Raw genomic sequence first — 115,343 nt, forward strand, 5'->3', positions numbered from 1 at the left:
TGCTATTTTCGGGCATGCAAACGCAGCCGGTTTCCCCCTATGAAGACATCCTGTTGGCACTCCGTAAGGAGAATGAGAAACTGGCTCAGATCAACACTAAACAAGAGCACAAAATCACCTATCTGGAACATGAATTAGCCCAGCTAAAACGCATGATCTTCGGATCAAAGAGAGCGCGTTTTGTGCCTTCGGATAGTGGGCAATTGGCCTTAGGGCTGGAAGGGCCGGCCACTGCGGAAGCCAGCCCTGAAAAGGAGCAGATCAGCTATACACGGAGAAAAAAGAAAGGTAAGGCCGTTCGCCTGGAATTGCCCGCTCATTTACCCCGGCAAATCCAGATCATAGAACCCGAAAATCTTGCCAGCGGGGCCAAAAGGATTGGGGAGGCCATTACCGAAATACTTGAATACAACCCGGGCAGACTGTATGTGAAAAAATACGTACGCCCCAAGTTTGTACAGCCTGGTAGTGAGGGAGAGGAAAAAATAGTCATTGGAGAGCTACCAACACTTCCCATTCCGCAGGGCAATGCAGGGCCTGGATTGCTGGCCCACTTGCTGATCAGTAAGTTCACAGACCACCTTCCTTTTTACCGCCAGGTACAACAATTTAAAAGGGAAGGGGTGAAAATAGCAGAGTCCACCGTCACAGGATGGTTTAATGCTTCGTGCAGGCTGCTTGAACCGCTGTATGAAGCATTACGCAGGAAAGTGCAGCAGGCTACTTACCTGAACGGGGACGAAACCCCGATTGCTGTGCAAAGCTCCCAGAAGAAAGGAGCCACTCATACCGGATATCACTGGGTGTACCGGGCACCATTGGAAAAACTGGTCTGTTTTGACTATCAGAAAGGCTGTGGCCGGGAAGGGCCGGAAATATTTTTGAAGAATTTTAAAGGCGCATTGCAGACAGACGGCTACACGGCATACGAAATATTTGACAGTTACCCGGACATCAGGCTGTTGGCCTGTATGGCGCATGCCAGAAGATATGCAAAGTTGAATAATATGCAAAGTAAAGCTGCCTAAACTGGCTATTCACTGGTATTTGCGAATTATGCACTTTACATAATAATCTGGGCTTTTAGTTTTGACCTGGGTAATATTGCCCAGGTTATTAAAAAGTTCAGTAATGTTAGAAACTATTTTAAAAATCCGTCCGCTAATTGCCGCTGCGCGCAGACACCTGCGTGAACAATCATTTTCATCAAGCACGATTGAAAAGTACAACCGGTTATGGGGCAGGCTCGTCGATTACATGACCCAATCGGGAATCGATATTTACAACCGGAAAGTGGGCCAGGATTTTCTGGAACATCTTTATGGTCAGTTTTCTTATTCACGGCTTGGCACCTATGAAAAAACGGTTGTCAGAAAGGTCTATTACCTTACTGAATTCCAGGAGAATGGTGCTGTTCCAGTAAAGCGACGAGGCCCGCAACCCCGTTTCATTGGTAGAATTGGCAGTCTGATGGAAAACTTCATCTCCGGGAGACGGGAGTCCGGCTGTTCAGCCAGCACCCTATCATCAAATAAAAGCTACCTCCATGTTTTCCTGTTATGCATGGACGCACAAGGAGTTGACTGCCCACATGCTATTAAACCGTCCCATATTATAGCCTTCATTGAATCACAGAAAAACAAAAGCCTGGCCACCAAATACGGGATGTTCGCGGTGATAAGAAACTTCCTGAAGCATCTGCATGCCGTTTATCCGGATAGCCAGGACTTATCGGCCATTATCCCGAAGGTCAATTATATCAGGCAGGCGAAATTGCCTTCTGTTTATTCCAGGGAGGAAATATCGTCCTTGCTGGCGGTGATTGATCGTGGGAATCCCAAAGGGAAAAGAGATTATGCCCTTATGCTGATCGGTGCCCGGCTTGGTGGGGCTTAAGTTTACCCATATTCGTTGGGATGAGTGCCAAATCGTACTGGATCAGAAAAAGACAGCCAGGAAGCTGGAATTGCCCCTCACTGCTGAGATTGGCGAGGCAATCATCGATTACCTGAAACATGGAAGGTCGGTATCCGACCAACCCTATATATTCTTAAGCTTGACACCGCCATACGGCAAAATAACTAATATTGCTGCAAGTACCATGACCAGTAACTACCTGACCCTTGCAGGAATAGATACATCCACCAGGAAACATGGAACGCATATACTTCGCCACAGCCTGGTTGCCGAACTTCTGGATAAAAAGACTCCGATCCACGTGATCTCCGGAACATTGGGACATACTTCCACAGATTCCACACGACACTACCTGCGCATTGACACCCCGGTAATGAAACCCTGTGTATTGCAGGTACCATCTTTGGACTCCATATTCTATGATAAGGTAACTGATTTCTTTTTTTCTGACAAGAACCGGGAGGAAAAGCGATGAGGAACTATGAAAGCATCTTCGCTCCATTTATGCAGCGGCTTATTACTATAAAAAGAGGGCTTGGATTCAAATGCATAGATATGGAATACGCTTACCTCATGTTTGACCGCTTCATACTCAGCGAAAGCGTGTCTTCGGTTGGTATAACGCGGGAACTGGCAGAAAAATGGTCCGCACCACGTGCCAATGAATCTCAACGTACGAGATATGTCCGGATTGCCCATGTTGCGCAACTCTGTCATTTTCTATGCACGCTGGGATATAAATCCCACATCCCCAGACTGCCCAGGATACAACGCAGCCATGTGCCTTATATATTTTCCAGGGAGCAAGTAGCGGCCTTTTTTGCCGCATCCGACAGGATAATGATAAAATGCAGCCGCCATGAAACTTCTATCAGTGCGGTCCCTGCGCTTTTCAGGATGCTTTACAGTACTGGTATGAGGCTGGAGGAAGCTTTGGCGCTCAGGGATGTAGATGTAGCTACATCCGGCCCTTGGCGGAGCTGCTGGCAGCTCCGGTGGCCCGATCCTGGGCCGGGGACCTGCCGACCAGGTCGCACCGATAGCCGTGAACTCCCGGATCGATCACCCACCAAGCTCGGCGAGGATTTCCTTCGAGTTAGGGTTTATGAGCGTTTTGTGGGATGGGGTATCTTTTCTTTGCAACAATTTAACTAATATAATTCAGATACTAAAAATGTTATATTCGTTTTAGGCAAATAAAACAAAGTAGGAAGTGCTAGTGCGCTTCCTACTTATCAATTTAAAAAAAGTGAACTTTTCTGTTTAACTATTCTTTTTTGATTCTTAGAAAGGATTCATTCTTTCCATCGAAGAATTTGATAATGTAAAGGCCATTTGGCAACAAACTAAGATTCAACTTAGTTTTATTTTTTCCATGTTTTACCCTCCATTGTTGTCGATAAAAGTCTCTACCTGTTGTTTCACTATTAACCAGAACGAGGATACTTCCATCTTGCGAACTATCATAGCTTAGATGTACAAGTCCATTGGAGGGATTAGGAAACGCGATAATTTTAGCAAGCGGACCGATATTAGTGCTATCAGCCCATAATGCTTCGTTTTTAATAATCTTTTCATCAAACTTGAAGTTTGGAGTCAAAATAGAGCTTTCAGCAGCTAATAATGTGGAATCAGACAAATTGTATTCATATTTATACTCTTTGTTTTCAACCATGGTGCTTGGTTGAAGGAAAAGACTTACCGCAGGTGATGCAGGTACTGACGATTTTGCATCATAAATGGTTCCTCCAATGCTGTACATACTGATATCCGCAAGAAGAGGTTGAGCAGGGTTGCATGAGGATGTATACACTGTTTGGCCATTCAAACGGTATAAAATTTGAGAGCCTTGTCGCTCTATTCGCACCACGTCACCTGATTGATAACTGCCAAACGTTCCTTTAGATGTGCCACTTTCATAAATATTCAATGTACCACCAGAATATAGATAGAAACAATACTCTATTGTGTTCCATGAGTAGCTAGGATTTGAACTTGATAAGCCAAACATACGAAAAGTATTTGTCTCTTGAACCGTTGTCTCAAACCAACCATCCTGATTGCCGGGAATGGTATTCACTGAAGCTGCACCTCCATTCCACCAGGTATTTGAACCGGACGTTTTCGTTAAGTCGTTTCCATTTGCTGTTGTGTTAACTAAATCAGTCCAGGTCACGTCATGAACAGGAGGTGTAACTTCTGCTACAAACGAAGCTTTGGCATTGGAGATCGTACTGCCTGGCGTATACATACTCACATCAGCAACCAGTGTCTCTGCCGGATTACACGATGATGTGTATAACACATTACCATTAAGTTTGTATTTAATCTGTGAACCTTCACGTTCCACTCTAACTATATCTCCTGATTGATAGCTGCCGAACGAACCTTCATAGTCGCCGCTTTGATAGATTTTAATTGATCCCCCAGGCTGCAGATAGAAGTTGTAATCTATGGAATTCCAGGTAGAGCCCTGATCCACATCAGACAAACCAAACATACGGTGAGTATTGGTTTCCTGAACGGTCATTTCAACCCATCCATCATGATTAGCAGGCAATTCGTTGACTGATGAGGCACCGGCATTCCACCAAGCAGAAACCGAGGAAGATTTAGTTAAGGTGTTTCCATTGACTATGACATCATCCAAATTAGTCCATACAATGTCGTATGATAAAATTGGGTCGCCGATGATCAAGTCATTGGCGTATTGACTTTCGCCTTCCGAGTTTATCCCTGTTGCGGAGAAGTAGTAGGTATTATTTGCAAAATCCAATCCACTTAATGTATAGGTGGTAGAAGTTCCAATATTTATAGGTGAATTTCCCTGGTTTGCTCCTGTACCATTGTAAGGTGGTCCAGGACTGGTGCTATAGTAAATTTTGTAATTGGTCGCTCCTGTGCCTAATAGTGAAAATGTAATAGAAGAGTTTGTTACAGTATGGTTATAGATAATGGGCTTGTTAGGCACATACTTGATGCCTATATTCATGTCATCTCTATGTGACACCCCATCATTGTCCACTGCTGTCACAATAACTTTGCCTTTAATATTTCCACTCTCATCACGAGCCCAGCTCTTGTCAAGAAGGTCGGAAGAATTAACGGTCACGAGCCAGCTTGACTCAGAACCTTGACCCGTGGAACCTGTGCCGGCTATATAAGTTCCGCCAGAGTGGTAGAGTTCCAATTTCCAATCATAGGAGATGGCGTAATCTCCTTTGGGAGCTTCATCAATAAATACAGCACAGTAGTTATAGCTAATTCCGGGTTCAATCGTTGCCTGATTGGCGCTTGACCCGCAATAATAGGTGTTGAATTTCACACGATCCTCTATTCCGACTACAAGGGCGCTTGCGGTTAAGGTAGCATCGGCATTGATAACTTTTCCGTCAATTAGATTACTTTTAAGCAGGTTCAAAATCTCTACATAACTTGTGGTCTTGTTTAAATCAACTAGTCTTTGTTCAAGTAATAGCGCTACTAAACCTGTTACATGGGGAGTAGCCATACTTGTACCGGATAAATGCACATATTCTGGATTACTGGCGAGCTGAGCTGAAGGATAAGGAACCTCTTTTGAACCAGAAGCAGCCGAAGCGATAAGTGCCCCAGGGGCAAATACGTCCGGTTTGTCAATTCCCGATCTTGAGGGACCAGGACTTGATGAATAAGTTGGAACTAAAGTACTAATCGGATGATTAGGAACAGTGCTTGTTCCTCCAGTCGAATTTGTCCATGAGTTCTTTGAATTCATAGATCCAACGGTAATGACATTGGCTGCATTGCCAGGTTCAGAAATTAATCTCCTATTGCTATAAGAACCATCATGAAAGTAAAAAGAGGTATGAGCATTATTGTCTGATTTAACGTATGCGTCCCATTCCCCCGAACTACCAATCATTTCCAATTTCCATGTAGTTCCATTACTTGAAGGTAATTGAGTCCCATTACCCTCATTATCAAAAATGGTTATAGTAATTATATTATCTTCCGGTTTGTAGCGAATATCGTTTTCACCTTCCAAATTGCTAATTGTAATAAATCCGTCATTTCCTGAATCGAAAACAGCGAGTGGATCACCTTTCGCAATTGGTCCATACACACTTCCATCTGGTGCTGTCAATTTTACAGAGTAGTTGTCAGTAGGTTCATAGTATATTTCAATGAATCCACCATTTCCTGCAATTTCGTTTTTTATATCAATAAAAAACTCTTTCATTCCAGCTCCGTTATGATCGGCATGTATTTTTTTATAGGCCTCGCTTATAGGACTTGTTCCAATAATGTAACCACTATTTCCTGCTGATTTTACTATGATTCTTCCTTTTCCATATATGCTGTTGGACGTCAGTTCCGATATGGCTTTTTCGAACCTACTAGTACCATCTCTTGGTCCACCATCAAGTCCAAAACTCAAATTTGCTACCCAGGGCTTATTAAGGGTTTTTGCCTTATCGGCAATATATTTAATCCCTTCTAACACATTGACAGTAGTTGAATAGATTTGATTCAAATATGAAGTTCCGGGTGATCTCCTAGAGACCATTATTATATCTGCTTCAGGCGCTACACCTACGTAAGGAGTGGAAGTTGCACCTTCTTTCCCATCGCCTGCTGCTATTCCAGCAACGTGAGTGCCATGCCCATCCTTATCTAAATGAGTACAACTTCCACTATTGATTTGTGCTGTATTCCATTCGGTTCCGCCCAAGTCATTTCCAATCGGACCTGGCCCTGTGTCATCATTTTGATCCCATATATATAAAATTCGGGTATTACCTGTTTCATCTTGGAAAGTCGGATGATAAATATCTATACCTGTATCTACAATCCCTATTATCACGTCTTTGCCTCGATACGTGAAATTAGCAAATGCTTCATCTAATTTTATCATTTTTCTACTTTCATCAAGCTCTTTGACCATTGGTCTATCTATCTCGATAGCAATTAAACCATCTACATTCTTAATTTCGCTTAATTTCTGAATTGGAAACTCGACAGTATAATAAATTCCCAATTCTAGTTCGAATTTTAACCCTATGACGCTCAAGATCTATATCTGTTCCGTTAAACTCAATAATTGCTCGAATAATAGGGTTTTCTTTATTAGAGTCTATTCCAAATCGTTTAAGTTGATTCTTTTGTTGGGAAATACTCCTATTTAAAGTAATTGATGAGCTATTTTTCATATAGCTTTTTTCAGCCATTCGAAGCCAATGATCAATTCTTGGTTGTTTTTTGTTTTGCGCATTGACACCACTTGCAAACACGAATGCAAGCAATAGTGAAATAATAAATCGTTTCATGTAGTTAAATTGGTTTGTGATTAAAAAATTGTTTTGTAAAAAATTGTATTGAAAAATAGGTTGTTATTCGGGTTAAGGAGGCGTTGTAGGGAATAACTTTTAAAATCAATGAAGTAGTATTCAATTATTTTTGGGTGTCCATAAAATCTGTTTCGGAATAGGAATGTCCGTTGTTATCTTCACCAAATCGGTATCAAATAAATCTAAATTTACTTGTGCTACCGAATCTGGAATGCAAAGCACATTCATAACCTTGTAAGACAAGAATCTGCAAGCTATTCGGTCTGTTTTCTTGGAACTCCTAATTAGTGAATCCATCTTTTTACTATAAACCAGGGCTCTCACATCGTACACTCCAGGCAATACATCAATTTTAAATTGACCCAATGAACTTGCTTGCACTCTTATTTTTTCTTTGTTTTTCCTGGTTCCTTGCTCAAGGTGGTATGGATTTAAGATAATGTCAACATTAAGGCTGTCGGCCACACCAGTATAATACTTGGAAGGGGGATACTTTTTCCTCAAGGTTTCCAGATCTACTAAGCCTTCGATCTTACTGTTAACCTTCCATTTTTCAATGAGATATAACTTAGGTTCCCAAGTAATTTGTACCGGATTATCCTCAGAACGATGATCAGAAAAAATAATTGGAACTATTGACACTTGGTGGTCTTTCACACAAATGTTAAATACTTCTATTGTTTTATACGTATAATCCTTAGAAGGTACCCTAACAAACCGGGCAGTTCGACTATCTTGATAGTAATAGCGAATTGTATCAATAACCTCAAGGTTGTAATTTCCTGCAGGTACATTCCTGAAAAAAAATGATTGATTTGTGGATTCCAATTTGAAAGTATGTTTTTTACTTTTAAGAAAGTATGTCAATGGTGCATTATCATACTTCTCAACTTCACTAAGCACAAAAGCCCCATAAACTTCTCCGAATTCTTTGCTTTTCACCTTCTCACTTTTGATCCCATGACAAGAATATGCTATCAGAACCATTAAAAAAAGCAATAGGAGAGAAATGGAAATTTTATCCATGATAATTGTTTTTTGTTATTAGAGATGACATTTTTTATGCATAATGAAGTATTTGTTATATATCACATATATTGTTTTAAATTTTAGAAATTAATCTAAAGTTTAACAACACAAATAGTTGTACAACTTTTGGGTTATAGGAAAAAATGGTAGACGTTATGATTCTAACACCTGTTTCATAAATTTCCTTGTTTTGAATTCAAGGATTTTTGTCTTCCACATAGTTAGGTGTCTAAATTTAGTTTGGGTACCATAGCATTTGTTTTAGTAGATTATAATTGATAGTAAAAAAATAATGATTACACTGTCTCCATTCTGTAAACCCCATCTAGCATAAAAGCGTATCTGATGCCAAATTTATTTTAAAAAAAATGAAAAGAAACTGAACGCCCGCAATCATTTATCCGCTATTAAATAAAATTGAAAAAATGAGTCAAAGCCGGCCAGTGTCATATAAAAAGGGACATCTTTTCACTTCGACAATTCAACAATTGTAAGTCAGATTCCAAAATTATCACTATCTTTTAATTTTCTGTAGATCTCGTTATAACTTTTTCTAAGCGATTTGTTGATCGAAAGTGACTCATATAATTGCCCCGCAGTATGGGCCATTTATTTCTTTTCTTTTTCATAATTTTTCTCACTGATTTTATATGGTTTAAATATTCAAAGAAAGGATATTAAACTATTTGTCAGTAAGAAGGAAAGAATTATTGCGATTGTACTAATAATGGTTAATTGAGGGTTTTATGATACTTTTAATGCCCCGAAAAGGACTGTTTTCGGCACAAAGCTGTCATTCAGATAGTTACTCCGATGAACTTTTGTGTGGCTTTTAATTGTTCATTTCTTTTTCTTATTGATTTAACTTAATTGTAATCTCTAATGAACCCAGTATCATAGTGATTATCTTTCGACTGTAACCTCCGGAGGCACTGAATGAATAAGCCTTAATGGCAAAAGAACGGGATCATGCTTTGAGATTTGATCAATCAAAGGGTACATTGATAGGGGCCCGTCCGTGGCATCCGGCATGCGTTCACATAAAGTATTTGGAGATCCTCGATTAAATGACCCATATAACTCAAATGCTGGGAAAGCATCAAAATCGTATCCCAACAATACCTCCCTGGTAATACGATTAATCCATATTCTAAACGAAAATGTGGTGCCCGGGACAAATATTGATTCTACCAAAGGATCAGTGCAAGAGCCTTCTAAAGTAACTTTTATCCATTGAGAATTAACATTCTCCACGGAACACGTCATGCATTCTGGATCCTCTTGTGCGGTTCTAAGAATCATCGGCACCCGATAGTCATTAAATCGTGGAGTAGAGAAACATTCTATTTCTTTGGAGATGCCAGTTCGCTTATGGCTATTATAGATATTAAAGATTAGCGAGGTCAAAGTCCACGCCTACTTCGGCTCTCGATGTTCCGCGAATTGGATCAAAGTATCGATTATCTCCGAGGAAACAGCTTATTGGTCCTTCGGGAGCAATGACAACAGTCCCTATGGCTATTATCAGCGAAGTATCTGAGTCTATATTGGGCTCTATCAAGGTACGAGCGGGACTCTCGACTTGGTAACTTGGAATAAAAACTCTTAACCAAAACTGTGCGTTTATGTTTTCGCCCTCAATATTCAAGAAGGTTGGGCCTTCTCGGAAAGGATCGTTTGATAGAAATTCGATAATTGAATTGTAATCACCAGAGCCCAACGGAGCAAATTCAACTTTTATTTCCTTTCTTTGATTCTTCTTAATACAAAATTACCTTCTCCTTCAATAATTGAAATCCTGCCATTCGCTGGATGCAGTTCGATAGTCCTACGCAGTTCGGAGCCCACATCTCCATCATTTTCAATAAAAACCGATTTTACTGATTTATCTCCTGCTCCTACAAGCCCAAAATCTAAAGGATTTGATGGAGATAAAACATTCAGTTTAGGTGATGGTATTACATTAAATCTAATTTCGACAGATACTCATGATTTCTTCCGTTATGACTTATTATTAACATTAAAGGGGAATGCATGTTTGCAAGAAGATCATGGGGAGTAACTGTTATTTCTACTTCCATATTAGAACGAGGTCGTGAATAGGCCATACTTACGGAATTTACTCTATTGTTTCCTTGACTTGTTGTTATTTCATTCTCATTATATATCCCGATTGAGTTTTTAATTTGAAAGTCAACATTTAGTAACGCATCCTCATTGAACATGTAATGAAATACAAGATCAAGATTTTGAATTCCATCCTCAGACCTTAATGTTAAGAGCGTTTTTGAACTTGTTCTATTTGGTATATCTCCTAAATCGACAATTTTAGATTCTGTATCTCCACCTACATTTAGGATGCTTTTGTGGCCAACTAATATTTGGTTTTCTATGGTTGTTCTTAGTTCACCCGATATTATTAGTGGCTTGAGCATATATTCTCGTACTTCCATAATTATCACCAGGTTCATTTATTCTTAACATAAAATCCACTACTGTCTCCCCATTTCCAATACTTACTGTGTTTGATGAAATAATTGAAAGGTATTCTGGAACTATTAGGCGCACCTGGGCTCCCAGTGCTGACTCGCCGACTGTCCACCGGGTTGATACTGTGAACGGCCCATCCTCAATATAATATCTTCTTCCATCAACAACATTTTGCCATTCACTTCGAGGTGCTCTGGTCGGGGGATCTGGATCATTATTCTCCTCAGGAGCGATTACTTCCACAGTATGAGTGCTGCCTGTATTACCGGTCACGGTAGCGAGCCCTTCGCCGACTGCATCGTATGTTAAGTACCATCCATAAATCCCGAAATAAGACGTGACAAATCTGGGAGAAACTCTCAAAATGTTTTCATCAGACACCGTATATGAAAAAGTACAAGCACTTAGGGGACAATTTAGGCACCACAAATGATCAGTAGTCGATCCCAATATCAGTTCATCAACACCAGAGTGTATTACCGCGTCGTTTGGGACAGTTTCGTAAAACCCTCTACATAATGAATGGGCATCTCCTGAGAGAAAATATGGGCCAATATACTGATCCGATAATGAAGCGAGGATTTTTTCCCTACTAATTAAAATACTGTCAATTTGTGCATAGCCATATTCATGGGTGATCTCTATTTTTCCATTATGAATTTTTAAGGGAGCTACAACAAAAATAGAATCACCTATCATTCTGTCTACCACTACCCGTTGATTATCAATTTCAATACGTAAATTTTCCGATTTAAAACCGCTAATACCTTCAGCAATTATGAGTAGTTCTTTACCAGGTTCAATGAATTTTGGTCGAAGGATGTTTACCTTAAAACTATCCTTGCTTAAGTTCGTCACGAAAATTGAGGCTGACGCTGGCATGCTACTTCGTCCTTTATTATCGATTAACTAAATAATGTATTCATATTTACCAAGTTGACTTTTATTATCAAATAGGTCGTAATAATTAAAACTACCAGTATTTTGTGAAGAATCGTTCAATCCGTTACCATCTAAAAGGACTTTTTGTACTTCACTAGAAGGTGATTTCTTTATAAGATTAATGTATGAAATTATATCACCTTTTTTTTATAGTGAAATTGGATTTTGACGTGAGAATGATTTTTAGGTTTTTGAAGCTTATTTGGTTCAATTGAAATCCTGTCTATATATAGATCTGATAAATCCTGAGACAAAAGAAAAAATCGGGGAAACAACATACATGCGAATAGAATAAGAAGAATCCTCATCCATGCGGAATTACTTAAATTGTCGAGATAATAAGATACTTTGTTCTTCTGTTTCTCGTTTGGTCCCATGTTGCCTAGTTTTAATGTGCAACATATATGTAAAATGCACTTATGCACCATACCGCCAATTATAACATTATAAAAATAATCAATTAACTATATCTAACTGTATCCGTCCGGTAGACTACACTACAGCGATTATTTTTGGAGCGCTATATTGCATGGCAACAAATCACTGATTTTATTAATGGGGTAATCAGGTAGTTTGTTGAGGACAGCATACAAATACTGAAAAGGGTCAATATTGTTTCGTTGACAACTACAGATCAGTGAATAAATGATAGCTGCGTTTTTGGCCCCTTGATGGGAACCGGCAAACAAATAGTTTTTCCTTCCCAGGTTATGTAAAGCTTTACATAATTTGGGACGGCGTAACTATTTGTTTGCCGGATCGCATCAAGCCGCCTGCAATGCGGCTATGCTGTATTCCTTCCTGAGCACCTGCAAGATCAATGAGGTGGAACCTTTTCAATGGCTAAAAGAAACCCTGACAAAAATCCCGGACTGCATGGTCAATGATTTAGAAAATTTGTTGCCCCTCAGGCAGGTCTAATCCATCATCAGCAAAAATATTTGTGAAAGCTAACAAAATCAACAGGTAGCGCACCGAAGGGATACGTTTATCATTGATTTCAAATATTTTTTATAAATTCTTATCCGATGAATATCGTTTTTAGTCCATTTATAAATTGTAAAGAACCTGGGTATTCCCAAATAAAATAAAACTTTACAAGAGAATACCAAGGATCAATACAGGGGTGAATAACTGATTACCCGGATATATAAATTCCAAAACAGGCACTAAAACTCAACCGCCAACGAGAATATCGCTGTTGTAGGCGCACCAAAGGTGAATAAGCCGAATGCAAGACCTTCCAAAAATTCATTATTGGTAACATTGCGTACGTTCAACCTTGCGGTCATATTGGTGTTTCCCCAATTAAAGCCATACCTGGCACCCAAATCCAAGCGGGTATAGCGCGTTACTTCAAACGTATTCTCATTGTCCGCAAACCGGTCCCCGGTATGGAAGATACCTGCATTTACATCCAACCCCTTGATTGGGAGTTTATATTCTGCAAAAGCATTCAATTGAAATTCAGGAACACTTTGTGGTCTGTTGCCATTGATGCCTGGTTCCGTGGGATTATCAATTTCAGCATCCATGAATAAGCCTCCGATGATAACCCGTGCCTCTTCATTGATCTGTCCTGCCAAGGTAAGTTCGAAGCCGCGATTTCGTTGACTTCCGCCATACCTGAAAATATTGTTGTCGTCAATAAAGGCCAGCGGTTGGTCAATGTCAAAATAAGCGGCGGTCAACAGTCCGTTTTTGAACACCTCGGCCTTCAGGCCGGTTTCAAATTGTTCTGTTTCCACGGGATCGAGAAAACCTTCATCGAAATTATCCGCGTCACCTGGTATTTGAAACCCGTTAGTAATTCCAAGGGAATAACTGCCATAAAGATTCAGTTTTTCGACGGGTGTGTAGATAATGCCGAAATTGGGAACAATAATATGATCCTTATAGGAGGTCTGTAAGGTACCGTTCGTATTGAACACATCTTCGTTTTTCTGTTCCGTCCAACGTAGTGCGGCAAGGACCTCCAATGATTTTGAGACTTTGATAAGGTCCGTGACATAAAATGCCTGTTGAGTAAATACCATCCCGTCTCTGGTTAATCCTGCTTCCGGGCTGAGAACATCACCCGTTCCGGGAAAACCATATATAACGGGGGCAAAGATGTTTGATGGGCCAAGGATGGGCAAACTATTGGGCCCCCCGTTAAAACTCAAAGGATTTTTGCTATAGGCGCCCCCCACGGACAACTGGTGTTGCAGCCCAAACGTACTGAATTTTCCGTTGACAAAAGCCTCCATGGAAAAGGGGTTCCTTACCTGAGCAGGATCAAAATAGACCTGTACCTGGAAGTCACCGTTGGCCTGAAGTGAGCCCGGTGTTATCCGGCCGTCCTTTTGATCCCGTATAAGGTTCATCTGTTGCACCTTTAACTGGACCGACCAATTATCCGATATTTCGTAGACAACACCCAGTGAGCCGATAAAGTTTCGTGTGGGATAGGTGCCCCATTCCTGTCCTAAAAAGGTAGTTCGGTCAAAATCTTCAATCAGTTGACGTCTTTCTTCCAATGTCACAGATGCATCAAACGAATTGGTCCGGATGGTGGCCTGTGACTCCAACTCCCTATACTGGTATTCGGCTTCAAGATCGATGCGCAGTTTTTCCAAGGGCTGCCACTCGAAAAATGTACTGAACATCTGTCTTGGGCCAGCTTGGTTATCTACAAAAGTTGCTTCTCTTGCTACGACCGCATTGATTCGATAGCCAAATTTTTCATGGAGTTTACCACCAAAATCCCCATGGATTCCGACGGAACCGTTGGTGTCTCCAAAAGTCTGGATCCAACTGTACGGTCGGTCAGTCGGCCGTTTAAGTACATAGTTTACGACTCCCCCTGGCGGGGTGAAGCCATATCGAATAGCGGACGGCCCCTTAATGATCTCCACCGCTGCCTTGTTTTCAAAAGGGCTCTGGGCCTGGTTCTGAAAGATGAGGTTTTCGCGTCTGTAACTGGATGAATTGTCCAGGTCGTAACCCCGAATGTTCAGGACTTCGTTTAAACCAAGTGAATTTGTAACCAAAACAGAGGGGTCGTTCCGTACCAAATCACCCAATTGACGCACCTGTTGGTCAATCAAAACCTCTTGGGTGATGACAGAAACGGACTGTGGTATGTCCACCAAATCCTGGCTGCCAAAGGTGGCGCCGGATTGTTCAATGGCTACATAGCCGATTTCGCGTTCACCTACCAAGACCACTTCATCCAGATTTTCTGAAGATGGGTTGAGTGTAAAATTAATTTCTACGGTTTCACCTTCGATGATTGTTATGTTTTTTTCAATCGCTCCAAACCCTACTGAGGAAGCCACGATGATATAATCGCTTTCCGGTGCATAAAAGCTAAAGTTTCCATTTTCATCAGAAGATGCTCCATATTGTGTGCCTTTCAGGATTACGGAGACAAAGGGTAGCGGTTTGCCGTTTTGGTCATTGGTCTTGCCCCTGACCTGTCCGTTTTTAGCATCGGTTTGGATTAGGATGGTGTTGCCCCGGGTCCGGTAGTACATTTGGTATGCTACCAAAAGCTCATTGAGAATTTCCCTTAAGGGGACATCGGTGTAGCGATTGGATATGTCCCTGCTCTCTTCCGAATCGATGGATTCATAGGAAAAAGTGCAGTTGGCGATTTCTTCAATTTTGTTCAAAGCAGAAGCCAAACTGTCATTTTGGAATTTGATGGATATTTCTTTGTCAAGTAGCGAACTTTGTGCAGATAGCCAGTGTACATTTAGATAGATTAATAGTAAAAGAACAGTTCTGGACGTACTGAAAATAATTTCATTGAAAGTTTGATATTTCATATTTTTGTTAATAGTGTTATTTAATCTCGTGATTGAATTGCATAAGACCAGCACGAAGTTTGGAGACGGAATGCTGGTTTTTTTGTTTCTTTTTATTGTTTTCTCATCGGTAAATAGGGTTAATCTGTTAATAAATCAATACTGTTTTTCCTTCCTTTCGATATTGGAATTTGAGCACAAAGCCCATATCTTCCAACACGGATTCAAGTGGTTGATTTGTATGAGTGCCATTGTATTTTCTTCCGTTTAGACCTTGCTTCTTCACTTCGATGTGAACACCGTAAAAACGTTCCAAGTCGCGTACAACGGCGGCAAAAGACTGATCTTCAAAGACCAATTGCCTTTGAATCCAAGCTTTGTACCGTGCCGGGTCGACTATTTTTTTGTTCAGCTTGCCCTTGTCCAAGATACCCTGTTCATTGGGCAACAGCAGAATTCCACTATCGGGATCATTTCCTTGTTCATAAAAAAGTACCCTTCCCTTATCGAGGGTCAAAGTGTTGGTTTCTCCTTGATAAGCCGAGAGAGTGAACCTGGTGCCCAGTACCTGGGTCATCGATTCATTGGTCTCGACTATAAATGGGTGTAGCGAATCCTCTGCTACCTCAAAATAGGCTTCACCACTGAGTATTACACCGCGATTTTCACTTCCAAAATCTTTGGAAACCCTAAGCGTTGAGGCAACATTGAGGATAACTGTCGTACCGTCATCAAGTACCAGTGTTTTCAGTTCTCCTGCATTCGTCTCATAAGCGACCTGACCTTCAAACAAAAGCAAAAAAATTCCCAGTCCCATCAGCACTGCTATTGATGCGGCGATTCCCCAAGCATTCATATCAAATACATTGCTTTTTTGCTTTTGCGGGATCCGGGACTTTGTGGTTTTTATCCGGTACCATATTTTTTCCTCCAGATCCGGAGCTACACCGGAAACATCCCGGATTTTTTCAAAACCTCCTTTATCATCCAACCATGCTTCTACAGCTTGGATTTCAGCTTTGGAGCAATTTCCCTGTCCGTACTTTTCCAATAACTCCGGTGTAATTTCCATATTAGATACATGATGTTGTCTATCTACAGGAACGTTGAAAAAACAAGGAAGTCCTAGTCAACCCAAAATCATTTTTTCACAGCGTGGCGGGAAAGGGCTATCCGTTGGCTTTCAAATGCTTGTTAATGAAGGACAAAGCTTTGGTGAGATGGTTTTTTACCGTTTTTTGTGAAATGCCCAAGCGAATTGCGATTTCTTCTATCGTCAGGTGTTCCTCCCTGCTCAAGCGATATACTTCCTGGCACCGGCACGGTAATTGATCGACGACCAATTGCAAATCCTGCTTCAGAAATCGATGCACTGCCAAATTATGTTCTACAGCACTGGCATCGAAACCATTTTCTTCACATAGATTGCATGCTGTCCAGGTGGAGGTCTGGGTATTTGCTTTTTTACGGTAAAAGTCCACAATTTTGGTCCTAGCCGATATCATCAAATAGTTCTCGGTTTTTTTTGAAAAAACGAATTTTTCCCGACGTTTCCAGAGCGCTATAAAAACATCATGGACGATTTCCTCCGAAGCTTTACAATCCTTGGTTTTTGCATAACAGAATGCATACAACCGCTTCCAATGGGCGCGATAAAGCTTTTCAAAGAGGAGCTCTTCTTTTGAGTTATATTTTTCTTTTTCGTCCTTGATCTATTACTTATTTAAGCGTACCACAGTAGGTAACAAATATAGCCAAAAGAAATTTATTTAGAATTAATATAAATAAAGATGCTGTAGCGTATTTAAGAAAGCTTTTAATCAATGACTATATCTTACTCATTCGTTTTCTTTTCAGCCGTCCCAATTACTGTTTATGATTTGACACAATTGTTTTTCCACAATATTAAAGTTTATCAAAACCTCTGACAATTATCCAATCGATAGCAAAATATTTGTCGCTTCTGTGGTCACCGATAAGGGGCGAGCCTTGTTTCTTTTTTTAATCATTCTTTTGAAATGTAATAGGACGTCCTTTCACCGCTTCCCTGAAACTCCCCTTATCATAGACCAAATTTCCATTTACATAGGTTTGCAGCACTTTGGTCTGAAAAGTGGTGCCTTCCAATGGGGACCATCCGCATTTGTACAAAAGGTTGTCTTTAGAGACCGTCCATTGGCTGTTTAGGTCAACCAACGCCAAGTCTGCAAAATACCCTTCCCTGATAAAACCTCTTTTTTCCATTCGGTATAGCGTTGCCGGGTTATGGCACATTTTTTCGACGATCTTCTCCAATGATATCAGCCCCTGCTTATAAAATTCCAACATACAGTTTAATGAATGCTGAACCATGGGGGCGCCTGACATCGACTTAAAATAGGGCTTTTGTTTCTCCTCCAGAGTATGCGGGGCGTGATCTGTTGTGATTATGTCAATTCTGTCATCCAGCAGTGCTTTCAGCAATCCTCGTCTATCCTGTTCTGTTTTTATGGCAGGATTCCATTTAATGAGCACTCCTAATCGTTCATAATCCTTGTCCGAAAACCATAGATGATGGACAGACACCTCAGTAGTAATTCTTTTGTCCTGAAGAGGAATGATATTTTCAAACAGATGTGTTTCCGCTTCTGTTGTCAGGTGCAAAATATGTAGTCGTGCATGGTGCTTTTTCGCCAGTTCAATAGCTCGCTCGGTGGCTTCATAGCAAGCTTTTTCATTTCTTATTACCGGATGATATCGAATGGGAACATTGTCGCCATATGTATTCCGGTACATCTTTTCATTTTCTTCTATGATCTGTTCTTTTTCAGCGTGAATGGCGATAATCGATTTGCAGTTGGCGAATAGTTTTTCCATAGTTTCCGGGTTATCTGCCAGTAGATTCCCTTTTTTGGTAAAATACAGGCCGTCATCGGAAACGCCGATAAACCGGGATGTACCGGTTTTGACCACTTCATCGATATTGTCTCCGTTTATTCCCAAAAAGAAAGCATAGTTGGCCAGGGACTTGGTCGAGGCAATTTCATACTTGTCTTTGAGGGCTTCAGCGGTCAACACATTGGGGATGGTGTTGGGCATATCGATGAAGGAAGTGACCCCTCCTGCAATGGCAGCCTTACTTTCCGTATACAGGTCTCCCTTATGTGTTAGTCCCGGGTCACGAAAGTGTACCTGTCCATCGATGATCCCCGGCAATAGGTGTTTGCCTGTTCCATCAATTACTTTTTGATTTGGTTCAATGTCAATTTTTCCAATTTGCGTAATAAAGCCATCCGACAATAGTACGTCCGCGACAAAAGATTTGCCTTCATTTACAATGGTTGATTTTTTAATTAGAATGCGTTGGTTCATCGATTATGCGCTGTCTTTAGATGATATTCTTTTTACATTATTGCCAATGGTCCGGTATAAACGTAACAGTGAGTTTATACCCAAACTTTTTCAAAGCGAAAGATACCTAATTCCAACGAAAAAACGGTTCAGGTATTCACCTGAAACGCAGCAACGTTATTGGCCAGCTTTACATTCCCGGGGGGGCGGCGATTTTCTTTGATCATTTTTTTGGAATAAATACGCTCCAATTCAATCAACAGCATGCTAAATATAGGATTGAATAGCAGCGTTATTTTTCAGTTGCTTAGACTGGAAAAAATCAAAGCATTTTCTTTCGCATGAAAATATTGAAGATTGGCCATATGATTAACGGCTCCTTTGGTTAATAGCAAAATGCAGTCAGGAGCTGACCCGGTAGCTGTTCGATTCCCAGTTGGTTGAAAATAGTCACTAAGCCTGACTTATTATTAGGCTCTACAGCCAAAAGAAGGTTTTTCCCCTTCGAAATGTACCTTTGCAGTTCACTGATTTCTTGGGATGTTAAACTATCCAGAGGGTCGGCCACCACTAAAATATCTATTTCATTCATATTATGTGCCTGCTTAGACAGGTTCAATTCAACCATATCGGTAAAACCCAAATTAAGTAGAGACGTATTGTTTTTCACTCTGCCATAAAAAGCTGTTTTAAAATCAGTTTCTTTGTCCTCTGTAAAACTACGCTCTCCATGACCAGTTAGAAGACCAACACGAACCGGTGAATCCAGTAAATTCTTAAGTGCCCCCGCAACGTGCTCTTCGTGAGGGTAGTGGTCGACGCCATCATACATACGTAGCCTTGCTTTCCGCCCTTCATATACTAACTCTCTAATATTTGATTGTCTTCTTCAGGTAGTCAATGGATCTGTTTCTGACCGAGGTATATAAAAATGATTTTTGAACTCTTCACACTAAATTAAATGACTTGAAGCAACTGTTTGCTCATACAACCTGCCTAAAAACGCCCTTCCGGTATTAAAGGAAAATGTAGTGCCTTGAAGCTTTAACAGCGTGTCTGCTAATACGCTTTGGCATTAAGAATTAAGATAGATATGTGCTTCATCTTCTTGCTTTTAGCTACTCAAAGATACTGTATTGAAATGTCGCAATAAACCCGTTAGATCGACGGAATCAAAATACCTAATTCTCCTGTTGAACAGGTATCTTTGTAGTAAGATTTTGAAAAACAAATCAATGAATGGTGTAAAAACAGTATGGCTTATCCTTGTTGAGATACGTAACAAAAACTAAGTAAAAAAGACAGAAATTATAATTTAACCTTAAAAACCAATACAATGAAAGTAAATCCTTATCTCAATTTCGACGGTACTACCGAAGAGGCCTTCGATCTTTACAAAAAAGTATTTGGCGGAGAGTTTATGGCCAAGATGAAAATGACCGAAATGCCGGAGAGCGATAAACTACCTGAAAATGAAAGAGAACGTATCATGCACATTTCCCTGCCCATTTCAGAGGATACGATTTTGATGGCTTCCGATATTATTCCTTCGATGGGTCAGAAATTGCCGGAAGGAAGCAATTGCTACATTTCATTACATCCCACTTCCCGTGAGGAAGCCAACCGTCTTTTCGATGGACTTTCGGAGGGTGGCGAAGTAGAAATGCCCATGGAAGACCAATTCTGGGGCGATTACTTTGGCAGTTTCACCGACAAATTCGGTGTAAGATGGATGATAAATTACAACGCCGAATTCAAATAGTCGGTGGAGTCAATTACGGTACCGACAAGCATTGATGGTGACATACATAAAGTTTGGAACCTTTGGAGACAACCCGAACATGTCACTCCATGGAATTTTGCTACACCGGAATGGCATTGCCCAAGCGCCAATAATGATTTGACAGCCGTCGGAAAGTTTTCGTATCATATGGAAGCCGGGGATGGGGTATGTAGAAAGTACATAAATGCATCGTAGTGTTGGAAAAACCGCTTAAAAATTCCCTATATCCTGCCGCTTGTTGAAAGTAATAGTTACATTTAAAGCGGTTTTACCAAATCAATGAAATAACTATAACTAAATAGACTTATGACAGCATCAAAAAGCCTGATTGCGGGGAGTTGGGAGGATGGGGCAGGAAGCTCATTCACCTCCTATGATCCCGCCAATGAAGAAAAGTTGGGGGTACATCAGGGGGTGGAAAAGTCCCAGGTGGATCGTGCGGTAGAGGGAGCCGCCAGTGCCTATGTGATTTACAAAATGTTTGATTTTGATCAAAGAGCGGCATTTATAGAAGATGTAGCGGATGAAATTGAAGCACTGGGGGATGAACTTTTGGAAACCTGCCACCGGGAAACGGGACTGGGCATTCCGCGCCTTACCGGAGAGCGGGGCCGTACGTGTGGGCAATTACGCGCCTTTGCGGCTTTGGTACGTGAGGGAAGCTGGCAACAGGCCCGCATCGATACCGCCATACCCGACCGGACGCCCATTCCAAAATCCGATATCAGAAGGGTCTTGCGACCCCTGGGCCCTATTGCCGTTTTTTCCGCTTCTAATTTTCCCCTTGCCTTTTCTACCTTGGGCGGGGATACCGCCGCTGCATTAGCCGCCGGAAATCCGGTGGTGGTAAAAGGGCATCCCAGTCATCCGGCTACTTCAGCGTTATGCGCCAGCGCTATCGAAAAAGCCATCGAAAAAAACAATCTTCCCCAAGGTCTTTTTAGCCTGTTGCAAGGGGCCGAACCTTCTGTCAGCTCCGAGCTTGTGAAACATCCCAAGATAAAGGCAGTAGGCTTTACGGGCAGTACTCACGTAGGCAGAATACTTTACGACCTGGGGGCGTCGAGGCCTGAACCCATACCTGTATATGCTGAAATGGGCAGCACCAACCCGTTATTTATTTTGCCTAAAGCCATCCAAAACCGTGTAAACAAAATAGCCCAGGGACTGGCAGGCTCTATCACCCTGGGCACAGGACAGTTCTGTACCAAACCCGGGCTCGTTTTTGTCCTGAAATCCGGTGACTCCGATGCTTTCAAAGAAGTATTGACCCAGGCCATCGGGGACATTCAGACCGGTAATTTGCTTAATTCAGGTATCAAATCGGGGTTAACAAAAAAACTGGATGCGTATGACCACAAAAAGGAGCTGACTACCATAGCAGGTGGGGTCGTTAATGGCGGCACCCTGTTTAGTGTAAGCGGCAGCGATTTTTTAGAAAATCCGGAACTGGAAGAAGAAGTTTTCGGGCCGGTGGCGATTCTTGTCGAGTGTGAAAATATCGATGAAATGCTCCGGGCGGCCAGCCGGCTTGGAGGGCATTTGACAGGTACCATCCATTCAGACAATGATCCGGAAAGCGAAGCATTAAAAACAATTTTGGAAGAAAAGGCAGGTAGAATCATTTATAACGGGTTCCCAACAGGCGTGGAAGTCTGTCCGTCTATGCATCATGGAGGACCCTATCCGGCCACCACGTTTGCGGCTTCCACCTCTGTCGGTACCGCAGCTATTGAACGTTTTTGCAGTGTGGTTTGCTATCAGGACGCTCCTGATGATCACCTTCCCGAAGCCTTAAAAAATGAAAACCCCAGAGGTATTATGCGTTTGCTGAACGGCCAATATACTGCGGAAAAAGTAGAAGCATGACCGGTAAAGAAATTGATGATGTAATTCCTCATGCCGCTAAAGAGGGCACCTGGATTGGCAGGTGTCAGGTACCCGGGTCATTGGCTTATAAGGGAGTCGCCGGGCCTCATGTGGTGCAGGTAAAGGATAGATACGTCTACGACCTCTCCGATCATTATGGATCAACCGGTGAACTGATTAATGCCAGTCATCCGGTGGCTTCACTCCGGGCACTTGCACCGCTTCCCAAACTGGGTAATTTAACCGACATACTCAAAAATTCCCTTTACCTGCAAAAAGACGAAACGCTCCCGTATTTTATTGCCCCTAATGATACCCAGGCGATAAAAGCCTGCGGCGTAACCTTTATCCAAAGCCTGTTGGAAAGGGTAATTGAAGAAAAGGCAAAAGGAGACGCAACCCTGGCCGCCGAAATCAGAGCCATCGTAACCGATAAAATTGGTGCTGACCTTCATACGGTCAGACCTGGGTCTGAGTATGCCATAAGGCTGAAAGCTGAGTTGCAGAAACAGGGTATGTGGTCCCAGTATTTGGAAGTCGGTATTGGAAAGGATGCTGAGATTTTCACAAAAAGCCAACCTTTTTCTGCAGTTGGTTTTGGCGCCGAAATTGGGGTCCTGGCAGATTCCGGATGGAATAATCCCGAACCCGAGGTGGTGTTGGCAGTATCCGGGGACGGGGCTATTGTGGGAGCGACTTTGGGCAATGATGTGAATCTGAGGGACTATGAAGGACGCAGCGCCTTGTTGCTGGGAGAGGCCAAAGATCAGAACGGTTCCTGTGCGATCGGGCCGTTGTTCCGGCTTTTTGATGAGTCCTTTACATTGGAAAAGATCAAACAAGAAGACATTCATTTGCGGATACGCGGAAAAGATGGCTTTCAGATGGAAGCTTCCTCACCCATGGATAAAATAAGTCGTACTCCGGAAGCACTGGTCGCCCAGGCTATTGGCAAAAATCATCAATACCCGGATGGTCTGGTTCTCTTCTGTGGAACCATGTTTGCCCCAACAGAGGATCGAGGCAGCCCGGGGCTTGGCTTTACTCATAAAATAGGAGATGAAGTGACCATCTGTTCGAAACATCTTGGAACATTGGTGAACTGGGTAAATACCTGCGATCAATTACCCAGGTGGGAATTTGGAATTGGTTCATTTGTGGAGTACCGCATAAAAAGAAAATCGGTATAAGTTTTAAAAGGATTTATTTATTAGTTGCCATCATGAGCGAAGTCATTGCTACCGCTGCATTGAAAGAAAGCAGCGGTTTTTCCAAGCTTTTATCTTCTTTGCTTGCGATATTAGGATACAGCTCAGCCTTCTATTTCCTGTCACTTACACTAAAAGCAATTTCTGTTGGGATAGCCTATGCCCTATGGGCAGGTGTAGGCATTGTACTGATTTGGGTTATCGGATACCTCCGTTTCGGTCAAAAGCCGGATATGCCAGCCATATTGGGAATAGTTTTAATCACCGCAGGTGTAATCGTGATAAACTTTTTTTCCAACACAGTCTCCTGTTAAACCACTAAGTATAATACACATAATTCACAATCAGGGAACAACATACCGGGAGTGAGGCATGTGAGGCCGGGAAACTATTAAGGGCATATATGTTGGCTGAGTTGACTCACAGCTTCATTGGTACCAAATACATAGAGGGTATCACCCTGTGCTATCACTTCATCCGGCCTGACATGTGAAATAAATTTCTCCTCCCTTTTAATAGCGATGACATTGATATTATATTTTTCTCTTAAATCCGACTCACGCAGGGTTTTTCCGACGATCTTGTTGGTGCTTTGAATGACTGGCAGGCTCACAAAGGTAGCATCCGGAATATCGAGATGTACACCATTTTGCCGGGCAGTCAGGTGTCCGGGATTGCGGAACATTTCGTAATTCTGGGATCTGATCAGGTCGATGAAGCTTTGAATTTCCTGGGCAGGAATGAGATATTTCGACAATACTTTTGAAAAAATTTCAATGGAAGTTTCAAACTCCTCGGGTATTACCTCATCGGCACCGGCCTGAAGGTTTTCCTGAATCTCTTTTACAAAACGTGTCCGTACGATGACATAAACGGTTTTAGACAACCCACGGATTTGGGAGACAATCTTTTTGGTGGCCTTGGGATCGGAGATGGCAATCACAACGACCCGGGCTTTATGCACAAATAAATGCTTCAGGATACTTTCTTCCGTTGCGTCACCAAAATAAATTTGTTCACCTTCTGCTTTGGCACTTTTTACGGTTTTGGCATTAAGCTCCACGATCCGGTAGGGTATGTCAGCATTTCTGGCCGCCCTGGCCAGATTTTTACCATTGATCCCATACCCGATGATTACCAGGTGATCGTTTAGCTCTTCGGCGAGGGATATACGCGTGTCGGGGGCTATGGTTTGTGGTTCCAGGCGTTTGGCGCCGGGCACCTTAACCAGTAAATCGGTCAACTGATGGGCAAACTTAAAAAGTAATGGGGTCATACCCATGGAAACTATCGAGGTGGCGAGAAAATACTGATATACATTATCAGGCAATAATTCGTACTGCATACTGGTATTTGCCAATAAAAAGGCAAACTCACCCACCTGGAAAATACTCAGGGCCGTAAGAATTACCGTACGCAAAGGATAACGCAACATGATGACCGCAAACCCCACTATGATAGATTTGGTGATCGTCACAGAAAGTGTTAGCAGGATCACATACAAGATGTTGTCGAAGACAAACTGAACATCCAGCAGCATGCCGATGGAGACAAAGAAAAAGCTTATAAAAATCTGATGGAAAGGGATAATGTTGGCGGTTGCCTGATGGCTATAATCTGATTCGGAAATAATCATGCCGGCAAAAAAGGCTCCCAAGGCGAGAGAAAGTCCTATTGAAGAGGTGAGCCAGGCGGTGGCAAAACATATGACCACAGTGGTTAGAATGAATAACTCACGGCTCCTGGTTTGTACCACCTGTTTTAAAATATAGGGCACCACATAATTAGTAAGCACGATGATCAGCAAGACTACACCGGCTACCTTAATCAGCAGCCACACCAGTGTCGATGACATATTTTCAGACTCGCCGGCCAATATAGGTACCAGCAACATCATCGGTACGACTATAATATCCTGGAAGATCAGTATAGCTACTGATAACAGGCCATGGGGAGCTGTAATTTCACCATTAGCCTGCAAAAGGTTCAATACAATGGCCGTACTACTCAGGGAAAAAAGAAAACCCAAAAAAACCGCTTGTTCCCAGCTTAATCCTATGAAATGGGAAACAAGCGCCGTAACCAAAATAGTTATCCCAACCTGCACCGAACCACCGATTAACACCTCTTTTTTGATACTCGCCAAATTTTTCAACGAGAATTCAATGCCGATAACGAAAAGCAGGAAAATCACACCGATTTCAGACAATAACTCAACTTCATGTTTTGCCTTGATCAGGCTCAGACCCTGTGGGCCGACCACAACACCCGTCACTAAAAGACCAATAATAGGAGGTAATTTGATCTTTTGAAACACCAGAATAATCAATACTGAAGCTCCGAGAATAATGACAATATCTGATAGTAAAGGAAAATGCATCACGCGGTTAAGTTACTTATTTCCTGATCTTCTTTATTCATAAAAGGACCTTTTTCTTCCCGATCACCACCCTGAAATATGGAAAATAAAAAGATTTTTGATGGAAATTTTTCACAAAGCACGAAAATAACCTGTAAACAAATTGGGATAAACCGCTATCTTAGCATAAAAACAGCAGACATGAGCATTTAAATTTGCATCAATACCTTCTGTTATAAGGTGAATCCAAGCTAATAAGGACCAATAAATTTAAGCACATGAAAGCGGAAGATATTTATTTTTATGCACCCAAAGCGAGGATAGATACTGCAAAAGTGTTTACGATCACAAAGGAAGGTGATCATCTTAGGGTGAAAAATAAAAATGTGAGTTGTCTTTTAAAAAACCTTACGGAAGAATCCTTTAATGATATTTATAACGAATATTTCAGTCACTTGAATCTGAACTTTTCACCTGTGAAAATAGATAGTAAAATATACCGACTGACTAAAGATAAACAAGAGGCTTTAGAACAAGAAATCATCATGCGCCGGATATATTTTTATACGGTTAACAATTTAGAGATAGAAGTTCGACGTGAAGACTTTACCTCTCCCGGCGTAGCTGATTGCGTTATTGCATTATTGGATAAAAAATACGGAAAGGATACAAAAATAAGTCTGACAATAGGCGCACATTTATTAAGACGAGATTATGAGGACTATTGTCAAACGGTGAAAGGAAGAAGGCGGCATTATGATCGATAATCACGGGCAATATTCCCATCGATGGATTTACCGGCGTTTGCAGGTTTTGCTGACCTGCCTGTCTGTTACAGGAAATTAATTATATATATGAAAAAAGAAAAACTTGAAGTTGGGGATACGTGCACACACGATGTGTCATTTACCCAGGATGAAGTAAAAAAATTTGCAGCGTTAACCAAAGATACCAACCCCATCCACCTCGATGAGGCGTATGCCTCCGGAACGGTTTTTAAAAGACCTATTGTTCACGGATATTTATCAGGGGCGGTTTTTTCGAAGGTGTTCGGGACTGTTTTCCCAGGTATAGGTACTATATATCTGTATCAGGAAATGAAGTTCAGAAGACCGGTATACACCGGAGAAAAATATGTTGCCACCTTTGAGGTAACAGAGATTGTTGAAGAAAAAAACAGGGCCGATATTTATTGCCAACTTTTAAATTCCGAGAATAAAGTCTGCATTGAAGGGCAGGCAACGGTCATGCATCCGGAGAAAATTGGCTGAGTGATTGCATGAATCCCGTGTCCGGAAATCTGTTTTGTTTGATGGCAATTTAAGCACCTGCCACCTCAAAAACATACCTGTGTTCAATTTTTATTGATCACAACTTCAGCTTTTAATTCATTTAATAAATTGTACAATCCAAAGTAGGTCCGGTTAATATATAGCCCATGCCTGTTGCCTCTTGCCGTTTTGGAATTCCTAAGCTCTTTCATCCGTGATACCCTGTCGCCTACCTCATAAATCTGTTTGAAATAGCTGTTATCACCAAAATCAAAGGAACCATACCTGAAAGGGCGACCCAAAAGTTCGATCATTTCCCTGAAGAGCGACATAAAAAACTCTTTTTCCCTTCGTGTATCCTGCGGACTCAAAAAACCGAGCTCCATAAACAGTCCTTCCAGGTCATAAGCGCCGTCAAGGATATCCTTCTGCATCAGTTTGAAATACTGGTCATAAAAGTCTTTTGGAATTACCTTGACACAACCAAAGTCGATGATTCCCAATTGATGATCCGGTGTAATGATGAAATTACCCGGGTGCGGATCAGCATGCACCTCTTGTAACTCGTGAACCTGATAGTGATAGAAATCCCATAAAGCCTGACCGATTTTGTTACGTTCCTCCTGCGTGGGCTGTTTATTGACCCATTCCGTTACATGAATCCCGTTGATCCAGTCCATGACCAGTATCCGCTCACTGCTGAACTCCGGATAGTATGTGGGAAAACAAAGATTATCGAGATGTGCGCTTTTTTCCGTAAGCTGCATAGAGCGCTGCAATTCCAGGCTGTAATTTGTTTCTTCGATAAGCTTTTCCTCTACCTCACCTATATATTGTTCCAATTCAGACGTGTTAATTTTGAACATACGAGCCGCTATTGGCCTGACAATCTTCAGGTCTGAGCTGATACTGTCTGCCACGCCCGGATATTGCACTTTTACGGCCAGCTCCTTTCCGTCGAGCGTGGCTTTATGCACCTGACCGATGGAAGCGGCGTTCACAGCTTTTTTTGTGAAAGAGTCAAAAATCCCCTCCGGCGCCTGGCCGAGATACTTTTTAAAGGTGCGTACCACCAGCGGATAAGACAGTGGCGGCGCACTGTATTGTGACAGCGCAAACTTATCCTGATAAGGGGTGGGCAGAACGTTTTTGTCCATGCTGAGCATTTGCGCCACCTTCAGCGCGCTGCCCTTTAGCTCACTGAGTGACTCATAGATGTCTTCGGCATTGTCAGCGTTTAACTGATCTTTAGTAAGCTCCGGATTGAATAACTTTTTGCCGTAGTGCTTCAAATAATTTCCGCCTATCCTGGCTCCTGTTTTTATAAATTTTGACGCCCTCTGTACCTTCGATGTAGGTATACTAATCTGCTCCTTCATATTCTTTTCTCCTGTTCCTAGCGATTCTGATATAAAAATTTGGCAAAATCCACCATCATATCCAATGGCCCCCTGCCCATAAGTTCAAACGATAAATTCACGGATTTTTCAATGGCAGCATCTGTCTTCTCGAAATTGGCGCTGTCATCTTTCAGCCAAAAGTTGATCACAAACAGCACCTGTAACCACAATGCGTCATGATATCTTTCAGTGATTACGGGTCGCTTCACAATTTCCTCAGATGCCAACCCCTCGCTGATTAACTGCCGGATGTAATCGTTGAAATCCTCTTTAAAGCTTTTTAAAAACGAAGGGGTCAGTTCCGGCCTCTTAGCGTCCCTGAAGCAAAGTTGTGCGTAACTTCTGTCTTTTTTCAGCACTTCCATCAAGGTGTAGTAGAAGGCGAGCAGCTTTTCCCGGATGGAATATTCTGCGTAAAGCTTATCCTCTTGCAACACTTTCATGGTATTGGTAATATACTCCTTCCAGATTTCCCGCTGTATCGACGAAAAAGCCCCGAAGTGTTTGTAGAAATCCTCTTCTGCCATATCCAACACTCTCATAAATTGAAAAACCGATGGTGGCTCATGACCGTTGAGCAGTACAAATTCTTTGTATGCGCTGATTAGTTTTTCCCTGTGATCGTCTGTCTTTGCTTTATTCCCTTTACCGGTGGCTTTGGTAGTTGCCATAGTTTTATCGATTTTGTTGTTATTAATATCCCTATATAATAACGTATTTTTCAGAAGATGTTCGTGGTTGTTTGAAAATATTTTTACCCACCCATTTACCCACTTTACATCAGGTAGTGTTTAAGACATAGAGAAGCTTAGATAAATTAGTAAGTTAGCATAACAATAGGAGTGAGGGTAGGCCTTCAAATTTAATTCGGGTGGAAGATAAATATGTGGAAAATGGCACTACCTATGAGTATAAAAGCGATTACGACCTGCTGTTAGTGGAGGAAGATGAAGAAAAAGCCCATCGCACAAAATTTGCAAAGCGTTTAAAACGCAGGATCCTGAAAAATGTAGAGACAGACACCGCAGGCTTGCTTACTTCACTGAATGCCTCACGGCAAAACAGCTTGCCACTTGCTTCGCTTCCGGGCACAACCCCAGCGCGTAAGGGACTTTCACCCTTTGGAACACTCCTTTTTTAGAGTTATATTCACCATTCAAGGCACACACCATAGATAAAAATGAATGCGCTTGCTCTCTTCATAAAAGATCAGAAGTCAAAAAGAAAGTTTGGGACTTCAGAGAGGGTAAGCGCACTTATTTTATCAAGATGTTAGTAAAAATTGAACACGAAATGAAACAGATATTTTATAAAATAATATATAGTCCTACGATTAATAAAGTTTTAAGGAACATAAATAAAATCCTTGCTCCTGTATTACCCAACAAAATCAAAATTCCACCTTCAGGTGTACTGATAATAAAAAACGAAGATGGTAAAAAGTTAAAGATCAAAACAAATCAGACTAATTACCTGACTCAACTATTATTTTGGGAGGGATACCGGAATTTTGAATATACAGATATTTTCATAAAACTCATCAAAAAGGTAAAAGTCTTTTATGATATAGGTTCGAATATCGGGTATTATTTATTGCTTGCTAAGATGGAAAATCCCGAAATCAATGTTGTTGCATTTGAACCTGCCAATAGTCCATTGTTTTATTTGAAAGAAAATGTAAGCATAAACAATTTTAAAAACATAACAGTCGAAGAAATAGCATTATCGGAAAAGACTGGTAGCATGACATTCTTTGAAATCAAAAACAAGAAATACACTTATCTTGAGCATAATTTAGCAGGAGAGGGTAATGCTGGAACTAAAACTACTCAGCGAAACTATGTGGCTACCACGGTTAAAACAAAAACCTTCAACGAGTACGTATCCGATACCTCTCAAGAGCGTATTGATTTAGTTAAGATGGATACAGAAGGGACTGAAAATCTCATTTTAAAATATTCGGATGTTATTCTAGAGCAAATGAAACCAATATTTATTTGTGAAACCCTTTTTGATACTATTGAACCGGAACTTGAGTCGATATTTAAGAAGTATGGTTACGATTTCTATAATCATACGAAAGAAGGACTAAAAAAAGTGACCTCTATACTCAGAGAGAAGGATAATGGTATTAGAAATTGTTTCTTCGTTCATCCAAGTAAATTTTACCTAATAGAAGAGTTTGTTCAATAACTTTCAAACTGTTAGTATTAATTGATGGACTATATGAGAAAAGGGATTGAAAAGGCATATCAAGCCTCTAAAAAGCTGAAGTTCCTATTCTTTTGGGGACATCAAAAACATCCGAGTGGAGAGATTACCAGCTCCTGTTTTAGTCAATGGTGGTCAAGTAAATTCGAGGTAGATGGGGTGGTGTCTCCAACAACTGAACATTGGATGATGGCTGAAAAAGCTATACTTTTTGGAGACGCAAATACACTGGAAAAAATTCTGGTATCAAACTCTCCGGGTAAGGCAAAACAACTTGGAAGGGCTCTTAATATCATATTTCATATCCAATTTTTTTCTCTTGCCATTATGTGGTGTTGCTGAGGTCAGAACCAGCGCCTTAATAGTGGGAACAAACTGATAATTGGCTCTATGAATTGCCGCTTTATCGGCAATCTGGATGGCATCATTCCTGAAAGTGGAATTTCGTAGCGTAGTTTCGATACTATAAAACCTTCCCCCCTGATTGATATTCTCACCCCTGGTGATATCTGTGGCATACAATCTACATGATTTTGACGTTATGCGATTTAAATCTGATTGTACTCTTAAAGCTAACATAATACTGACAAAATCAATTTTAATCTGAAAAAATTTATTCTGATTTATATCTTTTTCAATCGGTATATGTATGAAATCATGGCCATTGCCCTACAAGTTACCTGGTGCATGAGACTTAGCTATCGGCACTTTAAATGACTAACAGGCGGGGGATTTTTCAAATTTACCTCAATATTTTCGTGTCCAATTTTCCGGAACTATCCGAGAAACTATCCATTTCAATACCCAAAGTATGCAGCATGTTCACAAAAAGATTGGACATGGGAACATGGTCGTCAAATTTCTCATAGGCACCGTGTTTTACGCCCATCTTGGCTCCTCCTGCCAGCACAAGCGGATAGTTAACCGCATCATGGGTGGTGCTGCAGGCACTGCCGTAGAGGATCAGGGTATTGTCCAGCAGGGATCCATGTTCGTCATAGGTGTTTTTCATGCGGTCCAAAAAGTAGGTAAACTGTTTGGCCAGCCATTGGTCGTAGCGGCCCCATTCCTCCCAATGGTTTGCAGACTTATCATGACTGATGGCATGGTGCCCTCGCTGCAGGCCCAATGCCAGTTTAGGGAAATTTTCTCCAAAGCCCATGCCGTCTTCCCTGGCCATCATATAGGTCATAACCCTTGTCAGATCCACTTGCATTCCCAGGACCATCAGGTCGAAGGTGGACCTGACATAACTTTCAGGATCTACCGTGGCATTGACATTAAAGTTGATATGACTGGCGTCAAAATCCTTCATAGGGATATCCAGCCATTGTTCGTTACGCTTTATTTGCTCTTCTACCGTATTCAGGGAAGTCATGTATTCGTCCATCTTGAGCTGATCGTGCCTGCCGAGGCGTCTTTGAAGGCGTTTGCTATCCTCCAACACCAGGTCCACAATTTTCTGATCCTGCTTCAGGCTGCGACGGCGGGCTTCTGTGGCAGCGCCACCTCCGGGTGCAAAGTAACGTTCAAAAATCTCCCGGTGCCGGTGCTCTGAAGGGATGGGGTTTCCGGAGTGGTCAAAGGAAAGAGTGGAAACCCTGGACTTATAACCTACGCCGCCATCCGTTGAAAGCGCCAGAAACGGATAACGTGTGTGTCGACTGAACTTTTGGGCCACCACCTGATCGATGGAAATGTTATTCCGGTATTCGTTACCTCGCAAATCACCTCCGGTGAGCCATGTATCACCTGCCAGATGCCCCAATAAATGCCGGCTGCGCGGATGGCTGAGACCACCTATAATAGAGATATCTTCCCGGTGTGAAGCAAGGGGTGCCAGGGTTCTGGTAAACCGATAGTCTTTTCCTTCACCTAAAGGAAACCAGCTCCATTTTTTGTGTGCGGGATTTTCAATGGGAGGGAGGCCTACGCCATTCGGAAAATAGACAAAGCAAAGCCGTTTGGCGGCTTCTTGGACTGTTTTACCTCTACTAAAAGTACTACCCATACCCATCGCTTCGAGATAGGGGAGCATGCAGGTGACCCCCAACCCTTTTAAAAATGTTCTTCTGTCTAAGTGCCAGGATTTACGTCCCATAGTTTTTTTATTTAAAATTCACCTCGAAATGAGCGACTGGTCACAATATTTTCAAATACTGCCTGAAACCGGTATCCATCGGACTTGACGTCCCTGACAATGGCTTCTATTTCTTTCTCATCCACAAAAGTGACATCGCGCCCCATAGCATAGGCAAACAAATGTTTAACCAGGGAGCGTGTAAAGTCGTCGCTTTTATCATTAATAATATACGATTTTATTTCATCAATACCATTTACTACCTTACCATCAGGCAATTCTGCCTTGGCATCGATAGGTTTTTGGTTCGCCATGGTTTGGAAAACGCCTACGGCATTGTAATTCTCAAAGGCAATCCCATAAGGATCAATTTTGCGATGGCAATCCATGCAAGAAGCCTTGTCACGATGTAGAAAAAGCTGTTCTTTCAATGTCAGATGTTCAAAGCCCGGCGTTTCAGGATCTAATTCCGGCACATTAGGTGGGGGATCAGGTGGGTGGTCGCCGAGGATTTTTGACTGAAGCCATACAGCCCTTTTAATGGCGTGGGCCTGGGTACCGTCGGAATGCCCGCTTAAAAAAGCACCTTGTGATAGTAATCCGCCCCGGTGCATATCCGCCCTGACTTTTACCGGTCTGAAATGATTACCTTTGACGCTATCGATGCCATAAAACTCGGCCAGGTTCTGGTTGAGCAGGGCAAATTCTGAATCAATCAGGTTATGGATACTCAGGTCTTCCTGCAGCACATGGTTTATAAAGTGATAAGTTTCCCTGGTCATATCCTGTTTTACAAACCTTGTGAATGTCTCATACTCATTGACATTGGTGCTCATACTCTCATGGCGGTCTACCCGCAGCCATTCTTTTGAAAAGGTTTGTATCATATGCCAGCTCCTGTCATCCTGCAACATGCGTTTTACTTGCTTCTTTAATTCCTTTTTGCGATGTAACCTCCCTTTTTTTGCAAGGTTGTAGAGTTCATCATCAGGAGGGGAATTCCACAGGAAATAGGATAACCGTGCAGCAAGATAAAATTGCTGCCGGTCGTCAGAGGCATCCTCTTCCGGTTCTGCCAGATAAATGAAATTGGGAGAACATAATATGGCGATCAATACCTCCTTTACGCCATCTTCATAGCGCGTGTAGTCATCTTTGATACTTTGCCAAAATTCCATGTAGCGGTCGGTTTCACCTTTAACGAGGGGGCGTCGATAGGCACGCTCCATGAATTGCTTTAATACCTGACGTGTATACATTTCTTTGTCTTCCTGGTCCGGTGAAGGGAAAAATATGGATGAATAGCTCTCCGGTGGCCATTCAGGATGATAAGGGGCTTCGAATTCAAGTTCTTTTATCAGCAGGGGAGGGCCTGAATCCTGATTATCTTTTACGAGAAAGTCGTTCCACAATCCAATGATCATGATATTGGCCAGGATTTCTGTATCCACTGTGTCGATCGCTGGAATTGGCAGGTTTTCCAGTCTCCCTTTAAAGATATATTGCTCCGGCTCACCCAGCTTTGCAGTTACATTTTTAAAGTCATCGAATGTCTTATAGTCCATACCGTCATCTGTACGGGCACCGGCAAACGTTCGGATAACCGGCGTATCCTGGTCATATTTTTTCCGGCTTTCTTCGTTTTCACGTGATAGCTGTATAGCCAATGGATGATCATCAGGAAACGGGGTAACCACTACCCGGTTAAATCCGGTAAAAAATGGTCCTCCGATTTCAAGTGTATGTGCTCCTTCTTCCAGGTAAGCCAGGGTGAGGGGAGTGACCAATTCTTTTTCCTTTTCCAGGGCTTTATTCAGGTGTAGCCTTTCTTCCAGCCGGTGCCTGTCTACACGAAGGCGGACAGAAGGCATGGCATCTTCCCGGACATAGGGGTGTATGAAGTCGATTTGATAATATCCGTTCCATGGAGCATCAAAGGTGTACCTGGCGTTGCTGCCGGCAGTTACTTCTTTGGGGACGAGTCGGTTATTGAGTAGTTCAAGGTTCTGTTTTTGCTGGCAGTCCGCTGCCTGCAAAATGATGGCCCCATCCGATTTTTCTGCCGGTAAGTTATCCCTTAAACTGATAAAACCCGCTTTTTGGGTATACCATTGATATCCTCTTGCGGCTTTTACCCGAAACTCAAAATGGCCTTCTGTGGGATAATGGTCCCGTATCAACAACTTCAGATTAGGGGAAGGCCCTTGCCAGGATTTGGGCGTTACCTCTTTATGAGGAAGCGCCGAATATAATATAATCCCCTCTTCAACCACCTCATACCGGTCTGCTGTGGATCCCCGCATACCGATACCAATATTCATTTTGATTTCATTGAGGCGGGCCTCACCTAAGCTGTCCAATGCTTTTTTGGGCCGTCCTTTTTCGTCGAGGATTTCAACAATGAAATCATCCGAATTGATGGGTGCGCTTTGATAGCCTCCAATCATAGCGGCAGGTTTATCGCGTCCAATGCCTTTACCAAAAGTAATTTTATATCGTGTAGACCTGGGTTTTTCTGCGGGACCTATGGCTTTATCCAGTGCCTCCCGGGCTAATTTTTTGTAATATTCGATATGCAGTGGCGATATTTGCTGTACTTGTCCATTGTTGCTGAAACCCATTTCCGACTTTCCGTCATCGGGTAATACCTCGCCAAAATCGACAGACAAGTTCAAGAGGTTGTTCAGTGTATGGGTATACTGATTTTTTGTCAATCGCCGGATCAAGGGTTTTTGTTCCGATTTTCTGATCTCAACAGCTTGCTGGATGGAGGCAGTGATCCAATCGACCAGAACCCTTCTTTCTTCATCCGTAAGTTGCTTTTCATCCTCTGGCGGCATTTCTGCGCTGTTAACCATGTCGAGCATCGCCCGCCACGTTTCAGCATCTTTGCCATGCACCAGGTCAGGGTCTATTTCATCCAGGCGCAGCCCTCCTTTTTGTTTCTCTTCCCCGTGACATCCCACACAATATGTTTCGGTAATAGGCCGGATATCATTGGCAAAGTTAAAGTTTTTAAGCGTTTCATTCACCTGAGAGGCTTCCATCGCTAACAATCCGTCCATGGCATAAGGATCATCACCGAAAAAAGCCCTGACCTCATCAGGCAAATTTTCGGTCAAATAATTGGAACCATGCGTCAGCGAACCCCCATAATGGCCGGTAAAACTTAACAAAGCCACATTGACAAAAAGTAATCCATGGTAGGGACTAAGTTTACCGGTTTTCTTTAAAGAAGTATTTTTGTAAAGTACCAGCAACCAGATATTCAGTAAAGTGGTGGCCAGCCCGAACCACATATGGGTGGTGAACACACTGCTGCCATATTCTCCGGACGCAGCCAGCATTTTTCCCGCCAGCACAGTAGGAACGGCGGTAAGCACTGCCAGCCAAAGCAAGATTCCACATGCCGTTTGTAACTGCAATGAGGGGCGAAAGTACTGCAAGATTTCAAAAGCGAAAAGACCCAGCAGGATTCCAATAGGTAAATGAACCAAAAGCGGATGAAGACGGCCAAAAAATGCCAATGACCAATGCACGCCACCCTCTCCGAATGGAATGAGGGTCAGTGCAATAAGTATGCCCGAGAGTACTGCCGCAGCATAGACAAGTGTTTTGCCACTGGCGTATTTATCAATTTTATTTATCTGGTCTGTTTCCCTGTTCACGTTTTAAATTGGATCTTTTAGAGGTATTACTTTTGAGATCTACCAACCGCCATGCCCGTAAAGGCCACTACCTTTAAAAATAGTGCATTTAATCGTTTTAAACAAACGTTTCATCGACTTCGTCAGGATACAGGGACTTTTGTCCTTTAAAATAATCAGGTTATTCCGTACAAAAGGTGTATGTCAGACTAAATAGCCAAATAAAGTGATTCGGCAAATCCGGTATCTTGTGATTTTATACTAATTTTCTATCTTTAAACCTCCAAAACAATATAAAGAATGCAAACAGAGACCCTTATTTTGGATCAGGACCAAAAATCAGATCCATTGAAAAGCCTATTGGAACATTTGCCTGAATCGAAGCAAAACGAAAGAAAAGAAGCGCTGACCTATTTGACTGAAAAGCCTCGAATAAGCGCTTTCTATGGTTCACTAGCTTATGATTGTCAATCTTGATGAAAATAAAAATTATCTTGACTTTTGATTATGAGCTTCCACTCGGTTGGGTGGCGTCGTACGAAAAAGGGTTGTTTGAACCCGGACAGCATTTACTTGCTTTGGCTAATCAGTTGCGTGTTCCCATAGTACTTTTTGCTGACATCTGCTCGGCAATTCGGTTTAAAGCATGGGACATCAGCTATTACGACCGGTTTAAATCCCAAATTCAAGCCGCCTTAAGAGATAACCATGACGTGCAATTACACATCCACCCCCATTGGATGGACTCTGAGTTTGAGCATGATAAGATTATCCCTTCTTTAAAATTTGCTTTAAGTGATTTCAAAGAAGACCCCAATTTTTCGATTGGTGAAATCATTAGGTTGGCTTATACGGCGTTACATGAGATGTGCCGTGAAGTTGACCCGGGTTACCGGTGTTTGGCATTCCGTGCCGGTGGCTACAATGTCGAACCAGCGTCGAAAACTATTCTTAACGCTCTGTATGATTTAGGTATCCGGTATGAAAGTTCAGTAATACAAGGGTTATATCAGAACTATTCATTTAGCAAAATAGATTATCGTCAGGCACCCGGTGCTAATTATTGGAAGATCTCAAAAGACGGACCGCTTCATGAAGTGACAAAATCACCTTCGTATCTTCTTGAATATCCCATAACAAGTATGCCAAACAACTTTTTAAATATTCTTAGAAGAAGAATGACTAAAATGCGGGACAGGAAAAAGATTCAATCGAGAAAATATAATAATTCGGGGAGGGGATTCCAGGCTATTTCAAAAAAAACAAATTGGATAAATAAAATTCAAATGGCCAGTAATCCCATAGTTTTAAGTTTTGACCGTGATTATATGACGTTAAATATGCTTGATAAAATTGTCAATTATAACGTGAAAAAATTTCAACAGGAAAAAGAAATATTTCTGACAGTCATTTCACATCCAAAATCTATGGGCAAATATCATTTGAATTTGATGAAGGATTTTGTTTTGTCGATGAAAAAAAAGTATGGGGATGACTTGTCATTTGTAACTTACCGGAGTATTTCGGATAAAAATCGGCAAGCATGATAAAACTCATTGATAAATATTTGGTCAAAGTATCACCGTCGCTTCACCGCTATGTCAAAAAGCGATTTAACGCTTATAAAAAGAAATATAACCCCAGGCTCACCAAGGAAGCTTTTGTAGCGATTCTGAAAGATGATTTGAAAATTAAAAAGGGGGATGTGCTTTTTATACACGCTTCGATGCGGAGGCTTTACCTCGATTTTCCAAAATATGAAATTATGCCCATTCTTCAGGAATCGGTAGGCGAGGAGGGAACTTTGCTTTTTCCATGCTGGCAATTTAATACCAGGGCAGAAACGTATATCAATGAAAATGAAATTGTTTTTTCTTACCGTGATAGCCCTTCCGCTATGGGGAAGCTATCGGATGTCTTGCGGAGCCATCCGAATGCCTGCAGGAGTTTTCACCCGACAAACAGTGTAATAGCCATTGGCCGGCATGCGCGGGAGTTAACACAAGGGCACGAAGATGATATTTACCCTTGTGGTGTCCACTCACCGCTGTACAAAATGATGAAATACAAGGCAAAGGTGTTAGGTATTGGTGTAACAGTAGACAACCTGACTTTTGTGCATGTGATTGAAGATACCATTAAAGATAAATTTCCGGTAAAAACCAGAAGCGATGAAATCTATAACTGTACTTGTATCGACCGGGATGGCCATCAAAAAACTATCCACACATTGGTAGCTACAAAAGCGGTATCAAACCGGGATGTCACAGCGTTTTTTGAGCGGGAAATCCCCCAGGAGATCTGTACCAGAATAACCAGGCAGGGAATGAGTTTTTTTTCTTCCGAAACCCCGCAACTTTACGAAAAAATCAAGGAATGTGCCGGAAGAAACCAGACTATATACTTGTAATAACAGGAAAGAAGACAAACCTGAAGTCGGGTATCATTACGAACATGAAGTTTTGTTCACCTGGACCGATGCCCGAAATTTTGCAGTGTTGACAGCAGATACTCACCCCATACACCTGCACGAAGCATACACTTCACTATGACTGGGGTTAAGCCCTGAAATGCCCCTGGGGTATCATACGCACTTAATACCCCAAAGGCAAGTATCCATAATCTACCTTAATCATTCAGGAATATCTGATGCCTGATAGCGTATTTTAAAATACCAATAGCATTAGTAGAACCGGTTTTAATTAGCAACTTTTGTCTGTATTTGTTGATACTTCTTTTACTGCGCCCTGTTGCTTGTGCGATTTCTTCCGTGGTAAATTCCCTGCAGATCAATTGTATAATTCTTATTTCAATATCCGAAAAATTTGCATTTTCTGTAGACAGAAGCTTGTGTGAACCATTAGAATCCTTTCTCATGATACTTTTTTTGTGGTTGAAAAATCAATTAATTCCATGCAAAAACGGCGTATACCGTTCCTATTAAAATTCATTAACCATTACTTCAATCCGAGTAAGTTATTGAATTTTCAGTGTGAGCTGTCCAAACTTATGTTAGTCAGTTTCTTTGAAATCCGGAGTCTAGAAAAGCTGGTTCTGGAAGTTACGGGAAAATGAAGGGGAATGTTTTAATGCGGTTTTATTTATTTAAAATTTAATATTCAATTCATATTTAATTCATAAACACTTAATATCAATCAACAAAGTCATCATGAATTTAGAGCGTTTAAATTCTACGAAACCATCGGTCAAACCTGCGAAAAGGGCAGTAAACCCTCCAAAAAAGGGACAAACCTACGAAAAGGGGGGGGGGTAAACCTACGGAATTTAGGGGGTCAAACCTACGGATTCTGCATTTGGGTCTTGACAATTTCCGGGCAAGTCTCTACTTTCAATCCATGGCTAATGTAATTTAATTCAACCGATAACAAAACAGATACAACTATTCTCCCCAATCCCTTAGCCCCGCGCCCGTCACCTGGGCGCCCAGGGCAGGGGAAGGAAAGATATTAATCAAAATCGGCTTTTTGATTTAAAAAAGCTATAAAAAGAAACAAAAATCTAAACAATCATCAACTGAAAATATAACATAAGATGAAAAAGAAACTTGCAATCGAAATCATTTGTGCGCTGTTCATACTATTATTCACTTATGCCGCTGTCATGAAGCTGATGGATGTGCAGAAGTTCACAGTGCAAATCGGGAAGTCACCACTGCTAGTGAATTATGCAGGTTTTGTGGCATGGGGCATACCCATTTTAGAGCTCATGATCGCCGGAATGTTGGTTTGGGGGCGCTTCCGTCTGATAGGTCTATATGCTGCTTTTACCCTTATGACTATGTTTACAGTCTATATTATCGCTATTCTGCAATTTAGCTATAAAATACCTTGTTCCTGCGGCGGTATACTAGAGAGTATGGGTTGGACTGAACACCTAATCTTCAACATTGGCTTTGTTTTGCTTGCAGTTGGAGGAATAGTAATGTTTTATTCTAAAGAGAAAATTAATACTTCTCTGACCATGGCTTAAAATAATGAATAAAATGAAAGTAGTTGTGAAACCAAAGCCAATTGTTCTTTTAACAGGTTGTTTACTATTCAGTATAGCTCTTGTATCAGTTCTTTACGCATTATCAGATAAAAATGCTCCGGAACGTAATATTTCTTGTCAGAAATTATCGGCCTGTTATCATAAAAAAAAATAATGAAATTGATCTCAAGTATAATTCATACTATATCGCTGGTATGGTGGGTGATAATGTTTATATGGGTAATGCAACTGCTCCTTTACATCTTCTTATCACCAATATCATACTAACCGATACCCAACATATACGAATGAATATTAGGAATAGGAAAGATCACAAGCTGACAAGGGTCTTAAATGTAAAAGTAGATTCTCCTTACTTTTATCTGGCAGATGGCAAAATGCCGGGGTTCTTTCAAGGCAAAATAGGTGAATGGCAGGCAGAACGTCTCATAAACAAAGATGCCTATTTTGATCAATCTTTACCAATCGGAGACTCTTTATTTGCTATACGGACTAAAAGCAGTGTTAATATGGAGTATGAGTTAGGGGTTATAACAAAGGATACTCCATATGTACGGATTGAACATAGCCTACTCGAAAAGCAAATAGACGGTTCTTTTTGTGTGGATGGATGGCTAAATTTCAGTAAAGAATTAGATAAATTGATTTATACATACTATTACAGAAACGAATTCATTGTCTACGATAGGAATTTAAATCTGGATTATCGTGGTCATACAATTGATACCTTTAGCACAGCACAACTAAAAATAGCTGAGATAAAATCCGATAGGGCTAAGACCTTAACATCACGATCGAAGATAATCAACGCACTGAGTCGTGTATCAGGTAATTATTTGTTTATCTATTCAACATTGTTGGCTAAAAATGATCACTTGGATGCACTTCAAAATTCAACAATTATTGATGTTTACGACCTAAAAAATAATCTATACAAATTCAGCTTTTTAATTCCTAACCACAAAGAAAAAAAAGTATCAAGATTTCAGGTTTTCAATAATGAAATATTGGTGGCTACCCATGATCGCTATCTTGTGACCTATAATATTAAATTAGATTTCTCATCATAATGGGACATTTTAAGCAAAAAATCATGAATAAAAAGTTGTCTTCGCTAAAAATATTACTGATCAGTAAGCCAGGGTGATTTTAAAAATGATACCCGTTCATTTATCTGCCTTTGCTTAAACTTTGGCATACCAAAGAGAGGAAAGATCGAAAACCTATAAAAGAGTAGATCACTTATTTTAAAACTCTAAACATTTATTATCATGAAAATGACTAAAATTGTTTTATCCGCTTTTGCATTTGCATTTGCACTCGCAGGTGCCATTGCAACTAATGTATCAGTCGCATCAGAATCCATAGCCGCTACAGTAGTAGGTACACTGGCTTCTTGTAAACCTATTGGAACTTGCGATATGGCACCTGGAATCAAATGTGTTACACAAGGTCAAACTACTCTTTATACTATAAGTAGTACCTGTGAAATACAAGCCAGCGGTACATTTACTGCTGCTCTATGAAGGTGCACTTGATGTGAATAAGTATTAAAAAAAGAATTGGGATTTTTCCCAATTCTTTTTTTAATACTTATAAATCATTAATTGGATATAGAAAAAATTCCTAAAATTAGAAATACCCTAATTATTGTTGAAAGGTTACATCATCTTTATATTTTCGCTATCAAAATCTTAAATTTTTAGAGTTTATAATCATTATTCAATGTTCCTCGCTAATTCTGCGAAACAATGTTTCGAATTTTTTTATTTTCGTCTTCTTAGTACTAGTATTATAACACCTAAGATTAACGTAGACCCAGGTATGATCCCTAGGAAGAGAATTCGTAGCCACTGAATGCCAGAGTCATCAATCGTAATTCTTTTATCTTTTCCAGGAGGGTATTCAGCATTAACAGGGAACTCGTTATTAGAAAGCCATCTAAACATGTTGTCAACAAACTCTCTTCGATTCATTGTAAATACGTTTCGTCTTCCCCACTCTCTGTTGCTCATAAAATCGGCATCACCCACCACCACGATCCTTTGTTCTTTTTCTCCGATTTTTCGATTAAGTGCGAGGGCAATAGGTAATACCTCTTTTTTATGACTCTTAAAGGAAGTTAATTTGTAAACTTCGCTTTCTTCGATACTGTTTAGGTCGTTTATTGTATTTTTATTTGTGATTACGATTGGTGTTATTTCAAATGGGCTGTTTGTATGATATGCCAGGCCCATTGCGCCCGGCATTGAAACAGGATATTCCATTTTCACACTATTTTTAAAAGTGTAAGACTCAGAAAGCATTAATGAGCTTTCTGGTACCTTCCCAAGAATAAAATCGGGTGAAAAATCTTCACTTTGTTGTTTTAATTGTCCTGGTACAAATTTAATACCTAGACGCGAAACAATTGGTTCCAAGTAAGCACGATTATCCGGCTCTGCCATTATAAGCAAATTACCTCCACGATTAATATATTGAATGATCATTTCTATTTCCTTTTGGTTTAACGTCATTTGAGGATCAGCTAACACGAGAATAGAAATATCATCAGGGATACTATTAAAGTTTAATGTGATGGTGGTAAAATTAAAGCCTTTGTTAATCAGGGACCTTCTATCAAATACACCGCTAACGGTTGATGAGTGATAATCTAAATCATTCTTTGCTAAGTTACGCTCCCCATGTCCCTGGGTAAAGGCTACCTTTGGAGAAGTGGTCACTAACTGTTTAAGCGCCGCAGTTATCTCCTCTTGCAAGGGGTAATGATCTAGATCAAAAAACATTCTGATCTTCGCCGTTTTACCATTGTATTCCACCTGTCTTACATAATGATTATCCTCATCACTAAGATCAATTTTTTCCTTTATCTCATCAGGTGATAATACATCAGCAAAATCTATTCCATATGACGCGGCTACCTTTTGAGCCAGTTCCTTTCCATCCAATCCCGAGTTATTTTTATAAAAATCTTGATTTCCTGGAATAGTATCATAAAAGTATACATAGTCCATTTCCAAATGCGGCAAAAAACGAATGTAATTCTCCAACTGTCTGAAATTCTTATTGTAATGTTTAGGTGTTCCGCTTATTCCAGCCAGAGAACTGAATATGTTAACATATGATGTGATTTTTATAGGATGGTCTTTTAGTTTGGCGACTACTTCTTGACTTTCATGTGTGAGAGTTTGTCTTTTGAGTGCCGTTGTATCATAATAAGTAGTTAGAAAAGGTCTTGAAGTAATATACCCAAGTGCGATTGCAAATGTTAGAACCGCCATATAGCTTCCAAATCTAACTGCCAATGAAGTGGAACGTTTTGCTAATGATAGCTTAAGAATAGTTAAACTAATAAATAACAGAATTACGATAAGAAAATATAATATACCTTTACTACTTATCAAGCCAGTTATCATTTGACTAGTCCGCCCAGACATAGAAATCCAGTAAACAATCTCATTAATGACGGGGATGTCCTGCCAAAGATCTCCTATAAAGTTTAACAAAGCAATCACCGCAAAAGTACCGGTGGCAGCTACTACTTGATAGGATGTGAGACTCGAAATAAACAAACCAATGGCTGAGTATGCACAAATCAACCAGAACAATCCCATAATACCAGTAAGAACCAACATATAATCTAAGGAGTCAATAGCAAGCAGACCAGCTAGCATAAATATTACCAGAATGAGGCATAGGATAAAACTGTATACAACCATTGCAAAGTATTTACCTAGAATGATCTGCAAGAAATTAACAGGAGAGGAAAGAAGCAGCTTTATAGAACCACTATTCAACTCCTGACTAAGAAGGCTCATGGTTAACAAGGGTATATAAAGATATAGATTGTTTTTTACAAACTGAAGCAAAGAGTGTTTAGAGAATGGCCCTGAAAAAACTTTGACTGTAAGATTGTCAATACTCCTACCTCTTTCTAAAATTCCTTCGTATAATTCTATTAAATCTGTAAACTTTGAACCAGTCTGTATTACAAAAATAATAAGTACAAGCCACGCGATCGGGGAATAAAATAAAATGCATAATTCATTGCGTGCAATTCTATATATTATCTTCATTAATATGAGTTATTTTGATTGTTTTTGGAGTTAATTTTCTTTTGATAGTTTGGTAAAAATATCGTCCAGTGAGTTTTTTTCTACATAAATCTCTTTTAGCTGCCAACTATTTTCCACACTTTTTTTTACCAGAATTTCAGTAACGTCCTTATCATATTTTAGATGGAATGTTTTCTGGTTTACAGGATTCACCTGTTTAACTCCTGGTATAGCTGTAAGTTCATTAATAGGGGGGCAGGCCTCCAGGGTTAATACCAGCGTGTCAGGCTCTATATAATCATTGAATTCTTGCGTAGTACCAGAAAAAACAAGCTTGCCTTTTTCTATCATTTTGATTTCGTCGCATGTTGCCTGTACTTCTGATAGGATATGTGTGGAAAGGATTACTGCCCTATTACTGCCAATCTCTTTGATTAACTTTCTTACTTCCTGTATTTGTATGGGATCCAGTCCATTGGTCGGTTCATCTAATACCACCAACATAGGGTTATGAATAATTGCCTGTGCGATCCCAACCCGTTGCTGATATCCTCCTGAGAGATTCCTTAACAAACGGTCACTATAATGAGCAATACCACAGTGATGTTTTACCTGCTTTATTGCAGACTTTATCTCTACTGGTTTCATTAGTCGTAAATAAGCGCAATGAGTTAAATATTCATCCACGGTTAGATCTAAATGCAGGGGTGCTTTTTGAGGTAAAAAACCGATGTGCCTCTTGGCTTGAACCGGTTTTTGTTCCATATCAATTCCATTAATGGTTACTTTTCCTTTTGTTTGATTCAAAACTCCACAAAGGATATTCATAGTCGTAGACTTACCAGCACCATTTGAGCCAAGCAATCCTAAAATACCATGAGACTTAATCTCAAAGCTGATATCTTTCACTGCCCAGTCCTTACTGTACCGATGTGACAGATTCTCAATTTTCACGATGTTTTTTTGCATATATTCCATTTTAAAAGATAAGTTATGTCAATGTCCCAATACTCCCACTAAACTAGAAGACCATCTCTCTTGGTTTAGAGCTTATAATTATCGGGGTGACATCAACAATTTGAACTGTTTTATTACCGGTTCTCGATCAACAAGAAATTTATTTTTAGTGGAGCATAACACATTTTCAGTGTATAGTTTACCTTTTCAACAATCTAGATAAGTAGATATACCCCACTTTATTAGGTATATCGTTTGACTACCATTGATGTTTAATATCCCAGATTTTGAGTGAGATTTTGATTAAGGTCAAGCTCATTTTGAGGTAATGGTAATAGTATGTCTGTTGATTCCCATCCTGACTTTGTATTTAACACCTCATCAGATCGTCCATTACGTCTTAAATCAAACCATCGGTGCCCCCACTCTGTAAAAAGTTCAATTCTTCGTTCATGCTCAATCGCCAAAAGTAGTTCAGATTGGCTGATAGATGGATTTACAGTACTGATAAGTGGAAGTCCAGTTCGTTTTCGAATTGTATCTAAGTCGGAAATAGCCTCAATTAGTTTATTTTGTTGAGCCCTAGCTTCTGCTCTGATGAGGTATTGTTCTGCCAGTCGGAAAACTATGGAATATTCAGATTCTGGTTCATCAATCTGACTTTTATATTTAAAAGGGAAGATATAAGTGGCTAAGCTACTATTTACCACACCGACCCATTTATCTTTGCGTTCATCTCCATCTTCAAAAGAATTGAGCAGGTCCTCATTGAGTACTGCAAAGCGTGGCGCATCTACCACTATGAAAGTTGTTCCATCATTTCCATTGTTATTATTTTCCTCAGGAAACAACTGCCATATTGCCTCATTGCTATTACTTAAAAAAACGGCATCCAGTTCTTCAAGACTATATAATGATGTATTGTTAATTATTTCTGTTGCTTGAATTTCAGCATTAACCCAGTCGTTTGTGTATAAATAGACTCTTGACAGCAAAGCTGTCGCAGCTTCTCTATTTGGACGTACTCTTCCCTCCGTGGGATAGCTGCTTGATAATAAGTCTTTGGCCTCCAATAAATCATTAATTAGGTGTTGATAAACCTCCAATGAAGGCATTCTGGAAACTGAAGCGTTAACCCTATAATCCGTCGTTGAAGTATAAGGTACATCTCCGAATAGGTTTACTAAATAAAAGAAGCAGAATGCGCGGATAAATTTTGCTTCACCTTCAATTAATGCATGAACTTCATCACTTATCTGATTCGAATTTGTGAGTCCTTCTATAATTGCATTCGCCCCAAAAATGATACTGTAACAGGTATTCCAGATATTGGTTACTTCATTATCAGTGGAGATCAGGTTATTAAAATAGAATGGTTCTAACCTGGTACTAACAGCGCCAGAAAACACCTCCAATTCATCAGCTGAGAGGCCCTGTAATAAACTAATACCAGAATTACCACCACCAGAAAAATCGGAAGTTGTGTTCATTTCAGTATACAAATGAAGTAAGGCAGATGTTGCGGTCGCATCACTTTGGAATACAGCTTCTGCAAATATATCGGTTTCTGGAATATCAACTTCAACAAAATCTTTACAGGAAAGACAAGTTGTCAGTAATAATGAGACAATGACCGGAACTTTGGTGATGTCAAAAAAATTCTTTTTCAAAGTAACTTGCATAGTTATAGGCTTTAAAGAGTAAATTGTATTCCTAAAGTGAGTATTCTTAAAGGTGGAAGTCGAGATCCGTTTTGGTTTTCAGGATCCAAACCTTCATAATCGGTAATCGTGAATAAGTTTTGTCCTTGTACATATAGTCGACCATCTATCCCCGGAAGAAGGTTTCGTGAAAAACGATAAGACAAAGAGACATTTTGCAAACGAATAAATGATGCATCACTAACCGTAGCATCACTGCGTCTGTAGTTAAAAAGTGCCCTTGTCAAATCTCTATCCCTGCCAGTTGAAAAACGTTGTATTTGAGCAATATCTCCCTCATTTTGCCATCTATCCATAATGAATGAGGGCTGATTAATAGGAAGTCCGGGCGTTCCCAAATTTCTGCGTAAGTTGAAGCCATTTTGCTTTGCAAATTGAAAGAAGAAATCTAATTGAAAATTACGCCATTTTAGCGTATTATTTAACCCTCCAAAATACTCGGGGTTTAATTCTTTTATAACTTCCATATCTCCTTCATCTGTTATTTGACCATCTTCATCAAAGTCTTTAAATTGAAAAATTCCTGTTTCCGGATCTACGCCCTCAGATTTAAAAAGCCTTTCAATAGTGAGTGGTTTTCCTACTACATAAAAATTTGCAAATGTAGATGTCTCCAGACCCGGGAAAGAAACCAACTTATTTCTAGGTAGAGTAATGTTGAAATTCGTACTCCAGGTAATGCTATTGGTTTCGATGTTTAATGTCCTCAGTTCTAACTCCAAGCCTGAATTCTGTACGGTTGCATCAAAATTTCCAGTTAAGGTATTGAATCCGGTTGTAGTAGGCATGGGAATTCCAACTAACTGATTTGAGGAGCGATTGTGGTAATAGCTACCTGCTAGATTAATACGGTTTTTTAGAAAACCCAATTCCAATCCTGCTTCAAATTTTTTATTTTCTTCCCAGGCAAAATCAGGATTGAACAATTGAGTTGGTTGTAACCCAGAAACCCCTTGGTAGTTTTCCGAAACTTCATAAGTATCCAGGAATTTATAATTGCCTATCTGATCATTTCCTGTTGTTCCATAGCTAGCCCTTAATTTACCAAAGCTTAAAAAGGTTAAATTATTCTGAAGAAACGCTTCATTAGAAAATATCCAAGCGACCCCTGCAGCTCCAAAGTTAGCAAACTGTTTGCCTGGCCCGAAACGACTGGATCCATCTCTTCGTCCTGTTAGATTAAGAATGTATTTCCCCTTCCAATTGTAATTAACTCTGGCAAACAGCGCATTGTATCTATATTCAGATTTATCAAAACCACGAGGGATAAATCTTGATGCAGCGGGAATATTTCCGATCAACGCATCACTTGGAAAGCCTATGGCTGTAGAGTTTGAGACATTTCTTGCCTGATTTTGGAATGTGGCTCCAATTATAACGCTTAACTCTCCAAAGCTTCCATTTTTTGCCCAATTAGCCTGAGGTTCAATGACCCAGGAACGAAGATTTCCATCTGAAATAATCGCACGTGCGATAGCACTTGTACGACCAAGTGCCGGATCAAAAGCTGTAGAAGGCATTTTGAGTATCTCATCAGACTCCATTGTTACCAGGCCAAGACTGGTCTTAATTTGCAATCCTGGTAACACCTCATAACTTATTACACTGTTACTGGTAAGCGTATGCGTTTTCCCTTCAAATGTTCTCTCCAAATCTGCCAGAGGATTGTCCCAAGTGGAATTTTCCCAATTAAGGTCTCCATTTTCGTCGTAAAGTGCCGGGGCATTTGGAGATAATGTTGCATCATCGGTAGGATCCGAACGAAGTTGATTATTGTCATCTGCGGTATAACTTAAAACACAATTTACGGAGAGTTTATGATTAGATGATATATGATTCAGTGCCATATGGCCGGTACCTTTTAGATATCTAAAATCTCCGGGAAAAACGTTAGTTTGTTTTCTATAGGTTCCACTAAACAAAAAGGTTGTATTTTCATTTCCTCCCGACAGTGAGATCTGCGCATTTGTGATATTTGCAGTGCCACCTATCAATTCTTCATGCCAATCCGTAAAACGATTCTGGTCCCAATTGCCATTAACATCATGATCATTTATTCCTGGAGTTAGCCCATCATTTGTAAAGGCTTCATTTCGCATTTCAAGATATTGCTGCGTATCCAAAAGATCTAATTTATTGGCCACTGAACCAAACCCTGATGATAAGTTAACATCTAGTTTTGTCTTACCAGCTTTTCCCTTTTTTGTAGTTATCAGAACTACTCCGTTTGCTCCCCTGGAACCGTAAATAGCAGTGGCATCTGCATCTTTCAATATTTCAATACTTTCAATATCTGCCGGATTTATAGCTGTTAATGGATCACTTCCCATGCCACTAAAAATACCGCTATTGGTATTGTTGGATGACAAAGTTTGGAAAGAAAATGGAACACCATCAATTACATAGAAAGGAGTATTACCATCTTCCCCACCGGTGTTTAAAAAACTCCTCAAACTATTTTGCCCTCTAATCTGAATATTCACAGTTCCACCTGGGGTTCCGGTAGTTTGCTGAATATAAACCCCGGGAACTCTACCTTGTAATGCTTGTAAAGGATTGGTAGTTTGTTGTTGCTGAATTTCATTAGCCTTCACTTTTGAAATATTACCGGTCATTTCCTTTTTATCTACTTCCCAATAACCTGCATTTACTGTAACCTCCTGTAAACTTGTCAAATCCGGGGAAAGTGAGATATCGATAACGGATCTTCCATTGATGTTTATCTCTTGAGCAACATAGCCGATAAATGAAAATATGAGAACAGTTTCACCTTCTTCTACCAATAATCTGTAATTCCCATCGATATCAGTGGTCGTGCCCTGCGATGTACCCTTGATGAGAATGTTTACCCCTGCCAGGGGCTCACCGATTTCATCAGTAACCTTTCCTTCAATGATCGATGGCGGGCTTATTTGTGAGGTACTGATGGGTATGATTTCTTTTTGCTTTTGCGAAATCTTAACATTAATAATGCTATTGACTTGCTTAAAAACCAAGCCTGTTTTTTGAGCGATTGTTTCAAGAATGGCAGCAACACTTTGCTCGGTGGCGTTCAGGCTGAGTCGGTGGTCTTGGGTTGTGGCGAGGGTTCCTTTGAGATAGGAGAACCTGAATGGGGTTTTTTGTTCGATGGCATCCAGAACTGTTTTTAGCTCGGCTTTTTCCAGATGCAATGAAATAATTACTTCCCTGATGCTTTTGGTCTGGGCGTTGCCTTCTTCGGCCAGTAAAACACCCGCAAATGCACAACAACAAAAAACACCAGTAAGCAAGTTAATTGACATAATTAATATTATGCGTTTAACAAATAGATTTAAATTCATAACTTTGTTATAGGATTTAATGAAAAACTGTTTTCGTTAGATTTTGACGAGGGTCTGTCGATCCTGGCGTCAACTGGATTGGTTGACAGGCCCTCTTTTCGGATGTTTCAGGCGTTATGGAGTAAATTTCATAGGTTAAAGTTTTAGTGATACCATTATTTTCATTTTACATTTGCTTTACCGGACCACAACCTTCCCCCTTAATATGCACGCCATCTTTGCCAAACTCATAATCAATCTCCATTAAGAATTCAAAACTTTTCAAAATGGTCTCCAGCGACTCGTTCTGGTACTGTCCGATGACGATACATTCGTTAAGGCGGGGGTCTATATCTATATCCACACCATACCAACGCTCCAAATCAATCACCACATCCTGAAATCTGACCTCTGAGAATTTCAACACGCCTTCTTTCCAGGCTATATGGATATTGGTATCGACATTTCTGGCTTTCAGCGTGTTAGTCGAGGCATCAAAAAGGGCTTGTTGGTTGGGAGTGAGTAACACCCCCCCTTTCCCCTCAAGGGGGGTATTTACATTGTTTAGAGAGGAGTTTTGGTTTTGCACATTGGTTGATGTTACTTTTACTTTCCCGGTGGCTACCGTGATTTCTATGATTTCGTTTTTGAAGGCTTTTATGTTAAAGGTAGTGCCTAGTACTTCGGTATGGAGGTTTCCGGTTTGTACGACAAAAGGTTTTTGTTCGTCTCTCTTCACCATGAAAAAAGCTTCTCCGTCCAGCAATACCTGCCGTCTGTTGCCAAATTCCATGGGAAATGTCAGTTTTGTTTCTGAGTTCATTTGTACTGTGGTGCCATCCGGCAGCGTGAGGGTGATTTTTTGCCCTCGTGCAGTGTTTTTGGTAATCATATCAGGGCCGGTATGATCGGTTTGGTCTACTAGTTTCATCGCAAACCAGACTAAAAGCCCGCTGGTAAGTAAAATCACGGCAGCCTTCAGAAAGCCAAAAAAGGGTGGTTTTTTCTTCTTTTCCGAGAGTCGCGGGTTCTCATATTCGAATATTTTACTGAGTAGCCTTGTTAACTTTAGCTCCGAGTCTAAACTTTTCTTTTCCTTAGCCTTGTTGTCAGTTTCACCTATCTTAGCCGGGTCTTTTAGTAATCCTTTTTCCTCCCATTCCTCAATTAAAGTTTCTGCATCCGGTCTTCTCATGAAGTCGATTACCAGATCGTATTCCTCTTTCGTAAAAGTATTGTCTAAATACTTTTGCACCAGTTGAATTATGTTGTCATTTTTATCCATTTTTCATGGTCAATTGTTTAGTTAGTCAATTATTTCCCCCTCGTCACAAGAAATACACAGATTCGTGAAATCACTCCCAGATGATATTGAATTTTTTTAAAAAAAATGGTAAAAATTGTTTTTCTCAGACAAAAAAATATCCATAGGCGAAGCATTCGCCAGAGATGTTTGGATAGATAGAATTAGTAAAGAGATAGGCCAGCAAAAAAATCAAATGCCGAAGCTAGCACAACTGGCTGATGGTAATAATGGCAAGGTTAAAGTATAAATGCCGCTCCATATGTTTTTTAATGATAATCAAAGCTTCCCAGATGTGATTTTCTACAGTTTTAATGGTGACCCCCAATTGTTTGGCTATTTCAGTATTACTTTTCCCCTCTTGTCTGGAAAGCTGAAAGATGCTCCTTTTCCTCTCGGGTAACCGCTCAAGCACACTGTCCATTATATTATCCAGGTCCATGGAAATAACAGGATGATCAGTTTGATCACGCGCCCTCAGTGCATCTTTTTTCAATACTTCAGCCAGGTCTTCATGTTGTACGGCATCCCTGAGGTAGTTCAGTGAACGATTCCTAACCATCCGGTACAAGTAGACCTTAATAGTTACCATCTTTTTTAAGACTTTTACGGTGTATCCAGAGTTTAAAAAAAACGTCCTGGATGATTTCTTCAGTAATAAACCGCGATTTGGTAAATTGAAAAGCATAATGGCTTAATCGCTTTTCATGCATTTGGTAAATTTTCTCAAATGCCTCCAGGTCATCATCTTCAATAAGGCGCTTAAAGAGCTGATTTTCATCTGTTAACTTTTCCAACATTGAACCATTGATAGTTAAAAAATCATAATATGGGCAACAATATTAGTGATAAGTTAAAGAAAAATATCAGGAAGTTTGTTAACTTAAGATGAATTTTTTCGAAATAGTTGGTTAACCAAGATTGTCGAACGCAGCGTGCGAAAGTCTTAAAATTATGTTGAAAAAGGGCTGAAGTTCGTCAGCTACTATAGCTTATCATCTTCGTTGAACTTTCTGTGGATATCTTTGTAACTCCTTTTAAGAGAGTCGTTTATAAGTAGGGATTCCTGTAATCTTTCGGTGGCGTAGGCCACCATTTTTTTCTCGTTTTTGTAGTGTCTGCTAAGCTTTTTTTGCCGGATCAATAACAGGGTTAACATAAAAATACCGGCAATGACTAAACCTGTAATGTTACGAATGGCTTTTTCTTTTTCAAGACCGGCTGCTTTTTTTAACTGATACTCCCTGGCGATAGCCTGAAGCTGTTGTCGTGACGACGATTCCTGTAAGGTAACCTTTTGGTTTTTCAACGCCTGGTATTGGCGGTCATAAGTGGTAAGATAACCTTTTAGTTTACCAAGGGGTAAAGATGCCTGCGGAAACCTGCTGATCAGGGATGAGATCTGACCCAGGGCATTCATTGTTGCTTCACTTACTTTATTTTTGTCTACTGCTTCTAACCCTTCTTGAAGCAAGCTTAGTGCTGTAGTGATATCGCCTTGCTGTTCGTGTAATTTTGCCAGAAGACTGACGGTACTAAGCATGAGAGCAGGATTTTTCAAAGATGTTTTTATTTCCATAGCCTTGTCCAGCCACTTCTTTGCTGCATCCGGATTACCTTCCAAGAGATATGTTTCACCAATATTATGATAGGCCACGGCATGTTTTTTGCGATCGGAACCAGCGTATTGCAAGGATCTACGATAATGATCTCTGGCGGTGGTGTAGTGTTTCTTTTCATAACCGACCCACCCCAACAAGTTGAAGATACTGCTTATAAGCGCTTTGTACTTGGGGGGATTTACTATAAGTGCCTGATTCAAAAAGTACAATGCGGAATCCGGTTGACTTTTTTTAAGAAAACTGCGGGCTATATGATAGAGTGCAATAGCCTGGTTGTTGGGTATATTGGCCTGTTCGTATCTTTCGTTGGCTTTTTTCAGATAGCCCACCGCCACGTTGTAATCATAGGCATCATAGAAGATTCGTCCCAAATCCAGATAGGCTGACCCCTCTGCTCTCGGATTGTTCAGCTTTTTGCCTGTTTCCAGGAGGTCGTACAACACCAAAACGCTTGCTTCGGTATTACCTTGTTTTCTGTATACTTTGGCAACAATGGACAGGGCTTTGGTCAGGTGGAGATCACTACCATTTTTCAGTGCCAATTCCCGGAGTTTTTCCGCATGCACCAGCGCTGAATCAAAATTTTCATTTTGATAAAGGTGCCAGACTTTTTGCCATAAAGTATCGGTTTGGGCGTTGGTTTTAAAGCATATCAAGGATAACAGAAAACCTGCCGAACCGAAAAAAAAATGCAAAGGTGTGATTTTCATATCCTGAACTTTAAAACTGTATGCAAACAGTTACAAAAAGCAAACGAGTTCAAATTTAATTAGGAAAATAAGAAAAAAAAAGTGGGAATTCCCACTTTTCTATTAAGGTTCCTCTTCCATATTTTCTTCCACATCCTCACTATCCGGTGCCGTCACCTCGGGCACTGTTACCTGTGGAGTGATGTTGTCTGCCGGATCATCGGTACAGGCTGCGAAACCGGCGACTCCTACCAGCATGGCTAATAGATAAACAAAAGTTTTCATGGTAGTAAATTTTATGGTTAATTTTAATAAAAAGAATTTCTGGCTGGTTAATACGTTATTGATTTGAAACACAGAAAGATCATTAGCTCATTTGGCCAAACGTGCAAAAAGCTTCCTAAGAAGAAACTTTTAATTAAATTGAAAAAACTTCCTCAGTCAATTAGGGCAACAAGCAGGGTATAAACTGATTAAATTCACTTTCCAATGGCTGGTATAACTAGCCCGGTATATTTCATAAAAGTACTGTTTATTCTTAACTTTTTTCCATTTGAGATAGTTGGTTGATTGAAAATTAATTAATTTATTTAAGACAACCTAGTGGTAAGTTGATAGAAATTATCCACTCTATATCTTGAGAGGACTAAGGATTTATGGAATAGCTGATTTTAAAAGTCACCATAAGATTGATTCAAATTTATAATTTCACTTTCCTATGGTTTATTTTGCCATATTATTCGTAAATAACTTTTCAATTAAACAACAATTACCATTTTTAACAAAAAAAACATAAGCAAAGACAAGTTTCTCCTATTCTTTTCCTAATTTTTAATAATAAATTATTCACATCATAGGTTAAAAATAGTCATAAAATCAGTTGTGATGCCCCTTATTTTTGACTACTCCTCTAATTATTGTTCTTTTTAAAATTATGACCTATGTGCTCGAAATTAAGCCAGACTGTCAAAAGCGAAAAACATGTTTTTGACGATTATTCCAAAATTCTTGACAAATATCAACTTAGCTATCAACAAATTCCTTGTTATTATCAAATAGGTGAACCCAATAGAGTTCAAGGCTGGGTTTTACATCTAACCGTTACCTGGATTCAGATCCCTGAATTATTATCTGCAATATTACCTCTTTTGACATCTTATGGCATTCCTTTTAAAGTGGTGCAAAATAAGAAAAAGGCCATTATGCTTTGCGATGGCAGCTTAGGTTACAATCAACTCGGAAAAGTTTTTTGCATTTATCCGCCTGATGATGAGACCACGGTTGCATTAGTAAAGGAATTTCTTGTTCTTACAAAAAACTTTCACGGTGTCGAAATCCCAACTGACCATCACCTGGGAGGGATTATTTATACCCGTTATGGCAGCTTTAACCCCAAACTTTATGTGGACCAGAATGGAAGAGTTGACCGATACATCTATGATCTCAATGGACAGTTGATTAAGGATGAGTACCACACGCCATTTAAATTCCCCAAAGGTATCTATTGGCCATTCAGCGAAATATCTAAACCTGAGGAACATATCCCTTCCACTTTTCTTAATAACCGTTATAAAGTATTAACTACAATTAAAACAGATGCTAAGGGACGCGTTATGAAATCACTTCGAATATACGGTTTTTGGGTCCAATGGATCATTATTAAAGAAGCAAAATCGGGTGTATGTGTGGATAAAAAAGGGCGTGATGTAAAAGACCGGTTACTTTGGCAGTATGATTTACTCAATGACCTAAAAGGTAAAATACCTGTGCCCCGGGTCTATGATTTTTTCCAGGAAAAGGGGAGTTCATATTTGGTCATGGAATATATAAAAGGGGAGCAACTGGGGACAGTAATTGATAACGCTTATGAGATGTCCGTATGGTTTAATTTGAGTACTGACAAAAAGTTACTTTTGGTAGATTACCTTTTACAGTTAGCTGATACTATACATAAAATGCATCAACAAGGATATGTGCATCGTGATATTAACTGGATGAACTTTATATTGAATAAATATAACCTCATTGTTCCAATCGATCTGGAATTGGCTTATTCTACTGTGGCGTATAAACCTGATCCTCCATTTACCCTGGGATCGGATGGATTTATGTCTCCGGAACAACTGGAGGTAAAAACACCAAAGGTAAATCAAGATATCTATAGCTTAGGGGCTTTGATGATAAGATTCTTTACGAACCTGAGTCCGGTAAAATTTGATAATGCGAATCATAAGTTGCTGCAAGACCTAAACTTTTTTATCAATAATAAAACAATTTCCAGCCTTATTAGCACTTGCTTAAGTTCAGAGCCAGCTATTCGGCCCGATATTAAAACTATAAAGGATGCACTTGAAAATTTTTGCTTATCATTGGATGTTGCAGAAGGTTCCAAAATAAGTTATTGTGAGTCACCTCACGAATTTGTAGAAGGTGCCATTAACGGTCTTGGAGATACTCTGATGATTCATCCCGGTCAGATGTGGCATTCCAATTCCGCCAGAGAAAATGAACCATTAGAAAACCAACAAGGTGGGATTTTGTATGATATAGGTGTATACACGGGTGTAAGCGGCGTTATGACTGTATTGGCAAAATCTAAGTTTCAAGGATTTGAGGTAAATGCTATAATGAAAGGGTATAACAGAAGTTGGGAATATATCCACAATGATTTTCTAAGTGCGCTACCTAACGTGTTACCTGGCTTATACCACGGAGCCGCATTACCGCCTACAAGGTTTTAGGCGATCCTGAGTGCAAGGAAATTGCGGAAAATGCTTTGCGGATTAATCCTGAACATATAGTATACCATAATTTTTCACTGGCAAACGGCACCACCGGACTGGCGGAAGTATATCTTACAGCCTCCGAAGTTTTTGGTGACAACGAATGGAGGGAGAAGGCAGAATTTATTTTGAATACACTTCTACATGCACATCGTGGCAATGATGAGTTATGCTACTGGATAGTGGAAGACAACAAAATGCCCACCGCCGACTTCATGGTCGGCAACAGCGGCATACTTCATTTTCTCATTAGATATTTATCACCGCAAACTTCTTTTTTTGTATAATCCGGAACGCTCGAAAAAAAGTTATTATAAGTACAGGCGACAGAGGCAGTAAAAACTGCCCTTTTTCTTAATAAATAATTCCATAATTGTCTGGCTTTTTAATACTTATGGTGCTTATCTTTGAGTACCTGTCGGATTATACATAACCAGACTACGGAAGATACGTGATTTGAAAAAATTTAGTTGACACCAAACATAATATACTGAATGAGAAATTTTTATTAGCCAAAAGTGAAGCAACAAACTGTCTTAACGAAATTAATCAGCCTGATGGCAATGGTATTGCTTACGGCTGAAACCCGAAGCCAAAACGCGATTGCAGATAGCCTGAAGACGGAATTGAATCAGGCTAAAAGTGATACGGCAAAAATAAGGTATACTATCGATTTGGCCATTCATTTAAGTGGAATAGCACCTGATACCGCTCATTTACTTTGCCAACAGGCCAGTGTTTTAACCCGCCAACTGGCAGATTCTCAAATCAGAACAAGTGCATTAAGCCTTGTTGGTAAGGGGTATAAGGCTATCCGTCAATTGGATTCTGCCCTTCTGTTTTTCAGACAGGCGCAACAACTGGCTTTGGAAAACAATGATAAGCGATTGTTGGCAGAGGTGCTTAACAATCTGGGTAGTACTTACAGGGGAAAAAATGATCTGCAGCAGGCACTGAATTATTATTTACAATCACTTGAAGCCCATAAAGCAATAGGGAATAAATCCGGACAAACCGCTGCCCTTAACAATATAGGCATTATTCATACGAATAACGGTGATTTTGATACTGGGTTGAGGTATTATGCACAAGCCCTTCAACTGCAGCAAGAAACAGGAAACAAAGAGAGCCAGGCCGCTATCTTGCAAAATATCGGATTGATTTATGGCCAGCAAAACCAACTGGAAAAGAGTATAAGTCATTATCACCAGGCGCTGGAGCTAAGGCGGGAGCTGGGGCAGGTGGCTGCTGAAGCTACGTTGTTGAGCCTGATCGGCACTACTTACCGTCGGCATGGTAATTTCACGGGCGCCCTGGAGGTTTATCAGCAGGCCCTGAAAATTATGGAGGAGCTGGGGGATAAAAAGCTTATGTCCAGGACTTTAATGAGGATTGGTAATTTATACAATAGTCTGAAAGACCATCGCAAAGGGATAGACTATTTACAGCGGTGTCTGGCGCTGCGGGAGGAGTTGGACGATATTCCCGGCCAGGCTGGGGTGCTCAATAACATAGGCAGGACTTTTATGTTAAAAGGGGAATATGATCAGGCTTTGCAGCATCTTCATCGTTCCCTGCGCCTGAGAAGGGAGGTGGGGCCTCGAACCAGTGAGTCTTATCCGCTTTATAACATCGGTAGCACGTATGAAAAATTAAACCGGTTGGATTCGGCCTATTTTTATTTGCGGGAGTCTATCGGGTTGTCAAGAAAGTACAATAACCAATACCTGGAAACACTGTGCCTGACCGATCTTAGCCGGATATATTGGAAAAGAGGTGAGGTTTCAGAAGCGGTAGCCAATCTGGAGGCGGCTTGGTCGCTTTCTCCGGAAGATGCCTTGCCAACCGAAAAGGTGGAGGTAGCAGCGTTACTATACCAGATCCATAAAGAACAGGGAAACTATCAACTGGCGCTGTACTACCATGAAAAGCACCATGCGCTTCTGGACTCACTGTTTAATGAAGAAAATACCAAAAAAATCACGCTCATGGAGGCGGAATATGGGTTTGAAAAAGAAAAACAGCGACTGGCTTACGAAAAGGAAAAGGAACTATTTTTGATCGATGAGAAACTCCGGCGGCAACAGTTTTTTCAGATAGCCATGGCTTTGGCCTTGTTGATTGCCCTGGTTTTAATTTTCGTCATAGCCAGATATTATCGTTTGAAGCAACGTTCCAATGAAGAATTGCGACGGCTAAATGATGAGATTTTGCAGCAAAAAGAGCAGCTTGAAGAGCTCGATGGGGTTAAATCACGTTTTTTTACCAACATCTCGCATGAATTCCGTACCCCGCTTACTGTTATTTCAGGCATGGTGGAACAAATCAAAAAATCGCCTCACAACGGGCTGGAGAAAGGTCTCAAAATGATTAAACGCAACAGTGCTTGTTTATTGCACCTGGTCAATCAAATCCTCGACCTTCGAAAACTGGAAACAGGTGGTTTGCGTCTCAATCTGATTCTGGGTGATATCGTCTTTTATCTGCGTTATATTGCTGAATCTTTCCATTCCCTTGCTGAAAACAAGGAAATCAAACTCCATTTCCGGACCAATGAGCCGGAGTTGCTGATGGATTATGACAAAGATAAAATACTTTGTATCGTATCCAACTTGCTTTCCAATGCCATCAAATTTACATCTGAAGGGGGAGAAGTGCACTTTTTGATTGGTAAAGAAGCGGCAAAACCAACGCCTATGCTTGTCTTGCAAATCCGGGATACCGGTGTTGGCATAAGTGAAGAAAAACTGCCGGATATTTTTGACCGTTTTTATCAGGTCGATGATTCCAATACACGTAGTGCCGAGGGGGCCGGTATCGGTTTGTCCCTGACGAGGGAATTGGTGAAGTTGATGGGAGGAGATATTTCTGTCGTAAGTAAATTAGGAGAGGGCACTACTTTCCATATAAGATTACCGATCAGACATACTGCCGCTTTTGATGATAAACTGGCCGATAAAATTCAAATCGACAACATTGACACCATCGTTTCGGCTGTTGCGGCGAATGTATCTTCTCACCACCACTCTCACGAAACAATGCCAAAGATCGCCGACGGTATGGCCGAAAGGGTGACTGTACTTATCATTGAGGACAATGCGGATCTGGTACAATACCTGACATCCATGCTTCAGGATGACTATCGGGTTGTCGTGGCCTGTGATGGACAAGAAGGAATCAATAAAGCCATTGAGCAGATACCTCACCTGATTATCAGTGATGTAATGATGCCTAACCAGGATGGGTTTGAGGTCTGTGAAATTCTTAAAAAAGATCAACGCACGAGTCATATCCCAATCATTATGCTTACAGCCAAAGCAGATGATGACTCACGGATTACCGGCTTCAAAAAAGGGGCAGATGCTTACCTTTCCAAACCCTTCAACCAAAAAGAACTACTGGTTCGCCTGGAAAAACTGCTGGAAATCAGACGCCAGCTCCAGGCGCGCTACCAAAACCTGGATCTTTCCACAGCCTCGGAAGATCTTGCCGTACGACAGGAAGACACTTTTATTTCAAAGGTGAAAAAGATCATGGAAGCCAATTTGAGTAATGACGGTTTTGGCATTCCTGAGTTGTGCCAGGAACTTGGCATGAGCCGGTCCCAGCTACATCTCAAGATTAAAGCACTGACCAACCGGTCTACCACCCATTTTATCCGGTTAATCCGTCTTCACAAGGCCAAAGAGTTGCTCCAGACCTCTGATTTGAATATTACGCAAATTGCTTACGAGGTAGGTTTCAGGGATCCTTCCTATTTTACACGCACTTTTACGGAAGAGTTTAATCTTTCTCCCAGGGAATTTGTAAAAAACTGATAATCAGTTCCTTATTCTAATAAGTGCATTCTTCAAAAAACAATAATCCAAGAATTAAAAACAATAGTCCAACTTTTTGGGCAAACAAACTATGATATTTGTCAGGTAAATCGGTGGAAGAATATCAAAGTTGTGGTTTGATGGCAATCATCCGGAAGCTATGAATGGCACGCTGGTTTTTGGTAAGCAATCGATGATATTAATCGGATAAATCCATCATAGAATGTCAAAGCTATCGTTCAATGAATCAAATGGTTAATGAAGATATTACTCAAGGGTATGATAACTCCAAACGGCTTCCTTTTCGTAAGCACGTGGAGGAGTATTCGATTTTTCAGATTGCAGGTGATATCAATGGTTTACGGGTACTTGACCTTGCTTGCGGGGAGGGTTTTTATACCAGGAAATTAAAACAGGCCAATGTCGCTGATATCCTGGGTGTGGATACTTCTTCGGAAATGATCCACCTGGCTGAAACCACAGAGCGAAAAAAACCGATGGGTTGTGCGTATATGACTCACGATATTACCAAATTACCCTATCTTGGCCCATTCGATTTAGTCGTAGCGATGTATCTGCTTAATGATGCCAAATCAAAAGAAGAACTGGTAGCACTATGCAAGACGGCTTACCGCCAACTCGATGCCGGCGGACGGTTCGTTGGATTCAATGACAATGTATCAAATCAAATCAGCTATTACGAAACTTACCACCAGTATGGATTTATAAAACAAAGCACCCCGGAAAGGCAAGAAGGCGATCCGATACAATACACATTTTACAATTTAGACGGGACAGAATTCCGGTACAATAACTATTATCTTCATCCGGAAACCTATGCCGCTGCTTTTGCTGAAGCCGGCTTTAAGGATTTCAAATGGATTGACCCGATACTTGATCCTTCGCAACAAAATAACCGTTACTGGGATCATTTCATGAGTCATCCACCTGTCATCGGCTTTAGTGCTAAAAAGGAATGAGCAGAAAATAATACCCCCTTTAAAAGCATGATCGGACGAGGAGATTGGATTGATCACCGCCATTTGGTTTGGGATGGCGGTGTTTTCTTTTATCAGGGTGACCCACGTTCCACTAAATGTCCTTTAAGCCCGGAAAGATTATCCGTGTTTATTAAATCCACCCCGTTTTTGAGTAAAAATGCCCATACCTGCGGTAGGTCTGGAGCAGCCCAGAGTCGTACTTTTTTACCTTCAGCATGTGCCTCCTTTACAAAAGTACGCAACCTTGCTACTTCCTTTTCTTCTGCCGCACCCTTACCATCCCAGGAAAGAAACTTCCGGTAATGATCGCTTATTACAGGCATTACCGAAGCTGCCAGACCTTTGCCCAGATCTATGGGGCGTCCATCCACGCCTGCCAGCAATATATCTTCCTGCAGCATAACCTCATAAAATCCTCCGCTGGCACTGCCGGATAGAAAAATCTTTACAGGCTTGCCGGTTTCTTCAATTCCCTTCTTTACTGCTGAAATGAAATGCCGGTATTTTCCGAGTAGTTTTTTTAATTGTTTATACGCAGGGGCGGCCTCGCTTTTGAAATCAATCATCAGGTAGAAAAATTTCTCATAGCCAGGATAAACGTAACCTTCATTTTCTTCAATTATCTTTTGCAGTGGTTTCAGGTACAAATTTTCAAGCGTTCGTCCCCTATCTAATACCGCGGGCAGGTCATGATAAACATAAAGTATATCATCCACCAGAAAGACGTCGGCTTCTACGGAGGTGAAGCCATTTTCAAGAGCGTCCATCAGGGGGCGTGTGTGCTCATAATCGTTATGTGCGTGGGCATTGGGTAAAGGAATAACCTGTGCAAGGCAACCAGAGGCGCTGATGATCAGAAAAAATGCAGACAGCAGTTTCATAGCAAGGTATTCATGCCAAATTACCCCATGGGCCGGTTATAGCGATTGTTTCTCCGTTTTCCTGGATATTCACAAACAGCGTTTTGCCGGATGGGGAAAAGACCAGTCCGGCAAATTCTGAGGTAGAACTCCTGTTGCAGGCAATATTGTAAAGCTCCCCTTGCTGATTAATACCACGAATGTAGTTAAGTTCCCCATTGTCTTCGCAGAGGATGACATCACCCCAGGGCGCCACTGTCAGGTTGTCACACATATTCAGAATAGCCTTGTCTTTCGATTGGGCGAATAGTTCGAGGATGCCAGGGTTTAAATTTTCCTGACCTGTACCTTCTGCGGGTGAAGGTTTATACCTGAAAACCTGGCCGAATTTATTGGGACCTCCGTTGGTACAGGCAAAATAGATTTCATTTTTCCCGTACCACATGCCTTCCCCTCTGGCAAAACGCGCTGCACCGGATTCAAACCCACGATATCTGAGATCGTCGTCGGGCGATAATACCTCATCGATATCCAACCATTCCACTTCCAGAGGTTTGTGAAGGTGTACGGTCTTTTTAGTCCAGTTACGTGTGTCCAGGCTCTTTTTTCCTTTTACAGCCAATACCTGGAGCTTTCCTCCCTCGTGCAGGTTTTCTTTTTTATCAGGAATATAGCGGTATATTAAACCGTCGTGCCTGTCTTCGGTTTGATAGACGATGCCGGAAACAGGATCCACCGCCACCGCTTCATGGTTAAACCGTCCCATATCTTTTATGGGAAGGGGTTTTGCCAGTCTGATTTGGTCGGAGGCAGGCACTTCAAACACAAAACCGTGATCTTTTTCGATGTTTCCACCTACGGTGGCCACATCTTCTTCGCAGGTAAGCCAGCTATGCCAGGGTGTTACGCCACCGGCACAGTTGCGATAGGTGCCGGCGAGACTTAGAAATTGCTTTTCCACCTCCCCGGTATCTTCGTTATAAACCATCGTGGTGGTACCACCGAGGCCGGGATCTTTTCCCTGGCCGGCATCATAGACCATGGAGTCATCGATTTGGCTGAACAATTCATTTTGGACGCCAAAGGGGCTGTTTTCAACGGGTGTGGGACTGTTTTCATGATTGCAGACGATGATTACCTTTCCATCTTTGCCGTTAAAAGTACCCATGCCATCAGGCCTTCCGGGTACTAAAAACCCGTCCTGCATTTTTTTTCCTGACCTCGATATGACCCGGTATGAAAATCCTTCCGGGAGGTCCAGGTAGCTTCCCGGGTCATTTGTCAATGGCAACTGCCTGGTGTGGGGTTTTGCATGCATGGGAATGGTGGCACATCTGGCCAATGAAGTAAATCCAAGGCTGACAAGCGCAGCCTGTTTTACAAAATATCTTCTGCTTTGGAGGGAAGTTTTCATTATAAAGTCAGTATCTGGGAAAATTTAGGAGTTTTTGGCCGCATAAGTCATTCGCATTTTTTCTGCTGATGGTCCTGGAAATCAACTCACCTGATTTTAAGTTCCCTTCAAAGAAAACTAATTAATCTGAAAAAATCATTATTATGGGCATTAAGGAAAAGTTAATAATCATCTGATGTTTGCTACTATATCCTGACCCCCTGCTCTTATTTTCTCAAAAGAATGCCGGTGCGTATTTGGCCGGTGAGTTCAAAGGTATCCCAGTAAGTGTCGTAACCCGCTCCTATATTGACATCGAAAAATACAGATTTTCCCATTCGCCGTTGCCAACCGAAATGTCCACTGATAAGCGGTGAAAACCTGGTTTCTGATTTCAATACTTCTCTGTTTGCTATCGCATCTCTCGAAATGTCAACCTCTGATAAAACGAATAGATAGTAAGCTTTGACTCCCACATAGGTGCCGGTGAATTTTTGGACAGGTTTTCCCTTTCTTAACCGTTTTTGTACGCCGACATATCTTCTTAAGCCGGTATTTAAAGCCAGCCAGTATTGATCATAATCAGCACCGCTGGCAGACGTAGCAGTTGGTAAAGGTAAATCATAGACAAACCCCATCATCAAATTGGTGACAACCGAGAAGTAATCCGCCATTTGAAATTCCCCTGACAGGGAAAGCCCACCTAATTTAAAATGCTTGCCAAATGAGCAATAAGGATTTTCCAGAGCGATGATATTTTTGCCTTCAAAGAAAGTGCCTTCCGCAGGTGCGTGTTTATCAGATTCTTGTTTCAAATCCTGGGTTGAGGTTGGGCCATAGCCTATGCCTATAATTAAGTTAAACCCTAATTGCAGGCTTTCAATCCCTGAAAAATAATTGACCGGAAACCGGGCGTCATGAATTTTGTCAACAACGAGGCCATCTAAAATGTCAGGCCCTGAGTGATCAGCAATGATGGCAACATCTGGTTTACCAAAAAGAAAGATCAAAATACGGTATTTGCGTATCTTACCGAAAACCCCCGTTGGGTTAGGGGTATGCGCAAAGACTTTCTTTTAAGAAGTGTCAAAGCCACTGAAAACACTAAAATTAATGTGCTGGGACAATCCGGTAACCTGGTGGAATATATGCCTGGGGTGGATGCCACGTCATACTTCGAACAAACGCCGGCGTTAAAAGATATTTTGATATCGGGTGGCCATGAATTTTGAATTATGGAAAATCAAAATTTGATTTCTGCGCCAAAAGCTACCGAAAAAAGTTGCGGTGTGCCATCCTCATTCTGTTCACTAACGCGGTTGAAAAAGTACCGGTACTGCGGTTCAAGAACAATAGCCAGTTTATCTAACAGATGATACTTAACCCCGGCCCCTAAAAAACCACTGATCAGAAAGGAATTAATATCAAAAGTAAGGCGCTCGGTATCTTCCTGGCTATCATCTTCAAATGTCGTGGATTCATCGTCAGCTATTAAAAAACCGGGAGCAAGGCCGGCGGAAAAGAAAAAGTCAAAGTTACTTTTTTCAAGAAATCCATAGTTTACCGAAATAGGTAAATCCAGATAAGATAATTCTGCAGATGTGCTTCTCGGCAGTTCTGAAAGCACCGGGTCATTGGGCTCAATAAATCTGAAATTATGGTTTAAGGTAAAATCCCTGGTTGCGTAGAGTACCTTCAGATTCAGCCCAAACTTGTCATCAAGCTGATACCGCACAGAGGCACCGATGCTGTAATTGAGGTCGGTGTCAAAAGTAGCGGGGTTTCCTTCCACGGTACTAAAGTCAAAATTGTAAAAATCAGCAGAGCCTGCAACTCCCAAACTTAATTTTGAATCTTGTCCGAAAGCCATTAATGTTGATAAAAGAAGTATGCTGAGTGTAGTAATGGTTTTCATGGGTCGTTTGCTTAAAATTTAAAAACGGTGTGATGATTACCGTTATTGCGTTGAATGTTGAATATGATTTTGTTACAAAAGCGAATAATAGAAATACCGGGAACACGACGTATTTCTCGACCGGCCTGAAAGAGGCAGGGATAGGTTGATTGAGGAGATAGTAGATTGTAATAAAGCAGCATAATACTACCTCCCTTTCTGTGAGATTAACAACCCTAAAATTTTTCATCTTACATTATAACAAATGTTTAATAAGGTGAAGGCTTATTTAAGAAAATAGATAAAAACTTAATTCAGAGAAGTTGTTAGTTAACTTTTCTTCTAAAAAGTTTAATAGTGGTCTGCAACAACTTGCTAAACCATGATTGAAATAATTTTTTACTAACACCGGCCATTTATTTTGATAGCACTTCCAACGCCAATCGACATTATTTAAATAGTTGAATATAATCTGTGAATAAATATTTTTTCCCCCTGCTGCTTCCGGTAATTTCATTTAATATTCCAAGCTTTTCCAGCTCGTCCAATAATCTATATACAGGGGGAGCAGAGAGTTTGGTTAATTCCTTTGCTCTTAATGCATCAATCATTGGATGCTGGTACAGATATTCTAAAACTAATTGAGCGTTATTTGCCCTGCTACCGAGTGTCTGTAATTTCATGTCCGTTTCTTTTTGTAATTTCATGATACTATCAAAGGTTTTTATGCCGCTTTTAGCAGTTTCGATTATCCCGACAAGAAAAAATTTGTACCAGTGGTTAATATCATTTTTTTCCCTTACTCTCATTAGATTATCATAATAGAGCGATCGATTTCTTTCAAAGAAATCCGATAGGTATAAAACCGGTTTTTTTAGTATTCCTTTTTCAACCAAAAACAGTGTTATCATGAGCCTGCCTACCCGTCCGTTCCCATCAAGAAATGGGTGAATCGTTTCGAACTGATAATGTATTAGTGCAATTTTTAATAATTCCGGAAAGTATTTGTCGGCATTGTGAGCAAATTTTTCCAAATCGCTCATATATCCATTCAAGGTAGTGTGGGTAGGCGGAATAAAAATTGCATCACTGATAGTAGCCCCTCCAATCCAATTTTGACTACTTCTGAATTCACCGGGTAATTTATGTTCACCTCGTACTCCCCGAAGCAAAATTTTATGTGTTTGTTTAATTAGCCTTGATGAGAATGGTAGTTTATTCAGTGCTAAAATAGCTGAATTGAGGGCGTCGATATAGTTTTGCACTTCCTCCCAATCATTTCTTTTTTCTTGTGCCACATCTTCTTTGTCAAGCAATACCTCTTCTATGTTGGTTTTGGTGCCTTCTATCTTGCTGGATTGAATTGCCTCTTTAAAAACATGCATACTAATGAATAGATCGATATTCGGAATATACTCCGAATACATATCAAGCCTTCCGAGCTGCCTGTCGGCTTTACCCAAAAGGCTAAGTATTTCCATATTTTCAATGTTCCATGGCCTGTTAATTTTTTCAGGTTGAAAACTTTTGTATGTTCCCTGACTTATATATTTGCCCGCCCTAAAATTTTTCATCTCATTAATCATAAAATGTTTAATAAAGGTATAGCTTATTTAAGAAAATTTCAAAAATCTTAATTAAGAAAATTTATTAATTAATTTTTTTGCCAAAATATTTAATAAAAAACTTGCTCATCTACAGACAAAATGATTTTTTTACCTACTCATGGCCATTCTCTGGATTCAGTTTCTAACTGAAGCTGAAAAATGAGGCAAGTCTGATTGACCTACAATCATCATCTGATTAAAGCATCTGGTTTTTTTAAAGTTTACACATTTAACAATATTTGCTCACAATCGAATAAAAAACTTACACAACCTGTGTCACAATACCTGTGATAACTTTTGAGATTTCTAAAATTCTTCTAACTTTAGATACATAACCCATTTGGATCAGGCAGCTATAGGTTTAAAAATTCTTATAATAGCACTTTTAGAGGACTGGGGCATTTATTTGTGTAAGCACCTGTTTACATAAAACACCGCTTTTGTAACTGGATTTTTGTTTAAAATGAAGCCTTAAAGGGAAATGAGTAACTAATTGCACATAATGACTAGCAAAGATTTATTACCGATATTTCATAAAAAATGCCCCGCATTGTAAGGCGAGGCAACTTAAATGTTTTCACAACGGAATAATCCTTATTGTGATTAGCTTTCAATTTGTTAAAACTAAAGTTAATACAAATTATATTGATTTGCCTATTTTTTTAAAGAAAAGATTACATAAGTATGAAAACAATTTTAGGACTCGATTTAGGGACCAATAGTATTGGTTGGGCTTTGATTAAACAGGATTTTGAGAAAAAGGAAGGAAAGATTCTTGGTATGGGCAGCAGAATTGTATCAATTGACGGTGCTGAGGTGTCTGATTTTAAGAAAGGCCAACAGCAAACCAAAAATGCCAATAGAAGAATAAAAAAGGGAGCCAGAGTAGGTAATAAGAGGTATAAGCTTCGCCGAAATAAACTGATTTATGTATTGGAAAAACTGGGAATGCTTCCAAATCACATAAAGTTATCTGAATCTTTTGAAAATCCTCTAAGATTACAGAAAATCAATGTACTTCCTATTCCAAAAAACACACCTCAACTCACCGTATTAGAGACTTTGAAACTCCGGGTAAAAGCGATCCATGAGGAGGTTTCAGCCAAAGAATTAGGTACAATACTTTACAAGTTTAATCAATTGAGAGGATATGCAGGAGGAGACGATGAGGATGTACAAGATGATCTTAATGAAGTTCTTGGTCTAAAATCCGATAAATCTTTTCCTTCCCAAATCACTTCTATGGCTCAGTTTAAAATTTTGTGTCATGAACCTACAGACGAAATAACCAGGAAGAAAAAGGTCTTTAAGGTAGAAGTTGAAGACATTGAAGGTAAAATCTGGGAAGGAACCACACTTGTTCAAAGTATGACTGTTGGTGACACTCTGGAACTCAAAAAGCTTGTTCGCCAAAATACAACAAATGGCGAACTTACTTCAATCGAATTTTCCATGCCCGGTAAATCGAGTTGGCGAAGAAATATGGAAAACATGGAGAAGGCCCTTGAAAGCCATAGCCAACATAATGGCAGAAAAACCTACTTAAGTGAATATTTTTTAGATGTATTAAAGGAAAATAAATGGAAAAGAATTAGAAATAATATAATTCTAAGAGCAAGATATATTGAAGAATTTGACGCTATTTTGAAACGTCAGTCAAAGTATTTTGACAATATTTCTGAATCTAAAATCAAGGAAATCGCATATTTTTTATTCCCCGGCCCTTCAATTACACAGCAACAATTAAGAAAAGAGGCTATGGAAGGAGGTATTATACACATTATTCGCAATCAGATTATTTATTTCCAACGGGAGCTACAAGATCAAAGTCATCTTATCTCAGACTGCAGGTTTGAACCCGGAGAAAAAGTAGTTGCAAAAAGTCATCCCGTTTTTCAAGAATTTAGAATATGGGAACAGATCAACAAACTATCGATTAATCGTAAAACGCTTATCGGTGAAACCGTAAAAGGAAGGCCTAAATATGTTTATCAGGACAGACCTATACCTGCTTCGCTCAAAGAGTTTTTGTTTGATGAGCTAAATCAAAAACAGGATATGGCTTTCGCGGCAGTTTTTAAAGCTTTAAAAAAGTTTGGAGGATTTGATGAAAACGTAGATTTTTTTAATGGGCTTGACAAGAAAAGTAAGCTGACAGGAAACACAACCAAACTTATGTTAAAAAAACGTTTGGGTCGCTTTTGGAATATTCTCAATTTGGAAAACACTGAAAACCTGATTGAACTGTGGGATATTTTATACCATTCTAAAGGAAATGAATACGATTTGAACAGTGAAAGGAATAAGAACATTTTTCGATACTTAGAGCGTAAAGGCATTGTAGAGCCGGAAATGGACAAAATTATTATAGCTATTTCATGTATTAGATTACCCAGAGATTATGCTTCCTTATCTTTGAGGGCCATTAAGCAAGTGCTACCATTTGTAAGAGCAGGGAAGTACTATGATTATGCTCAATTTTCTGAAAATACTCGTGAAAAAATAATCAGATTACTCAATGAGCATACAAATGATACCAATGAAAAACCGCTTCAAACCTATTTGGAACAAAATGAAAGCGAAGTTCTGTCCTCTGGTGGCTTTATAAATGCTTACGCTCTGATGTTGATTTATGGTCAGCATACTGCCAAGCAAATTTCTGAAATGGAGACCTTATCATCTTTCAATAATATTAAACCATTAGAAAGACACTCTTTAAGAAATCCTCTAATAGAGCAGATGGTTAATGAAACACTCATGGTGGTAAAAGATATTTGGCGGCAGTTCGATATTAAGCCGGATGAAATAAAGGTGGAGCTAGCCAGAGAACTGAAAAATAACATCAGGGAAAGGAAAAAAATGCATGAAGCCAATCAAAACAACAGGAAAAATAATGAACGAATAAGAGAACGATTGATTGAACTTAAAAAGGAATTATCAAGTGGAAACCTGGAAAAATATAAGTTATGGGAAAGTCAAAAAAACAATTCTCCTGAGTATTTATCTGAGTATGAAGCCACAGCTAATGAAATCGAAAAAGTCAAACTTTGGGAAGAACAAGGACACCTTGACCCGTATACCGGACAACCAATCCCCCTTTCCGGACTTTTTTCCGGACTATATGATGTAGATCATATCATCCCTCAATCCAGATATTTTGATGACTCACTTAGTAACAAGGTTGTTTGCTTGAGAGCGGTAAACAAGGATAAGGGAAACCGAACACCTATGGAATACTTTGAAACTGGTTCGACTTCTTGCAAAGTCTTAGCCAAAGAAAAATTTCTGGACACAGTTTCTAAAAGGTTTTATGGAAGAAAAAGAAAGAATCTGCTGACGACAAAAATTCCTGAGGATCCCGTGGAACGTCAAAAAAAGGAAACCCAATACATTACTGTAAAAGTAAAAGAAGAATTAGGAAAAATAGTGGGTTCAAAAAATGTAAAGGTTTCATCAGGTGGGGTTACCCATTATTTACGAAACCATTGGGGAATTACCGAAATATTCAAAAAAATCATGCTAGGCAGATTTGAGGAATATCATAGAAAAAAGTCCGAAAGTATTTATCATCTGAATAAAGAGCAAAAAGTAAAAGACTTAGATAAGCTGGTAGCAGAGGGTTTTATCCTTCCAAATGAGAACGAAAATTTAGAAGAATTTTCAGAGAGATTTAGTAATTCAAGAATATTCAGAAAAAACAATAATTTAGTTGTAAAAGGTTACTCTAAACGCTTGGATCATAGACATCATGCGATGGATGCAATTATAATCGCCTGTACGAATGAGAAAGTGGTGAAGAGGCTTAACGATCTCAATAAACATTTACAGGAGTGGGTTAACGAAAACTGGGAAAAACTGGAGCTATCTTCAAAAGCCTCTGAGGAAAGGCTTGAAGAGTTTTTGACACAAGAAAACAAAATCAGAAGTAAATCACTTCAGGAGATCGAAAAGTTTAGAGCTATTGTACAACCTTGGGAAGGCTTTTTGAAAGATATAAAGCATGGACTTTATTCAATTATTGTTTCTCACAAACCAAAGGATAAATTGCTTTTGCAATATGATGAAAAAGATAAAAGAAGTATAAAGATACGTGGAGAGCTTCATGAAGGGACCAATTATGGGCTATCTGGTGGCTTTGAGACTTATCGAGTTCCATTAAGCAAATTTTCTGAAAATCAGTTTCAAACTGAAAAAAATATTGAAAATATTGTCGATAAAAACTTAAAACAGTTAATCAGGACTCATTATAAGGAGAAATTTAAAGGTAAAAAAACAGAAGCATTTGGCTCAGAAGGAATAATGAGTTTAAACAAGCATTTATCTGGCTTTGGACACACGCCAATAAGGTCGATAAAAATTTACAGGAAAAAGATTGACAATCCTGATAAGTATAAAATTAGCTTGAAAAAGTTAGATAGAAAAAAAGCTTACAATAATAAATTATATGTCTTAACAGGAAGTAATTATCTTTTTGCTGTACTTGAAAAGAATGGTAAGCGTATTTATGATGTAATATCTTTTTATGACGCTGTTGATTTACTCAAAGAGAACTTTAACCAAAGTGCAGATAAAATGTCTTTTGATAAACACTTGATGTTTAAAAAGTACTTCGAAGAAGAAAACGGAGCAAAGTTACTGTTCATGTTGAAACAATTAGACATGGTTTACCTTCCTGAAGAAAATGAAGAAGTAGTACTAGATTACCAAAGCCCTTTATACGATGACTACTGGAAAAGCTCGGAAAGGGCCAAAAATATTTATACAGTGAATAAATTTAGTGGTAAGGAGATCTATTTCACGCATCATACTATTGCAGATGTAATCGAAAAGAAGTTCGAACTGGGGTCTCAAAATATGCTTCAGCTTCTGAACGGTAGAAAAATTGTTGCGTATTGCTTTCCAATTGTTCTGGATAAACTTGGAAATATTCAAGGGTTAGGCATATCGTAATAATCTAATTGGTATATGAGGTCTGTCCGGCTTTTGAAAACCCTCCAGATCTAAATACTCAAACGAAAATACAAAAGTCATGATCAAAAGAACTATATATATAGGCAATGAAGCACACCTTTCTACCAAGAATCAGCATTTACTTGTAAACTATCCAGAAGAAAATGAAACAAAAAAGGTGCCTGTAGAAGATATTGGTATCATTGTACTGGATCATTATGCTATTACCATCAGCCATACTTTAATGGGCCGTCTTCTTGAAAATAATGCAGCCTTAATTACTTGCAGTAGTAACCATATGCCCCAAGGTTTGTTGCTTAACCTTGAGGGACACTCTATACAACAGGAAAGATTCCAGCATCAGATCAATGCTTCGGAGCCTTTAAAAAAGCAACTTTGGCAACAGACAGTGAAGGCAAAAATTGGTAATCAAGCTGCCTTGCTGGGTAAAGCCGATATCGCCGTTGACAACATGTACTACTGGCAAAAACAGGTTCGTTCCGGTGATCCGGATAATCTGGAAGGCCGGGCCTCTGCATATTATTGGAAGCATTTGTTTACCCATGAATTGGATGGCTTTAAAAGGGGTAGATTTGAAGAGGAACCAAATAATTTATTAAATTATGGGTATGCGATATTACGAGCTACGGTAGCCAGGAGCCTGGTGGCGTCGGGTTTGCTTCCTACTTTAGGCATTCATCATCACAACCGGTATAATGCCTATTGCCTGGCCGATGATATCATGGAACCCTATCGTCCCTATGTAGATCATTTGGTGTTGGAGATTATCGACGAAACAGCGGAATACCAGGAGCTTACCAGAGAGTTGAAAGCTAAATTATTGCAATTGCCAGTAAAGGACGTTTGCATCAATGGACAAAAAGCTCCTTTGATGAATGGAGTGGCTGTAACCACGTCATCGTTATATGATTGTTTCTCGGGTAAACGTAAGAAGTTACTTTATCCGGAGTTATGAGTTTTGAACGAATCAACCAGTATAGAGCTATGTGGGTGATGGTATTATTTGACTTACCGACCGAAACCAAAAAGGATCGCAGAAACTACCGTCAGTTCGTGAAAGGTCTGGAAATTGATGGCTTTACCATGTTCCAATTTTCCATTTATCTCCGCCACTGTCCAAGCCGGGAAAACGCTGAGGTACATAAGCTACGGGTAAAAAAGCTACTACCTCCAAAGGGACACATTGGTATTATTCATATTACCGATAAACAGTTTGGAATGATGGAGCTTTTTATTGGCCAGGATAAGGAGACGTTGCCTCAAATATCGCAACAATTGGAGCTTTTTTAGCAGTAGCTTGGAATGACCTTCCTTACATCTCATTTTCATTACATTATACAAATTCACCGGTAAATAAAGCCGCTGTAGTTGCTTTGCCCCATTTTTAATCAGACTATGTCAAACAATTTATTGAAAAAAATCATTCTGGTAATTTTAGATTGAAAAAAGAATAAAAAACAAGTGAATTTTGCTGGTTTTCTATCTATTAGCAGAATTTGTTAACCTACAATTTTCGTGAAAAACATAGTTGTTAGAGATTAAAAAATTAATTAGACGACCAGAGCATGATGGCTGGATTGTAGTTTTTGCTTTTGATATCTTATCTTAAGTATTGGCATACCAGGGGATTATGACCTGGTATGCTGTACTAAGATACAAATTGAAAGCTAATCACAACGCGATTTCTTTGTGGCATCTAAGCCGTAATGCTGTACTAAGATACAAATTGAAAGCTAATCACAACAATGAATCGCATTAGGCTCAACAAAAGCACGCTGTACTAAGATACAAATTGAAAGCTAATCACAACTGTATTTTGGATGTCATCATTTTCTTACCTGCTGTACTAAGATACAAATTGAAAGCTAATCACAACCTATCTGACAAGGTAGACAAGGGTACGAATGCTGTACTAAGATACAAATTGAAAGCTAATCACAACCATTCATTGCAGTGTTCACGTAACCAGATAGCTGTACTAAGATACAAATTGAAAGCTAATCACAACAATAGCCCCTAATACCTTTTCATTTGATTGGCTGTACTAAGATACAAATTGAAAGCTAATCACAACGGAATGCTAGGTAAGCATTCCGAGGTAATCGCTGTACTAAGATACAAATTGAAAGCTAATCACAACGCCATATTTAACCCTGTTTTCCATATTTATGCTGTACTAAGATACAAATTGAAAGCTAATCACAACAATACATCGGATTCGGAATTTCCTTATCAGGCTGTACTAAGATACAAATTGAAAGCTAATCACAACCAAAAAATTGATGCGGCCTTTGAAAAGTCTGCTGTACTAAGATACAAATTGAAAGCTAATCACAACCATAAGATTTTTGCCAGAAAAATCGGCGATAGCTGTACTAAGATACAAATTGAAAGCTAATCACAACGGCCTGTTAATCATTAATCCATAGAAATACGCTGTACTAAGATACAAATTGAAAGCTAATCACAACAAAGTTATTCGAGTCCATGCCCCTTAAAATGCTGTACTAAGATACAAATTGAAAGCTAATCACAACGCCGGCATAAAATGGAAATCACCACATGCCGCTGTACTAAGATACAAATTGAAAGCTAATCACAACACTACGGTAGGTGGGCTGATGAAGGATTTTGCTGTACTAAGATACAAATTGAAAGCTAATCACAACCTGGCATGACTAAATATTGGACATGATGAAACCATATTAAGATACATGCCAAAGTCACTCCTAACCCTACAGGATACACCCCCGGCATAGCATAGCTAACTTTATTTCCTTTTATCTAAAAACTATAAACCACCCCACCGGAAAACCTGGTGGCCAAGCCTACATTCCGGCCGTCAATGTATTGGCCGACTCCGACACTAATGCCAACAGAGGGTAAGACAGGGTAGTAGGCTGATAATGAAAGTTGTGTGAAGTTTACCCTCGCGGCGCTGAAAACGGCCTGGCCGATGTCTGGGGCGTCGCTTTCTGAAATTTGGGTGTGGAATCCGAAATCCACATAAAATTTTTCATGGGCATACCCCATCTTTCCGGCAAAGACCCAGGCATCCGGGACTTCGTCACTTCGGAAAGAGTGGCCGGCTTGCCCTTCAATAAAAAGCCCATTGTTCGCCTTGAAATGGACAATTCCTCTCATATCAAAAAACGTGGCTCCATTGCCGACAGAGAGGAGGTCGTCAGCCGCGTAATCACTGAGGGGAGTGCCAAATCCCAGTGCGGGAATGAGCGAAAGGTGCCCCGCGTCAAAGGAATGTTCGTAAGCCTGGTATTTGAGGTAAATAGCCATATCCTGGAAGTCCTGTATCTGCTGGTCCTGGAATGACCCGTCATCTTGTGGTATATTTTCATTACCGTCACCCTGCGCAATGATGTAGGGTAAATTTAAAACCACATTAAGCCGGTCTGTAATGCCATAATTTGCATATAAACCGATACTTTGAGTGGTTATTTGACCGCCCAGGCGGCCAGGAGCATCCATTCTTTGAGCGGCTAAGAAAAACTCATCATAATTTTCATGAGAAAAAGACAGGCTTACACTGCCTTTGTTTTTTGGCGTTATGAAGCCATCAATTATAGCTTGAGCGATAGTTTGTTGTGTAAAAAGAACGGTTAAGAGTAATGCCAGTGTGATAATTTTGTTTTGATTTTTCATGATGTAGATCTGTTGGTTCAAGGATCATATAATTTGCCCCAATCACCCGGTTAACTTTTTCTTACCGGGCCAGGAAATTTTTTTATTATCACGTGGCGTCAGGCAATAAGTTCTTTGATTTGCTAGGTTTGACATCCATGCGACAAAAAGCAAAAAAAAGAGCAGTTTTGTGCAAACTTTTTCAATAGATATATATCTGTTGTACAACCAGTTAGTGTCTGCAAGAAAGCGGCCTGGAAGAGGTATTGATATGGTTAATTGAATAATTTACCGGCCTTCACGTTTGCCTTTAATATGGATAGCACATTAATCTGAAATGAAAACCAGGGTTAAAGAAATAAAAAATATCGCATGAATTGTTTTCAAGTCTATGACCTGTAAATGTGGCACATTTTTATTGTGAATCATTGGAATTGGAATATCCCATCTTACAGATGCCGTGATATCAACTACAGCCTTCCCCTTCCAGGTTTTCAATCCATGCTTTGATAAGTTCCACACCTTCTGAGTGAATCATTGTCCTGCCCAATTCCGGCATGATCACGCCAGGTGCGGTTGAATTCATTCTGTAATACAATATCGAGGCTTCGGGGTCGCCGGGGACAATATCGTATTTCAGGTTGCCTGACCCTTGGGCAGCGGAGACAGGTCCTTTGCAAATACCCAGTTTAAACCGGTCTTGTTGTTCGAATTCCAGAAAAAGCGCTGTATTATTGGCTGGTCCCGCTGCATTATGGCAATGGCCGCAGTTGACGTCCAGGTAGGCCCTGGCCCGCTCGTTGAGGGTATAGCCGGTGCTATCATCCCATACGGGCAATCTGGGCATTTGATCGATCTGCTCGAGCCCTTTTATAATACCTTTGACAGACAGATATTGCAACTGATTGAGGGGTTTTTTGCCGGTGTAAATCATTTTGTTAAGATTGGCGATTTTAGGCCCGATGGGGACTATCTCACCGCCCTTTTTATGACAGGATTTACAATCATTATTATCCGGTATCACATAGTCTATTTTCTGCGATATGCCCTGATGGTCTGTCCATTTTACCGGTTTGGTTGCACCCAGTATTTCTTTGAAAGCTTCCGCTTGATTGTCATCCCAGATATAGGTGCCGACCTTCCATCGCTTGTCCTGTTTTACCATCAGGCGGGTTTCAATAATCCGGCGGCCCATCTCAGGGCTCCTTTCATCCTGGTGATAATAGAAATTTTTGATCAGCACAGTACCATCGGGAAAAATCAATTCCCCACTTTTTTCTTCTATGGATTGGCCTTTGGGAACTTTGATAAAGCGGGCCTTGTAGGCATAGTCGGTGAATAACGGGGTATTGAGTTCATAGCGAAGCACACCTTCAGCCGGTCTCAATTCGGATAGCTCGCCTTCAAAAAAACCATATTGAGAGAGCCGGTCGTGGAAAACAAAAACATGCTCCCGGTCTGTATTTCCGGTACATCCCCAGGCGGCCATGACCAGGCAAAGGACATACATTATATTGATGGTGGTGTTTATATTGGCGATGTTTTCTACTTTTTTCACGGCTGTAACTTGCAGGTATAAAGAGACTTATCAAAGTGAATATTGGTATGGTCATTGGCAAAGTCCAGATTGATGAACGTTATCTCATCAGTCTCATCGATACAAAGCCTGTTTGGATTTACCCCCGGACTGGTTGCAATTCCATCATATAGTATATGTGGCATGCCCTGCTCTGGTGATAGAATACCCGAGGCAGTCAGCATTTGATGAATATTAACGATGTTTTGGGCAAGGGTATGACCCTCGACTGTACGTGGAAAAGTCTTTGCCTTAGTGATTTTATTGTTTCTCAGGGTGATGTCACGGGGAATGGGGTCAAATTCAGGGTTATTTTGTAAAATATCCGGATCGACTGTCAAATAACTCAAAACCCCCACTGACATGGTATTGTTATAATGAATTTCATTTTCATAAACCTGAACGTTGGAAGTTCTCAACACCATTACCCCGGTTCCTGGTGGCAGGTTGCCAACACCCGTGGCACTATTGGCAGCCGGTGCAAAATTCCTGTAATTGTTATCGTGAACGTGGTTGCGGTATACGCTGACATTTCTTCCGTCATGCTTCAGGCCGGGATGGTCGAATACCAAAATACCGCCGGCATTATTGCTTGCTTCATTATCATACACTTCGGCATTCATGGTATTTTCTACCTCAATACCTGCGACACAAAATTCTGCCTTACTGTTTTTAATCACTGCATTAATGGATTGTCCCACATAAATACCGGCGTCAGAAGCCCCACGCACGTAACAGCCATCAATCAGGACATTTTCGCATAAAACCGGATAAATACCATACCCTCCATTATCTGTATCAGGTTCTCCCAACCATACGGTATGTACATTGATAAACCTGACATCCTTTCCGTCTTTTACTTTCAAAAGATCACCAACGGATTCCCGCAATTGTATATCGCGGATTTCAAAGTCTGTTACGTTGTCAACACGCATTCCTTCACCTCCTGAAGTTTGACCTGAAAAATCAATAATGGTTTTTTCAGGGTGCGCTCCCCTGAATATTACTTTATTGACGGGACCCTGCAGAGAAATCTTGTCAAACCTGTAAATACCCTCTTTCAAAACGATTTCTGTATCCCCTTTGATATCAATTAGCGCCGCACGGATGTCATTTTCCTGTCCGGGTGAAAATACAAGAACGGTCCCTAAAGTGCCCTCAGGTTTTTGAGAAGTAGTACACCCCGTCATTAAAATCAGGCATATCAAAATGGCTCGATGGAATAGGTATCTGATCATGGTATTAAATATTGAAATATATGTTGATTTTTGTATGAAACTTAAATGGCACAGGAAAGATTAAGACAATCTTCCTACAATATTACAGATCATTTACAATTGCGTGGGTACGAGCCACCGGGTTTGGGATAAATCGGCATTATTTGGGGTGAATGTAACTGGCCACGGAGCAAACGGACTTTATCCGGGTTAGGAGACCGTTGCTTTGAAGACAATTTTCTCTTCCAAACACTTTCTGTAATTGGGGGATACCGGAATATTCTCATCGACATGTTTCATTTTTATCATAAAACCTCTTGAAATCCGTTTTACCTCCCCTATATTTTGCATGTTGATCATAAATGATCTGTGTATTCTGATGATCTGGTCGGAAGCAAGGTAGTTTTCCAGTTTTTTCAAAGTAGACCGTATCAGTGCTTTCTTTATTTTATCTCCGGCCCTGTAAATGACTGAAATATAATTATCCTCTGATTTTACATAAATCAGATTATTACCTGGTACGGAAAGTACCGGCTTGCCATTTTCATCATGGATAGTCAGCAACCTGGTATCCTGCTCATGTTGAAACAGACTTTTTTGTAAGGCTGTTACCCTGGCCACTTGCCTGCGGCTTATCATAATGGGAATGACAATGCAATACAGCATGCACATAACCAGTCCTACATACCTGATTGTGAGCAAAACATCCAGGATAAAATCCGAAAAATATTGAATCCTGTTTCGTATGAACACTTCATAAACCACACTGATAACGATCGAAATCAATACCAATTCAAAAAGTGCCCATAGCAGGAATGACCATAATCGATAATGACTGGGCCCGAACCATGGCCGCAGGAAAAACTGGGAAATGAGTAATACTCCAATCCCCAGGATCGCATAGCCCGACAATACCAGCAAACGTAGCCAGGGTTGGCTGACAGGCCACCACAGGTTGATATTGAAAGGAACAAAAACGTTGATAAAAAAGATGCTGAATAGGCCGGATAATATTATAAAGACCCATTTTTCCCTGGGGGTTTCCAGGATAGAAACTGGTCGAGAGAGCATGGATGATATTTTAATACCTGACATGAGTCAATGAAGTTACCAATTTTTTAAGACCACTTCAATTGAAGTGCTTATTTAAATTCATCCCCAAGGCCTCTTATGGTCACCGGTGGGTTCGCTTAGTGACATTAATAACATAAGTACAACAGCAGGCACGACACGCGCATATTCACAGATGATGATGCCTTTTTTGTAGGGGAAGCAGTGACCGGGAACGTCTATTTGATAGCTGTTACCATTAGATTTTATCCTCTCCAATAAGATTGGTAAAAACCTTTGTTTTTATGGAGAAGTTATTAAGTATGGGTGATCGACCCTCGAATTTAGATAACCTTGTAATATCAAAAACACCTAATGGCGCCAGCTTTCATTATTTTCGAAAAAAACGTTGTGCAACACCCACATTTACGCCGGATGGGGAATATATTTTGACGGCAGGAAACGATCCCTACATCCGGATTTACCGAACCGGGCAGGTACTGGATAAGGGTGTCAAAAAAGTGCCCATTGCCTACGCCGTGCATGCTAATGACCAGGCAGAATATATCGATTTTAATGCAGTGAACAGAAGAAATTTCATCCAAAAAAGCCTGATCGGAAGCGTCGCCTCCACCGGCCTCCTCCAACCCTCACTTTCCGTCACTTCTGTTTTAGACATGCCACCCGACCCGGTCATCCCCGATCTGAAAAAGAAAATCACATCCCCCGTGATCATACAATCAGTTGCGCTTTTAAAGGTTGAAAAAAACTATTTCATTGTCACGAAATCCACTGCTGGGGTTACAGGTATCAGCAAAGTCAACAGCCGCCTGCAAAACATGATAACCATGTTTAAAAACCAGATTGCTCCGTTTTTTGTAGGTAAAGATGTCCGGGATATTGAAAACCTTGTTGAAGAGGTATACACTTTCCGCAGAAATTACAAATACGCCGGAATGTCACTGTGGAATAGCGTAGCCCATGTGGAAATGAGCATCCTGGATCTGCTGGGAAGAGTTGCCGGGCTTCCGGTAAATAAGTTGATCGGAAAGGTTATCAGGAAAGAGATTCCCGTTTACATGTCGAGCGCCGAGCGTGGCACGACAGCCGGGGAGGAGTTAGCGTGGGTAGGGGAGGTTATTCAGGAAACAAACGCCAAGGCAGCTAAACTGAAAATAGGTGGGCGTATGCGTAAAAACAAGGACGCCTATCCAGGCAGATCGGAGGACCTGATTAAACTGGCTCGCAAGACCTGGGGGATGATTTTGTGCTTTATTTTGACTCGAATGGTTCCTATGATGTTCCGAAAGCGATTGAAATGGGAAGGCTTTTGCAGGACTATGGTGTGGCATTTTACGAGGAACCGGTACCCTGGGAAGATTTCTTTGGCACCAAGCAGGTCAACGATGCACTTGACGTGACAGTGGCAGGGGGGAGCAGGACCATAGTATGCCTAAATGGGAATGGATGATCAATAACCGGGCTTTAGACCTGGTACAGCCCGACATTATGTACAATGGTGGTATGTTAAGAACCATGAAGGTCGCTCAATTAGCCGCAAATGCAGGGATAAAGGCTACCTTGCACTCACCTAAAAACGACCCCTTGGCGAGTTACATGCTGCACTTTGCATCTATCACAGAAAACCTGGGTGAATACCAGGAGTTCAGGGCAAAACCTCCCGGAGATCAGAGCTACTACGCTCCTCACTTAAGCGTGCAAAACGGAAAAGTCACCGTACCCGATGGTCCCGGTTTCGGCATTGAATACGACCCCGGCTACCTGAAAAAAGGAAAAGTTATTTAAAACCCAAACCTATTCCCTGGATTAGAAAAAATATTGGATAAGCTCGTAAAAAACGTTAAAGATCAAACTTTCATATAAGATTAAGGTAAAACTGTTCTTCCGGGTCACCCTGCACTTCCTCGGTAAGTTCGTGGCGCAGAAAAAACAACAGAAATTTTTCTGCGAGTTTTGGCGGTGTGGGCTTGCGATTTGTCAATTGTAAAAAAGCTTTAAATTTTAAATAGAGGAGGCTATTCTGATTTCAGCGAATCAACAGGATTGGCTGTAGCTGATTTAATGGCTTGGAAACTTACGGTTATTAAAGTTATCAGGAGCGCCCCACTTCCTGCCATAACAAAAATCCACCAGGAGATTTCCATACGGTAATCAAATTTCTGCAACCAGTTTTGCAATACATAATAGGCAATTGGAATGGCAATTAAGCATGACAGCAATACTAACACGACGTATTCACCTGTCAACGAACGCCATATGCTTGCGACGGATGCTCCGAGAATTTTTCGGATACCAATTTCCTTTGTTCGCTTTTCGGCTACATAAGAGGCCAGCCCCAATAGTCCCAGACAGCTTATAAAAATTGCGATAACTGCCATAAAGCCGGCCACCTTGCTGACGCGTTTCTCTGAGCGGAATTTGGCGTCGTATAATTCATCCACAAACTGATAGTCAAATGGGGCGGAAGGTATCACTTTATTAAATGCTGCCTCAATTTTCGGCAGGGCCTCACCGGCGCTGACTTTTGGATTGATTCTGATGAATAACCAGCTCAGGTCAGTCTGTGATAGGAAAATAATGGATGGACGCACTTCATCGAAAGGTGAGCCTTTGACCATATCTTTCACCACGCCCAAAATGGTAAAATTCGCTGCCTCACGCCAACCCGGCTCCCAACTGACCACCTCGCCAACCGGGTTTTCCATTTCCATCAATTTCAAAGCCGACTCTGTGATCACAATGCCTGACAAGTCGCTTTGAAAATTCCTGGAGAAATCCCTGCCGTGAATAAATTCCCAACCTACTGTTTTCCCGTATTCGTGCGTCACCATTATCGTGTTGAAAGACGGATCAAAGGACGGATCTTTGTCCCGCCACATAAAACCGCTATTGTTTCCCCGGATATTGGTTATCGGATAGTTGGCTTCTGCCATTTCATGTACGACTCCTGTCTTCTTAAACTCATTTCTCAATGTCTGATACTTCCCCCAATATTCGGGCGATCCGGGTTTAAACATCAGCAACCCCTCTTTGGAATAACCTACCGGGCGATTTTTTGCATGTTGAATTTGCTTGTTGATAATAATAGTGCCCATGATCAATGTAATGGAAATTATAAATTGAAAAACCACCAGTACCTTTCGTGGTTTAGCGGCTGCCTTTCCGGTAGCCACGGTGCCTTTGAGTACTTTGACGGGTCTGAATGAAGACAGATAAAACGCAGGATAGCTACCGGCTAATAAAGCGGTGATAATTATAAACCCAAGTCCGCAAAACCAAAACCATTTGTTGGCCCAGGGTATTGTCAGTGCTTTTCCGGCCACATCGTTGAACCAGGGCAAAGTGATGTTTACCAAAAGCAAAGCAAATACATATGCCAAAGTAGCCACCATGAAAGATTCACTGAGAAACTGCGTAATGAGTTGCCCTCTGGCCGAACCGATACTTTTTCGAATGCCTACTTCCCGGGATCTTTTTTCAGACCGCGCTGTGTTCAGATTCATAAAATTGATACATGCCAGTAGTAGCACAAAGAGCCCGATGATGCCATAAAACCAGATGAACTTCAGCCTTTCACTCGTAACCTGCACACCATCTTCAAATTCCGAATAAAGATGCCATCGACACATAGGATGCAAGGAAAGTGTAGGGGTGGATGTTCCCTCAGGCATATGAGCTCTCAATGTGTTTTTTATTAGAGCAGATACTTCTTCTGCGTTGATACCGGGATTAAGTTGAGCGTAAATGTGTAAAAACTGGTTGGTCCATATGTCGTCTTTATATCTGCCATCAATGTATCTTTTCAGCGGGGCAAAATAGGTAGCAGCGTTAAACTCCGAATTCAGAGGTAGATCTTCATAGACACCGGTGACTTTAAGATCCCACGAGGCATCCATTTTTACCACCTGGTTTAAAGGGTTGATCTCGCCAAACAATTTCTTTGCAAGGGACCGGGACAGCAAAATGGAATTCATGTCATTCAAACCATCCCATGTGCCGTGGGTCATATTGAGACTGAACATTTCAGGTCCTGCAGGCTCTATAAAGTAACCTCCCTGCGTAAATCTACGATGCCCGCTGGCAACCACGCGTTTTTCAATTCGCGCTCTAACCATTACCACATCTTTAAAATGACTACCGTATTCTGATCGAAGCAGAGGACCCAGGCCACGCACATGCGATGCACTTACATAGTGTTGACCCTTGTAGGTATCAGATCGCAGTACCCTGACGATGCTGTCATAGTTTTTGTGATATTTATTGTAAGACAATTCGTCGAAAACCCACAGGCCGATGAGTATGGCTACTACCATCCCAATGGCAAGGCCCCCAACATTGATAAAGGCATAACCTTTGTTCTTGAACAGGTTTCGATAACCTATTTTTAAATAATTTTGATACATAGCATGATGATTTGAGTTTATTGACTTTGATTGGTCGATGGCAAAAGGACGCATGTAATTAATTACCTGGTACCAATAATTCAACCGGGCCCTGAACAGGGGCTTTTTTTTCAGGTTAACATAAAACTGTTCATCCAGGTCGCCCATTACCTCTTCCTGAAGGTCGATTCTGAGAAACCTGACCAGAAGTTTTTTTGCCAGCTTGGGAGGGATGGGTTGGTTTTGCTTCAATTTGTAGTTGTGTTTTGGTTTTAAAAGCCAAAGCTTAACTTACCGGAAGAAAAGGCCGGATATTGATTCCAAAGAGATAATTTAAATTCCCTGGAGACTTCGAGCGCCCTTTGACCACTGGCAGTAATCGTATAGATACGTTTTCTTCTTCCACCCCTCTCCGGCGTAGATTTACCCATTTCAGAGGTTAAAAAACCTTTGTCCTCGAGGCGGCTGAGCGTGGAGTGCGTAGCGCCGATGGATACGGACCGTTTTGTCTGGGATTCAAATTCTTCGGCTATTTTGAAGGCGTAGGCTTCTTCACCCAGTATACCTACCAGTAAGAGAATTACTTCCTCAAATTCTCCTAAACGTGTCTCTTTCATTTAAACGATATTTGTTTATGTTACTAAATTGTAGATTAAATATAAGGAAAATATTTTAATATGCTATACAATTTAGAAAGAAATTGTAAATGAGATAATTAGGAAGATTTGTCGATACCCGACATTCAAAATTCATTTTATGTGGATGTCATTCGGGAGATTGAGCAGCATGCTAATGATTATGCGGTGGTGATTAGAAACTTTTCCCAAAATGAAGAAAGGGAAAAACTTTACATGGCCATACTCCGACCTGAGTGGGTAGATGGCTTTATCGTTGCACCTTTTTATGGCATGGAAGCATACGTCGAAGAACTGGTTCAGGATGGTTTTGCCGTGGTTTGTATCGACCGGGGTCTGACAAAGCCGGATGTGGATGTGGTGAAAGTACAAGATATCCAACCATTACCCATGTCGACGGCAGATATTTGCCTATTCCGCAATGGATACCATTAGGTAACTGATCCGGGATCTGGTAACCGGCATCCGGAATTAAGGGATGAAGATCCGTATGAATTTACAGATCATCCTGAATAACAACCTCCTCAGCCACCACGGGAGATGCCTGGAAATAGCCCAAAGGAGGTTTCCGGGGATCGGTGAGGTTTTTAATGTTAGAGACGGGATTGACCGGTGGTGGACTGAAAAGGCCCCCATCATTGAACAGAATTGTCAACAGCTCATTATAATAATTAAACATTGACAGTTCAAGGCTGTACATTTCCAACCTCAACGTATCCTGTAACTGAAAGGCAAACGGAAATTCCAGATCATTTAACTCTTCATTCACAAACTCATCCGACGCCAATAAAAAATCCTCTGGTTCAGTGTTGAATAATTCACCGTTTTTATAAACCAACCACCTGTAGTAACTAATGCCTGGTTTGGGGGTTTTACCGAAAAAGTACAGGTAATAACCTTCGTCCTTCAGGGCTGTTTCTTCTACAAACCGGTAGGTCAGAGAGTCAAAAACAGGTGGTTCTAAAATTGTACCCGTGGCCTCATAATCGGTTCCTTCGTAACGGACCTGCAGTGTATAGGTATTGCCTGCTTTGCCTTGCATATCTGTGGTTTGGTAAATACCCTTTTCGGTTTCTTCCAGCACCTCGCTAAAACCTTCATTGTCGGAAATGACCACCTCTGCACCTGAAGCACCACTTTCGGGTGACTCATCGTAATAATTAAAGGTTTTTGATACCAGCACAGTATAGGGCCCTTCGGCATCTGTGATTATCCCCTCGATCACAACCTGGGGATCGGCGTTTTTCAATCGCAGATCCACTTCTTTTTCGCATCGGACAAATAATAGCAGCACGACGATAACTTGCATAAATCTTTTCATCTTAAAACTCAAAATTGTAAGTAACAGAAGGAATTAAACTAAACAAATACAACTTAATGGAACCGGGCCTTCGACTGGTTTCGGAGCCATCTTTGTCAGGATCATAGTTGATGTCTTCATTGACAATGTCCTCAAACTTGATACTAAAAGCATTTTGCCGGGCATAAGCATTGTAAATGGAAAAACTCCAACTGCTTTGCCAGCGTCTGTTTTTTCTGTTTTTTGTCTCCAGGTTGGCTGATAAGTCCAGCCGGTGATATGATGGCATACGATCAGCATTTCTTCTCAGGTCATCATAATATGGAATGGAACGACCATCCACATTGTACCGCCCTACCGGGAATGATACAGCCTGGCCGGTAGCATACACCCAGTTAGCCGAAAGCGTAAGCCTTGGACTCACCTCTTGGGAGACCACTAGTGAAATATCGTGGGTCCGGTCGTATTTGGCGTTGTATCTTCTACCACCATTGATGCCATCGATTTGTCGTTCGGTTTTTGAAATGGTGTAACCGAGCCAACCAGTAGTTTTTCCCACATTTTTCTTTACCAAAAATTCAGCACCGTAGGCCCATCCTTTGCCACTCAGTATCTCGGTTTCGATATTATTATTCAAAAGTATCTCGGCTGCCGGTTTAAAGTCAATGAGGTTGTCCATCCACTTATAATATACCTCTACCGAAGCCTCAAAGGTATTTTCTTTGAAATTTCGAAAGTATCCCAGGGCAATCTGGTCGCCGATCAAAGGTTCAATGTAGGTGTCGGCCGGGATCCAACGGTCTATAGGCAGACCGGCTGTGGAGTTACTGGCAATTTGAATATATTGACGCATTCTGTTATAGGAAGCTTTGACTGAACTTTGCTGATTGAGCATATAACGGGCGGAAAATCTGGGCTCGAGCCCATGATACAAATTGATCCTTTCCAGCCGGTCATATCGCACGGAGTCAATAAGTGTTTCATCGCTCCCCGGTACCCCTTCTTCATAAAGAAATACTTTGCCCGGACCGATGTTTTCAAAAATTGAATATCTCAGTCCGTACTGTATAAACAGTTTTTCATTGATCTTGTGGTCATTGCCAACATATAGGGCATGCTCCAGGGCATACCGGTTATCCAGTGAGAAATCAGTAAATATCGAATTATCCCCGGGAGTGGTCGTCGCCGGTGCAAAACGGTGTAAAATAGCGTTGGCACCAAAGGTCAGGGTATTGCCGGGGTTGATAAAGTAAGTGAAATCCACCTTGGCGCTCCATTCCCGGAGGTTTGATTTCCATTCAAAATTTTGTGCCCCGTCATCAATATCGAATCCATATCCGAAATTGCTGAATAACACAGTAGTATTCAAAAACAGCCGGTCATTAAAAAGATGATTCCAGCGTGTGGTCACAGTGGCATTTCCCCAGTCCAGCCCGAAAGTATCATCAAAATCAAATACGTCCCTGCCAAAATAGCCGGAGACAAAAATCCTGTTTTTTTCATCGATACGATAGTTGGCTTTGGCATTAAGGTCGTAAAAATACAACAGGTTACTGTTAACATCTTCGTTGGGTGACAATCTTAAAAACATGTCTGCATAGGTTCTCCTGCCGGAAATAATAAAGGAGGATTTGTCCTTGACAATTGGGCCCTCCAGCGTTAAACGGCTTGAAATGGTACCTAATCCGCCAGACATGGCAAATTTTTTATTGTTACCCTCTTTCATCTGAATATCCAGAATGGAAGAAAGCCGCCCGCCAAATCTTGCTGGAATACCCCCTTTGTAGATTTCTACATTTTTGATAGCGTCGGCATTGAATACTGAAAAAAAACCCAAAAAGTGGGCTGCGTTGTAGACGGTCGCTTCATCAAGCAGAATTAAATTCTGATCTGCCGACCCTCCACGTACAAATAACCCGGTAGTACCTTCCCCGGCAGATTGAATGCCTGGCAGCAGTTGCAGGGTTTTTACCAAATCGACCTCTCCGAAAAGCGCAGGTAAAGTCTTGATTTTTTCGACCTGAAGTTTTTCCCGGCTCATTTTTACATCGGTGATGTTGTCCTCCGGCTTTTCCGATTGTATCACAATTTCATCCAGTCGCAGGTTTTCCTCGGCAAGATTAATATCTAATTTGATTTTACGGGTTAAATCAATTTGCCTTACTATCGGCTCATAACCGATGAAATTGAATTTAAGTGTGTAGCTTCCTTCGGGAAGGGTAAGCGAATAATAGCCGTAAACATTGGAAACAGTCCCTGTACCGGGCATTTCGACAACCACCACAGTGGCTCCTATCATTTCTTCTCCCGTATTGCTGTCCCTGATGTAACCGCTAATAGTGTGCTGACTTTGGGCAATACCTTCTGAACTTATCGAAAGGCATATGGCCAGAGCGTATATATACCTCATATTGTTTTATTGCTACTTCATGTAGTTTATTCCATTTGAACTTTCGCAGGTATAGACAATCGCCCAATGAAAAGGTTTCTATCTGCTTCCGGATAATATCAAAATCGGGCAAAAAAAGAATCATCCGGCTGCCTCGTTCAACGCGGGAATAGTACCGTTGTTGCTGGTCTTGCCAGCTTTGTGAACAGCGGCTGATAAATAGATCAGAGGGTAGTTTGGTTAGGAAAAGTAAGTAGGTTCGCGGCTGATCCGATTATTTTTCACCTATTTTTGAGTTAATATAATTAACAGCCTGGTTGATCGTTTTCAATTCCTCAGCGTCAGTATCGGGGATTCTTATGTTAAAGTTTTGTTCAAATTCCATGACCAGCTCAGCATAATCCAGGGAATCAATCCCCAGATCCTTAACAAAATTCGCGTCAGGTGTAATTTCAGTGGGTGCCAAACCTATCTTATCAATCAATATTTTCTTTACACCTTCATAAATTTGATCCATAGTAAATGCGTATGAATGAGGTTAGTTCCAGAATTGGCCCGAATTTAAAAAAAGATTTTTAATAAAAGTACATTATGTAATGATTATTTGAAGTCTGTCACGATCATGCCAGAGATGGTGAAAAATCAGTCGGTCATATCAGATTTTCAAAACTTAAGCAGAAACTCCGTACCTTTTTTTAATTCGGACTTGACCGTGATATTGCCCCCATGCTGCCGCATAATTTGCCGGCTCAGTGCCAGCCCGATGCCGGAACCATTTTTTTTGGTCGTGTAAAACGGAATAAAAATCTTGGTAAGGGCCTCTTCTTCTATTCCCTGACCGGTGTCGGCAACTTTGATGTAGGTGTTTTTCTCGTCCTGAAAAGCATGAACGCTGAGCAGTTTTTCCCCGTTGTCGGGTTCATAGTGGTGATCTTCCTCCTCATCGTCCCTGATCATTGCCTGATTGGCATTTTTGATCAGGTTGATAAGTACCTGTTCAATTAATTCCTGATCCAGATTAAGAATCAAATCTTCAGGTGTTACCTCAAAACTGATGTTAATATCATGTTCTTCAAATTCATGTTTCAGTAAGGTCAGAATTCTTTCAATCAATTCCTTTACATTCACATAATCCAGTTTTGGCGTTGGAATCTGGGTCAGGTTCCTGAAATCGTTTACAAAGCGAATCAGCCCCTCACTACGTTTATGTATCGTGCTTACGGCAAGGTGTAAATCCTGGATGTCATCGTTATGTATCGGATTAACATCCATATCATTGGAAAGTTGGATTTCCAACTCCCCTTCAACGGTTGCAGCCAGGGAAGCAATAGGTGTCACAGAATTCATGATCTCATGCGTAAGCACCCTGATTAATTTGTGCCAGGCCTCCATTTCCTTTTCTTCAAGTTCGCTTTGAATATTCTGCACACTAATCAATTTAAACTCTTCTCCTCTCAGGGTTAATTCAATGGCGTAAATCGCAAGTTGCACATTATCCCCATGATGTTCTATTTTGATCAGATCCCTGCCGCCTGTTTTCAATCTGAAAAAACTCTCTACCAACGGCTCGCTTATCAATCGGAGGCTTTTGATATTTTTAATCTGGTTGATACGAAACAGTCTTTTGGCTGCGGTGTTGATAATTTGTATTTCACCTTCTTTATTGAAAGTAACCAGGCCTATCCCAACGTGTTGAACGATGGTTTTCAGGTATTGGTAATGGGCCTCCTTTTCGGCCCTGATTTCACGAAATTTGTTCATCACCTTGTTGAACTCCTTGTAGAGCATGTCCATAGAAGTGCCGTTGCCCCGGGTGGGGTAGGTGTGGGAAAAGTCGTCGTATTTAATAGAATTCAGGAAGCCGGCTAGCTCGCGGTTGGTTTTCTCGAGATATTTGATCAGGGAAATGATTTGAAATATCAGCAGTAAAACAATCAGTGAGGGGACAATAATGTCTCCATTATCCAAAAGATTTATGAATATAAATAGGGTCAGTGTGATTACCAGCACCCTGGCAACGATATTGAATCGAAAATTCTTAAAGTCCATGTTTTTCCAGCCTACGGTAAAGAGATGCCCTGGTGAGCCCAAGTTCCTTGGCTGCCTTGGAAATATTTCCGGAGTGTTTATTAATCGCTCTTTGAATCACTACCTTCTCTACTTCATCCAGGTTATAATTATCCGACATATCTTTTTTGGCATCCGCTTTTTCGGACAAAAAGAAGAAATCATCCGGATTCAAAACACTGCCTTCGCTCATAATTACTGCCCGTTCAATAGCATGCTGCAGTTCCCTGATATTGCCGGGCCATGAATACTTTTGAAGTTTTTTCAGCGTGGCTGCGGCAATTTTTTTGATTTGCTTGCGGTATTTGTTGCAATAGGTTTTCATAAAGTGATCAGCCAGCAGCGGAATGTCCTCCATCCTTTCCCGCAATGGGGGCAGCTTTATTTCGACGGTATTCATCCTGTACAGAAGATCCTGCCTGAAGGTATTGTCCTGAACCATGTCATGCAAAGGCATGTTAGTGGCACAGATCAAACGTATGTCGACAGGAATACTTTTGTTGGAACCGATCCTTGTTACCTCACGGTTTTGCAGCACAGTCAGTAACTTGGATTGCAGCGGCATGCTGAGGTTACCTATTTCATCCAAAAACAAGGTGCCCCGGTTGGCTACCTCAAACCTGCCCGCCCTGTCTTCTTTGGCGTCGGTAAATGATCCTTTTTTATGGCCAAACAACTCGCTTTCAAACAAAGTTTCAGTGATGGCTCCCATGTCGACACCTACAAAAACATTGTCTTTGCGTATGGACCGCTGATGCAAAGCTCTGGCGATCAATTCTTTGCCTGTGCCGTTTTCGCCCAATATCAGCACATTGGCATCGGTTTTGGCTACTTTGTCAATGACTGAAAATACATTTTTCATGGCATCACTTACACCAATGATATCTTTGAATGGTTGATTCATATCATTTTCCAGCAGTTTTTTGGCCTGCTTAAGCTTGTCGACCTCTTTGTAGGATTTTTTCAGTTTTATCGCTGAGGAAATGGTGGCCAGTAATTTTTCGTTTTGCCAGGGTTTAAGTACAAAATCCGTAGCCCCGACTTTCAGGGCTTTTACAGCCATTTCGACATCACCAAACGCCGTTATCAAAATAACTACTGCGGACGGGTCGATTTCTAATATTTTTTCCAACCAAAAAAAACCCTCTTTGCCACTGGTGATATCCTGGCTGTAGTTCATGTCCAGTAATATGACATCATAGGTGTCATTATTCATCAGAAACGGAATTTTTTTGGGGTTTTTTTCGATGATTACATCATGGGCATGCTTTTTAAGTAAAAGTTTGGCTGCCAGTAATACATCTTCATTGTCATCGATAATTAGAATTTTACCTAGTTCTTTGTCCACCATCGTTATATTTTGTTTAGCCATCAATTTTCATTGGCTACCTAAATAATGCCAAAGGGCAAAAGGTGTGATTTTGCCTGTTTAACATGCAAAAATATACAAATTCTTTTGAAATATGTTCATAAACGAACAAAAAAATGTATCGAAACCGAACAGATTTCAGGAGAAAACCAAAGGGTGGTCAAAACAATTTTTTATACAAACTCAAAAAATATTCAAGTTTTCACCTTTGGCGTGTATATAAGAAAAAATTAAATTAAATTCGTTGCCTGTACTAGAATAACATTTGATTATTAAACCCTACAAACAGGTAAAAGCATGCAGGATCAATTAAAAAAAATTGATAAAATATTAGTGGCCAACAGAGGTGAGATTGCCATAAGGGTGTTGAGGGCGGCATCTGAATTGAGAATAAGGACCGTGGCGATGTATACTTTTGAAGACAGGTATTCCTTGCATCGTTATAAAGCAGATGAGGCCTATCAAATTGGAAAGGATACCGATCCGCTGAAACCTTATCTGGACATTGAGGAGATCATTGGATTGGCCAGGCTACATAAGATAGATGCCATTCACCCGGGCTATGGTTTTTTATCTGAAAATGTACATTTTGTCCGCAGGTGCAAGGAGGAGGGAATAATCTTTGTTGGCCCTGAGCCGGAGGTGATGGAAAAGTTGGGAGATAAAGTAGCCGCCAAGGAAATTGCACAACAGGCAAATGTGCCCATCATCCGGGATAGTGAGGAGGATTTGATCAATTTCGATATTGCCGGAAAAGAGGCACAGCGGATAGGTTATCCGGTAATGATCAAGGCGGCTGCTGGCGGGGGAGGCCGGGGTATGCGTGTGGTGCGGAACGATGAAGAATTACAGAAGAGTTTTTCCGAAGCAAAAAACGAGGCTTTAAATGCTTTCGGTGACGATACCGTCTTCCTCGAAAAATATATCGACAACCCCAAACACATTGAAGTGCAAATCATGGGCGATAACTATGGCAATATCGTTCATCTTTACGAACGCGACTGTTCAGTGCAACGGAGGTTTCAAAAAGTGGTAGAGGTAGCACCCTGCCTGGCGCTGAAGGACGAAACCAAACAAAAAATTTATGATTATGCGCTGAGTATTTGCCGGTATGTGAATTACAACAACGTAGGCACCGTCGAGTTTCTGGTAGACCGGGAGGAAAATATTTTTTTTATCGAGGTCAACCCCAGAATACAGGTAGAACATACCATCACCGAAGAAGTCACAGGTATCGACATAGTAAGATCTCAAATATTGATTGCCCAGGGGCGGCGACTGGAGGATCCCAGAATATTTATCAACGGTCAGGACGATGTAAAATGCATTGGTTTTGCCATTCAATGCCGGGTCACCACAGAAGATCCGGAAAATAATTTTAAACCGGATTACGGAACGATTATTGCCTACAGGAATGCAGGCGGGTTCGGTATCAGGCTGGATGAAGGAAGCTCCTATCCGGGAGTCCGGATTTCACCGTTTTTTGACTCTATGCTCGTAAAAATATCTTCGTCGGGACGCACTTTAAAAGGGGCCGCACAAAGATTGCACAGAACCTTGACCGAATTCAGGATCAGGGGAGTGAAAACCAATATCGGATTTCTTGAAAATGTATTGACCAACCCTACTTTTTACAGGGGTGAAGCCACGGTCAGGTTTATTGATGACCATCCCGAACTGTTCGAAATCCCTAAGAAAATGGACAGAGGTACCAAAACCCTGCGATACCTGGCCAATGTAATTGTAAACGGGAATAACGATGTTAAAAACATAGAGCATAACAGAAAATTTATTGTCCCGGTAATACCTCATTTCAATAAATATGAACCCTACCCAAAAGGCTCGAAAGATAAGCTGACGGCGCTGGGAAGGGATAAATTTCTCGACTGGGTCAAAGCCAGTAAAAATATATTTTATACGGATACGACGTTCAGGGATGGCCACCAGTCGCTGCTGGCTACCAGGGTAAGAACCCTGGACATGTTACATGTGGCAGAGGGGTTTGCTAAAAATCACCCGCAGACTTTTTCAATGGAGGTATGGGGTGGGGCTACTTTTGATGTAGCCATGAGGTTTCTCAGTGAAGATCCATGGCAACGCCTGCAGCTTATTCGCGAAGCCATTCCCAATATTCTGTTGCAAATGTTGCTGAGGGGCTCCAACGCAGTGGGCTATAAAGCCTATCCCGATAACCTGATTGAGCAGTTCATCGAAAAATCCTGGGAAGCAGGCATTGATATTTTCCGGGTATTTGATTCGCTCAACTGGCTGGAAGCCATGAAAGTGAGTATTAAAACTATCAGGGAAAGGACTGAAGCCATAGCAGAAGCGGCCATCTGCTATACAGGCGATTTGCTTTCACCTGACAACAAGAAATACACCCTGGATTATTACCTGGATATGGCCCGTCAGTTGGAGGATATGGGGGCGCATATGATCGCGATCAAGGATATGGCGGGCCTGCTGAAACCCTACGCGGCAGAATTGCTGATAAATGAGTTAAAAAAGGTGGTTGATCTGCCCATTCACCTGCATACGCATGACACTTCGTCAATACAGTCCGCCACCTATATCAAGGCCATTGAGGCCGGTGTGGATATTGTTGACGTTGCATTAAGCGCAGTTTCAGGCCTTACTTCCCAGCCTAATTTCAACGCCATCGTTTCTTACATGCAAAACCACGAAAGGGACCAGCCTAATGATATCAAATCGCTGAATGAGTTTTCAAACTATTGGGAGGTGGTAAGGGAATATTACTATCCTTTTGAGTCAGGTTTAAAAGCAGGAACTGCAGAGGTTTATGAACACGAAATCCCCGGAGGACAATATTCGAACTTAAAACCCCAGGCCATTGCCCTGGGACTGGAACATAAATTTGAAGAGATCAAGAAAAATTACGCAGTAGTTAATCAGTTGTTTGGTGATATCGTAAAAGTGACCCCATCTTCTAAAGTTGTCGGTGATATGGCACTTTTTATGACTTCCAATGACCTGACTGCCAACGATGTGATGAAGGGCGATAATTCCCTCGCCTTTCCTGAGTCTGTCGTTAATTTTTTCAAGGGCGACCTGGGACAACCACACGGTGGTTTTCCGAAGGAAATACAAAAAATAATACTAAAGGAAGAAAAGCCATACACAGACAGGCCCAATGCCCACCTGGAGCCGGTTAACTTTCACCTGGAATTTGAGGCATTTCAGGAGAAATTTGATGCTTCATTAACCATCCTCGACTTCCTTTCCTACTCTTTGTATCCTAAAGTCTTTGAAGATTATTACCACCGGAAACAGATTTACGGAGAGGTGATGAACATCCCTACACCGGCATTTTTTTATGGATTACAAAATAATGAAGAGATACTGGTGCAGATTGCCAAAGGAAAGTCCATCATTATCAAAATGCTCTACGTTTCCGATCCCAATGATAAGGGGATCCGCACAGTATCGTTTGAATTGAATGGGCAAACCCGAAGAATAGATGTAAAAGACGCCGGCTTTAAAGCTACCAAACCTACACACAGAAAGGCCGAAAGTGAACATGAGATCGGTGCTCCGTTACAGGGAAGGATAGCTAAAGTGTTGGTTAATAAAGGTGATCGGGTGAAAGAAAACACCCCGTTGTTTGTGATTGAGGCCATGAAAATGGAAACAACAGTCGCGGCACCGTTTCCGGGGAGTGTGAAATCAGTCTTAATTGAAGCAGGTGAAATGGTGGAGCAGGATGACCTGGTGATTGCCATGGACATCTGATACTTTGGAACTAAAATTCGTGGGCGATTTCTTCGTCCGGTCGCAAGGAGTAATAAGACAGGTTAACATTAATCACATCTTTGTAGGGGATTACAAAAAAGTCTCCTGGTACATTGTAATAATTTGCATTTTCATCAATGTCCTTGTCTTTGATATTTCTTCGTCTTACATAGGAAAGGATGAGGTAGTCCAATCCCCCGCCTTCGCTGGTTAATTGGTAATCTTGCAAAACGCCCGAATATAAGAGTGATTCATTTCCGACATTTACCACAACATCCACATATGTTACATCAATTTGCTTTTCTTCGCCCGAAATATGAGGAAAGTCGAGCGCTTCGCCCTGTAGTAAATAATGCCAATGATTTTTAAACCTTAGCAACTTATATCTGCGGTCTAACTTTAATTTTCTGATGACACCTTTTAAAGTCAAACCTAAAAAGGCCAGCCATACCCAAAGTGATACATTATAAGTTAAAATATTAATGACCTGCCCTTTTAAGCCTTTAAAGGTTGCTATGAACCTGGCGTGATCCGGGCCTTTAATCAGAATGGCCAGCGTTTCAAAGTTAATTTCATAGCCCAATACTTTTGACATGAAAATATAATTTACAAACTGGAATACAGTGCCTGGGATGATGGAAGACAGAAAAACGGCAAATGGTGTGGATTTGAAATATTCTTTTGAAAACTCTGCGGTATAATAAAACCTTCTGAATATTAATCCTGGGACAATAAATAACAAAAAAAGTGTGATTGCCCCGATCGCCAGATTCATGAATCCAGGTAGCTAGGAGTGGTGCCTAAGAAGCTTTCTTTATGGAATGCTCACGAACCGACCGCAACGTATATTTTTTTCCATTGTACTGAAAATCAGCACTTTCTTCTCCTTTTCTGAGCTTGTAAATAGCCTTCAGCAATTTCTCTTTTTCCTCGTGATTGCCAAGAATTTCATTTACTTTCTCACTAAGTAAGGGTCTTACGGTTCTGAAAAAATCTAGCATATTATCAATATTGTTTATTTAATAATACGAAAGTTAATAAGTTATGGTGGCACTCAAATAACTTTTTATATACACAAAGTTGTTAAAAAAATCACAGACTTCAAATATTTTATGAACAGTTGAGCTACTTATTCATTGAAAAATGATTAATAATTCGATATATTCAGTGGTACTTTAACCTATCGAAGCCCATGGAAGTTGCTGTAAGTTACATTTTCGCGGCCATCGGCATTTATCTGCTGCTGGGCTTTTTGTATTACCTGGCTTTCATTTTTAAGTGGGCAGCGCAGTTAGACGAAAACACAAAAGGTTCCGGTATTGGATTTAAATTATTAATACTTCCCGGAACACTGGCGCTGTGGCCTGTTTTATACTGGAAATGGAAAAAGAGAAACAAAGCGTAAATTTATATACCTGAACGTCTGTCGAATGATAAGACCTTTAAGAAAAAGACACCGGGTTACCTGGCTGGTAATATTTGTCGCCGTCTCAATATTGTTTATCAGGTCCTACAGATCACCTGGTACTTACACTGAAAAAAGTGACAATCCGGTCATGGATTCTCTATCCCTTATGGAAAGTGTATCGGCTTCAGGTACTAACTACGATGCCAGTTTAGGTACGCTGGAGTCGGGCGAGAAAGTATTGCGGTTACATATAAAAGTATTATTCGGATCACCGGCCCCCGGAATATACCTGACCAAAGGAGATCCGGCAGATATGTCACAGCTTCTGTGGCTTGGCGATGTGAATGAAACCGGTAGCTATCAGTTTAAATTGAATATTTGGAGTGATAATTATCGATTGGTGGTCTATGATCCGGTAAAAAAGATCACATTAGAAACTTTTAATTTTGAGTAAAATGGGCCATCGATATACTGCCGTACTCTGGAACAGACAAAAGAAAATTTATGACCTGGTTATACTGTTGGCTATTTTCCTGTACCTGCTCCTGTTTATATTAACGGCCCGGTTCCTTAGCCCCGGGATTACCGGGGAAACCATGGTCATCAGGGCTACGGGTTCATTGGCTTTATTAATGCTGCACGTGATTTTATCTATTGGCCCCCTTTGCCGGTTAAACAGGCGGTTTTTACCTTTGTTGTATAACCGGCGGCATCTTGGGGTGAGTATGTTTGTCATAGCTGCCATTCATGGTGTATTCAGTGTGCTTCAATTTCATTCCTTAGGCAATGTGAACCCGCTGGTGTCGGTGTTTGCTTCAAACCAGGATTATGACAGTTTGCATAATTTCCCCTTTCAAACCCTGGGTTTTTTGGGCCTGACCATATTTTTTCTCATGGCCGCTACCAGCCATGACTTTTGGCTTGCAAATCTGGGCCCAAGGTTTTGGAAGACTTTGCATATGATGGTTTATGTCGCCTATGGCTTGATCATCATGCATGTAATGTTGGGTATTGTGCAATCTGAGTCTTCAGTTATGTTGGTCACATTGCTGGGCGCAGGTTTTCTTTGGATATCGGGACTGCATTTGTGGGCGGGTTTTAAAGAGGCTGCCGCCGACAGGGAAAAAAGTCTCGATCGACGCGGTTATGTTTTAGTAGGTGAGCTAGGACAGATTCCGGAAAATGGGGCAGTTACTGTGGTTGTTAATGGGGAAAAGGTGGCTGTTTTCAGGTATGACGGAAAGTTATCTGCCATCTCCAATGTCTGCAAGCATCAAAACGGTCCCCTGGGAGAGGGGAAGATTGTAGATGGATGTGTCACCTGCCCCTGGCACGGCTATCAATATTTACCTCATAATGGTTGTTCTCCTCCCCCTTTTACTGAAAAGGTGGCTACTTATGATGTATTGCTGGAAGAAGAAAAGGTTTATCTCAATCCCAAGCCCTATCCGGAAGGAACAACAAGAAATCCGGCTATTATCCGTCAAAACTGAATTTGTATCGATGAGAAAGAATGAATTTTACATTGGCTATCTCCCCAAAGCTCCCGGGACACTGGCAAGATGGTTGAGAGGAATCATTGCTGTTTTGTTAGCATTGCTTTCGTTAGTAGCCGTTTTCGTGGCTGGCAATCAACAACCTTTTGCCGAAACATATTTTGAATATGGAAAATCTACTCAGCTAAAAGGCGTCGTATCTTTGACACCGGTGCCAAGGTTGATTATGAAAACAGGCGTGGATTTAAAAGGCCGGGATGTTACCAAATCGATTTTACTGGTTAACTTCGGAAAAAGCGGAGCGGCTGAGATATTTCACAATGTTGAAAAAACGTCAGGCAGGCCCCTCACAGCGCTGGAGTTTACCCTTCAGGGCTCATTAATTTACGGAGAAGGAAAGGTGGTTTTTGAACTAACGGATCAGCATGCCTCCGTCCTTGATTATGTGCCCTTGAACCAGCCCTATTCCCCGGTAAAGATGAACGATCTGGGAGAACAATCCATTTATGGAGAAATCATAGATCCCAAGTGTTATTTTGGTGTGATGAAGCCCGGCTTTGGCAAAGTACACAGATCCTGCGCCATCAGATGTATTTCCGGGGGTATCAGTCCCGTTATGGTCACAAAAAATGAGAATGGGGATAAACAGTTTATTTTATTAACCGCCGGCAACTCCGCTACAAGCAGTCATAAAATTTCTAAACTTGCAGGTAAACCTTTGACAATCAACGGCCAATTAACCCAGATGGATGATTGGTTAGTATTGTATTATAATGAGCAGGAACTAGCAAAAATCCAGCATCAAAAATTCGTGGCTGGTCCTCTATTACCACATCAGGGAATAACAATATGTAATTAAACAATCCCCCCCACACCCACACCCAAACTCACACCCTCACCTCCCATTGGGTATTTCTATCGTGAAAGTACTCCCTTTTTTCAGTTGCGTTGAAAGCCTGATCGTGCCACCTAGTTTTTTAATGATTTCTTTAACGATGTAAAGGCCCAGGCCGGAGCCTGTACTTTGTTCCGAGGCGCGGTAGAACATATTAAACACCTTATCCTTATGGTCATCATGAATGCCATTACCATTATCTTCCACTACAATTTTGGCTTTGGAATAATTAGTTTCGACTGATATTTTTATATACGGGTGATCTATGTAGGTTTTTCGGAATTGTACAGCATTGACCAAAAGATTTTGCAGCGCTTCGGTGATCCTTACTTTGTCGGAGTAAAAGGGTATTTGTGCATCGATGTTTAGCTCCCTGGTGACGTTTTCTACCCCTTCAAAGTACTGCAAATGGGTAAATATTTCTCCGAATATTTCGTGAAAATCCAGTTTTTCATAATTCACCACCAGTCTTGAGTTGCGGGAATAATGAATGATTTTATTGATAAAATTATCGAGCTTGTTGATGCAGTCGGTCATCTTATCGAGGTACTCATTCCTTTTGTTTTCATCCTTTTCAATTTTGGAAATGTTAATAAGTCCCAAAACACTGGCCAGGGGTGCCCGAAGGTCATGAGCGGCCCTGTATACAAAACTATCGAGTTCATTATTGATTTTGACCAGTTCTTCGTTTTTATCCCGGAGTTTTTCCTCCGAAATTTTCCTGGAATGAATACTTCTCAGATAAATCGAGAGGCCCTCGGTTGAAACATAACCGTGAACTTCAAACCATTGCTGTGAAGGTTCTATAAATTCTTCAAAGTGAATATCCACTTTTCTGTCAAAAGCCTTGTGAAACTGCTCACGCATTTTGCTGGATGGCGAAAACGTTAGTTCTTCCCAAATGTTTTTTCCCAGTAAGTGTTCTTTTTTTTCGTTAAGTAAGATCTCGGCTTGTTTATTAAGGTAAGTAAACTTCCATTCATTATTAATTATGAACATTGCATCTGTGATGCCCTCCAATATATTGATACTCCTTTTAGCGGAGTTTAAGAGTTTTTCCTCCGTTTCCTTTTTATCAGTAATGTCTGTTTCGATGATTACATAATTTGTTAATTCTTCTTTTTCATCGAAAACAGGGCTTATATCGAGATGAAGCCAATAGATCGATCCATTCTTTTTATAACTTACTGTTTCTCCCGTAAACTTTTTTCCAGCGCTGATTTGCTGAATAATACGTTTGTCAAAAGCAGCATAATGAAAATCCTTGGAAAGGTAATAAGGTTTTTCGCCTATGGACTCTTCTGCCAGGTATCCTGTGATATTACAATAACCATTGTTGACCCACTCGATGTTGCCATCTGCATCGGTAATGATCACACCGTTGTGGGTTTTGGTGGCTAACCAGGACAGCTTGGTTAAATCAAAATTTATGTCGGCAGGCAACTTTTGTATGAAAGCAGCCACCTGAAAACCTGGCTTAAAAACACTTAACTTAATCAAAAACTTGTCTGATGGTGTTTTTTCGGAGGTTTTGTAAGCCACAAATTGTTTGTTGCATGCTTTACCTTGTAGTGTAAGCCCCAGGCAGTCAATGAACTGTTTTTCTTCCGATACCCTGAAATACCCGAGGATATCTTTTCCCAACCGCAGCCTGGAGTCAATCTCGATGGCACCTTCACTGATTTCTTCTATACACAACTCATTATCTACGATAATGAAACAATTGGTGCTGTTTAACAAAGATTTGTATTGGCTTTCCGAATTTTTCAGCTTGTCAACCTCCAGCTTTTGCAGGGCCAACTTTTCAGCTAACTTTTTGTTTTTAGTCTTTAATTCCTCATTAGCCTTGAGCAGCTCTTCTGCATCTGGACCATCCTTAATTCCTGTCAGCGGTTGTTTCGCACGCTTATACTGGTCATTCACTAGAGATTTCAAACCAAACTTTTAGATTAAACCAATAATTTATTTTTAAACAGACCAAAAGTTAATTCACCTACTATCAATCCTGGTAAGCCCACTATCTGAAAAGCCTGTGAATTTTAAAACTATCAACATTTGGAAGGGAAAAAAATTGATAATTTTAAGAAAAACCAAGTATGAAAGGTTTTGGCGGAATTGTCACTTTTTTGCCGGTATAAAACATTGATGTAGTCAACCAATCATTTTTGGTTGCACTTTACCGTTGTTCCATTGCTCGAAATACCAATACGTAAAGTTTAAATTGATAATTTCACTATTTGGAATAAACAGCACATTTCCAGGTATTTTATAAGGCAGACTGTCATAGTTATCATCTTTTAAGTATCTTCGTTCAACTTCAGTTAAAAGTATGTATTCCAAACTGCCGTTATTGGATAATTCATAATCAAATATAACTCCCTCATAAATAATAGTTCCTTCATCTGTAGACACCAGGGCATCTACATATACTGCCTTGATGTCTTTAGCAATATTCTTTCTGAGAGGAGATATTATTCTGGGAAAGTCATAAATCTCGCCTTTTACCAGATAATGCCACTTATTCTTAAATCTGAATATCTTACATTTTCGATCCCATTTTTTTGACCTGACCATGAGTTTAAATCCATATCCTGAGAAGCCGGAGAAAATGTATAAGGAAAAGTGAAACCAAAATATATTTGCAGATTGGTTTTGAATGTGCTGAAATACTTCAACCGCCTGGCATTGGCCCATCGACAGTTTGCCTAGCAATATAATGTCTATGTTATGCCCAAGAAGAAAGGCCAATAATAACCAGAGAAAATACAGTACTGAAGCAATTGGAAATGCCTCAAAAAACAGTTCAAAATAACTTTGTTTGAAATATTCCTTTGAAAACTCTTCCGTAAAATAAAACTTTCTGAAAATTAAGCCTGGAATAAGAAAAAAGAATACCAACAAACCTGTTATAGCGATATTCATTCAAAGAAAAAATAAAAAAATCCCCCCGAAGAGTTTAAGTCATATTGTTGATAGACGTAATAAAAAAGTTAGCTCATCTTACGGTTTTGTTTTACCGATAAATTTTTCCCACCATGGCTTTTGTGTGGCTGCTTCCAGAAGGCGTTTTTCTGTTTCTTTAGTTAACCTGAAAGTCAAATCTTCTTTATTGCCTTTAGCTCCCCTGAGATTTGCCCTTATCGATTTAGCTACTTTTTTTGCATCTATAGGATTACTAAAAATAATTCTTGCCCGTTCACTAAGCAACCCTGGGTCACTGTTAAAAAAAGTTGTATGCCGTTTGGTTATATCTCTTTTCATTTTTAATTCTTTTTGTTAATAAAGATATAATTTATTTCTCATTTTGTCAACTAAAATCACAAATATTATTACAAAATTTATGCTTGGAGCATTCTTCTGTCTTCTCTTTGAGTTGAAAAGCGTAAAATAGGTGGATATTCACTAGAAGACTTATAAGGTGTAATTTTTCGACCTGACGATCGCAATTATATAATACCAGGTGAAAACTCATGAAAACTTTAATGCTAACTCTGTGGTTGGTGGCTATGGCGTTCTGCACTTCATCTTGCGACCATAAAAACCAGAATCCTTTTATCTCTCGACCTCCTTTGAACCGACCGGTAGGTAACTCCCCCGGAGAAATAGTCCAATCATCCAATGAAGCACTAACAGTAGGTACCATTACATTACCATCAAGACATGAGCCCGTGAAAGCACTTTCATTTTCATTTTAATTTCTCACTGCCCTCACCATCTCCTTTTTCCCCCTCGGCCCATTCAGCGTTTCCACCTTTAATCCCAGCATGGCCAAATCCCTCTTAAATTGTCCCCTTGCACAATAAGTAACCAGAATTCCCTCAGGTACAAGAAGATCAGTAACTTTTTTGATTACGTCACGCGTCCATAGTTCCGGTTGTTTGCCAGGGGCAAAGGCATCAAAGTATATGAGTTCAAATGCCAGAGAAGGTTGATAAGCCTGGAGTGTGATTTTGTGTTTATAAAGGATAAAATTATCCATGATAGCCACCGGTATGTCCCAGTTGCTGGAATGCAGCCTTTGAAATAGTTCAACCTCGTGCGGGTTTTCCAGAAAATCTATATAATTCAGATGATTAATCAGCTCAGGATCAAGCGGGAAGGGCTCGAGACCGTGATAGTTGATGGCATAGTTTTTATTGAAAACATTTAGCATAGTCAACAGCGCGTTAAGTCCTGTGCCAAATCCAATTTCTAACAGATTGATAGGTCGATGCGGGTTTGACCGGATGACATAATCCAATCCGGATTTTACAAATACATGATCTGACTCCTGCCAGGCTCCGTGAAAAGAGTGGTATGTTTCATGAATGGATTCCATATAAAGCGTATGGGAGCCATCTTCAGTGACAATAATTTTGGGCTGAGGGTCAGGCATGGGCTTTCTTATAAATCAGTACTGAAGCATAAGCCGAGATTCCTTCCTTTCTGCCGACAAATCCCAGTTTTTCAGTGGTAGTGGCTTTGATAGAGATAGTATCTGTATCGGTTTCCATGACACCGGCCAGGCATTCTTTCATGGCGGGGATATGAGGATTTAACTTTGGTTCCTGCAGGCAGACAGTGGCGTCCACATTACCTACCTCATAACCTTTGCCACGAATTAGTTTCAGTGTTTCCCTTAAAAGAATTTTGCTGTCAATACCCTTGTATGCAGGGTCTCTATCAGAAAAGTGAAAGCCAATGTCTCTTAAATTGGCTGCTCCCAGAAGTGCATCGCAAATTACGTGGATTAACACGTCAGCATCTGAATGCCCTACAGCTCCCTGGTAGTGATCGATTTGAATACCTCCCAACCAGAAAGGATGACCTTCTTTGAGTCGATGTACATCATAACCCTGACCGACACGTATGTTCATAGTAGTTTTTTTAATACCTGCTTAGTTTTGAGAATGATAGTAAATAGTTGAGCAGTTTTCAGGTGTCAGTATACTGTCTGCCATTAACTTTATCTCGTCGATTGTCACTGATTGGATGATATCAGGCTCCTGATTAACCAAGTCCGGAACCCCTATATTAGCAGCAAAAGCCAGATTCATGGATTGATTTAGCAACTCTACTTCCGAAAACAACAGGGTGGATTCTGCCTGATTTTTCACCTTTACCAACTCATCCTGGTGCAAAGGCTCCGATTTAAACTCATCGATGATCTCCTGAATTGCCTGGTCTGCGGTCTCATGGCTGATATTATTATTTAACATCCCTGAGATTACCAACAAACCCGGTTCCACCGACCCGGTGATATAAGTGTTTAACTTATTGAATAATGGCCGCTCTTTAATCAGTTTCTGGTAAAACCTTGATGAGTTTCCGCGACCCAGCATATCTCCGAGAAGGTCGGCTTGATAATAAGCGCCAGACATTTTACCGGGCATGTGATAAACTTTGTAAATGGCGTTTAAAGGCACTTCGGCTGTTACATCCAGGTGACGTGCGGTTTGCTGTACCGGTTCAGGCGTTAAATTTCTTACATATTTATCACCGGAAGGTATGGGGCCAAACCATTTTTCCGACAAATCCTTTACCTGATTCAGGGTCACATTTCCGGCTACTACCAAAGTGGCGTTGTTTGGCCTGTAAAATTTATAAAAAAATGACCTGACATCTTCTAATGTGGCATTTTCTATATGCGATATGTCTTTACCGATTGTTGCCCATTTATAGGGATGTTTTTGATAGGCCAAAGGCCTCAGCTTAAGCCAGACATCTCCATATGGCTGGTTTAAATACCTTTGTTTGAACTCCTCGATAACCACTTTTCTTTGTACTTCCAGTACCTCCGGGGCAAATGAAAGACCTAACATTCTGTCTGACTCAAGCCAAAACGCTGTTTCAAGATTATTGGCCGGAACAGTCAGGTAATAGTTGGTGATATCAGGGCTGGTAAAAGCGTTATTTTCCCCCCCTACCTTTTGTAAAGGTTCATCGAAGTTTGGAATATTGACTGACCCCCCGAACATTAAATGTTCGAACAGGTGGGCAAATCCGGTTTTATTTTCCTGTTCATCTTTAGAGCCGACATTATACAATAGATTTACCACTGCAATCGGAGTGTTGGGGTTTTCTATCACATAAACATTCAGGCCATTTGAGAGGGTGAAATGCTGATAAGCTATCATCTGTTTTTAATATTTACAGGTGCAAAAATAAAAAATAACCTTATTCTTTGTACGGTATGGGCTTTCAATTACTTTTGTGTGCTTGTGAAGCTATTTCACAAAAACAACTGAGCGTTACCGGAAATTGTTTGGAAACATGAGTGCCTTTCTATGAGATTTTACAGGAAAAACTATTCCGACGAAACCCTGCTTGCCTTGTATGAGGCTTTATTACGGCCCAGATTGATTGAGGAAAAGATGCTGATCTTGCTTCGCCAGGGCAAAATTTCCAAGTGGTTTTCAGGCATAGGCCAGGAAGCAATTTCTGTGGGCTGTACCCTGGCACTCAAAACCACAGAGTACATTTTGCCTATGCATAGAAACCTGGGAGTATTTACAAGCAGGGATATCCCTTATCACCGTTTGTTTGCGCAGTTTCAAGGTAAATTGTCCGGATTCACCAAAGGCAGGGACCGTTCTTTTCACTTCGGTACCAATGAAAATCGTATTGTCGGTATGATTTCCCACCTGGGCCCTCAGCTCGCTATCGCCAATGGTATTGCCCTTGGCTACAAATTGAACAATGAAAGTAAGGTGGTTGTCGTATTTTCCGGCGATGGCGGCACTAGCGAAGGGGATTTTCATGAAGCCATGAATGTGGCTGCGGTTTGGAATTTGCCGGTATTATTCGTAATAGAAAATAATGGATATGGCCTTTCGACTCCCAGTTCGGAGCAATTTAAATTCAAGAAATTTGTTGACAAAGGCCCCGGTTATGGGATGGAAACCGAAAGGGTCGATGGTAACAATGTTTTAAAGGTTTATGAAACCATGTCTAACCTGGCTGCTTCTGTGCGAAGGAAACCCAGACCGGTTTTAGTGGAGATGCTCACCTTTCGAATGCGTGGTCATGAAGAGGCATCCGGCACCAAATACGTTCCGGAAGAGCTGATGGAAAAGTGGGCCAGAAAGGATCCTGTGGACAATTACCAGGCGTTTTTACTCAAAGAAGGAGTCATAAACGAAGAAGTTGACAACGAGATAAGAGGCCTGATAAAATCAGAAATTGATAAGGGGCTGGAAATTGCCTTTGCCGAGGCTACACCTGAAACAGATAGTGCTATGGAACTGGATGATGTATACTTTCCCTACCGGCAACAAGTCATTGATCCGTCCGATAATGGCAAATTGTCTGAAAAAAGATTTGTAGATGCTATTTCCGATGGGCTCAGGCAAAGTATGGAAAAATATGCAAATCTCATTCTTATGGGACAGGATGTTGCTGAGTATGGTGGAGTTTTCAAGGTGACCGAAGGAATGGTTGAAACTTTCGGAAGGGAACGGATCAGAAACACACCTTTGTGCGAATCGGCTATCATTGGAGCTGCGCTGGGTCTATCTATCAAAAAGTTCAAGACAATTGTTGAAATGCAGTTCGCTGATTTTGTTACCTGCGGTTTCAACCAGATTGTTAATAACCTGGCCAAGATCCATTACCGGTGGGGGCAGCATGCCGATGTAGTTATCAGGATGCCTACGGGGGCAGGTGTCGGTGCAGGTCCTTTTCACTCTCAATCCAATGAAGCCTGGTTTACTCATACACCTGGCCTTAAGGTAGTTTATCCCTCCAATCCTTACGATGCCAAAGGCCTCATCAATGCTGCGATCGAAGATCCTAACCCCGTGATGTTTTTTGAACATAAAATGTTATACAGATCCCTTCAGGAGGCAATACCCGATGATTACTACACGGTCAGGATCGGTGAAGCCAGCCTGATGGCTGAAGGGGAAGACTTATCCGTGATTACCTATGGGGCAGGCGTTCACTGGGCATTACAAACTTTGGAGGAAATGGGGCATATTTCAGCCGATGTGCTGGATTTAAGAAGCCTTCTGCCCTGGGATAAACAGGCCGTGGAAAATACGGTCAGAAAAACTGGCAAAGTAATAATATTGCACGAAGACTGCCTGACCGGGGGTATTGGCGGTGAAATTGCAGCCTGGATTGCTGAAAATTGCTTTACAGGTCTGGATGCACCGGTAATGAGGGTTGGCAGTCTGGATACACCAGTACCATTTTCTACCTACCTTGAACAAAATTTTTTGCCAAAAAAACGTTTTAGAATAAAGCTGCAGGAATTGTATGAATATTAATTGACACGTGACTCCCTGTTAATAAGTCATTAATGTATGAATTAGATTATTAATAAAGATTTTTATAATGATATATGCAGTAAATTACGTGTGTAAATTGGGTAAACTGTTTTGAAACATATCAATGCTTCTCGGTGGATTAAAAACGTGGCGTTTTGGCGGATAAAAGGCAGGTCATTTTCCTTGTGCCTGGGTTTGCTTTTACTGGCTTTCACGTTTTCCAATCCCGATGCATTGGGTCAGGCCCGTTCAGCCAGCAATAAAGATAAAAAGCCCCCAAAAGTAAAAAAAGTTAAAACCAGAAACACCAAAAAATCTAAATCCAACAGGGTAAAGAAAGTAAATCCCAGGTCTGTAAGCGGACGGAGAAACCATAGTAACAAAACGGTAGTCCCCAGCTACACCGACAGAAAACCGGTACCGGTCGTTAAAAAGGTAGTGCCCAAAAGTGCTTCCGGCAAAGTAAGTTATAACAACAAAAAGGTTTCGCCCCGTAGCGCAACCGGTAAAATGAGTTACAAAGACAGGCGGGTTTCCCCGGATGGCACACCGCAAGGCAGAAGGTTTAAAGACAGGAAAATAGTTCCCAGAAGTGCGAGTGGCAGTGTGGCTTTTAAAAGCAGAAAGGTGGTGCCGAGAACGATGACTGGCCAGCAAAAATTTAAAGACAGGGGTGTGGTCCCCAGAAGTATCACCGGACAGACGAGATACAGGGGTAAAGGGGTTTACCCAAGATACAGTCAATTAAACAAAACACCCTATAACCCAAGAGTTCAGGTCAGGACGAGCCGCGGCCGACAAAAATTCCGTGTAGTGACGGTAACCCCAAGATCGATTAGAAGTAACCCTAACTACGGTAGCTCAAGAACTAAAAACCGCCTGCTTACCTATCCGTCAAGCCTGGCTTCTACATATACCGGAGATATAAAAAGAAAGGGTAGAAGAAGACCGGGAAATAAGGCAGGTAGAACACCGGCTTCCCTGCGGGGCGCAAAAAAGTATAACCTGGTGAAAGTATCCGGCCGTTCGTCTGGCAGGCGTCCGAATTCCGGATTTGCGGGGAAACGGGGCCGATTCCAGGTGTTGCCCGGGAAAACCGGTGCACCGTTTGCAGGAAATATAAAGATGAGTGGAAGAAATCCCAAAGGAAATGACCACGGCGTAAACCCCAGGTACTCTACCCATGGTCAAAAGCGATACAAGGTAGTAAAGGTTACACCCAGGTCAATTCCCAATAATCCCAGATACAAGCGAACGAGTAATCAAAATAAGTTAATTACTTATCCTAAAGACATCGGTTCGGTTTATACCGGTAATATAAAATCGAAGAGGGGGTTCAAACACCGTACAAATGACCATAAATACATCTCCTACAGAGGAAATATCAAAATGCGGGAACCAAAACGGGGACAAACCGGTACTAGATACGGAGGGGATATAAAGAGGAAGGAAACGAAATACCAGAGGCTTGATAAAAGTGCCTATATCAAGGGGAGAAGCAAGGCACAGTGGGCGAGCTTTTATCGCCGTAAGACCAGAAAACAAGCTGATTTTATTGGCTTTCAAAAGTACAAACCCACGAAAGAAAAGTGGATGCATCCGAGCGCTGGCTATAAAGTGGGCAGATACAAAAGAACCGTTGAAGCAAAAGAAAGAACCCGGAAAAGGAATTTGTGGTTAAGTAGAATGAAAAAGAATGACGATCAACCCAAATACTTAAAGATGAAAGAAAAGAAAGCCAGGTATGACCCTAAAGAGATAAAAATATGGAGTGATTATGATAACAGCAGGGGCAGGACGGAAGGCAAAAAAGTTAAGAAAAATGACAAATGAAGATTATAATAAAACACACACTTAAATGATGGAATGGAGAAAACTGGAGAACCGGGAGACACTATTAAATATCAAAGAAGAATCTGAAAAAAAACCGGTTTTGATTTTTAAGCACAGCACGAGGTGCTCGATCAGTTCTATGGCCATAGACAGGTTGGCAAGGTCGTGGAAGGATGATGAAATCAATCCTCACTGCCTGTATTACCTGGATTTGATTGCTTACAGAAGCATATCTAACCAAATTGAAGAGATGTTCCAGGTTCCTCATCAATCACCCCAGATATTGATCATTAAAAATGGGCGTTGTGTGTATGACAATTCACATATGGGGATTAATTATCAGGATATTAAAAACAAATTGGCTGAAGTCAGCACCAATAATTAACGTTAAAGACCGTTTTTCAATCAAAAATGGAGATAAATACCCAGTTGGCTGATTTGGCTTTGTGCGCCTCATCTGTTATTTTCATAAAACCAATTACTATTTTTTTACGTTAATTTAAAAATGACTAATTTTGGTAAATGTATTAGATTAGGTGATGGAAAAATTTAAGTATATTGGGTTAGTCACACTTCTGTTTACTTTATATTCTCAACTATCTTCAGCACAAATCAAGCAGGAATATGATTACACCAGTGAGGTGATTTGGGGGATTAATAAAAACACAAACGGCGGTCTTATCGGTGGATTTATTCTAAAACACGGAAGGGAGATAAATAACGGATTATTTGAGATTTTCGGGGTTGAGCTATCAAATGTGAAACATCCCAAAGAGCAACGTACACAAACAGCAAACGGTAGTACTTTTATCTGGGGCAAGCAAAATTATCTATATACGGTCAGGTTGCAGTACGGAAGGGAAAAGATTTTATTCAAAAAGGCCCCGCAACAGGGTGTACAAATCAATGCGCATTTAACGTTGGGGCCGACGATTGGGTTGGTTACGCCCTATTACATTTCCGAAGCCCTGGGGCCTTTCGAGTCCCGCTCTGTTCCTTTCGATCCGGATGTTCATGTAAATCAAAGAAATATTATCGGAACGGGGAGACTTTTTCAGGGATTGGGAGAGGCAGATGTTAAAATTGGTGCCAACCTGAAAAGTGCACTGATTTTTGAGTTTGGTACTTTCAAGAGAAATGTTACCGGTTTTGAAGTCGGATTTATGCTTGAGGCTTTTACCGAGGAAATAGTCATTGTACCCCAGGCTGATAATCGGGCGATATTTCCTTCCGCTTTCATCACACTGTTTTATGGATCGAGAAAATAGATCGACGATACCATAACTAACCCTGCTTTACAGAATTACCGATACGATACAGTCATTTATCACCATGTGGCGTATTCAATAGGTTATACAGCTTTTAGTCGGGAGTTGTTAAATTTTATATCAAAAATGATGAACTTCAGACCTCCTGATTGGCAGTTACCTTTGTCCGCAGATAGGTTATAATATGTAAATATAAATTTGTATTTTTGGTCAATTAAGAAATATGGAGAAAAGAGATGATAGAATTACCGGTAATTACGAAAAGCGACGAAATTAAGACTGATAAAGTCAGGAAACCAAACTGGTTGAGGGTAAAACTTCCGGTTGGTGAAGAGTTCAAAAAAGTTCGTAAACTTGTAGATCAGTATAAACTACATACCATTTGTGAAAGTGGCAATTGCCCGAATATGGGCGAGTGCTGGGGGGCAGGGACAGCCACCTTCATGATTTTGGGAAATGTGTGTACCCGTAGCTGTTCATTTTGCGCGGTAGCTACAGGAAGACCCCCGGAATATGATGAGGAAGAGCCTGTCAGGGTTGCCGAGGCCATCAGGCTCATGGGCGTAAAACATGCAGTCATCACATCCGTTAACAGGGATGAATTAAAAGACCGTGGCGCAGAAATATGGTATCAAACCATTATAGAGGTGAAAAGGAGAAGCCCGGGGACAACTATTGAAACTTTGATCCCTGATGTGAAAGGTAACTGGGATGCCTTATACAGGATAATAGAGGCAGGGCAGGAAGTGGTTTCACACAACATGGAGACCGTTGAAAGGCTTTATCGAAGGGTCAGACCACAGGCTAAATACGTAAGAAGTCTCGAGCAAATAAGACTGACAAAAGAATACGGCAAAAGAACCAAATCCGGTATAATGCTGGGATTGGGAGAAAAACAGGAAGAGGTACATAAGGCCATGGATGACCTGGTCAAAAACGGATTGGATATTCTTACACTCGGTCAATACCTGCAGCCTACCAAAATGCACATAGAAGTAGCAGAGTTTATTCACCCTGATGTTTTTGCCCGGTATAAAGAAGAGGGCTTAAAACGGGGTCTGAAGTATGTGGAGTCAGGACCTTTGGTGCGATCTTCTTACCACGCCGAAAGACATGTGAATGTATAAATAGTATCAAACCCGGCTTTCAAGTCGGGTTTTTTGTTGCCGAAAGTTGAAAAGTTGGTTTATGGAACTGATAGATAGCATCAAGGCAGTACTGTTTGATCTCGATGATACCTTGATGCAAACGAGAAATACTAAGGTAAAAGCCATAAAAACCCTGGGTTTAAGATATTACAATTATGAGATACCCGATGAACTAATTGATAAACATTGGGAAACCCCTTTTTCATCGTTTTATGAAAACATTTTCATGGCGGTTGATGAAGACCTGGATAGAATCCTTGAACGAAGGGAGATGATAAGCGAAGAATTTCGAAATCAGCCCTATGCAGATGCCAAACCAGTATTGACTTATCTTTTGGCTAAATACAAAGTGGGGATTATTACGACTTCCAATAGAAAGGCAGTGGATTCAGAGTTAGCCCACACCGACCTGCCAGTCCTTCAACTGGATTTCATACAAACAGCGGAAGATACGTTTTATCACAAACCTGATCCGAAGGTGTTTGATCCGTCGATTGAAAAACTTATTGCCCATGGGATAAAAAGAAGTGAAATACTACATATCGGCGACTCATTAAACGATTATATGGCTGCCACTGATGCCGGGCTACATTTTATAGGAATTGCCGACAACACCACGCCTGAGACAACATTCACCCGAAAGAACATACAGTTTGTCCGGACACTTTCAGATCTCAAAGTAATTTTATAGTTTCAACCTTCTACCACCTCCGTGTCTCTTTGTGTCTTGGTGCCTCCGTGGTGAACAATGGTCAACCACGGAGGCACCAAGACACAAAGAGACACAAAGTGGCTATGGCATTTATGAGGAAGCAGTTTATTCGACCTTGAAAGTATCCGCAGGTACTTCTTCGTTGATTTTTACTTCATCTACCACCACATTTAATCGCTGCGGACCTACCGTCTGAGATAACGAAAAGGGAATTTTAATGCCACCTACTTCCTGGTAGTTTTTGTATTCCCATGTACTGTTGAGATTACCTTGCGGCGTTTCCAGCACCTTAGAGAATTTTACCTTCAGACCGGTTGCCTTATCGAAATACATAGTAGCTTTTCCTCCGGTCGGATAAGTCATTTCTATAACGTAAGCATCTTTGTTATCTATCTTTTCAATACCTGATAAACTCACCTTCATATTGTGCTTTTCCAAATGTACTTCCGGAAACAAAGAGTTATCAATGATTGACTCTTGTTTCAGTTTGTCAGGCAACGGTACAGCCTGGCCCATTTGTAACATCGATGCATTACTACCGTCAGAAACCCATTTTTGTGCAGTCATGCCTCCCATAGATAACTCAGTCCTTGAATTTAACGGCGTTGCCTTCACTTCTTTCAGGGACAACTCCTGTCCCATAACACTTACTGTGGCGTTGCTGCTGATATTTTTGACAGACATGATCTTTTCCTTGCCACCTATTGCCTGGATGTAATTATTAATCACAGCATGAGCGTCTATGCCTTCAGGTATATCGCTGGTTTCGGTCGGGATGTAATTGTTGCCGTAAATATCATAGTACTTCACCGCTCCGAATTGCTCGAGTCTATCAGACAATTCACTGGCTTTTCCGACTACCAAAATGTAGGCGTTATCTGGCTTCACGTATTTTTTAGCCATTTCCCGGACGTCTTCTACAGTCACGGCTGCCACCTTTTTAAGGTAATTGGGGTAATAATCCCTGGGCATATTATACCTCTCGGTATTCAGGGCAAAATTGGCTACGGTTTGAGGACTTTCAAGTGATCGGGCAAAGCTTCCTGTGATATAATTTTTCATTAATCTCAACTCATTTTCCGTCACCTTTTCATCCCTGATCCTGTTCAGCTCATAAATAAATTGTACGATAGAACTATCCGTCACCTCATTCCGGACACTGGCTGTAGCGTTGAAACTACCTATTAACTCATCAGAGGAAAGAGAAGAATAGGCACCATAGGTGTAACCGTGGGTTTCTCTCAGGTTGGCAAATAACCTGCCTGAAAAGCCTCCTCCCAGGATGTTGTCCATTAACCTGGCCTTGATGACATCATCTTCCCCTGGCTTTAAACTTACAGGATAGGTAATGTTAATAATGGACTGAACAGCCTGAGGCCTGTCAACAAGTGCGACTATTGGTGTTTCCGGGGAAGTGGGCATTTCATAGCTATGAGTGGGTACCTCTCCTTTCTGCCAGCCTCCAAAGTATTTTTTAATAAGTGTTTCAGCTTCCCGTTTGGTAATATCCCCAACGATAGCCATGTAGGTGATGTTAGGTTTAAAGTAGGTATTGTAATAGTTTTTGCAGTCATCCAGGGAAATATTGTTGACTGATTCCTCTGTCACCAACTCCCCGTATGGATGGTTTTTTCCATAACGTAATACCAGTCGCACGTTTTCTGCAATGGCATTAGGGTCTTCCTTTTGGCTTTGTAGTCCTGAGATGGTTTGCTTTTTGATCTTATCAAGCTCTTCGGGAGGGAATGAGGGATTTAAGGTCACATCAGCCATTATAGCCAATAGCTTTTCCTTATGTTTGCTTAATGATGAGCCAAACACACCGGAGGAGGAGGTACTCAGGCTGGCGCCGATAAAATCAACTTCCTCATCTATTTGTTCTTTGGTTTTACTTTTGGTACCCCGACTCAACAAATCTCCCGCGGTAGCAACATAACCTGCTTTTTCACCCTCCAGTATCTGGTCCCTGTCGATAATTAATGAAAATGAGACCATAGGCAGCTTATCATTTTCCACGACAAAGACTTTCAGGCCATTTTCCAGCGTAAACGACTCATATTTCCCGATTTGTATTTCTGGCGCCGGGCCAGGAGTGGGTACTTTTGACCTGTCCGGTTTTGAATCTTCTGTCACCAGTGACGCCATGGCTTTGTCCAGGGTGCTTGTATTGCCCTTTCCGGATGAACCGGCAGTATCCATTTTTTTGGTGGATGTGCAGGATGCGAAAGCCACGGCAATTATGATGTAAAGTGCTTTTTTCATTTTAGTTGCCCTCCTTGTTTATAGTGGTGTCAT

General features: G+C 40.9%; 95 protein-coding genes, 1 pseudogene and 1 CRISPR repeat array (1 of these 97 running past the window's edge). Of the genes and pseudogenes, 43 read left to right on the forward strand and 53 right to left on the reverse strand.

All coding sequences use genetic code 11. The annotated features are described in order from the left end of the window. The 4 genes from tnpC to AC04NP_RS09945 all read left to right on the forward strand — a co-directional run. Nucleotides 1-1,028, forward strand: a 1,028-nt coding sequence (gene tnpC, locus AC04NP_RS09930; RefSeq protein ID WP_482859526.1) for an IS66 family transposase, incomplete at its 5' end; no start/stop codon positions are given. 103 nt (nt 1,029-1,131) lie between these two features. After that, the gene (locus AC04NP_RS09935) at nt 1,132-1,896 is read left to right on the forward strand and encodes a hypothetical protein (RefSeq protein ID WP_482859527.1); all 765 of its coding nucleotides are present in this window, start codon (nt 1,132-1,134) and stop codon (nt 1,894-1,896) included. Next, nucleotides 1,886-2,392: a tyrosine-type recombinase/integrase gene (locus AC04NP_RS09940; protein WP_482859528.1), complete on the forward strand. Its 507-nt coding sequence runs from the start codon at nt 1,886-1,888 to the stop codon at nt 2,390-2,392. Before AC04NP_RS09935 ends, AC04NP_RS09940 begins: the two co-directional genes overlap by 11 nt. Then, nucleotides 2,389-3,072 carry a hypothetical protein gene (locus AC04NP_RS09945; RefSeq protein WP_482859530.1) on the forward strand — a complete coding sequence of 228 codons (684 nt, stop codon included), beginning with the start codon at nt 2,389-2,391 and terminating at the stop codon, nt 3,070-3,072. The genes AC04NP_RS09940 and AC04NP_RS09945 overlap by 4 nt, the downstream gene beginning before the upstream one ends. Nucleotides 3,073-3,184: 112 nt before the next feature. On the opposite strand, the gene AC04NP_RS09950 is transcribed toward AC04NP_RS09945, so the two are convergent. The 6 genes from AC04NP_RS09950 to AC04NP_RS09975 form a co-directional block, all read right to left on the reverse strand. Then, nucleotides 3,185-6,937 (reverse strand): S8 family serine peptidase, encoded by a 3,753-nt coding sequence (locus tag AC04NP_RS09950; RefSeq protein WP_482859531.1) that lies wholly within the window; start codon nt 6,935-6,937, stop codon nt 3,185-3,187. Beyond that, nucleotides 6,885-7,226, reverse strand: a complete 342-nt coding sequence (locus AC04NP_RS09955; protein WP_482859533.1) for a hypothetical protein — start codon at nt 7,224-7,226, stop codon at nt 6,885-6,887. Before AC04NP_RS09955 ends, AC04NP_RS09950 begins: the two co-directional genes overlap by 53 nt. A gap of 120 nt (nt 7,227-7,346) precedes the next feature. Beyond that, nucleotides 7,347-8,273 carry a hypothetical protein gene (locus AC04NP_RS09960; protein WP_482859534.1) on the reverse strand — a complete coding sequence of 309 codons (927 nt, stop codon included), beginning with the start codon at nt 8,271-8,273 and terminating at the stop codon, nt 7,347-7,349. Nucleotides 8,274-10,234: 1,961 nt separating this feature from the next. Next, a complete protein-coding gene (locus AC04NP_RS09965) occupies nt 10,235-10,729 on the reverse strand; it encodes a hypothetical protein (RefSeq protein WP_482859536.1) in 495 nt (164 codons plus the stop codon). After that, nucleotides 10,683-11,648 (reverse strand): hypothetical protein, encoded by a 966-nt coding sequence (locus AC04NP_RS09970; protein WP_482859537.1) that lies wholly within the window; start codon nt 11,646-11,648, stop codon nt 10,683-10,685. Before AC04NP_RS09970 ends, AC04NP_RS09965 begins: the two co-directional genes overlap by 47 nt. A 566-nt stretch (nt 11,649-12,214) precedes the next feature. Continuing rightward, nucleotides 12,215-12,397, reverse strand: coding sequence for a transposase domain-containing protein (locus AC04NP_RS09975; RefSeq protein WP_482859539.1), 183 nt, complete (start codon nt 12,395-12,397; stop codon nt 12,215-12,217). 40 nt (nt 12,398-12,437) lie between these two features. Between AC04NP_RS09975 and AC04NP_RS09980 the strand changes: the two genes are divergently transcribed. Then, the gene (locus tag AC04NP_RS09980; RefSeq protein WP_482859541.1) at nt 12,438-12,629 is read left to right on the forward strand and encodes a transposase domain-containing protein; all 192 of its coding nucleotides are present in this window, start codon (nt 12,438-12,440) and stop codon (nt 12,627-12,629) included. Between the two features lie 248 nt (nt 12,630-12,877). Here the strand turns inward: AC04NP_RS09980 and AC04NP_RS09985 are convergent, their stop codons facing one another. From AC04NP_RS09985 to AC04NP_RS10005, 5 genes are all read right to left on the reverse strand, one after another. Then, nucleotides 12,878-15,520: a TonB-dependent siderophore receptor gene (locus tag AC04NP_RS09985; RefSeq protein WP_482859542.1), complete on the reverse strand. Its 2,643-nt coding sequence runs from the start codon at nt 15,518-15,520 to the stop codon at nt 12,878-12,880. A 127-nt stretch (nt 15,521-15,647) separates the two neighbouring features. After that, entirely contained in the window at nt 15,648-16,571 is a 924-nt protein-coding gene (locus tag AC04NP_RS09990; RefSeq protein ID WP_482859544.1) for a FecR family protein, read from the reverse strand. A 97-nt stretch (nt 16,572-16,668) separates the two neighbouring features. Continuing rightward, nucleotides 16,669-17,211 carry an RNA polymerase sigma-70 factor gene (locus tag AC04NP_RS09995; RefSeq protein WP_482859762.1) on the reverse strand — a complete coding sequence of 181 codons (543 nt, stop codon included), beginning with the start codon at nt 17,209-17,211 and terminating at the stop codon, nt 16,669-16,671. Nucleotides 17,212-17,500: 289 nt separating this feature from the next. Next, entirely contained in the window at nt 17,501-18,850 is a 1,350-nt protein-coding gene (locus tag AC04NP_RS10000; protein WP_482859546.1) for a dihydroorotase, read from the reverse strand. Nucleotides 18,851-19,214: 364 nt separating this feature from the next. Beyond that, complete coding sequence (locus AC04NP_RS10005; protein ID WP_482859547.1) at nt 19,215-19,661, reverse strand: Gldg family protein; 447 nt, start codon at nt 19,659-19,661, stop codon at nt 19,215-19,217. 504 nt (nt 19,662-20,165) lie between these two features. Between AC04NP_RS10005 and AC04NP_RS10010 the strand changes: the two genes are divergently transcribed. From AC04NP_RS10010 to AC04NP_RS10030, 5 genes are all read left to right on the forward strand, one after another. After that, on the forward strand, nt 20,166-20,591 hold the full coding sequence (locus AC04NP_RS10010; RefSeq protein ID WP_482859548.1) for a VOC family protein: 426 nt from the start codon (nt 20,166-20,168) through the stop codon (nt 20,589-20,591). Nucleotides 20,592-20,594: 3 nt separating this feature from the next. Then, nucleotides 20,595-20,807, forward strand: coding sequence for an SRPBCC domain-containing protein (locus AC04NP_RS10015; RefSeq protein ID WP_482859549.1), 213 nt, complete (start codon nt 20,595-20,597; stop codon nt 20,805-20,807). A gap of 111 nt (nt 20,808-20,918) precedes the next feature. After that, nucleotides 20,919-22,481 carry an aldehyde dehydrogenase (NADP(+)) gene (locus AC04NP_RS10020; RefSeq protein WP_482859550.1) on the forward strand — a complete coding sequence of 521 codons (1,563 nt, stop codon included), beginning with the start codon at nt 20,919-20,921 and terminating at the stop codon, nt 22,479-22,481. Next, nucleotides 22,478-23,671 carry a fumarylacetoacetate hydrolase family protein gene (locus tag AC04NP_RS10025; protein ID WP_482859552.1) on the forward strand — a complete coding sequence of 398 codons (1,194 nt, stop codon included), beginning with the start codon at nt 22,478-22,480 and terminating at the stop codon, nt 23,669-23,671. The genes AC04NP_RS10020 and AC04NP_RS10025 overlap by 4 nt, the downstream gene beginning before the upstream one ends. Before the next feature lie 11 nt (nt 23,672-23,682). Continuing rightward, on the forward strand, nt 23,683-24,003 hold the full coding sequence (locus tag AC04NP_RS10030) for a DMT family transporter (protein WP_482859763.1): 321 nt from the start codon (nt 23,683-23,685) through the stop codon (nt 24,001-24,003). 77 nt (nt 24,004-24,080) lie between these two features. Here the strand turns inward: AC04NP_RS10030 and AC04NP_RS10035 are convergent, their stop codons facing one another. Continuing rightward, on the reverse strand, nt 24,081-26,069 hold the full coding sequence (locus AC04NP_RS10035) for a monovalent cation:proton antiporter family protein (RefSeq protein ID WP_482859553.1): 1,989 nt from the start codon (nt 26,067-26,069) through the stop codon (nt 24,081-24,083). A gap of 257 nt (nt 26,070-26,326) precedes the next feature. Between AC04NP_RS10035 and AC04NP_RS10040 the strand changes: the two genes are divergently transcribed. Together AC04NP_RS10040 and AC04NP_RS10045 are read left to right on the forward strand one after the other, a co-directional pair. Continuing rightward, nucleotides 26,327-26,815 carry a hypothetical protein gene (locus AC04NP_RS10040; RefSeq protein ID WP_482859554.1) on the forward strand — a complete coding sequence of 163 codons (489 nt, stop codon included), beginning with the start codon at nt 26,327-26,329 and terminating at the stop codon, nt 26,813-26,815. An 87-nt stretch (nt 26,816-26,902) separates the two neighbouring features. Further along, nucleotides 26,903-27,319, forward strand: coding sequence for a MaoC family dehydratase (locus AC04NP_RS10045; protein ID WP_482859556.1), 417 nt, complete (start codon nt 26,903-26,905; stop codon nt 27,317-27,319). An 83-nt stretch (nt 27,320-27,402) separates the two neighbouring features. Here the strand turns inward: AC04NP_RS10045 and AC04NP_RS10050 are convergent, their stop codons facing one another. Then, the gene (locus AC04NP_RS10050; protein WP_482859558.1) at nt 27,403-28,698 is read right to left on the reverse strand and encodes an ABC1 kinase family protein; all 1,296 of its coding nucleotides are present in this window, start codon (nt 28,696-28,698) and stop codon (nt 27,403-27,405) included. A gap of 17 nt (nt 28,699-28,715) precedes the next feature. Beyond that, nucleotides 28,716-29,390: a TetR/AcrR family transcriptional regulator gene (locus AC04NP_RS10055; protein WP_482859559.1), complete on the reverse strand. Its 675-nt coding sequence runs from the start codon at nt 29,388-29,390 to the stop codon at nt 28,716-28,718. A 200-nt stretch (nt 29,391-29,590) separates the two neighbouring features. Here AC04NP_RS10055 and AC04NP_RS10060 point away from each other — a divergent pair, with 200 nt between their 5' ends. From AC04NP_RS10060 to AC04NP_RS10070, 3 genes are all read left to right on the forward strand, one after another. Further along, nucleotides 29,591-29,860, forward strand: coding sequence for a hypothetical protein (locus tag AC04NP_RS10060; protein WP_482859561.1), 270 nt, complete (start codon nt 29,591-29,593; stop codon nt 29,858-29,860). 152 nt (nt 29,861-30,012) lie between these two features. Next, nucleotides 30,013-30,912, forward strand: coding sequence for an FkbM family methyltransferase (locus AC04NP_RS10065; RefSeq protein WP_482859562.1), 900 nt, complete (start codon nt 30,013-30,015; stop codon nt 30,910-30,912). A gap of 33 nt (nt 30,913-30,945) precedes the next feature. Continuing rightward, nucleotides 30,946-31,272, forward strand: coding sequence for an NADAR domain-containing protein (locus AC04NP_RS10070; RefSeq protein ID WP_482859564.1), 327 nt, complete (start codon nt 30,946-30,948; stop codon nt 31,270-31,272). 400 nt (nt 31,273-31,672) lie between these two features. Here AC04NP_RS10070 and AC04NP_RS10075 read toward each other — a convergent pair whose 3' ends face one another. Together AC04NP_RS10075 and AC04NP_RS10080 are read right to left on the reverse strand one after the other, a co-directional pair. After that, nucleotides 31,673-33,031 (reverse strand): DUF1552 domain-containing protein, encoded by a 1,359-nt coding sequence (locus AC04NP_RS10075; protein WP_482859566.1) that lies wholly within the window; start codon nt 33,029-33,031, stop codon nt 31,673-31,675. Between the two features lie 11 nt (nt 33,032-33,042). Then, nucleotides 33,043-36,678 (reverse strand): DUF1592 domain-containing protein, encoded by a 3,636-nt coding sequence (locus AC04NP_RS10080; RefSeq protein ID WP_482859567.1) that lies wholly within the window; start codon nt 36,676-36,678, stop codon nt 33,043-33,045. Between the two features lie 279 nt (nt 36,679-36,957). Between AC04NP_RS10080 and AC04NP_RS10085 the strand changes: the two genes are divergently transcribed. The 3 genes from AC04NP_RS10085 to AC04NP_RS10095 are packed head-to-tail and all read left to right on the forward strand — an operon-like array spanning nt 36,958 to nt 39,067. Beyond that, complete coding sequence (locus AC04NP_RS10085) at nt 36,958-37,134, forward strand: hypothetical protein (protein WP_482859568.1); 177 nt, start codon at nt 36,958-36,960, stop codon at nt 37,132-37,134. After that, entirely contained in the window at nt 37,134-38,204 is a 1,071-nt protein-coding gene (locus tag AC04NP_RS10090) for a polysaccharide deacetylase family protein (RefSeq protein ID WP_482859570.1), read from the forward strand. The genes AC04NP_RS10085 and AC04NP_RS10090 overlap by 1 nt, the downstream gene beginning before the upstream one ends. Beyond that, nucleotides 38,201-39,067, forward strand: a complete 867-nt coding sequence (locus AC04NP_RS10095) for an AAC(3) family N-acetyltransferase (RefSeq protein WP_482859572.1) — start codon at nt 38,201-38,203, stop codon at nt 39,065-39,067. The genes AC04NP_RS10090 and AC04NP_RS10095 overlap by 4 nt, the downstream gene beginning before the upstream one ends. Before the next feature lie 218 nt (nt 39,068-39,285). Here AC04NP_RS10095 and AC04NP_RS10100 read toward each other — a convergent pair whose 3' ends face one another. After that, a complete protein-coding gene (locus AC04NP_RS10100; RefSeq protein WP_482859573.1) occupies nt 39,286-39,534 on the reverse strand; it encodes a helix-turn-helix domain-containing protein in 249 nt (82 codons plus the stop codon). A gap of 675 nt (nt 39,535-40,209) precedes the next feature. Here AC04NP_RS10100 and AC04NP_RS10105 point away from each other — a divergent pair. The 3 genes from AC04NP_RS10105 to AC04NP_RS10115 all read left to right on the forward strand — a co-directional run bounded on the left by AC04NP_RS10105 (nt 40,210) and on the right by AC04NP_RS10115 (nt 42,194). Continuing rightward, nucleotides 40,210-40,647, forward strand: coding sequence for a MauE/DoxX family redox-associated membrane protein (locus AC04NP_RS10105; protein WP_482859575.1), 438 nt, complete (start codon nt 40,210-40,212; stop codon nt 40,645-40,647). A 113-nt stretch (nt 40,648-40,760) separates the two neighbouring features. Beyond that, nucleotides 40,761-41,738: a hypothetical protein gene (locus AC04NP_RS10110; RefSeq protein WP_482859577.1), complete on the forward strand. Its 978-nt coding sequence runs from the start codon at nt 40,761-40,763 to the stop codon at nt 41,736-41,738. Between the two features lie 201 nt (nt 41,739-41,939). Then, nucleotides 41,940-42,194 (forward strand): DUF6520 family protein, encoded by a 255-nt coding sequence (locus tag AC04NP_RS10115; protein ID WP_482859578.1) that lies wholly within the window; start codon nt 41,940-41,942, stop codon nt 42,192-42,194. Nucleotides 42,195-42,434: 240 nt separating this feature from the next. Here the strand turns inward: AC04NP_RS10115 and AC04NP_RS10120 are convergent, their stop codons facing one another. The 9 genes from AC04NP_RS10120 to AC04NP_RS10160 all read right to left on the reverse strand — a co-directional run bounded on the left by AC04NP_RS10120 (nt 42,435) and on the right by AC04NP_RS10160 (nt 54,602). Then, a complete protein-coding gene (locus AC04NP_RS10120; protein ID WP_482859579.1) occupies nt 42,435-44,744 on the reverse strand; it encodes a Gldg family protein in 2,310 nt (769 codons plus the stop codon). Nucleotides 44,745-44,774: 30 nt separating this feature from the next. Next, complete coding sequence (locus tag AC04NP_RS10125) at nt 44,775-45,692, reverse strand: ABC transporter ATP-binding protein (RefSeq protein WP_482859580.1); 918 nt, start codon at nt 45,690-45,692, stop codon at nt 44,775-44,777. Between the two features lie 260 nt (nt 45,693-45,952). Continuing rightward, a complete protein-coding gene (locus AC04NP_RS10130) occupies nt 45,953-47,362 on the reverse strand; it encodes a RagB/SusD family nutrient uptake outer membrane protein (RefSeq protein ID WP_482859582.1) in 1,410 nt (469 codons plus the stop codon). 11 nt (nt 47,363-47,373) lie between these two features. Beyond that, on the reverse strand, nt 47,374-50,685 hold the full coding sequence (locus tag AC04NP_RS10135) for a SusC/RagA family TonB-linked outer membrane protein (RefSeq protein WP_482859584.1): 3,312 nt from the start codon (nt 50,683-50,685) through the stop codon (nt 47,374-47,376). Between the two features lie 205 nt (nt 50,686-50,890). After that, nucleotides 50,891-51,988: a FecR family protein gene (locus AC04NP_RS10140; protein ID WP_482859586.1), complete on the reverse strand. Its 1,098-nt coding sequence runs from the start codon at nt 51,986-51,988 to the stop codon at nt 50,891-50,893. A 223-nt stretch (nt 51,989-52,211) separates the two neighbouring features. Beyond that, a complete protein-coding gene (locus tag AC04NP_RS10145; RefSeq protein ID WP_482859587.1) occupies nt 52,212-52,598 on the reverse strand; it encodes a sigma-70 family RNA polymerase sigma factor in 387 nt (128 codons plus the stop codon). Beyond that, a complete protein-coding gene (locus AC04NP_RS10150) occupies nt 52,585-52,806 on the reverse strand; it encodes an RNA polymerase sigma factor (protein WP_482859589.1) in 222 nt (73 codons plus the stop codon). Before AC04NP_RS10150 ends, AC04NP_RS10145 begins: the two co-directional genes overlap by 14 nt. A gap of 185 nt (nt 52,807-52,991) precedes the next feature. Beyond that, a complete protein-coding gene (locus tag AC04NP_RS10155) occupies nt 52,992-54,338 on the reverse strand; it encodes a tetratricopeptide repeat protein (protein WP_482859591.1) in 1,347 nt (448 codons plus the stop codon). 102 nt (nt 54,339-54,440) lie between these two features. Next, nucleotides 54,441-54,602 (reverse strand): hypothetical protein, encoded by a 162-nt coding sequence (locus AC04NP_RS10160; protein ID WP_482859593.1) that lies wholly within the window; start codon nt 54,600-54,602, stop codon nt 54,441-54,443. A 656-nt stretch (nt 54,603-55,258) separates the two neighbouring features. On the opposite strand from AC04NP_RS10160, the gene AC04NP_RS10165 reads away from it, so the two are divergent. The 4 genes from AC04NP_RS10165 to AC04NP_RS10180 all read left to right on the forward strand — a co-directional run bounded on the left by AC04NP_RS10165 (nt 55,259) and on the right by AC04NP_RS10180 (nt 61,898). Beyond that, nucleotides 55,259-57,058, forward strand: coding sequence for a class III lanthionine synthetase LanKC N-terminal domain-containing protein (locus AC04NP_RS10165; protein ID WP_482859594.1), 1,800 nt, complete (start codon nt 55,259-55,261; stop codon nt 57,056-57,058). A 20-nt stretch (nt 57,059-57,078) separates the two neighbouring features. Next, complete coding sequence (locus tag AC04NP_RS10170) at nt 57,079-57,387, forward strand: lanthionine synthetase LanC family protein (protein WP_482859764.1); 309 nt, start codon at nt 57,079-57,081, stop codon at nt 57,385-57,387. A gap of 270 nt (nt 57,388-57,657) precedes the next feature. Next, entirely contained in the window at nt 57,658-60,918 is a 3,261-nt protein-coding gene (locus tag AC04NP_RS10175) for a tetratricopeptide repeat protein (RefSeq protein ID WP_482859596.1), read from the forward strand. Nucleotides 60,919-61,160: 242 nt separating this feature from the next. After that, nucleotides 61,161-61,898: a class I SAM-dependent methyltransferase gene (locus tag AC04NP_RS10180; protein WP_482859597.1), complete on the forward strand. Its 738-nt coding sequence runs from the start codon at nt 61,161-61,163 to the stop codon at nt 61,896-61,898. A 92-nt stretch (nt 61,899-61,990) separates the two neighbouring features. Here AC04NP_RS10180 and AC04NP_RS10185 read toward each other — a convergent pair whose 3' ends face one another. From AC04NP_RS10185 to AC04NP_RS10195, 3 genes are all read right to left on the reverse strand, one after another. Beyond that, nucleotides 61,991-62,800: a phosphatidylinositol-specific phospholipase C/glycerophosphodiester phosphodiesterase family protein gene (locus AC04NP_RS10185; protein WP_482859598.1), complete on the reverse strand. Its 810-nt coding sequence runs from the start codon at nt 62,798-62,800 to the stop codon at nt 61,991-61,993. 10 nt (nt 62,801-62,810) lie between these two features. Further along, nucleotides 62,811-64,193, reverse strand: a complete 1,383-nt coding sequence (locus AC04NP_RS10190; protein WP_482859599.1) for an alkaline phosphatase PhoX — start codon at nt 64,191-64,193, stop codon at nt 62,811-62,813. A 206-nt stretch (nt 64,194-64,399) separates the two neighbouring features. Beyond that, nucleotides 64,400-65,182 (reverse strand): hypothetical protein, encoded by a 783-nt coding sequence (locus AC04NP_RS10195; RefSeq protein ID WP_482859601.1) that lies wholly within the window; start codon nt 65,180-65,182, stop codon nt 64,400-64,402. A 48-nt stretch (nt 65,183-65,230) separates the two neighbouring features. Between AC04NP_RS10195 and AC04NP_RS10200 the strand changes: the two genes are divergently transcribed. Beyond that, nucleotides 65,231-65,404 (forward strand): hypothetical protein, encoded by a 174-nt coding sequence (locus tag AC04NP_RS10200; protein WP_482859602.1) that lies wholly within the window; start codon nt 65,231-65,233, stop codon nt 65,402-65,404. Nucleotides 65,405-65,415: 11 nt separating this feature from the next. Here AC04NP_RS10200 and AC04NP_RS10205 read toward each other — a convergent pair whose 3' ends face one another. Both AC04NP_RS10205 and AC04NP_RS10210 read right to left on the reverse strand, forming a co-directional pair. After that, nucleotides 65,416-66,087: a porin family protein gene (locus tag AC04NP_RS10205; RefSeq protein ID WP_482859604.1), complete on the reverse strand. Its 672-nt coding sequence runs from the start codon at nt 66,085-66,087 to the stop codon at nt 65,416-65,418. A gap of 428 nt (nt 66,088-66,515) precedes the next feature. Beyond that, the gene (locus AC04NP_RS10210; RefSeq protein ID WP_482859606.1) at nt 66,516-67,640 is read right to left on the reverse strand and encodes a Fic family protein; all 1,125 of its coding nucleotides are present in this window, start codon (nt 67,638-67,640) and stop codon (nt 66,516-66,518) included. A gap of 717 nt (nt 67,641-68,357) precedes the next feature. Between AC04NP_RS10210 and cas9 the strand changes: the two genes are divergently transcribed. The 3 genes from cas9 to cas2 all read left to right on the forward strand — a co-directional run bounded on the left by cas9 (nt 68,358) and on the right by cas2 (nt 73,934). Further along, nucleotides 68,358-72,623 (forward strand): type II CRISPR RNA-guided endonuclease Cas9, encoded by a 4,266-nt coding sequence (gene cas9, locus AC04NP_RS10215; protein ID WP_482859607.1) that lies wholly within the window; start codon nt 68,358-68,360, stop codon nt 72,621-72,623. A 79-nt stretch (nt 72,624-72,702) separates the two neighbouring features. Then, on the forward strand, nt 72,703-73,599 hold the full coding sequence (gene cas1 / locus AC04NP_RS10220) for a type II CRISPR-associated endonuclease Cas1 (RefSeq protein WP_482859609.1): 897 nt from the start codon (nt 72,703-72,705) through the stop codon (nt 73,597-73,599). Next, complete coding sequence (gene cas2 / locus AC04NP_RS10225) at nt 73,596-73,934, forward strand: CRISPR-associated endonuclease Cas2 (RefSeq protein ID WP_482859611.1); 339 nt, start codon at nt 73,596-73,598, stop codon at nt 73,932-73,934. Before cas1 ends, cas2 begins: the two co-directional genes overlap by 4 nt. 352 nt (nt 73,935-74,286) lie before the next feature. Further along, a CRISPR array of direct repeats spans nt 74,287-75,313; the repeat unit is 36 nt; unit sequence GCTGTACTAAGATACAAATTGAAAGCTAATCACAAC. A gap of 115 nt (nt 75,314-75,428) precedes the next feature. On the opposite strand, the gene AC04NP_RS10230 is transcribed toward cas2, so the two are convergent. The 4 genes from AC04NP_RS10230 to AC04NP_RS10245 form a co-directional block, all read right to left on the reverse strand. After that, nucleotides 75,429-76,304 carry a hypothetical protein gene (locus AC04NP_RS10230; RefSeq protein ID WP_482859613.1) on the reverse strand — a complete coding sequence of 292 codons (876 nt, stop codon included), beginning with the start codon at nt 76,302-76,304 and terminating at the stop codon, nt 75,429-75,431. A 445-nt stretch (nt 76,305-76,749) separates the two neighbouring features. Beyond that, nucleotides 76,750-77,841, reverse strand: coding sequence for an SO2930 family diheme c-type cytochrome (locus AC04NP_RS10235; protein ID WP_482859615.1), 1,092 nt, complete (start codon nt 77,839-77,841; stop codon nt 76,750-76,752). Then, nucleotides 77,838-79,097: a parallel beta-helix domain-containing protein gene (locus AC04NP_RS10240; RefSeq protein ID WP_482859616.1), complete on the reverse strand. Its 1,260-nt coding sequence runs from the start codon at nt 79,095-79,097 to the stop codon at nt 77,838-77,840. The genes AC04NP_RS10235 and AC04NP_RS10240 overlap by 4 nt, the downstream gene beginning before the upstream one ends. 189 nt (nt 79,098-79,286) lie before the next feature. After that, nucleotides 79,287-80,147, reverse strand: coding sequence for a LytR/AlgR family response regulator transcription factor (locus tag AC04NP_RS10245; protein ID WP_482859618.1), 861 nt, complete (start codon nt 80,145-80,147; stop codon nt 79,287-79,289). A 656-nt stretch (nt 80,148-80,803) separates the two neighbouring features. Here AC04NP_RS10245 and AC04NP_RS10250 point away from each other — a divergent pair. Then, nucleotides 80,804-81,547, forward strand: coding sequence for an enolase-like domain-containing protein (locus AC04NP_RS10250; RefSeq protein WP_482859765.1), 744 nt, complete (start codon nt 80,804-80,806; stop codon nt 81,545-81,547). Next, nucleotides 81,436-81,932 (forward strand): annotated as a pseudogene (locus tag AC04NP_RS10255) (enolase C-terminal domain-like protein); the annotation flags it as partial. The gene AC04NP_RS10250 and the pseudogene AC04NP_RS10255, both read left to right, overlap by 112 nt. Nucleotides 81,933-82,002: 70 nt before the next feature. Here the strand turns inward: AC04NP_RS10255 and AC04NP_RS10260 are convergent. The 3 genes from AC04NP_RS10260 to AC04NP_RS10270 are packed head-to-tail and all read right to left on the reverse strand — an operon-like array spanning nt 82,003 to nt 85,146. Continuing rightward, a complete protein-coding gene (locus AC04NP_RS10260) occupies nt 82,003-82,128 on the reverse strand; it encodes a hypothetical protein (RefSeq protein ID WP_482859620.1) in 126 nt (41 codons plus the stop codon). A 34-nt stretch (nt 82,129-82,162) separates the two neighbouring features. After that, on the reverse strand, nt 82,163-84,781 hold the full coding sequence (locus tag AC04NP_RS10265; protein ID WP_482859622.1) for an FtsX-like permease family protein: 2,619 nt from the start codon (nt 84,779-84,781) through the stop codon (nt 82,163-82,165). Nucleotides 84,782-84,801: 20 nt separating this feature from the next. Then, nucleotides 84,802-85,146 carry a PadR family transcriptional regulator gene (locus AC04NP_RS10270; RefSeq protein ID WP_482859624.1) on the reverse strand — a complete coding sequence of 115 codons (345 nt, stop codon included), beginning with the start codon at nt 85,144-85,146 and terminating at the stop codon, nt 84,802-84,804. A gap of 108 nt (nt 85,147-85,254) precedes the next feature. Between AC04NP_RS10270 and AC04NP_RS10275 the strand changes: the two genes are divergently transcribed. Continuing rightward, nucleotides 85,255-85,599: a hypothetical protein gene (locus AC04NP_RS10275; protein WP_482859625.1), complete on the forward strand. Its 345-nt coding sequence runs from the start codon at nt 85,255-85,257 to the stop codon at nt 85,597-85,599. A gap of 61 nt (nt 85,600-85,660) precedes the next feature. On the opposite strand, the gene AC04NP_RS10280 is transcribed toward AC04NP_RS10275, so the two are convergent. The 5 genes from AC04NP_RS10280 to AC04NP_RS10300 all read right to left on the reverse strand — a co-directional run bounded on the left by AC04NP_RS10280 (nt 85,661) and on the right by AC04NP_RS10300 (nt 92,271). Next, complete coding sequence (locus tag AC04NP_RS10280) at nt 85,661-86,473, reverse strand: DUF4249 domain-containing protein (RefSeq protein WP_482859627.1); 813 nt, start codon at nt 86,471-86,473, stop codon at nt 85,661-85,663. Nucleotides 86,474-86,486: 13 nt separating this feature from the next. Continuing rightward, entirely contained in the window at nt 86,487-88,874 is a 2,388-nt protein-coding gene (locus tag AC04NP_RS10285; RefSeq protein WP_482859629.1) for a TonB-dependent receptor, read from the reverse strand. A 253-nt stretch (nt 88,875-89,127) separates the two neighbouring features. Continuing rightward, nucleotides 89,128-89,370: an acyl carrier protein gene (locus AC04NP_RS10290; RefSeq protein ID WP_482859631.1), complete on the reverse strand. Its 243-nt coding sequence runs from the start codon at nt 89,368-89,370 to the stop codon at nt 89,128-89,130. A gap of 146 nt (nt 89,371-89,516) precedes the next feature. Further along, on the reverse strand, nt 89,517-90,902 hold the full coding sequence (locus AC04NP_RS10295; RefSeq protein ID WP_482859633.1) for a sensor histidine kinase: 1,386 nt from the start codon (nt 90,900-90,902) through the stop codon (nt 89,517-89,519). Beyond that, nucleotides 90,892-92,271 carry a sigma-54-dependent transcriptional regulator gene (locus AC04NP_RS10300; RefSeq protein WP_482859766.1) on the reverse strand — a complete coding sequence of 460 codons (1,380 nt, stop codon included), beginning with the start codon at nt 92,269-92,271 and terminating at the stop codon, nt 90,892-90,894. Before AC04NP_RS10300 ends, AC04NP_RS10295 begins: the two co-directional genes overlap by 11 nt. A gap of 315 nt (nt 92,272-92,586) precedes the next feature. Between AC04NP_RS10300 and AC04NP_RS10305 the strand changes: the two genes are divergently transcribed. Then, a complete protein-coding gene (locus tag AC04NP_RS10305; protein ID WP_482859635.1) occupies nt 92,587-96,039 on the forward strand; it encodes a pyruvate carboxylase in 3,453 nt (1,150 codons plus the stop codon). A 10-nt stretch (nt 96,040-96,049) separates the two neighbouring features. Here AC04NP_RS10305 and AC04NP_RS10310 read toward each other — a convergent pair whose 3' ends face one another. Continuing rightward, nucleotides 96,050-96,634: a hypothetical protein gene (locus AC04NP_RS10310; protein WP_482859637.1), complete on the reverse strand. Its 585-nt coding sequence runs from the start codon at nt 96,632-96,634 to the stop codon at nt 96,050-96,052. Nucleotides 96,635-96,839: 205 nt separating this feature from the next. Beyond that, nucleotides 96,840-97,040: a hypothetical protein gene (locus AC04NP_RS10315; protein WP_482859639.1), complete on the reverse strand. Its 201-nt coding sequence runs from the start codon at nt 97,038-97,040 to the stop codon at nt 96,840-96,842. 191 nt (nt 97,041-97,231) lie between these two features. On the opposite strand from AC04NP_RS10315, the gene AC04NP_RS10320 reads away from it, so the two are divergent. Genes AC04NP_RS10320 through AC04NP_RS10335 form a run of 4 tightly spaced genes read left to right on the forward strand, consistent with a single transcriptional unit; the run spans nt 97,232 to nt 99,802 of the window. Next, nucleotides 97,232-97,444: a hypothetical protein gene (locus AC04NP_RS10320; protein WP_482859641.1), complete on the forward strand. Its 213-nt coding sequence runs from the start codon at nt 97,232-97,234 to the stop codon at nt 97,442-97,444. Between the two features lie 25 nt (nt 97,445-97,469). After that, a complete protein-coding gene (locus AC04NP_RS10325) occupies nt 97,470-97,901 on the forward strand; it encodes a hypothetical protein (RefSeq protein ID WP_482859643.1) in 432 nt (143 codons plus the stop codon). Nucleotide 97,902: 1 nt separating this feature from the next. Then, nucleotides 97,903-98,940 carry a Rieske 2Fe-2S domain-containing protein gene (locus AC04NP_RS10330; RefSeq protein ID WP_482859767.1) on the forward strand — a complete coding sequence of 346 codons (1,038 nt, stop codon included), beginning with the start codon at nt 97,903-97,905 and terminating at the stop codon, nt 98,938-98,940. 10 nt (nt 98,941-98,950) lie between these two features. After that, the gene (locus AC04NP_RS10335; RefSeq protein ID WP_482859645.1) at nt 98,951-99,802 is read left to right on the forward strand and encodes a hypothetical protein; all 852 of its coding nucleotides are present in this window, start codon (nt 98,951-98,953) and stop codon (nt 99,800-99,802) included. Between the two features lie 36 nt (nt 99,803-99,838). Here the strand turns inward: AC04NP_RS10335 and AC04NP_RS10340 are convergent, their stop codons facing one another. From AC04NP_RS10340 to AC04NP_RS10365, 6 genes are all read right to left on the reverse strand, one after another. Further along, nucleotides 99,839-101,773, reverse strand: a complete 1,935-nt coding sequence (locus AC04NP_RS10340) for a PAS domain-containing sensor histidine kinase (protein WP_482859647.1) — start codon at nt 101,771-101,773, stop codon at nt 99,839-99,841. A gap of 216 nt (nt 101,774-101,989) precedes the next feature. After that, nucleotides 101,990-102,760, reverse strand: coding sequence for a hypothetical protein (locus AC04NP_RS10345; protein WP_482859648.1), 771 nt, complete (start codon nt 102,758-102,760; stop codon nt 101,990-101,992). A 78-nt stretch (nt 102,761-102,838) separates the two neighbouring features. Further along, nucleotides 102,839-103,099, reverse strand: a complete 261-nt coding sequence (locus AC04NP_RS10350) for a hypothetical protein (protein WP_482859650.1) — start codon at nt 103,097-103,099, stop codon at nt 102,839-102,841. Between the two features lie 430 nt (nt 103,100-103,529). Then, nucleotides 103,530-104,213: a tRNA (5-methylaminomethyl-2-thiouridine)(34)-methyltransferase MnmC2 gene (gene mnmC2 / locus AC04NP_RS10355; protein ID WP_482859652.1), complete on the reverse strand. Its 684-nt coding sequence runs from the start codon at nt 104,211-104,213 to the stop codon at nt 103,530-103,532. Continuing rightward, nucleotides 104,206-104,694, reverse strand: a complete 489-nt coding sequence (gene ispF / locus AC04NP_RS10360) for a 2-C-methyl-D-erythritol 2,4-cyclodiphosphate synthase (RefSeq protein ID WP_482859654.1) — start codon at nt 104,692-104,694, stop codon at nt 104,206-104,208. The genes mnmC2 and ispF overlap by 8 nt, the downstream gene beginning before the upstream one ends. 21 nt (nt 104,695-104,715) lie before the next feature. Then, nucleotides 104,716-105,954 (reverse strand): M16 family metallopeptidase, encoded by a 1,239-nt coding sequence (locus AC04NP_RS10365; protein ID WP_482859656.1) that lies wholly within the window; start codon nt 105,952-105,954, stop codon nt 104,716-104,718. Nucleotides 105,955-106,104: 150 nt separating this feature from the next. Between AC04NP_RS10365 and AC04NP_RS10370 the strand changes: the two genes are divergently transcribed. The 6 genes from AC04NP_RS10370 to AC04NP_RS10395 all read left to right on the forward strand — a co-directional run bounded on the left by AC04NP_RS10370 (nt 106,105) and on the right by AC04NP_RS10395 (nt 113,027). Then, the gene (locus tag AC04NP_RS10370) at nt 106,105-108,087 is read left to right on the forward strand and encodes an alpha-ketoacid dehydrogenase subunit alpha/beta (protein WP_482859657.1); all 1,983 of its coding nucleotides are present in this window, start codon (nt 106,105-106,107) and stop codon (nt 108,085-108,087) included. Between the two features lie 111 nt (nt 108,088-108,198). Further along, nucleotides 108,199-109,920 (forward strand): hypothetical protein, encoded by a 1,722-nt coding sequence (locus AC04NP_RS10375; protein ID WP_482859659.1) that lies wholly within the window; start codon nt 108,199-108,201, stop codon nt 109,918-109,920. A gap of 25 nt (nt 109,921-109,945) precedes the next feature. Further along, nucleotides 109,946-110,305 carry a bacillithiol system redox-active protein YtxJ gene (gene ytxJ / locus AC04NP_RS10380; protein ID WP_482859661.1) on the forward strand — a complete coding sequence of 120 codons (360 nt, stop codon included), beginning with the start codon at nt 109,946-109,948 and terminating at the stop codon, nt 110,303-110,305. A 154-nt stretch (nt 110,306-110,459) separates the two neighbouring features. After that, a complete protein-coding gene (locus AC04NP_RS10385; RefSeq protein ID WP_482859663.1) occupies nt 110,460-111,188 on the forward strand; it encodes a hypothetical protein in 729 nt (242 codons plus the stop codon). Between the two features lie 236 nt (nt 111,189-111,424). Further along, a complete protein-coding gene (lipA, locus tag AC04NP_RS10390) occupies nt 111,425-112,315 on the forward strand; it encodes a lipoyl synthase (RefSeq protein ID WP_482859665.1) in 891 nt (296 codons plus the stop codon). A 61-nt stretch (nt 112,316-112,376) separates the two neighbouring features. Then, on the forward strand, nt 112,377-113,027 hold the full coding sequence (locus AC04NP_RS10395; protein WP_482859667.1) for an HAD family hydrolase: 651 nt from the start codon (nt 112,377-112,379) through the stop codon (nt 113,025-113,027). Between the two features lie 126 nt (nt 113,028-113,153). Here the strand turns inward: AC04NP_RS10395 and AC04NP_RS10400 are convergent, their stop codons facing one another. Both AC04NP_RS10400 and AC04NP_RS10405 read right to left on the reverse strand, forming a co-directional pair. Continuing rightward, nucleotides 113,154-115,310: an insulinase family protein gene (locus AC04NP_RS10400; RefSeq protein WP_482859669.1), complete on the reverse strand. Its 2,157-nt coding sequence runs from the start codon at nt 115,308-115,310 to the stop codon at nt 113,154-113,156. Nucleotide 115,311: 1 nt separating this feature from the next. Then, nucleotides 115,312-115,343 carry the final stretch of a M16 family metallopeptidase gene (locus AC04NP_RS10405; protein WP_482859671.1) on the reverse strand. The gene runs 1,330 nt beyond the window's last position, so only the last 32 of its 1,362 coding nucleotides appear in the window; the start codon falls outside the window, past its right edge; the stop codon is at nt 115,312-115,314.

It is taken from the genome of Agaribacillus sp. DX54, from assembly GCF_056858335.1.

What these genes read in the sequence shown, in the direction of transcription:
- AC04NP_RS09935 (WP_482859527.1), top strand. Translation starts at nt 1,132, where the DNA reads ATGTTAGAAACTATTTTAAAAATCCGTCCGCTAATTGCCGCTGCGCGC.
- AC04NP_RS09945 (WP_482859530.1), top strand. Translation starts at nt 2,389, where the DNA reads ATGAGGAACTATGAAAGCATCTTCGCTCCATTTATGCAGCGGCTTATT.
- AC04NP_RS09955 (WP_482859533.1), bottom strand. Translation starts at nt 7,226, where the DNA reads ATGAAACGATTTATTATTTCACTATTGCTTGCATTCGTGTTTGCAAGT.
- AC04NP_RS09960 (WP_482859534.1), bottom strand. Translation starts at nt 8,273, where the DNA reads ATGGATAAAATTTCCATTTCTCTCCTATTGCTTTTTTTAATGGTTCTG.
- AC04NP_RS09965 (WP_482859536.1), bottom strand. Translation starts at nt 10,729, where the DNA reads ATGGAAGTACGAGAATATATGCTCAAGCCACTAATAATATCGGGTGAA.
- AC04NP_RS09970 (WP_482859537.1), bottom strand. Translation starts at nt 11,648, where the DNA reads ATGCCAGCGTCAGCCTCAATTTTCGTGACGAACTTAAGCAAGGATAGT.
- AC04NP_RS09985 (WP_482859542.1), bottom strand. Translation starts at nt 15,520, where the DNA reads ATGAAATATCAAACTTTCAATGAAATTATTTTCAGTACGTCCAGAACT.
- AC04NP_RS09990 (WP_482859544.1), bottom strand. Translation starts at nt 16,571, where the DNA reads ATGGAAATTACACCGGAGTTATTGGAAAAGTACGGACAGGGAAATTGC.
- AC04NP_RS10000 (WP_482859546.1), bottom strand. Translation starts at nt 18,850, where the DNA reads ATGAACCAACGCATTCTAATTAAAAAATCAACCATTGTAAATGAAGGC.
- AC04NP_RS10005 (WP_482859547.1), bottom strand. Translation starts at nt 19,661, where the DNA reads ATGTATGATGGCGTCGACCACTACCCTCACGAAGAGCACGTTGCGGGG.
- AC04NP_RS10010 (WP_482859548.1), top strand. Translation starts at nt 20,166, where the DNA reads ATGAAAGTAAATCCTTATCTCAATTTCGACGGTACTACCGAAGAGGCC.
- AC04NP_RS10020 (WP_482859550.1), top strand. Translation starts at nt 20,919, where the DNA reads ATGACAGCATCAAAAAGCCTGATTGCGGGGAGTTGGGAGGATGGGGCA.
- AC04NP_RS10025 (WP_482859552.1), top strand. Translation starts at nt 22,478, where the DNA reads ATGACCGGTAAAGAAATTGATGATGTAATTCCTCATGCCGCTAAAGAG.
- AC04NP_RS10035 (WP_482859553.1), bottom strand. Translation starts at nt 26,069, where the DNA reads ATGCATTTTCCTTTACTATCAGATATTGTCATTATTCTCGGAGCTTCA.
- AC04NP_RS10040 (WP_482859554.1), top strand. Translation starts at nt 26,327, where the DNA reads ATGAAAGCGGAAGATATTTATTTTTATGCACCCAAAGCGAGGATAGAT.
- AC04NP_RS10045 (WP_482859556.1), top strand. Translation starts at nt 26,903, where the DNA reads ATGAAAAAAGAAAAACTTGAAGTTGGGGATACGTGCACACACGATGTG.
- AC04NP_RS10050 (WP_482859558.1), bottom strand. Translation starts at nt 28,698, where the DNA reads ATGAAGGAGCAGATTAGTATACCTACATCGAAGGTACAGAGGGCGTCA.
- AC04NP_RS10055 (WP_482859559.1), bottom strand. Translation starts at nt 29,390, where the DNA reads ATGGCAACTACCAAAGCCACCGGTAAAGGGAATAAAGCAAAGACAGAC.
- AC04NP_RS10065 (WP_482859562.1), top strand. Translation starts at nt 30,013, where the DNA reads ATGAAACAGATATTTTATAAAATAATATATAGTCCTACGATTAATAAA.
- AC04NP_RS10070 (WP_482859564.1), top strand. Translation starts at nt 30,946, where the DNA reads ATGAGAAAAGGGATTGAAAAGGCATATCAAGCCTCTAAAAAGCTGAAG.
- AC04NP_RS10075 (WP_482859566.1), bottom strand. Translation starts at nt 33,031, where the DNA reads ATGGGACGTAAATCCTGGCACTTAGACAGAAGAACATTTTTAAAAGGG.
- AC04NP_RS10085 (WP_482859568.1), top strand. Translation starts at nt 36,958, where the DNA reads ATGCAAACAGAGACCCTTATTTTGGATCAGGACCAAAAATCAGATCCA.
- AC04NP_RS10090 (WP_482859570.1), top strand. Translation starts at nt 37,134, where the DNA reads ATGAAAATAAAAATTATCTTGACTTTTGATTATGAGCTTCCACTCGGT.
- AC04NP_RS10095 (WP_482859572.1), top strand. Translation starts at nt 38,201, where the DNA reads ATGATAAAACTCATTGATAAATATTTGGTCAAAGTATCACCGTCGCTT.
- AC04NP_RS10100 (WP_482859573.1), bottom strand. Translation starts at nt 39,534, where the DNA reads ATGAGAAAGGATTCTAATGGTTCACACAAGCTTCTGTCTACAGAAAAT.
- AC04NP_RS10105 (WP_482859575.1), top strand. Translation starts at nt 40,210, where the DNA reads ATGAAAAAGAAACTTGCAATCGAAATCATTTGTGCGCTGTTCATACTA.
- AC04NP_RS10110 (WP_482859577.1), top strand. Translation starts at nt 40,761, where the DNA reads ATGCTCCGGAACGTAATATTTCTTGTCAGAAATTATCGGCCTGTTATC.
- AC04NP_RS10115 (WP_482859578.1), top strand. Translation starts at nt 41,940, where the DNA reads ATGAAAATGACTAAAATTGTTTTATCCGCTTTTGCATTTGCATTTGCA.
- AC04NP_RS10120 (WP_482859579.1), bottom strand. Translation starts at nt 44,744, where the DNA reads ATGAAGATAATATATAGAATTGCACGCAATGAATTATGCATTTTATTT.
- AC04NP_RS10125 (WP_482859580.1), bottom strand. Translation starts at nt 45,692, where the DNA reads ATGCAAAAAAACATCGTGAAAATTGAGAATCTGTCACATCGGTACAGT.
- AC04NP_RS10130 (WP_482859582.1), bottom strand. Translation starts at nt 47,362, where the DNA reads ATGCAAGTTACTTTGAAAAAGAATTTTTTTGACATCACCAAAGTTCCG.
- AC04NP_RS10135 (WP_482859584.1), bottom strand. Translation starts at nt 50,685, where the DNA reads ATGTCAATTAACTTGCTTACTGGTGTTTTTTGTTGTTGTGCATTTGCG.
- AC04NP_RS10140 (WP_482859586.1), bottom strand. Translation starts at nt 51,988, where the DNA reads ATGGATAAAAATGACAACATAATTCAACTGGTGCAAAAGTATTTAGAC.
- AC04NP_RS10145 (WP_482859587.1), bottom strand. Translation starts at nt 52,598, where the DNA reads ATGGTAACTATTAAGGTCTACTTGTACCGGATGGTTAGGAATCGTTCA.
- AC04NP_RS10150 (WP_482859589.1), bottom strand. Translation starts at nt 52,806, where the DNA reads ATGTTGGAAAAGTTAACAGATGAAAATCAGCTCTTTAAGCGCCTTATT.
- AC04NP_RS10155 (WP_482859591.1), bottom strand. Translation starts at nt 54,338, where the DNA reads ATGAAAATCACACCTTTGCATTTTTTTTTCGGTTCGGCAGGTTTTCTG.
- AC04NP_RS10160 (WP_482859593.1), bottom strand. Translation starts at nt 54,602, where the DNA reads ATGAAAACTTTTGTTTATCTATTAGCCATGCTGGTAGGAGTCGCCGGT.
- AC04NP_RS10165 (WP_482859594.1), top strand. Translation starts at nt 55,259, where the DNA reads ATGTGCTCGAAATTAAGCCAGACTGTCAAAAGCGAAAAACATGTTTTT.
- AC04NP_RS10175 (WP_482859596.1), top strand. Translation starts at nt 57,658, where the DNA reads ATGGCAATGGTATTGCTTACGGCTGAAACCCGAAGCCAAAACGCGATT.
- AC04NP_RS10180 (WP_482859597.1), top strand. Translation starts at nt 61,161, where the DNA reads ATGAATCAAATGGTTAATGAAGATATTACTCAAGGGTATGATAACTCC.
- AC04NP_RS10185 (WP_482859598.1), bottom strand. Translation starts at nt 62,800, where the DNA reads ATGAAACTGCTGTCTGCATTTTTTCTGATCATCAGCGCCTCTGGTTGC.
- AC04NP_RS10190 (WP_482859599.1), bottom strand. Translation starts at nt 64,193, where the DNA reads ATGAAAACTTCCCTCCAAAGCAGAAGATATTTTGTAAAACAGGCTGCG.
- AC04NP_RS10200 (WP_482859602.1), top strand. Translation starts at nt 65,231, where the DNA reads ATGCGCAAAGACTTTCTTTTAAGAAGTGTCAAAGCCACTGAAAACACT.
- AC04NP_RS10205 (WP_482859604.1), bottom strand. Translation starts at nt 66,087, where the DNA reads ATGAAAACCATTACTACACTCAGCATACTTCTTTTATCAACATTAATG.
- AC04NP_RS10210 (WP_482859606.1), bottom strand. Translation starts at nt 67,640, where the DNA reads ATGAAAAATTTTAGGGCGGGCAAATATATAAGTCAGGGAACATACAAA.
- cas9 (WP_482859607.1), top strand. Translation starts at nt 68,358, where the DNA reads ATGAAAACAATTTTAGGACTCGATTTAGGGACCAATAGTATTGGTTGG.
- cas1 (WP_482859609.1), top strand. Translation starts at nt 72,703, where the DNA reads ATGATCAAAAGAACTATATATATAGGCAATGAAGCACACCTTTCTACC.
- cas2 (WP_482859611.1), top strand. Translation starts at nt 73,596, where the DNA reads ATGAGTTTTGAACGAATCAACCAGTATAGAGCTATGTGGGTGATGGTA.
- AC04NP_RS10230 (WP_482859613.1), bottom strand. Translation starts at nt 76,304, where the DNA reads ATGAAAAATCAAAACAAAATTATCACACTGGCATTACTCTTAACCGTT.
- AC04NP_RS10240 (WP_482859616.1), bottom strand. Translation starts at nt 79,097, where the DNA reads ATGATCAGATACCTATTCCATCGAGCCATTTTGATATGCCTGATTTTA.
- AC04NP_RS10245 (WP_482859618.1), bottom strand. Translation starts at nt 80,147, where the DNA reads ATGCTCTCTCGACCAGTTTCTATCCTGGAAACCCCCAGGGAAAAATGG.
- AC04NP_RS10250 (WP_482859765.1), top strand. Translation starts at nt 80,804, where the DNA reads ATGCCACCCGACCCGGTCATCCCCGATCTGAAAAAGAAAATCACATCC.
- AC04NP_RS10270 (WP_482859624.1), bottom strand. Translation starts at nt 85,146, where the DNA reads ATGAAAGAGACACGTTTAGGAGAATTTGAGGAAGTAATTCTCTTACTG.
- AC04NP_RS10280 (WP_482859627.1), bottom strand. Translation starts at nt 86,473, where the DNA reads ATGCAAGTTATCGTCGTGCTGCTATTATTTGTCCGATGCGAAAAAGAA.
- AC04NP_RS10285 (WP_482859629.1), bottom strand. Translation starts at nt 88,874, where the DNA reads ATGAGGTATATATACGCTCTGGCCATATGCCTTTCGATAAGTTCAGAA.
- AC04NP_RS10290 (WP_482859631.1), bottom strand. Translation starts at nt 89,370, where the DNA reads ATGGATCAAATTTATGAAGGTGTAAAGAAAATATTGATTGATAAGATA.
- AC04NP_RS10295 (WP_482859633.1), bottom strand. Translation starts at nt 90,902, where the DNA reads ATGGACTTTAAGAATTTTCGATTCAATATCGTTGCCAGGGTGCTGGTA.
- AC04NP_RS10300 (WP_482859766.1), bottom strand. Translation starts at nt 92,271, where the DNA reads ATGGTGGACAAAGAACTAGGTAAAATTCTAATTATCGATGACAATGAA.
- AC04NP_RS10305 (WP_482859635.1), top strand. Translation starts at nt 92,587, where the DNA reads ATGCAGGATCAATTAAAAAAAATTGATAAAATATTAGTGGCCAACAGA.
- AC04NP_RS10310 (WP_482859637.1), bottom strand. Translation starts at nt 96,634, where the DNA reads ATGTCAAAAGTATTGGGCTATGAAATTAACTTTGAAACGCTGGCCATT.
- AC04NP_RS10315 (WP_482859639.1), bottom strand. Translation starts at nt 97,040, where the DNA reads ATGCTAGATTTTTTCAGAACCGTAAGACCCTTACTTAGTGAGAAAGTA.
- AC04NP_RS10320 (WP_482859641.1), top strand. Translation starts at nt 97,232, where the DNA reads ATGGAAGTTGCTGTAAGTTACATTTTCGCGGCCATCGGCATTTATCTG.
- AC04NP_RS10325 (WP_482859643.1), top strand. Translation starts at nt 97,470, where the DNA reads ATGATAAGACCTTTAAGAAAAAGACACCGGGTTACCTGGCTGGTAATA.
- AC04NP_RS10330 (WP_482859767.1), top strand. Translation starts at nt 97,903, where the DNA reads ATGGGCCATCGATATACTGCCGTACTCTGGAACAGACAAAAGAAAATT.
- AC04NP_RS10335 (WP_482859645.1), top strand. Translation starts at nt 98,951, where the DNA reads ATGAGAAAGAATGAATTTTACATTGGCTATCTCCCCAAAGCTCCCGGG.
- AC04NP_RS10345 (WP_482859648.1), bottom strand. Translation starts at nt 102,760, where the DNA reads ATGAATATCGCTATAACAGGTTTGTTGGTATTCTTTTTTCTTATTCCA.
- AC04NP_RS10350 (WP_482859650.1), bottom strand. Translation starts at nt 103,099, where the DNA reads ATGAAAAGAGATATAACCAAACGGCATACAACTTTTTTTAACAGTGAC.
- mnmC2 (WP_482859652.1), bottom strand. Translation starts at nt 104,213, where the DNA reads ATGCCTGACCCTCAGCCCAAAATTATTGTCACTGAAGATGGCTCCCAT.
- ispF (WP_482859654.1), bottom strand. Translation starts at nt 104,694, where the DNA reads ATGAACATACGTGTCGGTCAGGGTTATGATGTACATCGACTCAAAGAA.
- AC04NP_RS10365 (WP_482859656.1), bottom strand. Translation starts at nt 105,954, where the DNA reads ATGATAGCTTATCAGCATTTCACCCTCTCAAATGGCCTGAATGTTTAT.
- AC04NP_RS10370 (WP_482859657.1), top strand. Translation starts at nt 106,105, where the DNA reads ATGAGATTTTACAGGAAAAACTATTCCGACGAAACCCTGCTTGCCTTG.
- ytxJ (WP_482859661.1), top strand. Translation starts at nt 109,946, where the DNA reads ATGATGGAATGGAGAAAACTGGAGAACCGGGAGACACTATTAAATATC.
- AC04NP_RS10385 (WP_482859663.1), top strand. Translation starts at nt 110,460, where the DNA reads ATGGAAAAATTTAAGTATATTGGGTTAGTCACACTTCTGTTTACTTTA.
- lipA (WP_482859665.1), top strand. Translation starts at nt 111,425, where the DNA reads ATGATAGAATTACCGGTAATTACGAAAAGCGACGAAATTAAGACTGAT.
- AC04NP_RS10395 (WP_482859667.1), top strand. Translation starts at nt 112,377, where the DNA reads ATGGAACTGATAGATAGCATCAAGGCAGTACTGTTTGATCTCGATGAT.
- AC04NP_RS10400 (WP_482859669.1), bottom strand. Translation starts at nt 115,310, where the DNA reads ATGAAAAAAGCACTTTACATCATAATTGCCGTGGCTTTCGCATCCTGC.